This is a genomic window from Pseudomonas lactis (assembly GCF_001439845.1).
GTDB classification, from domain to species: Bacteria; Pseudomonadota; Gammaproteobacteria; order Pseudomonadales; family Pseudomonadaceae; genus Aquipseudomonas; species Aquipseudomonas lactis.
Map to the genome: position 1 here is coordinate 53686 of NZ_JYLO01000015.1, position 101172 is coordinate 154857.

Below are 101172 nucleotides of genomic sequence, written 5' to 3' on the forward strand. Positions count from 1 at the left end.
GTACGGGCGCGGCTTTGCCGTGGTTGCCACCGAAGTGCGCCGCCTGGCCGACCAGACCGCTGTGGCGACCTACGACATTGAACAGATGGTGCGTGAGATCCAGTCGGCGGTGTCGGCGGGGGTGATGGGCATGGACAAGTTTTCCGAGGAGGTGCGTCGCGGCATGTCCGAGGTGCAACAAGTGGGCGAGCAACTGTCGCAGATCATCCATCAGGTACAGGCCCTGGCGCCGCGGGTGTTGATGGTCAACGAAGGCATGCAGGCCCAGGCCACCGGCGCCGAGCAGATCAACCATGCGCTGGTGCAATTGGGCGATGCCAGCAGCCAGACCGTCGAATCCCTGCGCCAGGCCAGCTTTGCCATTGATGAACTGAGCCAGGTTGCGGTCGGTCTGCGCAGCGGCGTCTCGCGTTTCAAAGTCTGATGAGCGAGCTCGCGGCTAAACGCGGTGCCGTCCCGGCAGCGAAAAAGGCGTTGTTCCTGGTGTTTCGCATCGGCAACGAACGCTTTGCCCTCAAGGCCACCGAAGTGGCCGAGGTGCTGCCGCGCCTGGCGCTTAAACCTATCGCCCAAGCGCCGTTATGGGTGGCGGGTATCTTCGCCCATCGTGGGGTGCTGGTGCCGGTCATCGACTTGAGCGCGCTGACGTTCGGCACTTCGGCCCAGGCGCGCACCAGTACGCGCCTGGTGCTGGTCAATTACCAACCGCAGCCCTGGAGTGAGGCGCGTTGGCTGGGGCTGATCCTGGAACAGGCCACCGACACCCTGCGTTGCGACCCCGCCGAGTTCCAGCCCTATGGCCTTGACAACCAGCAGGCGCCGTACCTGGGGCCGGTGCGCGAGGATGCCCAAGGCTTGATGCAGTGGATTGGCGTCGCGGATCTGTTGACCGCGCCAGTGCGCGCCTTGTTGTTCTGCGCCGAGTTGAGCCTATGAGCAATGACCCGCGGTTTTTCGCGTTCTTGAAAGAACGCATCGGCCTGGACGTCGCTTCGGTGGGCGAGGCGATCATCGAGCGCGCGGTGCGCCAGCGCTGCCAATCGTCCCAGTCGCCGTCGGCGGAGGCTTACTGGCAACACCTGCAAACCTCCCATGACGAGCAGCAGGCGCTGATCGAAGCGGTGATCGTCCCCGAGACCTGGTTTTTCCGCTATCCCGAATCCTTTGCAACCCTGGCTCGCCTGGCCCAGGCACGCTTGGCCGAGATCAACCAGATGCGCGCCCTGCGTATTCTCAGCCTGCCGTGTTCGACCGGCGAAGAGCCCTATTCGATTGCCATGGCCTTGCTCGATGCGGGGCTGGCGCCCCACCAGTTCAAAGTACAGGGCATGGACGTCAGCCCGCTGTCGGTGGAGCGCGCGCGGCGGGGCGTGTATGGCAAGAACTCGTTTCGCGGCGCTGACCTTGAGTTTCGCGACCGCCACTTCACTGAAGACGCAGGCAGTTACCGCATTGCCGACCGAGTGCGTGAGCAAGTGCGCCTGCAAGTCGGCAACTTGCTGGACCCGGCACTGCTGGCGAACGAGCCAACCTACGATTTTGTGTTCTGCCGCAACCTGCTGATCTACTTCGACCAGCCGACCCAGAAACAGGTCTTTGATGTGCTCAAGGCGTTGACACACGTGGACGGCGTGCTGTTTATCGGCCCGGCCGAGGGCAGCCTGCTGGGGCGCCACGGTATGCGCTCCATCGGCGTACCGCAGTCCTTCGCTTTCAGTCGGCATGTAGAACCGACCCCGCCGCCAGCACCTCTGGTCAAACCGACGCCCGCGCCGCTGCCGCAGCGCAGGGCGGCGCCGATACCGCTCAAGCCGCGGCCGTTCAGCACGGTCAGCCCCCGCGTGCCACCGGTCAAAGGGGTGCCTACCGATGCCGGGGATTTGCTCAGCCAGATCGCAACCCTGGCCAACGAGGGCAAAAGTGCCGAGGCCCGTGCGGCCTGCGAGCGCTATTTGAGCAGCCACCCACCGGCCGCCCAGGTGTTTTATTGGCTGGGGCTGCTCAGCGATGTGGCTGGCAGCGCCCTGGAGGCCCAGGGGTATTACCGAAAAGCCCTGTATCTGGAACCGCAGCATCCCCAGGCCCTGATGCACCTGGCCGCGTTGCTCGAGTCCCAGGGTGACAGTGTCGGCGCGCGTCGTCTTCAGGCACGCGCCGCCCGTAGCGAGCGAGCTGACAGTGAGACCAAACGATGAGTAGCCCTGACGCGCTCGACACCGCAGGCCTGGACCTGACGCTGACCGATACCCAAGCCATTGACGACTGTTGGAACCGCATCGGTATTCATGGCGACAAGTCCTGCCCGTTGTTGGCCGAGCATATCCACTGCCGCAATTGCTCGGTGTATTCCGCCGCCGCCACGCGCCTGCTCGACCGCTACGCACTGCAACAGGACGACCATCACGCGCAGGCAACTGCCGAAGCGGATAACGAGGTGGTCACCCGTTCGCTGTTGATGTTTCGCCTCGGCGAAGAATGGCTCGGCATCGCGACCCGCTGCCTGGTGGAAGTGGCGCCGTTACAGCCGATCCACTCGCTGCCGCACCAGCGCTCCCGGGCGCTGCTGGGCGTGGCCAACGTACGCGGGGCGCTGGTGGCATGCCTGTCGCTGGTGGAACTGTTGGGCCTGGACAGCACCAGTGCCGGCGCCAGCGGCGGGCGGATCATGCCGCGCATGCTGATCATCGCTGCCCAGGACGGCCCGGTCGTCGTACCGGTAGATGAAGTAGACGGCATCCACGCCATCGATGAGCGCACCTTGAAGGCTGCGTCGGTGTCCGGCACCCAGGCCAGCGCACGCTACACCCAAGGCGTGTTGCAGTGGAAAGGCCGCAGCCTGCGCTGGCTGGACGAAGCGCAATTGTTGTCCGCCGTGACCCGGAGCCTCGCATGACCCCCGACCAGATGCGCGATGCCTCGCTGTTGGAACTGTTCAGCCTGGAAGCCGATGCGCAGACCCAGGTGTTGAGCGCGGGCCTGCTGGCGCTGGAACGCAACCCCACCCAGGCCGACCAGCTCGAAGCCTGCATGCGCGCCGCGCATTCACTTAAAGGGGCGGCGCGGATTGTCGGCGTGGATGCCGGGGTCAGCGTGGCCCACGTCATGGAAGACTGCCTGGTCAGTGCCCAGGAAGGCCGCCTGTACCTGCAACCTGAACATATCGACGCGTTGCTGCAAGGCACCGACCTGCTGATGCGAATCGCCACGCCGGGCAATGACGTGGGGCCGGCGGATATCGAGGCGTACGTAGCGCTGATGGAGCGCTTGCTCGATCCCTCGCAGCCGATTGCCACGCCCGTGCCAAATCCCGAGCCCATCCCCGCGCCGCGGGTTGACGCATTGCTGCTGGAGCCCGAGCTGGAGCCCGCGCCGGTCAGCAGTGAAGCGCCGCGCCAGAGCAAACGCATGACAGAAGGCGGCGAGCGTGTGCTGCGGGTCACGGCCGAGCGCTTGAACAGCCTGTTGGACTTGTCCAGCAAATCCCTGGTGGAAACCCAGCGGCTCAAGCCGTACCTGGCCAGCCTGCAACGCCTCAAGCGCATTCAGAGCAACAGCTTGCGTGCACTGGATGCCCTGGATGGCCAGCTAAAATCCCTGGATCTGAACCTGGAAGCCCAGGAAGCCCTGGCCGATACCCGTCGCCTGCTGAGTGAAGCCCAGGCCCTGCTGGCGGAAAAAAACGCCGAGCTGGATGAGTTCGGCTGGCAGGCCGGCCAGCGCGCCCAGGTGCTCTACGACACCGCATTGGCCTGCCGCATGCGGCCGTTTGCCGATGTGCTGGCCGGGCAGGTGCGTATGGTGCGTGACCTCGGTCGCAGCCTGGGCAAGCAAGTGCGCCTGGAGATTGAAGGCGAAAAGACCCAGGTCGACCGTGACGTGCTGGAAAAACTCGAAGCGCCGCTCACCCATTTATTGCGCAATGCCGTCGACCACGGCATCGAAACCCCTGAGCAGCGCGTGCTGGCGGGCAAGCCGGCGGAGGGCTTGATTCGCCTGCGCGCGTCCCATCAGGCCGGGTTGCTGGTGCTGGAATTGAGCGATGACGGCAACGGTGTCGACCTCGAGCGCCTGCGCGGCACTATTGTCGACCGGAATTTGTCTCCGGTGGAAACGGCTCTGCGCCTGAGCGAAGAGGAGCTACTGACCTTCCTGTTCCTGCCGGGGTTCAGCCTGCGGGACAAAGTCACCGAAGTGTCCGGGCGCGGTGTGGGCCTGGACGCGGTGCAGCATATGGTTCGCCAGTTGCGCGGCGCAGTGGTGCTGGAACAGACGGCGGGGCAGGGCAGTCGCTTCCATCTTGAGGTGCCGCTGACCCTGTCGGTGGTGCGCAGCCTGGTGGTGGAAGTCGGCGAAGAAGCCTATGCGTTTCCCCTGGCGCATATCGAACGCATGTGCGACCTGGCCCCCGACGACATCGTGCAGTTGGAAGGCCGCCAGCACTTCTGGCATGAAGGCCGACACGTCGGCCTGGTTGCCGCCAGTCAGTTGCTGCAGCGCCCGCCGGGGCAGACCCCTTCAGATACCTTGAAAGTGGTGGTGATCCGCGAACGCGATGCCGTGTACGGGATTGCCGTGGAGCGCTTTATCGGCGAGCGCACGTTGGTGGTGTTGCCGCTGGATGATCGCCTGGGCAAGGTCCAGGACATTTCTGCCGGGGCCTTGCTCGATGACGGCTCGGTGGTGTTGATCGTCGATGTCGAAGACATGCTGCGTTCAGTGGACAAGCTGCTCAATACCGGCCGCCTGGAGCGCATCGCCCGGCGCAACCAGCAGGCCACCGAAGCGCCGCGCAAGCGCGTGCTGGTGGTGGACGACTCACTGACGGTGCGCGAGCTGCAACGCAAATTGTTACTCAACCGGGGTTATGAAGTTGCCGTGGCGGTCGATGGCATGGATGGCTGGAACGCATTGCGCTCCGAGGACTTCGACCTGCTTATCACGGATATTGATATGCCTCGCATGGACGGTATTGAATTGGTCACACTTTTGCGCCGTGACAGTCGCCTGCAATCATTGCCGGTGATGGTGGTTTCCTACAAGGATCGTGAAGAAGACCGCCGCCGTGGCCTCGACGCCGGGGCCGACTATTATCTAGCCAAAGCCAGTTTCCATGACGACGCCTTGCTCGACGCCGTGGTTGAACTGATTGGAGGCGCCCGGGCATGAGGATTGCGATCGTCAATGACATGCCCCTGGCCGTAGAGGCCTTGCGCCGTGCCTTGAGTTACGAGCCCGCCCACGAGGTGGTGTGGGTAGCCAGCAATGGCCTGGAAGCGGTGCAGCGTTGCGCCGAGCTGACCCCGGACCTGATCCTGATGGACTTGATCATGCCGGTGATGGACGGCGTGGAAGCTACCCGCCAGATCATGGCCGACACGCCATGCCCGATCGTGATCGTCACCGTTGACCGCCAGGCCAACGTCAGCCGTGTATTCGAAGCCATGGGCCACGGCGCCCTGGATGTGGTGGACACCCCGGCACTGGGCGTGGGCAACCCCAAGGATGCGGCGGCGCCCCTGTTGCGCAAGATCCTCAATATTGGCTGGCTGATCGGCCAGCGCGGCACGCGGGTGCGTGCCGAAACCCCGCCGCAGCGGGTCACCGGCAAGCGTCAACGGCTGGTGGCGATTGGTTCTTCGGCCGGTGGGCCGGCGGCCCTGGAAGTTCTGCTCAAGGGGTTGCCCCGGGATTTCCCTGCCGCCATCGTGCTAGTGCAGCATGTGGACCAGGTGTTTGCCGCTGGCATGGCCGAGTGGCTGAGCAGCGCTTCCGGCCTGCCGGTGCGCCTGGCCTGTGAAGGCGAGCCGCCTCAACCCGGCGTGGTATTGCTGGCCGGCACCAACCACCATATTCGCTTGTTGAAAAATGGCACGCTAGCCTATACCGCAGAGCCGGTGAACGAGATTTACCGGCCGTCGATCGACGTGTTTTTCGAAAGCGTCGCCAGCCACTGGAACGGTGACGCCGTCGGTGTCTTGCTCACGGGCATGGGGCGCGACGGCGCCCAGGGCCTCAAGCTGATGCGGGAACAAGGATATTTGACCATCGCCCAGGACCAACAGAGTTCGGCGGTGTATGGCATGCCCAAAGCGGCGGCGGCGATTGATGCCGCTGTTGAAATTCGCCCACTGGATAGAATTGCGCCCCGATTGCTGGAGGTCTTTGCAAAATGAACAAAAATCTCCCGCCGTGCTGGCTTGCAGGTAGTAATTCAGGTGACTGCACATGAATGATTTACAGCTCGACGACTTCAAGACCGACGAAAACGCCGCCATGGTGTTGCTGGTCGACGACCAGGCCATGATCGGTGAAGCCGTGCGGCGTGGCCTGGCCCATGAAGAAAACATCGACTTCCACTTTTGTGCCGACCCGCACCAGGCGATTGCCCAGGCGATCCGCATCAAGCCCACGGTGATCCTGCAAGACCTGGTGATGCCGGGCCTGGACGGCCTCACTCTGGTGCGCGAATACCGCAATCACCCGGCCACCGCGAATATTCCGATCATCGTGCTGTCCACCAAGGAGGACCCGCTGATCAAGAGTGCGGCCTTTGCGGCCGGGGCCAACGATTACCTGGTCAAGCTGCCGGACAACATCGAGTTGGTGGCGCGCATCCGCTATCACTCGCGGTCCTACATGACCCTGTTGCAGCGCGACGCGGCCTACCGCGCGTTGCGCGTCAGCCAGCAACAGTTGCTGGACACCAACCTGGTGCTGCAACGCCTGATGAACTCCGATGGCCTGACCGGGCTGTCCAACCGCCGCCACTTCGACGAATACCTGGAGCTGGAATGGCGCCGCGCCATGCGCGACCAGACCCAACTGTCGCTGCTGATGATCGACGTGGACTTCTTCAAGACCTTCAACGACAGCTTCGGCCACGTCGAGGGCGACGAAGCCCTGCGCAAAGTCGCCAACACCATCCGTGAAGCCAGCAGCCGACCTTCGGATTTGCCGGCGCGCTACGGCGGCGAAGAGTTCGCGCTGGTCCTGCCCAGCACCTCGCCGGGCGGCGCACGCCTGGTCGCGGAAAAACTGCGCATGGCGGTGGCGGCGTTGAAAATCCCGCACATCGCCCCGGCTGAAGGCTCCAGCCTGACCATCAGTATTGGGCTGTCGACGTTGACACCGGTCCAGGGCACGGACTGTCGGCAGTTGATCATGGCGGCGGACAAGGGGTTGTACACGGCCAAGAACAATGGGCGTAATCAGGTGGGCATCGAGTAATCCCACGCGCCGCTCAACCCCTGTGGGAGCTGGCTTGCCTGCGATGGCGGTGTATCCGTCACACAAGTATCGACTGGTACACCGCCATCGCAGGCAAGCCAGCTCCCACATTTGATCTCTATCTGGCTGCGGATCGTGTACAAACCCCCGCCTTTTCGGCCAAGCGGGCTGCCGTTTCCAGCCGTTTGCCGTTATACTCGCCGGCTTTCAAAAGTTCGCCAACGAGTGCTGCCCGCCATGGAAATCAACCCGATCCTTAACACCATCAAGGACCTGTCCGAGCGCTCCGAAACTATTCGGGGGTATCTTTGACTACGATCAAAAGCATGAGCGTCTGACCGAGGTCAATCGCGAGCTTGAAGATCCGAGTGTCTGGAACAAACCTGAATACGCCCAGGAACTGGGGCGCGAGCGCGCTGCGCTGGCACAGATCGTCGATACCCTCGACGAACTGAACACCGGCCTGGGTGATTGCCGCGACCTGCTGGACATGGCCGTCGAAGAAAACGACGAAGGCGCAGTGGGCGATGTCGTCGCCGAGCTGGCCCGTCTCGAGGAGAACCTCGCCAAGCTTGAATTTCGCCGCATGTTCAGCCATGAAATGGACCCGAACAATGCCTACCTGGATATCCAGGCCGGTTCCGGCGGCACCGAGGCCCAGGACTGGGCCAACATCCTGCTGCGCATGTACCTGCGCTGGGCCGACAAGCGCGGTTTCGACGCGACCATCATGGAACTGTCTGCCGGTGAAGTGGCCGGTATCAAGGGCGCGACCGTGCACATCAAGGGCGAATACGCCTTTGGCTGGCTGCGCACCGAGATCGGCGTGCACCGCCTGGTGCGCAAGAGCCCGTTCGACTCCGGCAACCGTCGCCACACGTCGTTCTCCGCCGTTTTCGTCTCGCCAGAGATCGACGACAAGGTGGAAATCGAGATCAACCCGGCCGACCTGCGGATCGACACCTACCGTTCCTCCGGTGCCGGTGGCCAGCACGTAAACACCACTGACTCGGCCGTACGTATTACCCACGTACCGACCAATACCGTGGTCAGCTGCCAGAACGAACGTTCCCAGCACGCCAACAAGGACACCGCCATGAAAATGCTGCGGGCCAAGTTGTACGAGCAGGAAATGCAGAAGCGCAACGCCGCTTCCCAGGCGCTGGAAGACACCAAGTCGGATATCGGCTGGGGTCACCAGATCCGTTCGTACGTGCTCGATGCCTCGCGGATCAAGGATCTGCGCACTAACATCGAACGCAGCGACTGCGACAAGGTACTCGACGGCGATATCGACGAATACCTGGAAGCCAGCCTGAAATCCGGCCTCTAATACCCTCTGTGGGAGCGGGCTTGCCCGCGATCCCCCGCCGAAGGCTGGGGGCAACGAACCTGATGGAATATTTAAAGACATGAGCGACCAACAACTCGACCCGCAAGCCCTGCAACAGGAAGAAAACTCCCTGATCGCCCTGCGCAAGGAAAAGCTTGCTGCCGAGCGCGCCAAGGGTAACGCCTTCCCCAACGACTTCCGCCGCGACAACTACTGCGATGCCTTGCAGAAGCAATACGCGGACAAGACCAAGGAAGAACTGGCAGAGGCTGCGATCCCGGTCAAGGTGGCAGGTCGCATCATGCTCAACCGTGGCTCGTTCATGGTGATCCAGGACATGACCGGTCGCATCCAGGTCTACGTCAACCGCAAGACCCTGTCCGAAGAAACCCTGGCCTCGGTGAAAACCTGGGACATGGGCGATATCATCGCAGCCGAAGGCACCCTGGCCCGTTCCGGCAAGGGCGACCTGTACGTCGAGATGACCAACGTGCGCCTGCTGACCAAGTCCCTGCGCCCGCTGCCAGACAAGCACCACGGCCTGACCGACACCGAACAGCGCTATCGCCAGCGCTACGTTGACCTGATCGTCAACGAAGACGTGCGCCAGACCTTCCGCGTGCGCTCGCAAGTCATTGCTCACATCCGCAGCTTCCTGATGCAGCGTGACTTCCTGGAAGTCGAAACCCCGATGCTGCAGACCATCCCGGGTGGTGCCGCAGCCAAGCCGTTCGAAACCCACCACAACGCGCTGGACATGGAAATGTTCCTGCGTATCGCGCCGGAGCTGTACCTCAAGCGCCTGGTGGTTGGCGGCTTCGAGAAAGTGTTCGAGATCAACCGCAACTTCCGTAACGAAGGCGTCTCGACCCGTCACAACCCAGAATTCACCATGTTGGAGTTCTACCAGGCCTACGCCGACTACGAAGACAACATGGACCTGACCGAAGAGCTGTTCCGCGAGCTGGCACAGCTGGTGCTGGGCAGCACTGACGTGCCGTACGGCGACAAGGTGTTCCACTTCGGCGAGCCGTTCGTGCGCCTGTCGGTGTTCGACTCGATCCTCAAGTACAACCCCGAGCTGACCGCTGACGACCTCAACGACATCGACAAGGCCCGTGCCATTGCCAAGAAAGCCGGCGCCAAGGTGCTGGGCTTCGAAGGCCTGGGCAAGCTGCAGGTGATGATTTTCGAAGAGCTGGTGGAGCACAAGCTGGAACAGCCGCACTTCATTACCCAGTACCCGTTCGAAGTGTCGCCGCTGGCCCGTCGCAACGACGACAACCCGAACGTCACCGACCGTTTCGAGTTGTTCATTGGTGGCCGCGAAATCGCCAACGCCTATTCCGAGCTTAACGACGCGGAAGACCAGGCCGAGCGTTTCATGGCCCAGGTGGCCGACAAGGACGCCGGTGACGACGAAGCCATGCACTACGATGCCGACTTCGTACGGGCCCTGGAATACGGCATGCCGCCCACTGCCGGTGAAGGCATCGGCATCGACCGTCTGGTGATGTTGTTGACCAACTCGCCGTCGATCCGCGATGTGATCCTGTTCCCGCACATGCGGCCACAAGCGTAACCGTAGCGAAATCCGAAGCCGCCTTTTATAAGGCGGCTTTTTTATGTGGCCTGTTCAAGTGGTGCTCGTCAGTGATCGTTCCCACGCTCCGCGTGGGAATGCACCCTGTGACGCTCCGCGTCACCTCTAAAGGAAGAAGTGTGGTGAACCGCGTAATAGCTCAAGAAGGTGCCGCCGGCATTGCTGCTGCCGTGGCTGAAAGCGTTCAGTACCAGGGCCGCAAGGCCAGTCGGCGGGGCAGCGAGCAACGCCGGCAAGACATTCTCGATGCGGCCATGCGTATCGTCGTGCGCGATGGCGTGCGGGCCGTGCGTCACCGGGCAGTGGCGGCAGAGGCGGGGGTGCCGCTGTCGGCCACCACCTATTACTTCAAAGACATCGACGACCTGCTCACCGACACCTTCGCCCAGTACGTGGAACGCAGCGCCGCGTTCATGGGCAAGCTGTGGGTACGTAACGAAGGCCTGTTACGCGAAATGGTCGCCTATGGCGACGGCAGCCCGGAGTCGCGCTCGCAACTGGCCGATGACATCGCGCGCCTGACCGCCGACTATGTGCTACGCCAACTGACCAATCGCCGCGAATACCTGATGGCCGAACAGGCCTTTCGCCAGGAAGCCCTGCTCAACCCACGCCTGGCCGAACTGGTACGCTCCCATCAACAGATCTTGTTGCAGGGCACCGGGCAGTTTTTCCAGGTATTGGGTTCCCGTGAGCCGCAGCAGGATGCCAAGGTGTTGACGGCTATCATCAGTCGGATGGAATATCAGGGCCTGTTGGGCGGCGCAGAGCCTCTGACCGGGGAAGAGATGCTTGAAATCCTCAAGCGCTACATGCACCTGGTATTGGCCTCGGTCTGACAGCGTTCGATGAAAGCCTGATAACGTTCAACGTTTAAAGAGGAAGCACCGGGTGGACGATTACCAGCAGACGATACGCACCTTGTCCGATCGCATTGTGCTGGCGCAAACACCGATCCGCGTCCTTGATGCGGTGAAATGGGACGAGAACATTCGCCAGGGATTCCTCAAGGCCAAAGGCAAGGCGATGCCTGCCGTAGACCGTGATTACTACCTGAGCCGGCCGCTGTCGTTCGATTCCAGTGCGGTGAAGCTAGAGTTCCAGAACATCGAGCGCGACATCACTCGACGCCTTGGGCAATTCAGTCCGGTGGGGCAGATCATGCGGCGCATGTGCCGCGAATACCGGATGGTGGTGCGCATGCTTGAAGCGCGCGGCACCGAGGACTTCGGCCTGATTTCCCAAGAGCTGTACGGCGCCGCCTCCGATGCGTTCCACGCTGGCGACCCGACCCTGGCCGACCTTGGCCTGATGCTCTCCGACTACCTCAACAACATCGACGGTCGGGGTGACCTCAAGGACGAAGCCAAGACCCTCACCGCCAAAGATGCGGTCAGCCTGCTGCAAACCCGCCTCAACAAGGTGTTTGGCGAAGCCGAAGAGACCATCCGCGTATTCGAGTCCGACGGCATCGTCGCCGACGCGGCGGCGGGCGCCGACTACATCAAGATCCGCGCCGACGCGATGTTCAACGACCGCGACGTTCGCGCCCTCGAAGTGCATGAAGGGTTGGTGCATGTGGGCACCACCCTCAACGGCCAGAACCAGCCGATCTGCACGTTCCTGTCCAAGGGCCCGCCGTCGTCCACCGTCACCCAGGAAGGCCTGGCGATCCTGATGGAAATCATCACGTTTGCTTCCTACCCCAGCCGCCTGCGCAAACTCACCAACCGGACACGCGCCATCCATATGGTGGAGGAGGGGGCCGACTTCCTGCAGGTGTTCGAGTTCTTCCGCGAGCAAGGCTTTGAAATGGCCGAAAGCTATGGGAATGCCAGCCGGGTATTCCGTGGTTCGGTGCCCACCGGTCTGCCATTTACCAAGGATTTGTCCTACCTCAAGGGCTTTATCATGGTCTACAACTACATTCAGCTCGCCGTACGTAAAGGCAAGCTGGAACAGGTGCCGCTGCTGTTCTGCGGCAAGACCACCCTTGAGGACATGCGCACCCTGCGCCAATTGGTCGACGAAGGCCTGGTGGTGCCGCCCAAGTATTTGCCGGAGCAGTTTCGCGACATGAACGCGCTGGCGGCCTGGATGTGCTTCTCCAACTTCCTCAACCACTTGAGCCTGGACCGGATCGAGGCGGATTACTCCAATATCCTCTGAGCACAGCAATGCTATTTGTAGGAGCGAGCTTGCTCGCGAAGAACGCTCAGGCACCGCGTTTCTTCAGTATTAGCGCGTTATCGTTGACGATCTTCGCGAGCAAGCTCGCTCCTACAGTGGGCGTCAATCACCATGAGGCTTCAACGGATGAGAATCCTCGGCATTTTATGCCTGCTACTCACATTGAACGGCTGCAGCTCCTTACTGTTCTACCCCGAGCCCGGCCTGCCCTTCACCCCGGAAAAAGCCCACCTGCAATACCGCGACGTCACGCTCACCACCGCAGACGGGGTGAAGCTGCTCGCTTGGTGGTTGCCAGCCAAAGCGGGTGTGCCACTCAAAGGCACCATCCTGCATTTGCACGGCAACGGCGGTAACCTCGCCTGGCACCTGGGGGGCAGTTGGTGGTTGCCGGAGCAGGGTTATCAAGTGTTGTTGCTGGACTATCGCGGCTATGGGCTGTCGGAAGGCAAGCCATCGTTGCCGGCGGTCTACCAGGATATCGACGCCGCATTCGGCTGGATCGACAAGGCGCCTGAAACCCAGGGTAAACCGCTGATTATTCTCGGGCAAAGCCTGGGCGGTGCACTGGCGGTGCATTACCTGGCAGCCCACCCGGAGCGTCAAGCCCAACTCAAAGCTCTGGTACTGGACGGCGTGCCAGCCAGTTATCGTGACGTAGGACAATTCGCCTTGAGCACTTCCTGGTTAACCTGGCCGTTGCAGGTGCCGCTGTCATGGCTGGTGCCCGACGCCGACAGTGCGATCAATGCCATGCCCCGCGTGACCGGCGTGCCCAAGCTGCTGTTCCACAGCCTGGATGATCCCATCGTGCCGGTGGCCAATGGCATCCGCCTGTATCAGGCCGCACCGCCGCCCAGGGTGTTGCAACTGACCCGTGGCGGCCATGTGCAGACCTTTGCCGATAAAACCTGGCAGACCGTGATGCTGCGTTACCTGGACGACCCGCAGCACTTCAACGGCTTGCGCCGCCTGGGCGAAATTCCGAATTACCCTATTCCTAAAGTTGATTCATCAGAGAGCCCGCAATGAGCGAAGAACGCAACATGATCCCGCTGATTCTCACCGGCATCGGCACCATCATCGGTACCGTTGGCTGCCTGTGGTACTACGGCTACCTGCACTTTGCCAAGCCGGAAGATGCGTTGCTGCTCAGCGACTTCACCATGCTCAAGACCGTGCCGGGTGAGGATTACAAGGTCTCCCTGACCCCAGCGGCGCAAGTGGCGCAGTGCGTTGACGGCGTGTTGGTGATGTTTGATACCGAACAGAAAGGCTTGAGCGGCGTGCTGGTGAACAATAAGAAGCAGGCCGTGCGTTGCATGGGCCAGGAAACCCCGCAGTTGCAACAGTGAGCCTGGGTTTTTGCGTGGTATGAAAAATACCGTTGAGTTTCCCGGTTAGTCGTTCAGGGACCGCCCGAACTTTTATAGGCTGGAACCATCTTCGCTCGTGCGCCACAGATGATGGACTGATTGGTTTGGCTGATCAGTCCACTTTATTTATCACTCTGGAGTACGAGTTTATGGATGGTATTGGCGCAGCACCTTCAGTTGGCGCGGGCAATTCGGGAGGCATCCAGGGACCTTCGCAAGGTCTTGATCAGCAAATTCAGCAGCTCCGGGAGAAAATTCAAGCTAAAAGCGGTGAGGGTTCCCAAGATTCCGGTTCCGGTTCCGGTGGTTCCGGTGGCTCTCAAGGGGCGGGAGGCGCTCAGGGTTCCAATGGCTCCCAAGGCGCTGGTGGGGATGAGAGTCTTGAAGAGTTGCTCAAAAAACTGGTGAAACTGATGGCAGAAGAAAAAGCGGCCCAAGGGGCACAAGGCGGTGAAAGTGGCGCATCGGGCCAAGGCCAAATCCAGATGGGCGGCGGTGAGAGTCAAGGCTCGATCAACTACTGATCGGCAACCCTACAAAAACCCGCCTTTTAGCGGCGGGTTTTTCATATCAGCGGCCTCACGGTCATCATCGCGGATCTCGTAACGAAATTGTTTGGAACCCAATTGCATCAGGTGCCACAAAAGGCAATGTAATTACGCAAAGTGGGGGCGGGAAGGCAGTGATAAGAATTGATGCGATTTGCAATATGCTGGCCATGGCCAGGGCGCATCAGGCGTTGGAACGGGCGGATGCGCAAGAACAGGCGCGTAATCAGTTGGCAGGTTGCTCGTCTGATACCTCCTCTCATAACAAAAAGATAACGCCGCCAGATGAAGATACTGATCGCAAGATCAAGTTTCCCTAGTCAAAAAAACCACCGTTACTGGTGGTTTTTTTTCGTTTCAATCTTATCCATCAGCGATAGACGACCGGCTTGGGCGACCAACAGGTGAGCCCCTACTTATATCAGGATTATACCGTTGGGAACTGATAGACGTAGCCGACCACTCTTATAGTTGCCAGGAGTTTAAACCTGGGCGTGTGGGAAATCATTTGGAGTCAAGGAATGAGGTTAGATTCATTTTTCAATACAGCGCTCACGAATACCATGGGGGTCATGTCCAATACATGGAACGCTGTCACGGGGCAGCGTATGGGGTGGAGATACCCTCAAGTGGGTAAAACCTATAACTACAATCACTATCAATCGAGTCGGCGTCCACGGTATGCCGGAACTCAACCTTTGAATCGTGGAACCGTTCGCTACATGGGGCCGCCACCGCGTACTCAGGCGACGGCTTCACAGCCGCCTACGATCAACTACGTGACCTATGTATTCAATACTAATTATGTGACGGTCGGTGGCGTAAAATCGGCGCAAGTGGGTGTGCATATCAATAACGGTAATAACAGCATGAATGACGGTAACTTCGGCAATTACGGCAATAACGGTAATAGCGGAAGCCACAGTGGTTATTCCAATCACGGCAGTAACGGCAATCGTCAATTGACCTCCAGGCATAGCCCGGTCGGTAATGGCCATGCTCGGCGCCTTCAAGATTGAAACAAACAATGTGACTGCGTTGCTGTGCATATTTTGATGTGGTTTTTAGAGTGTTCGCAGTGGAACTGCTCGCAGCGATTCTTCACTTAAAGGGACGATGCACTGCGCAGCATGCAGCTTATGTGTCGTCAATGCATACACTATTATTAAATTTTGACAGGGAAGATAAGATGACTCATCTATTTGGTTCGCGACCTGCACAGTATGTTGCTTGGCCTCCACGTTATGCTGAAGAGCAACCCCGCCATTCCACACCGGGTCAGCGGGTGTGGGGAAGTGGCGGCAACAATGGCAATTATGGTAACTATGGCAATAACGGCAATAGCGGGCGGTGCAGTCACTATGAAAACCATGGGCGCAACGGCAATGACATGATGGGCGCGCCGGGGAACTACCGTCACTTTGAAGGCTATAGTAATTACGGCAGTTACGGTAACTATGGTAACTACGGAAATAACGGCAACTCGGGCGATTCCAGCCGTTACATCAATTCTGGCCAGAACGGCAACCGCAGCAGCTTCAGATACTTCAATGACTAAAGCTTGAATGCGCTTTCATGAACGGCAACGAAAAAGCCCCGCCTAAAGGCGGGGCTTTTTTACCAGGCTATTGATCAGTTAGCGACGGAAGACCGTGGCTTGACCGGCTGGTTGTCGTTGGAGATGGTCACTTCAACGCGACGGTTCATGGCGCGGCCGGAAACGCTGCCGTTATCGGCAACCGGGTATTCCTTGCCGTAACCCTGGGTCACGATGCGCGAGATATCCACGCCTTGCTGAGCCAGTGCACGTTGAACGGAAGCGGCGCGACGCTCAGACAGGCTCTGGTTGTACGAGTCGGAACCGGTGCTGTCGGTGTAGCCTTCGACAATCACTTTACGGTCTGGGTTATCGCGCAGGAACTGAGCCAGCTTGGTGATGTTCACCAGGCCGCTGGATTTCAGGTCGGACTTGTTGGTGGCGAACAGCACGTCACCGAACGTTACCAGAGTGCCGCGATCGGTTTGCTTGGCGTTCAAGCTGTTTTGCAGTTGCTTGATTTGCGCATCACGGGCGTCCAGCAGGGCGCGGGCACGTTCGTCACCGGCGTTTTTCAGCTTGGCTTCGGATTCGCGCAGGACGATGGTGTCCTTGGCCACTTCAACGCGCTGGTTGGTCAGGTAGGCCAGTTGGTCGACTTTCTTCTCGTCTTCTTTGTCGCGGTAGGCCTTGTCAGCCTTGTCCAGCCAGTCGCTGGCATCTTTGGTTTCCAGCGCGGCCAGCTTGGTGGCTTGCGGGTTGGTTTGCAGGGACGAGAAATTGGTCCGCGCATTTTCCAGGTTCGCGTTCGGCGGGGTGGAGCAGGCCGCCAAGGCAACGCTCATCGCCAGCAGGGCAGGGATCATCAATTGTTTACGCATAGTCGTGTCGTCCTTTCAATTCGATATCAGGTGCGATGCAGTCAAGAGGCTGCGGCTTACTTCTGCATGATTGCAGCTGGGCGCATGCCTTCTTTACGCAGTTCGTCAACAGCCTTCTGGGAGTCCTTCACAGCCTGTTGAGCCTTGGCAGCCTGGGCTTTACGCTCAGCGACGCGGGCATCCCACTCGGCTTGTTCAGCCAGTTGGCGAGCCTTGTCGTAGTTCTTGTCGTGCATGGCAATCTCAGCTTCTTTGAGCTTGTCCTGGGCCGACTTCATTTCCACCGCCGCGTACTCGGTGCCGCCGGCGCTGACTGCGCTGTTGACGGCCGATTGGGTTACGGCGTACTGCTCGGTTGGAGGGTTGCCGGCGCAGCCAGCCAGAACGAAGCTGGTGCCGATTGCCAGCGCGGCCAATTTGAGCCCGCGCAGATGGTTAAACGAGGATTTGGCAGTGCTGGTGTTCATCGTCTTCAACTCCATTGGATAACTCCTGAAAAACATCAAAATCCATCGGGGCGTATCGATTTCGGGCCCGTCGATAAAGCACATGGCGTCCGTTCAAACGACCGTTCCACACGTGATGGCTACTGGCTGTGACCGGAGGCTTTTTTCAAAAGTTCAGCGGATATGGCGATTTGCCTAAAAAAATATCTGACTGACTGGTCAGTGTTTGAAAAATGGAACTTTCGCGGCGCGCGGCGGTACCTCCGGGCCCGTAAAAGGCCCGGAATACGTGGGTTTAATTGACGTCAATAAATGTTTATCAGTGCTTTTGTTCGTCAGTAACGGCCGACAAATCGTGCAGGTGGCGACGGGATAACGTGAGAAAACGTGGTGTGGGCCCGACGTCTTCATACAGCGGGTCACCCTCTTCATCGGTGGCAATCACCTGCTGGCCCTGGATGTAAGGAAAGCTGGCTTCCAGCTCTTCCAGGGCGGCGCCGATCAGCTCGCCCAGCAGTTCTTCAACGTGGCGCTTGGGGTACATCTCGGCAATGGCCGCCAGCCGGGCGGCGGCTTCCACATCCAGATGAATCGCGTATTCAGTCTTGGTCAAACGACCCTTGGCGGTTTCTTCCCAATGCTGGGCCAGTTCTCGAATTTTCATGGCTACCTCAATAAAGCCTGCGAGGGCAGGCGGTGATGAGTGACCAGCCGCCTGCGGAATAACGCGGCGACCTACCGTTGAGACTAGCTGTAAGCGCCAAGGTTTAAAGTCGTTTGCGTTCGGCCTTGTCAGAAACCGACGTCGGCGGCACTCTGAACCCCCTGCGCGTCCCGGATTTCTGGCTGGAGATTGGCTGATGAGTGATATCGATGCACGCTTGCGTGAGGATGTTCACCTGCTGGGTGAGCTGTTGGGCAACACCATTCGAGAGCAGTACGGCGAGGCTTTCCTCGAAAAGATCGAGCAGATCCGCAAAGGCGCCAAGGCCGACCGTCGCGGAGCCGTTTCAGAGAAAACCGCTGGCGATGAGTTGAGCGCCAGCCTCAACCAGTTGCAGGAGCAGGAGTTGCTGCCCGTGGCCCGGGCCTTTAACCAATTCCTCAACCTGGCCAACATTGCCGAGCAATATCAGTTGATTCATCGGCGCGATGAGTCGCAACCCGCGCCGTTCGAATCCCGGGTCTTGCCAGAGTTGCTGGCCCGTCTGCAAAGCGAGGGGCACAGCAATGAATCCCTGGCCCGGCAATTGGCGCGGCTGGACATCGAACTGGTGCTCACCGCCCACCCCACCGAAGTGGCCCGCCGCACGCTGATCCAAAAATACGACGCCATTGCTGCGCAACTGGCTTTGCAGGATCACCGTGACCTCACCACCGCCGAGCGCGAGCAGATTCGTGAGCGCTTGCAACGCTTGATCGCCGAAGCCTGGCACACCGAAGAAATCCGGCGCGTGCGCCCCACGCCGGTGGATGAAGCCAAATGGGGCTTTGCGGTGATCGAGCATTCGCTGTGGCACGCCATCCCCAATTACCTGCGCAGGGCCGACCAGGCCCTGCACGCCGCCACCGGCCTGCGCCTGCCCCTGGAGGCAGCGCCGATTCGCTTTGCTTCGTGGATGGGCGGCGACCGTGACGGCAACCCGAACGTCACCGCGCCGGTCACTCGCGAAGTGCTGTTGCTGGCGCGCTGGATGGCGGCGGATTTGTATCTGCGCGACATTGATCAGCTGGCTTCCGAGCTGTCGATGCAACAGGCCAGCCCGGCGCTGCACGCCAAAGTCGGCGACAGCGTCGAACCTTATCGGGCCTTGCTCAAGCAACTGCGTGAACGCCTGCGCGCCACGCGCCAGTGGGCCCACACCTCGTTGACCAGCACCACCCCGGCACCGGCCGACGTGTTGCAGAACAACCGCGACCTGCTCGACCCGCTGCAGCTGTGCTACCAGTCCCTGCACGAATGCGGCATGGGCGTGATCGCCGATGGCCCGCTGCTCGACTGCCTGCGCCGTGCCGTGACGTTCGGCCTGTTCCTGGTGCGCCTGGATGTGCGCCAGGACTCCAGCCGTCACTCGGCGGCCATGACCGAAATCACCGATTACCTGGGCCTGGGGCGTTATGAGGACTGGGATGAAGAGGCGCGTATCAGCTTCCTGACCCAGGAACTGACCAATCGTCGGCCGTTGCTGCCGGGTTACTTCAAGCCGTCGGCGGACACTGCCGAGGTGCTCAATACCTGCAAGGAAATCGCCGCCGCACCGGCCGCATCACTAGGGTCGTATGTCATCTCCATGGCCGGCGCTGCGTCGGATGTGCTGGCGGTGCAACTACTGTTGAAAGAGTCGGGCGTTCAACGGCCGATGCGCGTAGTGCCGCTGTTCGAGACCCTGGCCGACCTGGATAACGCAGGGCCAGTGATGGAGCGCCTGCTGCAACTGCCGGGTTACCGCGCGCGCTTGCAGGGCCCGCAGGAAGTGATGATTGGCTACTCGGATTCGGCCAAGGACGCCGGCACCACGGCCGCCGCCTGGGCGCAGTACCGCGCCCAGGAACGCCTGGTGGATATCTGCCGCGAGCAACAGGTGGAGCTGTTGTTGTTTCACGGTCGCGGCGGCACCGTTGGTCGTGGCGGCGGCCCGGCGCACGCGGCCATCCTGTCGCAGCCGCCGGGCTCGGTGGCGGGGCGTTTCCGTACCACTGAACAGGGCGAGATGATTCGCTTCAAATTCGGCCTGCCGGATATCGCCGAGCAGAACCTCAATCTCTACCTGGCTGCGGTACTGGAAGCTACCCTGTTGCCGCCGCCGCCTCCCGAGCCTGCCTGGCGTCACCTGATGGACGAATTGGCGGCAGACGGTGTCAGGGCTTACCGCGCCGTGGTCCGGGAAAATCCGCAGTTCGTCGAGTACTTCCGCCAGTCCACGCCGGAGCAGGAGTTGGGCCGTTTGCCTTTGGGCAGCCGCCCGGCCAAACGTCGTGCAGGCGGGATTGAAAGCTTGCGCGCCATCCCCTGGATCTTTGGCTGGACCCAGACGCGCCTGATGCTGCCCGCCTGGCTCGGTTGGGAAGCGGCACTGAGCAAGGCGCTGGAGCGCGGTGAAGGTCAATTGCTGGGGCAGATGCGCGAGCAGTGGCCGTTCTTTCGCACGCGCATCGACATGCTGGAGATGGTGCTGGCCAAGGCCGATGCCGATATCGCCCGTCTTTATGATGAGCGCCTGGTGCAGCCGGACCTGCTGGCATTGGGTGCGCACTTACGCGACCTATTGTCGCAGGCGTGCGACGTGGTGCTTGGCCTGACCGGCCAGTCGCAGCTGCTGGCCCATAGCCCCGACACCCTGGAGTTCATCCGCCTGCGCAACACCTACCTCGACCCCCTGCACCTGTTGCAGGCCGAGTTGCTGGCACGTTCGCGTCAGCAGGAGGCTGCGCAAGACAGCCCTCTGGAACAGGCGCTGCTGGTGTCCGTGGCCGGTATTGCGGCCGGTTTGCGCAACACCGGTTGAGGTTTTTTGCGTGTACTCAATGGCTTGCGGATAAGCCGCGACGACCGCCCGGAAACGGGCGGTCGTCGTTTGAGGGGGTGGGTTGCGCTCAGGCACACCCTGGCGCTGACGCATGTGCGGCGCGGGTTTCTCCTACTTTTGGCGGCTTGTATGGTGAGGGCCCGCTGTGTATCTTGATCAGCCTTTGGCCGTTTGATCGGCCTAGAACCACATTTTTACGAGATTGGCCCCACGCGGCGAATCCGAGCGTCATCTCTATAAAAAATTGAGGAGCACATCGATGCGCGTCATTCTGCTGGGAGCTCCCGGGGCCGGTAAAGGTACTCAGGCAAAGTTCATCACTGAAAAATTCGGCATTCCACAAATCTCCACCGGCGACATGCTGCGTGCGGCCGTCAAGGCTGGCACCGAGCTGGGCCTGATCGCCAAGAGCGTGATGGACAGCGGCGGCCTGGTCTCCGACGACCTGATCATCAACCTGGTCAAGGAACGCATCAGCCAGGAAGACTGCAAGAACGGTTTCCTGTTCGACGGCTTCCCACGCACCATTCCCCAGGCTGAAGCCCTGGTGAAGGCGGGCGTGGAGTTGGACGCCGTGGTCGAGATCGCAGTTGAAGACGAAGAGATCGTTCAGCGCATTGCTGGCCGTCGCGTTCACGAAGGCTCGGGCCGCGTGTACCACATCGTCTACAACCCGCCGAAAGTCGAAGGCAAGGACGATGTCACCGGCGAAGACCTGGTGCAGCGTAAAGACGACACCGAAGAAACCGTGCGTCATCGCCTGTCGGTCTACCATTCCCAGACCAAACCCCTGGTGGACTTCTACCAGAAGCTGTCCGCAGCCCAAGGCAAGCCGAAGTACAGCCACATCCCAGGTGTGGGCTCGGTAGAGGCCATCACCGCCAAGGTGCTGCAAGCACTGAGCTGATCCTGTGATCGGCGGCACAGACAACGGCCCGCTTGCGGGTCGTTGTTGTTTATACTGGCGCACTTTTTTCCGACTTGGACACCGACACCGATGAGCACCCTGCTGGCCCTGGACACCGCGACTGAAGCTTGCTCCGTTGCCTTGCTGCACGATGGCAAGGTCACGAGCCACTACGAGGTGATCCCGCGCCTGCACGCGCAGAAATTGTTGCCGATGATCAAGCAACTGCTTGAAGACGCCGGTACCACCCTGGCGGCGGTGGATGCCATCGCGTTTGGCCGTGGCCCCGGTGCATTCACTGGCGTGCGCATCGCTATTGGCGTGGTGCAGGGCCTGGCTTTTGCCCTGGAGCGTCCGGTGTTGCCAGTGTCCAACCTTGCGGTACTGGCCCAGCGCGCGTTGCGTGAGCACGGGGCGTCGCAGGTGGCAGCGGCGATTGATGCGCGCATGGATGAAGTCTACTGGGGTTGCTACCGTGAGACCGCAGGCGAAATGCGCCTGGTCGGTGCCGAAGCGGTGCTGGCCCCCGAAGCGGCGCAGTTGCCCGCTGATGCCAGCGGCGATTGGTTCGGTGCCGGCACGGGCTGGGGTTATGGCGAACGCATCAAGATGACGTGTACGCAGCAGGACGCGGCGATGTTGCCCCACGCTGAAGACCTGCTGGCGTTGGCGCGTTTCGCATTCGAGCGCGGCGAAGCGATTGCGGCGGACCAGGCCGCACCGGTGTATCTGCGCGATAAAGTCGCACAAACCAAGGCCGAGCGCGGGATTATTTGACGCCAGAAATGTGGGCATTGCGCGGCAAATTTCTCCAATCGTCAGAATTTGCCTGGGTTTTTAAACCTTTTACAAATTATGTGTTCTAGTTATCACCAGAGCATTTGCGCGCCATGGAAAGTGCCGCTAAATTGCCATCATTGATACCGAGTCTGCATGTATGCGTATAGACGGTTTTTCCTCACAGTCCTATCCCCTCAAGCGTAAGCCGCGCAAGGCGAGCGTGACGGTAGACGAATCCGTCGAGGATTCACCGGACTTCATCGAAGTACACACCGATACGCCTTCCAAAGCGCAAGGCGCCGCGAGTGCACGTATCAGCGGCGTTCCTGCCCGTCAGCAAGACATGGTCTTTCCCCGTTCCATGAGCAAAAGCGTTGCCACCGCCCTGGCCAGCTACCTGACCACCGCCGGCTTTGTCGAATGGGATATGGAAGTGCTGGGTCTCGATATCCATATCTGATGCGTTTGCCTTATTACATCGGCTGCCCGTCTTGGAGTGAAAACGCCTGGCGCGAGTACCTGTATCCGGTTGATGCACGCTCCAACGATTACCTCGGGCTCTATTCCCAGGTCTTCAACGCCGTTGAAGGCAATACCACTTTTTACGCTCGCCCCTCGGCCGCCACTGTGCAGCGCTGGGCCGAAATCATGCCTGACGACTTTCGCTTCACCGCCAAATTCCCCGGCGATATCAGCCATGCTGGTGATTTGCGTGAACAATTGCCGGCGGCAGAAAGCTTTGTCGGCTTGATGAGCCCGTTGGGTGAGCGCGTTTCACCGCTGTGGTTGCAACTCTCAAAGGGCTTTACGCCGCCACGCCTGGCGGAGCTGGCTGGATTTCTCGATGGCATCGATCGACCGCTGGCCGTGGAGGTGCGTCATGAACAGTTCTTCGCCAAGGGTGATGCTGAGCGCATGCTCAACCGCCTGTTGCGCGATCGCGGTGTCGAGCGCATCTGCCTCGATCCACGTGCCCTGTTCAGTTGCACTTCCACCTCGGAAGCAGTGCTGCATGCCCAGTCCAAAAAGCCCCGGGTGCCACCGCGCCCGGCGGCCCTGACGCAGTTTCCCCAGGTGCGCTTCATCGGGCATCCGGACCTTGAGGCCAATGACCCGTTCCTGATTCCCTGGGTGGAAAAGATTGCCAGTTGGATCGAAGAGGGCCGCACGCCCTATATGTTCCTGCACACGTCGGACAACCGTCTCGCGGCACAGCTGGCGCTACGCTTCCACGCCAAGCTGATGGTGCGCCTGCCAGGGCTACCGCCGCTGCCTGCCTTGCATCGAGAACCCGTGGCGGAGCAGCTCGGACTACTTTGAGGGTTGAGCCGTGGGTGTGGTCAAGACATTGAGTGTGTTGCTGTTGTTGGTGGGGGCATTTGCGTTGGCTGTCTGGCGCGGTTGGGTGCCGATGCCGCCTGAATGGAACCCCTGGGCGCCCTTGGATGTGCGAGCGAGCCCCAACCTGTTGACGCGCTACAAGCTCAGTCGTTTGCAGGATGATCCAGCGCTGTGTGACCAGGTGTTGAACACCTCTGGTCTGCGCGTGAGCCGCCAGGCCGATACACCGACTGATGCAGCGTGCCCCTTGCGCAGTGTCCTGCGCGTGCAGGGCGCTGACGTGGCCTTGAGCAGCAGCTTTCTTGCCAGTTGCCCGCTGGCGGTGGCGTTCGCCTTGTTCGAGCGACATAGCCTGCAACCGGCGGCCCAGGCCGTGTTTGGCCAAGCGGTGAGCCGCGTCGAGCATTTGGGCAGTTTTGCCTGCCGTAATATCTACAATCGCGCCGACGGGAGGCTCAGCCAGCACGCCTCGGCCAATGCCCTGGATATCGCCGGTTTTCGCCTGGCGGATGGGCGCAGCATCAGCGTGCTCAAGGATTGGCCAGGGCAGGGCGACGGCGCGCGTTTCCTGCGCTTGGTACGCGATGGCGCCTGTGATGATTTCAACGTGGTGTTGAGCCCGGACTACAACGCCGCCCATCGCAACCATTTCCATCTGGACATGGGGCGTTGGTGGGTGTGTCGCTAAGGTTCAGGCGGCCAGGCGCAGGTTGTGGGTCACTAGCGGGCGCGCCCAGTAGTAATCGAAATCCAAGGCCTTTTGCTGCGCCAGCAATTCTTCTTCAGGGTACGGCGTGGCGGCCGGTGGCAGCAGGTCCAGCTCGAATTCGGCAATTGGCAGGTGCAGGGGGCGTGGTTGTGGCGCCGGGCCTGGCTCGGGTAGCGGTTGGCCGGCGTTCAGCACAACGGGGCGCACCCACTCGCTCTCAAACGCTTGTTGGCGTTGCTGGGCGACTATTTCTTCTTCCGGGAACGGCGTCGCGGCCGGTGGCAGCAGTTCGGTTTCGAACTCGGCAATCGGCAGGAACAGTGGCTCAGGTGGCACGATCTCGGCGTTTTTCACATCGCACTCACGCTGGGTGAGGATCTGCGCCAGCAGGTCGGCGCCTTCGCGGGGTTCTACCGCCGGGTCTGCCGGGGCAGGCGCCTTGGCGGCGAGCGCGTCTGGCGTTTCACCCAGCTGCTCGGCCAACGCTCGGGCGAAGAAGTCCTGCCACACATGACTCACCCCAGCCAGCGCTTGGGTATTGCGCAGGCCATAGTGGTTGTGGGTCGGCAGTACACCGATGGAAAGGGGAAGAATGTCTGACATTTTTCTCGGTCGACGCTCAGCTCTGGCAAAATACCTGACTGTGATTTTTATCGGCCGTTGTTTGCCGATCCTTAATATTTTTGAGCGTGGCGATTGATGAACGAACAACCAGCGGCCAGCCGCATCCAGGTCCAAGCCTTGGCTGACAGTTTCCAGGCCCGCGCCGAACACTGGGCTTCGCTGCTGGGGTTGCCTCTGCAGGTGGCCGATGCGGATTTTTCCCTGCAAGTGGGGGAGCACGGCTTGCAGTTGCAACAGCTTGGGCCTGATGCGCCAGGGCCGGTGCGGGTCGACTTTGTCGAAGGCGGCGCGGCGCATCGGCGGTTGTATGGCGGCGGCAGCGGGCAGATGATCGCCAAGGCGGTGGGCATCGCCCAGGGCGTGCGCCCGCGGGTGCTGGACGCTACGGCGGGCTTGGGCAAGGACGCGTTCGTGCTGGCCAGCCTCGGGTGTGAGATGAGCCTGATCGAGCGCCAGCCGTTGATCGGCGCCTTGCTCGAAGATGGCTTGGCCCGCGCTGCCGAGGATTTTGAGGTGGCGCCGATTGTGGCGCGCATGAAGTTGCTCAAGGGCAACTCCATCGACGTGATGCTCAATTGGCAGGGGGAGCCGCCCCAGGTGATCTACCTGGACCCGATGTTTCCGCATCGTGAGAAAACTGCGTTGGTGAAGAAGGAAATGCGCCTGTTTCGGCCGTTGGTGGGTGATGATCCGGATGCACCGGCGTTGCTCGCGGCGGCTCTGGCGCTGGCCAGCCATCGTGTGGTGGTCAAGCGGCCGCGCAAGGCGCCCTGTATTGAGGGGCCGAAGCCGAGCCATGCGTTGGATGGCAAGTCCAGCCGCTACGACATTTATCCCAAGAAGGCGCTCAAGGCTTAAGCGGCAAGCAACAGCGCTCATCTTGCTGATGCGGCGAGCTCCAAATGTGGGAGGGGGCTTGCCCCCGATGGCTGCCTGACAGCCGACAACTCTCTCCCTGACACCCCGCAATCCAAATGTGGGAGCTGGCTTGCCTGCGATGACGGCCAGCTAGCCGACACCTATCTACCTGACACCCCCCTATCCAAACTGTGGGAGCGGGCTTGCTCGCGAAGGCGGCCTGGCAGTCAACACCGTTGGATCGTGTACATATCCATTCCTGCGGTAACGGCCACTTAGGGTTCCGCCCTGACGGCGGCTCACTTTTGAAAAGAGCGCAAAAGTGAGCAAAACGCTCTTGCCCCACCACTCGGCACCTCGCTTGGGCTCGGTGTGCCCGAACGCAGGCTTGAATCCGTGGGCCGCCGCCACGCGCCATCCCTGGCGCGGGGCGGCTAACCCGGCGTCCTGCCGGGTTACCCACGAATTCAAGCCTGCGTTCGGCCAGCGTGGTTTAACGGGGCGCCTGAGATCAAGATCAAAAGCAGATCAAGATCAAGAGCGGCTCGCTTCGCATCGTGGTTACCGTCGGTTACCTATGGCCATCGCAGGTAAGCCAGCTTCCACATTAATTTCTATGTACGCGTCAGGTCTCGCATGCGTTGCAGTACGGCATTCAAACCGTTGCTGCGCGACGGCGATAACTGGCGCGACAAGCCCAGTTGATTGAACCAGTCAGGCAGGTCAACCGCTTGCAATTGATCAGCCGACAGCCCATTGACCCGCGCCAGCAGCAACGCCACCAACCCACGAATCATCCGCGCCTCGCTGCTCGCAGCAAACTGCCAGTGGCCGTCCTGCAAACGCCCCACCAGCCACACCAGGCTTTCGCAACCTTGCACCCGATTAGCGTCGATCTTTTCGTCATCAGCCAGAGCGGGCAAGCGTTCCCCCCATTGCATCAGCATCCGCGCGCGCTGTTCCCAACTGCCTACGGCCTGGAAAGCTTCCAGCGCGGCTTGTGCCTCCAGCGGCAAGCTCATCGCAGCATGTCCAGTGCCTGGTCCAGCGCTTCAAAAAAGCGCTCCAGGTCGTCGGAATCGTTGTAGAGCGCCAGGGAGACGCGGATTGCGCCTGACAGATTCATCGCCTTCAACAAAGGCATCGCGCAGTGATGGCCGGCCCGCACGGCAATGCCTTGCTCGGTCAGCAAGTGGGCGAGGTCGGCGTTGTGCACGCCCTCCACCACAAAACTCACCAGCGCCACTTGCGGCGAGCCCAGCACGCGCACGCCATTGCGTGCCTTAAGCCCACGCAGCAGGTAGTCATGCAGGGCGGCTTCGTGGGCGAGCACCGCCGAAGCATCCAGCGAACTCAGGTAATCCAGGCTCGCGCCCAGGCCTATCACGCTGGCAATCGGTGGAGTGCCGGCCTCGAAACCCAGCGGCGCGGGGCGAAAGCTGGCGCTGTGATAGTCCGCCTGTTGCACCATCTCGCCGCCAAACTGCCAGTGGCGCAGGTGATGCAGGGCTTCATTACGGCCATACAGCACGCCGACGCCGTCCGGGCCGTAGAGTTTGTGGCTGGAAAACACGTAGAAGTCGCAGCCCAGGGCCTGCACATCATGGCGGCCATGGACGATGCCTTGGGCGCCGTCCACCACCGTGAGGGCGCCGTATGCCTGGGCCAGCTTCAGCAAGGCTTGCAGCGGCTGCCAGGCACCGAGCACGTTGGACAACTGGCTCACCGCCAGCAGGCGCGTGCGTGGGCCAATCAAGCTGGCGGCGGCGTCCAGGTCGATCACGCCGTCATCGCCCAGGGGCAAGACCACCAGCGTGAGTGCGCGGCGTTTGGCCAATTGCTGCCAGGGCAACAGGTTGGCGTGGTGTTCCAGGGCGCTGATGGCAATCTCATCGCCCGCATTGAATAAGTGCTCCAGGCCATAGGCCAGGAGGTTCAGCGCAGAGGTGGCGCCGTGGGTAAACACGACCTGCCCGCTGTCACCTGCGTTCAACCACTGCGCGACCTTGCTGCGGCTGTCTTCAAAGGCCTGGGTCGCATGGGCCCCGGGCAAATGCTGGGCACGGTGCACATTGGCTGCGCCATTGGCGTAGTAATGACTGATGGCATCCAGCAGGGCTTGAGGTTTTTGCGTGGTGGCGGCGCTGTCCAGATAGGTCTGGTCCTGCCGTTGCAGGGTGGCGATGGCCGGGAAGTCGGCGCGCCAGGGGGAGGGCACAAGCATGGTGATCAAGACTCGTATAAGCGAGCCGCCCCGAAGATGCGGCCCGCTAGTGGCATCGAGTGGCTGCTTAGTTGTGAGCGTGCAGCGCTTCGTTCAGTTCGATGGCCGATTTGTGGGTTTTGCACTCCACGGCACCGGTTACGGAGTTACGACGGAACAGCAGGTCTGGCTGGCCAGCCAACTCGCGTGCCTTGACCACCTTGACCAGTTGGTTCTGCTCATCCAGCAGGGCAACCTTGGTGCCGGCGGTGATGTACAGGCCCGACTCCACGGTGTTGCGGTCGCCCAATGGGATACCGGTACCGGCGTTGGCGCCGATCAGGCAGCCTTCGCCGACCTTGATCACGATATTGCCGCCGCCCGACAGGGTGCCCATGGTGGAGCAACCGCCGCCCAGGTCCGAGCCCTTGCCGACGAATACGCCCGCCGATACGCGGCCTTCGATCATGCCCGGGCCTTCGGTGCCGGCGTTGAAGTTGACGAAACCTTCGTGCATCACGGTGGTGCCTTCGCCTACGTAGGCGCCCAGGCGGATACGTGCCGCGTCAGCGATACGCACGCCGGTCGGTACGACGTAGTCGGTCATTTTCGGGAACTTGTCCACCGAGAACACTTCCAGCAGGTCGCCACGCAGGCGCGCTTCCAGTTGGCGCTCGGCCAGCTCATTGATGTCGATGGCGCCCTGGCTGGTCCAGGCCACGTTCGGCAACTGCGGGAACACACCGGCCAGGCTCAGGCCGTGAGGCTTGACCAGGCGATGGGACAGCAGGTGCAGCTTGAGGTAGGCCTCAGGCGTGGACGTCAGTGCGGCGTCTTCGGCCAGCAGGGTCGCGACCAGCGGCGTGTGGCTTTCAGCCAGGCGGCTGAGCAGGGCGGCCTGGGCGGCATCGACGCCTTTGAGTGCGTCGGCCAGTTGCAGGGCCTGGCTCACGGTGAAGGTGATCGCCTGGTTGCCTTCGGTGTAACCGAGGATCGGTGCGATGGCGGCAACGATTTCAGCCGATGGGTTGAGCAAGGGTTGTGCGTAAAACACTTCCAGCCAAGCACCTTGGCGGTTCTGAGTGCCGACGCCGAAGCCCAGGCTGAACAGGGAATTGGACATGCTGTTACCTCTACAAAAATGGAAGGCTGGCCTACTTGAGGGCCGCCGAATAACTATCTGGCTTGAAGCCAATCAGGGTTCTGTCACCGAGATCGAGCACCGGGCGCTTGATCATCGAGGGTTGTGCGAGCATCAGTTCAATGGCTTTCGACTGATCGAGATCGGCTTTGCGTTCGTCTTCGAGTTTGCGAAAGGTGGTGCCCGCACGGTTCAAAACCACCTGCCAACCGTGCTCGTTGCACCATTGGGTCAAGTGTTCGCGGTCGATACCGGCCGTTTTGTAGTCATGGAACTCATAACTCACCCCGTGCTCATCGAGCCAGGTGCGCGCCTTTTTCATGGTGTCGCAGGCTTTTATGCCGAAAAGGTGCAAGGTTTTGCTTGAAGCACTCAAGGAATTGCCCCCCTTTGGACCTATGAAAATGAAAGATCACGGATTATGCCACGACCGGCGGGTTTCGGCGCCGCTCGTCAACAGCGTGCGACTTTTGTGCAAAAGCCGGTGCGCAGCCTAGGCGAGTAACATAGCCAGGTAATATGGCACTTCAACGGCCAGTTGTTGCCTGATGTGTCGTTGCAAGTCGATTGTCCGGGAAACCCGCGTTATGCAAACCGCCTACACCGTCCTTATCCTGCTGATGCTGGTCAGCCTTTCGCGCCTCGTCGGGCGCGTCATCCCACTGCCGTTGCCCCTGGTGCAGATCGCCGCCGGCGCCTTGCTGGCCTGGCCCACGTTAGGGCTGCACGTGGCGCTGGACCCGGAGCTGTTCCTGTTTCTATTCCTGCCGCCGCTGCTGTTTTCCGATGGTTGGCGCATGCCCAAGCGCGAGTTGTGGCGCCTGCGTGGCCCGATCCTGACATTGGCGGTGGGGCTGGTGCTGTTCACTGTGGTGGGCGCCGGCTATTTCATCAATTGGTTATTGCCAACCATCCCGTTACCGGTGGCTTTCGCCCTGGCCGCGGTTTTGTCACCGACGGACGCCGTGGCGGTGTCGGCCATTTCCCAGAACCGTTTGCCCAAGCCGCTGATGCACATGCTCCAAGGCGAAGCCTTGATGAATGACGCATCTGGCCTGGTGACCTTCAAATTCGCCCTGGCCGCAGCGTTGACCGGGGTCTTTTCCCTGGCAGATGCCAGCCTGACGTTTGTGCTGGTGGCGGTGGGCGGGCTGGCGATCGGGGTGGCGTTGAGCTGGCTGGTCGGCCGCCTGCGCGCCTGGATGATCGCGCGCGGCTGGGATGACCCGGCCACTCATGTGGTGTTCATGTTGCTGCTGCCCTTTGCTGCGTACGTACTGGCTGAACGCCTGGGCGCGTCCGGCATTCTCTCGGCGGTGGCGGCGGGCATGATGCAAAGCTGGCTCGACCTGCTGCCGCGCCAGACCAGCACGCGCCTGCTCAACCGCAGCGTGTGGTCGTTGCTGGAGTTTGCCTTCAACGGTTTGATCTTCCTGCTGCTGGGCCTGCAACTGCCAGACATCATCAAGGCCGTGGTCAGCCATGAAACCACACTGTGGCCCACCTTGATGTATCGCTGCCTGGACGTGGTGGCGATCTTCCTGGTGCTGGTGGTACTGCGCTTTATCTGGGTGCAGAGCATCTGGCGGCTGTCGGGGTTGCTGCGCCGGCTGCGTGGCAAAAGCGCGCTGACCCTGGTGCCGACGGCCCGTTCCTGCTGGCTGTTGACCGTCGGCGGTGTACGCGGAGCGGTGACGTTGGCCGGTGTGATGTCGGTGCCCTTGCTGCTGGCGCCGGGCCAGGATTTTCCTGAGCGTGACCTGCTGATCTTTATCGCTGCCGGGGTGATCCTGCTGTCGCTGGTCGCTGCCTGCATCGCCCTGCCGTTACTGCTGCGTGGCGTCGAAAAAGGCCCGGATGAAAAGCGCCACAACGAAGTGCGCGAGGCCTGGAAGAAGACCGCGGTGGCGGCGATTCACGCACTGGAGGCTCAAGAACCCGCCGAAGCTGAAACACCGGACGCCGCTCAAGCGGCACTGGCCACCGAGCTCAAGGCGCGGCTGATGGCGGAGTATCGTCACCAGTTGGACGTGTTCAATGATTCGGCCGAAGCCCAGGCGCTGGCGCTGCAAATGGACCAGCTGGAGCGCAAGTTGCGGCTCAAGGCCCTGCGTGCTCAGCGGTTGGAGTTGTATAGCTTGAGCCGTCATCACCAGATTGGTGATGACGTGTTGAGGGAGGTGTTGGCGGAGTTGGATATGAGCGAGGCGAATTTAGGCACGATGAAACCTGGATAATGGGTGGTTCTGCGTTTATCACGCTGAATCCGGAGCATTAGCCTCCGAATCTTTTGGGGGTATAAAGCTTGCGAATGATTTCTTTGTCCCCCTCTGAGAGTGAATCATTGGCCGGAACGCCTCTGCTATCCTTAGTTGCGCTTGGATGTATAGGGTAGTGCATGATGGATCGTCTGTCGTAGCTCGTGATCAGCAGGTCGTTTCCGGTAGGCAGTTTGAACAGGTTGTTATAAACATCCTCTTCATCCCAGTTGTCGTCTTGCTCAAAGGCTTTATATACAGAGCTTTCTTTCCAGTTGATATCATGTTCCGGATGCTGGTGTTCATGCTCAAGACCCAAGGCATGCCCGATTTCATGCAAGGCTGTTCGACGAAATCCTTTTGAGTCGTCGCTCCTGTTCAAGTGCATCGTTGGTTCGTGCAGCGGTATTTTCTTAGCGTCGGTACCAATCGCTGACCAGTTTCCATTGAAACCTTCGTCGTCGCTGATTCGAATATCGCCTTCTTTACCGTCCACGACTCTGAATTGCAGTCCGGGAGTGTGATGGGCCCACTCCCTGAGCGCATCGACTACCAGTGCTTTGCTTTTTTGGTCTTTCAGATCCAGTGCGACGGTAACAATGCCGTCAGGCCATCGCTTACTTGTGTCCGCTATACCCCTTTTGGTTCTGCTTGTACGTTCGGAAGCCGAAGTATCGTTATTAATGTGAGGCGGATAGAAAGAGTGAGTGGTCGCCCCGGGGGCAGTTATGCTCATACGCTCTACTCATGGGATTGTGTCAAGTAGTGGAAAGCGAGGGGGGATTGGTTCCATAGGCAAAGGAAACCGCACTGCCTTGCACAGTGCGGAATTTAAAATGTTTATGGCTTGCGCTGGATAAAGTTGCGAATCCGCTCAGCCGCTTCCACACATTCCGCCAACGGCGCCACCAACGCCAGGCGCACACGCCCCGCGCCAGGGTTGAAGCCGTCCACTTCCCGCGATAGGTAAGAGCCCGGCACCACTGTCACATGCTCTTGCACGAACAAATCGCGGCAGAAGGCAGCGTCGTCGCCTTGCACATTCGGCCACAGGTAAAAGCCCCCATCCGGGCTTTGCACGTCCAGCACCGGCTTGAGGATCGCCAGCACCGCATCGAACTTCTCGCGGTACAGGTCACGGTTGGCCAGTACGTGGGCCTCGTCCTGCCAGGCCGCAATGCTTGCAAGCTGGGTTTGCACTGGCATCGCGCAGCCGTGGTAGGTGCGGTACAGCAAAAAGGCCTTGAGGATCTCGGCGTCGCCGGCCACAAAGCCTGAGCGCAGGCCTGGCAGGTTGGAGCGCTTGGACAGGCTGTGGAATACCACGCAACGCTTGAAGTCCTCGCGGCCCAGCTCGACGCAGGCGCTGAGCAGGCCTGGTGGCGGGGTTTGCTCGTCGAAGTACAGCTCGCTGTAGCACTCGTCGGCAGCGATGACGAAATCGTATTGGTCGGCCAGGGCGATGAGTTTTTTCAGGGTGTCGACCGGGATCAGTGCGCCAGTCGGGTTGCCGGGGGAGCACAGGAACAGGATCTGGCAGCGTTTCCAGATGTCGGGGGAGACGGCATCGAAGTCCGGGTTGAAGCCGTTGCTATCCAGGCATGGCAGGTAGTGCGGCTTGGCCCCGGCCAGGAACGCGGCGCCTTCGTAGATCTGGTAGAACGGGTTGGGGCTTACCACCAGCGCGTCGTCGCCACGGTTGACCACGGTCTGGGTGAAGGCAAACAGCGCCTCGCGCGTACCGTTGACCGGCAGGATGTTGCGCGCCGGGTCCAGCCAGCCCTTGGGCACGTTGAAGCGGCGTTCGCACCAGGCGCCGATGGCTTCGCGCAGCGCCGGAATACCCAAGGTGGTGGGGTACACCGCCATTTGATCGAGGTTATGGCTCAAGGCCTCGGCAACGAAGGCCGGTGAGGTGTGCTTGGGCTCGCCGATGGACAGGGCGATGGGGCGTTTGTCCGGGTTCGGCGTCACGCTGCCGAGCAGGGCGCGCAGTTTCTCGAAGGGGTAGGGCTGCAACTGGTTAAGGGCGTTGTTCATATAAGCCTCTATCACGGTGAGCACGGACCCTGTGGGAGCTGGCTTGCCTGCGATGGCATCACTGCGGTCTACCTGACGGACCAAGGTGTCTGCATCGCAGGCAAGCCAGCTCCCACAGGGCTCCTGTTCACAAAGTTAAGAATTCAAATGGTCAGTCGGGTCAGCTCGACACCGGGTTCCTGGCTCACGCTCAATTGCTCCACGATCGCCGCTTGCAAGCGCAGGCACAACTCCGGGTCGGACAGTGGCTGGTTGTCGGCGTCGGTGATAAAGAACACGTCTTCCACGCGCTCCCCCAGGGTCGCAATCTTGGCGTTCTGCAACGACAGATCGAACTCCAGGAAAATCCCGCCGATACGCGCCAGCAGCCCTGGGCGATCCGGTGCGCTGAGCTCCAGCACCGTCACTGGTCGCTGGGCGTCGTTGGAAATAGTCACCTGGGGCGCAAAGGCAAAGTGCTTGAGCTGGCGCGGCACCCGGCGCTGGATGATGGTGGGGTAGTCGTCGGGGTTGCGCAGGGCTTCGGTGAGGCCCTCGCGGATCTTTTTCACGCGCGCCGGGTTGTCGCCAATCGAGTCGCCGTCGGTGTCGAGCACGATGTAGGTGTCGAGGGTGAACTGGCTGCTGGAGGTGATGACCCGGGCGTCATGGATGTTCAGGTTGAGCTGGTCCATGGCCGCCACGGTCACGGCGAAGAAGTCGTGCTGGTCGGGCGCGTAGATGAAGATCTGGGTGCCGCCTTCGAATTCGCGCTGGGTGGTTTCCTTGATCAAGACCAGCGGGCCACCATCGGCGGGTTGCTGCAGGATTGCGTCACTGTGCCAGGCCACGTCGCCGGCGGTGTGGCGCAGGAAGTAATCGTCACCCAGTTGCGACCAGAGTTGCTCGACGTCGTCCGGGTCGTTACCGCCGCGCACCAGGATATCCAGGGCCGCACTTTGGGTGCGGCGGATCTGCTCTTCGCGGTCCACCGGGTTCTCCAGGCCACGGCGCAGGGCGCGCTTGGTCTCGGTGTACAGTTGGCGCAACAGGCTGGCGCGCCAGGAGTTCCACAGCGTCGGGTTGGTGGCGTTGATGTCGGAAACAGTCAGCACATACAGGTAATCCAGACGGGTCTCATCGCCGACGATGCCGGCAAAGTCGTGAATCACCTGTGGGTCGGACAAGTCCTTGCGCTGGGCCGTGGTCGACATCACCAGGTGGTTCTGCACCAGCCAGACAATCAGGCGGCTGTCCCACAACGGCAGTTGGTGGCGCTGGCAGAAGGCTTCGGCATCCACCGCGCCGATCTCCGAGTGGTCGCCATGCCGGCCCTTGCCGATGTCGTGGTACAAGCCGGCGAGGTAAATCAGCTCGGGCTTGGGCAGCTTGGCCATCAGCTTACTGGCCAGCGGGAATTTCTCTGATACCTGGGTGTACTGCAACTTACGCAGATGTTTGATCAGGTTCAGGGTGTGGGCATCGACGGTGTAGATGTGGAACAGGTCGTGTTGCATCTGCCCGACGATAAAACCGAACTCCGGCAGGTAGCGCCCGAGAATGCCGTAACGGTTCATGCGCCGCAGGTTGCGGTGGATGCCGATGCGGCACTTGAACAGCTCGATAAACAGGCTGGTATTGCGAATATCGTTGCGAAAGTCGTCGTCGATCAGGTGACGGTTTTCCCGCAGCAGGCGGATGGTATCGGCGCGCACGCCTTTGATTTCCGGCTGCTGCGCCATCAACACGAAGATTTCCAGCATGGCGAACGGCGTGCGGCGGAACACGTTGTCGTTGCGTGCTTCGATATAACCGTCGTGCAGTTGGAAGCGCGCATTGATCGGCTGCGGCGGTGCTTCGTCTTCGGGGGCCAGGATCACTTCTTCGAAATGCTGGATGATCAAGTCGCTGAGCTGGGCAATGCTCATGACCACCCTGTAGTACTGCTGCATGAAGCTTTCGATGCTGGTCTTCGCGTCTTCGCCCTCAAAGCCCAGCAGGGTGGCGATAGAGCGCTGGTGATCGAACAGCAGGCGGTCTTCGGAGCGCCCGGCCAGCATGTGCAGGGCGTAGCGCACCTTCCACAAAAATTCCTGGGACGAGGCCAGCAGAGTGTTTTCGCTCTCCACCAGGAAGCCTTCGCCGGCCAGGGCGCGCAGGTTCAGCGTGCCGTATTGACGGCGCGCCACCCACAAAATCGTCTGGATATCCCGCAGCCCGCCCGGTGAGCCTTTGACGTTGGGTTCCAGGTTGTATTCGGTGTCGTTGTACTTGTGGTGCCGGGCTTTTTGCTCGGCGCGCTTGGCCAGGAAGAACTCCTTGCTCGGCCACATATGTGCGGTGCTGGTGACTTCGAGCATGCGCTGGCGCAGGCGCTCGGGGCCGCAGATGGTGCGGCTTTCCATCAGGTTGGTGACCACCGTCAGGTCGGCACGGGCCTCTTCGGCGCATTCGTCCACCGAGCGTACGCTCTGGCCGACTTCCAGGCCGATGTCCCACAGCAACGTCAGAAAGCGCTCGATGGAATCGCGAAAGGTCTCATGATCGGCCTGGTCCAGCAGGATCAGCAGGTCGATGTCGGAGTAGGGGTGCAGTTCGCCGCGACCGTAGCCGCCGACCGCCACCAGGGCGATATCGGCGTCGAAACTCCAGTTGAACTGCTCCCAGGCCTTTTGCAGGATGTTATCGACGAACCAGGCGCGGTCTTCGATCAGGCGGCGAATATCCCGGCCGCTGCGAAAGCGCGCATCCAGAACCTCGCGGGCTTGGCGGATGGCCTTCTTGAAGGCCGCGATAGGGCTTGCCTTCAATGCCAGCTCGGCCTGGAACTGGCCACGGTCGAAGAGTTCGGGATCCACCTGGGGCATCGATCGGCTTTCCTTTCTATCTATCAGTCAGTCACAACACGCTGTGGGAAAACCTGGGCAACCTTCAGGCCGAAACGCGTGGGATGGTGTCGTCGGCGCGCAGGGTGAAAATCTCATAGCCGGTGTCGGTGACCAGCAGGGTGTGTTCCCACTGGGCCGAGAGCTTGCGGTCCTTGGTGATGGCGGTCCAGCCGTCGCCCAGCACCTTGGTGTCGGCCTTGCCCTGGTTGATCATCGGCTCGATGGTGAAGGTCATGCCTGCCTTGAGTTCCATGCCGGTTCCGGCGCGGCCGTAGTGCAGGATCTGCGGCTCTTCGTGGAACACTTTGCCGATACCGTGGCCGCAGAATTCGCGCACCACCGAGAAACCGTTCTTTTCCGCGTGCTTCTGGATCACTTCACCGATGTCACCCAGGCGGCAGCCGGGCTTGACGATTTCGATGGCCTTGTACATGCATTCCTGGGTGACCTGGGACAGGCGCTCGGCCCACACCGGTACATTGCCGACGTGGAACATGCGGCTGGTGTCGCCGTGGTAGCCGTCCTTGATCACCGTGACGTCGATGTTCAGGGTGTCGCCGTCCTTCAGTGGCTTGTCACCGGGAATGCCGTGGCAGACCACGTGGTTGATCGAGGTGCAGATCGACTTGGGGAAGCCTTTGTAATTCAGCGGGGCAGGGATGGCTTTTTGCACGTCGACTATATAGTCGTGGCAGATGCGGTCCAGCGCTTCGGTGGTGACGCCGGGCTTGACGTGTTCGGCGATCATTTCCAGCACGTCGGCAGCCAGTTTGCCGGCAACGCGCATGCCTGCGATGTCTTCGGCGGTTTTCAAGGTAACGGTCATACAGGCTCTCTCTAGCGCGACGCGCTGAAATCAATACGGTTCACGGGGGCGCGACAAAGGGTTACAGCATTCGCGCAAGTCCCAAAAAACGCGATTCTAACAGACGATGCTGGCAAATCATGCGCATCTGGTGATCGCTTCTCTCTATGAGGTAGAGCCATGTTGGCTGTATTCAAGGGCTTACGCAAAGACGACGACCGGCAAGTGTGATTGCGGGTTTCGTTTTTGCCGATGCTGTGGTATAAAATGCGCCGCTTTCCGGGGATACCCCGCAAAGCTTAAATCCACACACGTGTCGACACGATGACCTGGGTGCCGGAGGCCTTGATGCCGCTGGTTGGTCATTGGGATACGTGGAGGCCAAACCCGACTTATTAAGGAACTATCATGTCCCAAGTCAACATGCGCGATATGCTGAAGGCCGGTGTGCACTTCGGTCACCAGACCCGTTACTGGAACCCGAAAATGGGTAAGTACATTTTCGGCGCGCGTAACAAGATTCACATTATCAACCTTGAAAAAACCCTGCCAATGTTCAACGAAGCACTGACTTTCGTAGAGCGTCTGGCCCAGGGCAAAAACAAGATCCTGTTCGTCGGCACCAAGCGTTCCGCTGGCAAGATCGTTGCTGAAGAAGCAGCACGTTGCGGTTCGCCGTACGTCGATCACCGCTGGTTGGGCGGCATGCTGACCAACTTCAAAACCATCCGTGCTTCCATCAAGCGTCTGCGTGACCTTGAAGTACAAGCCGAAGACGGTACTTTCGCCAAGCTGACCAAGAAAGAAGCGCTGATGCGCTCCCGTGACCTGGAAAAGCTCGATCGTTCCCTGGGTGGTATCAAGGACATGGGCGGTCTGCCTGACGCACTGTTCGTTATCGACGTTGATCACGAGCGCATCGCGATCACCGAAGCCAACAAGCTGGGCATCCCGGTTATCGGCGTAGTCGATACCAACAGCAGCCCGGAAGGCGTTGACTACATCATCCCAGGCAACGATGACGCAATCCGCGCTATCCAGCTGTACATGGGTTCGATGGCTGACGCTGTAATCCGTGGTCGCAACCACGTTGCTGGTGGTACCGAGCAGTTCGTTGAAGAAGCTCCGGTAGCTGCCGCTGAGTAATTGACGCCCTGGCGTTGACTCAGTAAGCAAAAAGGGGGCTTGGCCCCCTTTTTGCCACCTCGAAAACCATTTGTCGGCAGCGCAGCTACATCATTTGTAACGTGCAGCGGCCTACAACGGAGATTCGGGAAGAATTGATCGCCCGTTTGATCGGGTGGAATGGTTGAAAACCTATCCAAGAGGATTTTGAAATGGCAGAGATTACTGCAGCGTTGGTTAAAGAACTGCGTGAGCGTACCGGCGAAGGCATGATGGATTGCAAAAAGGCCTTGACCAAGGCCGGCGGCGACATCGAAAAAGCCATTGATGACATGCGTGCTTCCGGCGCCATCAAGGCTGCCAAGAAAGCAGGCAACGTGGCTGCTGAAGGCGCTATCGCTCTGAAAGAAGACGGCAAATCCGCCGTTCTGCTGGAAGTGAACTCCCAGACCGACTTCCTGGCTCTGCAGGACGACTTCAAGGCATTCGTTGCTGCCAGCGTTGAAAAAGCGTTCGCCGAGAAAATGACTGACGCCGCTCCGCTGATCGAAGCTCAAGAAGCTGATCGCCTGGTACTGGTCGGCAAGGTTGGCGAAAACGTCAACATCCGTCGCCTGGTTCGCGTTGAAGGTGATGTGGTTGGTGGTTACCTGCACGGCAACAAGATCGGTGTTGCAGTTGTTCTCAAAGGCGGCGACGTTGAGCTGGCTAAAGACATCGCAATGCACGTTGCTGCAAGCAACCCTGAGTTCCTGCTGCCTTCGGAAGTGTCTGCCGACGCAATCGAACGTGAAAAAGCTGTGTTCCTGAGCCTCAACGCCGACAAGATCGCCGGCAAGCCAGAGAACATCGTTGAAAACATGATCAAAGGCCGCATCAGCAAGTTCCTGGCTGAAGCAAGCCTGGTTGAGCAGGCGTTCGTCAAGAACCCTGAAATCAAGGTTGGCGAACTGGCCAAGAAAGCCGGTGCTGAAATCGTTTCCTTCACCTACTTCAAAGTAGGCGAAGGCATCGAGAAGCCGGTCGACAACTTCGCTGAAGAAGTTGCTGCCCAGCTGGCTGCCGCCAAGCAATAAGACAGTTCCAAACTGTCGCCGAAAGAGGCTGCCCGCTCACGCGCGCAGCCTCTTTTCAAATGGGAAGGCCAATTTTATTTGGTTTCCTCTCGGAACTGGCTTACAAAGCCGTGTTCCGATGGCGCTGTGACAGCGTCCAGCTAGAGTGAACGCAAGCCGTAAAACGGCTCGCCAAGAATTTTTAAAAAATACGCCGCAGGAGAGATTCGCAATGGCTCAGCAGGGCAGTGGTTATCAGGCTCGCTATAAACGCATTCTACTCAAGCTCAGCGGCGAGGCCCTGATGGGCTCGGAAGAGTTCGGGATCGACCCCAAGGTGCTTGACCGCATGGCGCTGGAAGTCGGCCAATTGGTCGGTATCGGCGTGCAGGTCGGCCTGGTGATTGGTGGTGGCAACCTGTTCCGCGGTGCGGCACTCAGTGCTGCCGGTATGGACCGGGTTACCGGCGACCACATGGGCATGCTGGCCACTGTGATGAACGCCCTGGCCATGCGCGACGCCCTGGAGCGCGCCAACATCTCGGCCATCGTGATGTCGGCTATTTCCATGGTTGGCGTGACCGATCACTATGATCGCCGCAAAGCCATGCGCCACCTGAACTCCAAGGAAGTGGTGATCTTTGCCGCCGGCACCGGTAACCCGTTCTTCACCACTGACTCGGCCGCATGCCTGCGTGCTATCGAAATCGATGCTGACGTGGTGCTGAAGGCGACCAAGGTGGATGGCGTATACACTGCAGACCCATTCAAAGACCCGCATGCCGAGAAGTTCGATCATCTGACCTACGATGAAGTTCTGGATCGCAAGCTGGGTGTCATGGACCTGACCGCTATCTGCCTGTGCCGCGACCACAAGATGCCGCTGCGCGTATTTAACATGAACAAGCCCGGCGCCCTGCTGAATATCGTACACGGCGGCGCAGAAGGGACTCTGATCGAGGAAGGCCAACAATGATCAACGAAATCAAGAAAGACGCCCAGGCGCGTATGCAGAAATCCCTGGAATCCTTGAGCCACGCCTTTGGCCAGATCCGTACTGGCAAGGCGCACCCAAGCATCCTGGGCAGCGTGATGGTGCCTTACTACGGTTCTGACACCCCGCTGAGCGGTGTGGCCAACGTGACCGTGAAGGATTCGCGTACCCTGCAAGTTGTGGCTTTTGAGCGCAACATGCTCGCTGCCGTCGACAAAGCTATCCAGAGTGCTGGCCTGAACCTCAACCCGACCAACCTGGGCGAGTTGCTGCTGATCTCCATGCCTGCGCTGACCGAAGAAACCCGCAAGGGCTTCACCAAGCAGGCGCGCAGTGCCGCTGAAGATGCGCGCGTTGCCGTGCGTAATATCCGCCGCGATGCGTTGGGCGACCTGAAGAAGCTGGTCAAGGACAAGGAAATCAGCGAAGACGAAGAGCGCCGTGCCGTCGCTGATATCGACAAGCTGACCAAGGACGCCGAAGCCCAGATCACCAAGGCGACCGAAGAAAAAGAAAAGGACCTGATGGCCGTATAAGGGGTCAGGACGCCTTCATGGAAAAGACCAAGCAGACTGTGCCCTCCGTGGTGCCGCGCCATGTCGCGATCATCATGGATGGGAATAATCGCTGGGCGAAAAAACGCTTTATGCCGGGTGTTGCCGGGCATAAAGCGGGTGTTGACGCGGTAAGGGCGGTGATTGAGGTGTGCGCCGAGGCCAAGGTCGAAGTGCTGACCTTGTTCGCCTTCTCCAGTGAGAACTGGCAGCGGCCCGCCGATGAGGTCAGTGCCTTGATGGACCTGTTCTTCAAGGCCCTGCGTCGTGAGGCCAAGCGCCTCAATGACAACAACATCAGTCTGCGCATCATTGGTGATCGCTCGCGGTTTCATCCGGAACTGCAAACGGCCATGCGCGAAGCCGAGGCCATCACTGCCGGCAGTAACCGTTTTGTGTTGCAGATCGCAGCCAACTACGGCGGCCAGTGGGATATCGCCCAGGCTGCGCAGCGGCTTGCCCGCGAAGTGCAGGCCGGTCATCTGCGCCCGGACGACATCACGCCCGAACTGTTACAAACCTGCCTGGTGACCGGCGACCTGCCGTTGCCGGACTTGTGTATTCGTACCGGTGGCGAGCATCGCATCAGCAATTTCCTGCTGTGGCAGTTGGCCTACACCGAACTGTACTTCTCCGACCTGTTCTGGCCGGACTTCAAACACGATGCCATGCGTAATGCACTGGCCGATTTCGCTTCCCGTCAGCGTCGCTTCGGTAAAACGAGCGAGCAGATCGAAGCTGGAGCCCGGGTTTAAATGCTTAAACAACGAATCATCACGGCGCTGATCCTGCTGCCGATTGCCTTGTGCGGTTTTTTCCTGCTCGACGGTTCCGGCTTTGCGCTGTTCATCGGCCTGGTCGTGACCCTTGGGGCCTGGGAGTGGGCGCGCCTGGCAGGCTTCGTCAACCAATTGCCGCGTGTGGTCTACGCCGCTGTGGTCGCGCTGTTGTTGTTCTTCATGTACATCCTGCCGGACATCGCGCCCTGGGTGCTGGGGGCTGCCGTGTTGTGGTGGGCGCTGGCGACTTTCCTGGTGCTCACCTATCCGCGCACCAGTGGCCAATGGTCCAGCGTGGCCTGCAAGCTGGTGATTGGCCTGGCGATCCTGTTGCCGGCCTGGCAAGGGTTGGTGGAGATCAAGCGTTACCCTCTTGGCAACGAGTTGATCCTGGCGGTGATGGTGTTGGTATGGGGCGCTGACATTGGTGCCTACTTCTCGGGTCGAGCCTTTGGCAAGCGCAAGCTGGCCCCGGCCGTCAGCCCAGGCAAGAGCTGGGAAGGCGTATACGGCGGCCTGGCTTTGACGCTGCTGATCAGCCTGGTGGTCGGTGTGGTGCGTGACTGGTCGGTAAAGGAAGTGCTCCTGGCCTTGTTGGGTACGGCTATCGTCGTGTTCATCTCGGTGGTGGGCGACCTTACCGAGAGCATGTTCAAGCGCCAGGCTGGCATCAAGGACAGCAGTAACCTGCTGCCAGGTCATGGCGGTGTGCTTGACCGTATCGACAGCCTCACCGCTGCGCTACCGATTTTTGCCGTGCTGTTGTGGATGATCGCTTCGTGAGCCGCCTGCAGCAGGTTACGGTGCTGGGCGCGACCGGCTCGGTCGGGCTTAGTACCCTGGACGTCATTGCGCGTCACCCCGATCGCTATCGGGTTTTCGCCCTGACCGGCTTCACGCGTTTGCGCGAGCTGCTGGCCTTGTGCGTGCGACACTCGCCGCGCTTTGCCGTGGTGCCAGAGGTGGCTGCCGCTCGCCGTCTGCAGGATGATCTGCGCGCTGCCGGGCTGGCCACTCAGGTATTGGTCGGCGAGGCAGGGTTGTGCCAGGTCTCGGCCGATGCTGACGTGGATACCGTGGTGGCGGCGATTGTCGGTGCAGCAGGTTTGCGCCCGACCTTGGCGGCGGTCGATGCTGGCAAGAAAATCCTGCTGGCCAATAAAGAAGCCTTGGTCATGTCCGGTGCTCTCTTTATGCAAGCGGTGCGCAAGAGCGGCGCGGTGTTGCTGCCTCTGGACAGCGAGCACAACGCCATCTTCCAGTGCATGCCCGGTGATTTTGCCCGCGGCTTGAGTCAGGTCGGCGTGCGCCGGATTCTGCTGACGGCATCTGGCGGGCCATTCCGCCAGACTCCGTCGGCCGAGCTTGAGCATGTGTCACCCGATCAGGCGTGTGCTCACCCGAACTGGTCCATGGGGCGCAAAATCTCCGTGGATTCGGCGAGCATGATGAACAAAGGCCTGGAATTGATCGAGGCATGCTGGTTGTTCGATGCGCGGCCTGACCAGGTTGAGGTGGTGATTCACCCACAAAGTGTGATCCATTCCCTGGTCGATTACGTGGATGGTTCGGTGTTGGCGCAGTTGGGTAATCCGGACATGCGCACACCGATCGCCAATGCCTTGGCCTGGCCGGAGCGCATTGATTCGGGCGTGGCGCCGTTGGACTTGTTTGCAATCGCGCGCCTGGACTTCGAAGCCCCGGACGAGCAGCGTTTCCCGTGTTTGCGCCTGGCGCGGCAAGCGGCCGAGGCGGGTAACAGTGCCCCGGCCATGCTTAACGCGGCCAATGAGGTGGCCGTAGCCGCGTTTCTTGAACGGCGCATCCGCTTTCCGCAGATCGCGAGTATCATCGAGGACGTCCTGGCGCTTGAGCCAGTGGTGGCGGTGAATGACTTGGAGGCGGTGTTTGAAGCCGACACCAAGGCCCGAGCCCTGGCTGGGCAATGGTTGGAACGCAATGCGCGTTAAGGTTTGAGTCTTCAGGCATTGGATTGAGATGCGGAGAAATTAGATGAGTGCGCTCTACATGATTGTCGGCACCCTGGTTGCTCTGGGTGTGTTGGTGACCTTCCACGAATTCGGCCACTTCTGGGTCGCGCGTCGTTGCGGCGTCAAGGTATTGCGCTTTTCCGTCGGTTTCGGCATGCCGTTGTTGCGCTGGCATGACCGCCGCGGCACTGAGTTTGTCATTGCTGCTATCCCGTTGGGCGGCTACGTCAAGATGCTCGATGAGCGCGAAGGCGAAGTGCCTGCAGACCAGTTGGACCAATCCTTCAATCGCAAGACCGTTCGTCAGCGTATTGCGATTGTTGCGGCGGGGCCGATTGCCAACTTTTTGTTGGCGATGGTGTTCTTCTGGGTCTTGGCCATGCTGGGCAGCCAGCAGGTGCGCCCGGTCATTGGCGCGGTCGAAGCGGACAGCATCGCGGCCAAGGCTGGCCTGACGGCTGGGCAGGAAATTGTATCCATTGATGGCGAACCCACTACGGGCTGGGGCGCGGTCAACTTGCAGTTGGTGCGTCGCCTGGGCGAGAGCGGCACCGTCAATGTGGTGGTGCGCGACCAGGATTCCAGCGCCGAAACCCCGCGGGCATTGGCGCTGGACCATTGGCTCAAGGGCGCTGATGAGCCCGATCCGATCAAATCCCTGGGGATCCGCCCTTGGCGTCCGGCCTTGCCGCCGGTGCTGGCCGAGCTCGACCCGAAAGGCCCGGCCCAGGCTGCTGGCCTGAAAACCGGTGATCGCTTGCTGGCCCTCGATGGCCAGGCGCTGGGTGACTGGCAGCAGGTGGTCGACCTGGTGCGTGTGCGCCCTGATACCAAAATTGTGCTGAAAGTTGAGCGCGACGGTGCTCAAATCGACGTCCCCGTGACCTTGTCGGTGCGAAGCGAAGCCAAGGCAGCCGGGGGTTACCTGGGTGCAGGGGTCAAGGGTGTCGAATGGCCGCCATCGATGGTGCGAGAGGTCAGCTACGGGCCTTTGGCCGCGATTGGCGAGGGTGCGAAACGCACCTGGACCATGAGCGTGCTGACCCTCGAATCCCTCAAGAAAATGTTGTTCGGTGAGCTCTCGGTAAAAAACTTGAGTGGACCGATAACCATTGCTAAAGTGGCGGGCGCTTCTGCCCAGTCGGGTGTCGCGGATTTCCTGAATTTCCTGGCTTATCTGAGTATTAGCCTTGGGGTTCTGAATTTGCTGCCCATTCCAGTATTGGATGGGGGGCATCTGCTGTTTTATCTGGTCGAGTGGGTGCGTGGTCGCCCCTTGTCGGATCGGGTGCAGGGTTGGGGGATACAGATCGGTATCAGTTTGGTGGTCGGGGTGATGTTGTTAGCCCTGGTCAACGATCTGGGACGTCTGTAACGCTTCGCTGAATTGCGAATCTGCCGCATTTTGCGGCAGTTTGTTTATTGCCAGTTGGAATAAGAAAGGACTTCATGAAACGTCTGCTGCTAACTGCGGTTCTCACCGTATTGATGATCGCCGAAGTTCACGCCGAGTCCTTCACCATCTCCGATATTCGCGTCAACGGCCTCCAGCGGGTTTCCGCGGGTAGCGTCTTTGGTGCCTTGCCGTTGAACGTCGGGGAACAGGCGGATGATCGTCGCCTGGTGGAATCCACTCGTGCGCTGTTCAAAACCGGGTTCTTTCAAGATATCCAACTGGGTCGCGAAGGCAACGTCCTGGTCATCACGGTCGTCGAGCGACCTTCCGTCGCCAGTATCGCGATCGAAGGTAACAAGGCCATCTCCACTGAAGACTTGATGAAGGGCCTGAAGCAATCGGGCCTGGCCGAGGGCGAGATCTTCCAGCGCGCGACCCTTGAGGGTGTGCGTAACGAGCTGCAACGCCAGTACGTTGCCCAGGGCCGCTACTCCGCGACCGTGGAAACCGAAGTGATCCCCCAGCCTCGTAACCGTGTGGGCCTGAAGGTCAACATCAACGAAGGCACCGTGGCCGCCATCCAGCACATCAACGTCGTGGGCAACACCAAGTTCCCTGATGAAGACCTGGTCGACCTGTTCGAACTCAAGACCACCAACTGGTTGTCGTTCTTCAAGAACGATGACAAGTACGCCCGTGAAAAACTCTCCGGTGACCTGGAACGCCTGCGCTCCTACTACCTGGACCGTGGCTACATCAACATGGACATCGCTTCGACCCAGGTGTCCATCACCCCGGACAAGAAGCACGTCTACATCACCGTCAACGTCAACGAAGGCGAGAAGTACAAGGTTCGTGACGTCAAGCTCAGCGGCGACCTGAAAGTGCCTGAAGACCAGGTCAAGTCCCTGTTGCTGGTGCAGAAGGACCAGGTGTTCTCGCGCAAGCTGATGACCACCACCTCCGAACTGATCACCCGTCGCCTGGGTAACGAAGGCTATACCTTCGCCAACGTCAACGGCGTGCCGACCCCGAATGATGAAGACCACACCGTGGACATCACCTTCGTCGTCGATCCGGGCAAGCGTGCCTACGTCAACCGCATCAACTTCCGTGGCAACACCAAGTCTGCGGACGAAGTGCTGCGTCGTGAAATGCGTCAGATGGAAGGTGGCTGGGCTTCGACCTACCTGATCGACCAATCCAAGACCCGTCTTGAGCGCCTGGGCTTCTTCAAGGAAGTCAACGTCGAAACCCCGGCCGTACCGGGTGTGGATGACCAGGTTGACGTGAACTACGCCGTTGAAGAACAAGCCTCGGGCTCGATCACCGCCAGCGTCGGTTTCGCCCAGAGCGCCGGTTTGATCCTGGGTGGTTCCATCACGCAGAACAACTTCCTGGGTACCGGTAACCGTGTGTCCATCGGCCTGACCCGCAGCGAATACCAAAGCCGATACAACTTCGGCTACACCGACCCCTACTGGACTGCAGACGGTGTGAGCCTGGGCTACAACGCCTTCTACCGCACCACTGACTACAAAGACCTCGATGTTGACGTTGCAAGCTATGCGATCGACAGCCTGGGTGCCGGTGTCAACGTGGGTTACCCGATCAGCGAGACCTCGCGCCTGACCTTCGGCCTCACCGCCCAGCAGGATGAGATCAAGACCGGTGTGTACACCGTGGACGAAATCTTCGACTTCACCCGTCGTGAAGGCGACAAGTTCCTGAACTTCAAGGCGTCTGCCGGCTGGTCCGAGTCGACCCTGAACAAAGGTGTACTGGCAACCCGCGGCCACTCCCAGAGCCTGACTGCGGAAGTCACCACGCCGGGCAGCGACCTGTCGTTCTTCAAGCTCGACTACCGCGGTCAGTTGTTCCAGCCGTTGAGCGATAACTACACCATGCGCCTGCACACAGAGCTGGGCTATGGCGACGGTTATGGTTCGACCGATGGCTTGCCGTTCTATGAAAACTATTATGCAGGTGGTTTCAACTCGGTGCGTGGCTTCAAGGACAGCACCTTGGGTCCGCGTGGTACGCCGAGCCGTGGTGTTGATCGCACTGGTAACCAGGGCACTGTCGCTGACTCGGACAACGACCCGCTGCCATTCGGTGGTAACGTGCTGATCCAGGGTGGTGCGGAGATTCTGTTCCCGCTGCCGTTCGTCAAGGACCAGCGTTCCCTGCGTACTTCGGTCTTCTGGGACGTGGGTAACGTGTTCGACTCCAAGTGCGAACAGATCAAGAACCCAAGTGGCTTGAAGTCCAATACTCAATGCAACGACGTGAGCCTCAGCAACCTGGCAAGCTCCGTGGGCGTGGGTGTGACCTGGGTGACTGCGCTGGGCCCGTTGAGCTTTGCTCTGGCCATGCCGATCAAGAAACCGGATAACGCTGAAACCCAGATTTTCCAATTCTCCCTCGGCCAGACGTTCTAAGCGTCTGACCTAAGATAACGACAACGGATTCTGTAGGAGTACATCGTGCGTAAGTTGACTCAATTGGTCTTGCTGGCCACTGTGCTGGTCACCACCCCGGCCTTCGCCGAAATGAAAATCGCCGTTCTGAACTATCAGATGGCCCTGCTGGAATCCGATGCGGCCAAGCGATACGCCGTGGATGCCGAGAAGAAGTTCGGTCCGCAACTGACCAAGCTCAAGACACTGGAAAGCAGCGCCAAAGGCATCCAGGACCGCCTGGTAGCCGGTGGCGACAAGATGCAGCAAGGCGAGCGCGAGCGTCTGGAGCTTGAATTCAAGCAAAAGGCCCGTGACTACCAGTTCCAATCCAAGGAGCTGAACGAAGCCAAGGCTGTGGCCGACCGCGAAATGCTCAAGCAGCTCAAGCCTAAATTGGACAGCGCTGTGGAAGAAGTCATCAAGAAGGGTGCCTTTGACCTAGTGTTCGAGCGTGGCGCCGTGATCGACGTCAAGCCTCAATACGACATCACCCGCCAGGTGATCGAGCGCATGAACCAGCTGAAGTAAACCATGACAGCGACTATCAAACTCGGCGAGTTGGCCGAGTTCCTGGGGGCCACCTTGCGTGGCTCCAAGGAGAAAGAAATCACTGGGCTAGCCACCTTGCAGGAGGCTGGCCCAGCTCAGTTGAGCTTCCTCGCAAATCCTCAATACCGTAAATACCTGGTCGACTGCCAGGCCGCAGCCGTGTTGCTGAAGGCCGCTGACGCCGAAGGGTTTATCGGGGATGCGCTGGTGGTGGCCGACCCGTACCTGTCGTACGCCAAGGCGTCGCACCTGTTCGATCCCAAGCCGAAGGCGGCCGGCGGTATTCACCCGTCTGCCGTGATCGCCGATGATGCCCAGGTTGACCCTGCCGCCAGCATCGGTGCGTTTGCCGTGATCGAGAGTGGGGCGCGTATTGGTGCTGGTGTCACCGTGGGTGCCCACTGCTTTATCGGTGCACGCTGTGAAATTGGTGCCGATGGTTGGCTGGCCCCCCGCGTGACCCTCTACCACGATGTGCGTATTGGCCAGCGTGTGGTCATTCAGTCCGGTGCTGTTATCGGCGGCGAAGGCTTTGGCTTTGCCAACTCCAAAGGTGTCTGGCACAAGATCGCCCAGGTCGGTGGCGTATTGATCGGCGACGATGTGGAGATCGGCGTGAACACTGCTGTGGATCGCGGGGCCCTGGCCGATACCGTGATCGGTAACGGTGTAAAGCTCGATAACCAGATCCAGATCGCCCACAACGTGCAGATTGGCGATCACACCGCCATGGCCGCCTGCGTGGGTATTTCCGGCAGCACCAAGATCGGCAAGCATTGCATGCTCGCCGGTGGCGTAGGGCTGGTGGGGCATATCGATATTTGCGACAACGTCTTCATCACCGGCATGACCATGGTGACCCACTCGATAACAGAGCCAGGGGCCTATTCGTCCGGTACCGCGATGCAACCTGCGGCCGAATGGCGCAAGAGTGCCGCGCGTTTGAGGAAGATCGACGACATGGCACGACGTATCAAACAGCTTGAAAAGCGTGTCGGGGACGTGACCCCCGGCGGTAATGCTTCATCAGAAGGCTGATACCATTTCCATATCAAGTGTGCACAGCCGCTAGACGGCCTCCTTGATTTGCTAGCGGGGCGTGCGCCTGGTGCGCCCGCCCCCAATCTTTATTACAGGCTTCCCCCCGAAATGATGGACATCAACGAGATTCGCGAATACCTGCCTCACCGTTACCCGTTCCTGCTGGTGGATCGCGTAGTGGACCTCAACGTCGAGGAAAAGCGCATTCGTGCCTACAAGAATGTCAGCATCAACGAACCATTCTTCAACGGTCACTTTCCTGCGCATCCAATCATGCCAGGTGTGTTGATCATCGAAGCCATGGCCCAGGCTGCCGGTATCCTTGGTTTCAAAATGCTCGACCTCAAGCCTGCCGACGGCACGCTTTACTATTTCGTGGGTTCGGACAAGCTGCGTTTTCGCAACCCGGTCACCCCGGGTGACCAGTTGATCCTGGAAGCCAAGTTCATCAGTTGCAAACGCCAGATCTGGAAGTTCGAATGCCAGGCCTCGGTAGATGGCAAGCCGGTGTGCTCTGCCGAGATCATCTGTGCGGAACGCAAACTATGAGTTTGATTGACCCTCGCGCAATCATCGATCCGTCGGCCGTACTGGCCGCCGACGTTGAGGTCGGCCCTTGGTCGATCGTCGGCGCAGGTGTGGAAATCGGCGAGGGGACTGTCATCGGGCCACACGTGATCCTTAAAGGTCCGACCCGTATTGGCAAACACAATCGTATCTACCAGTTCTCCTCGGTAGGCGAAGACACCCCGGACATGAAGTACAAGGGTGAAGAAACACGCCTGGTCATCGGTGACCACAACATCATTCGTGAAGGCGTCACCATTCACCGCGGCACCGTGCAGGATCGCGCTGAAACCACCTTGGGTGATCACAACCTGGTCATGGCCTATGCGCACATCGGCCATGACAGTGTGATCGGCAACCATTGCATCCTGGTCAACAACACTGCGTTGGCAGGCCATGTGCACGTTGATGACTGGGCGATCCTCTCCGGTTTTACCCTGGTGCATCAGTATTGCCATATCGGCGCCCACAGCTTTTCCGGCATGGGCACCGCCATCGGCAAGGATGTCCCGGCGTTCGTGACGGTATTCGGCAACCCTGCCGAAGCCCGTAGCATGAATTTTGAAGGCATGCGTCGTCGCGGTTTCAGTGAAGAGGCCATCCACGCCTTGCGCCGTGCCTACAAGACGGTTTACCGCCAAGGGTTGACCGTCGAACAGGCCCTGACCGAACTGGCCGAGCCGGCTACGCAGTTCCCGGAAGTCGCGGTGTTCCGTGACTCTATCCAGACCTCGACTCGCGGCATCACCCGCTGATCATGGCCACTTTGCGTATTGCGCTCGTGGCCGGTGAAGCTTCCGGCGATATCCTGGGTGCTGGCTTGATGCGGGCGCTCAAGGCCCAGCATCCGGCGGTGGAATTTATCGGCGTCGGTGGCCCGTTGATGCAGGCCGAAGGCCTGACCTCCTACTTCCCCATGGAGCGCCTGTCAGTCATGGGGCTGGTGGAAGTCTTGGGGCGCCTGCGTGAGCTGCTGGCTCGCCGCAAGCTGCTGATCAAGACGCTGATCGAAGAAAAGCCTGACGTCTTTATCGGCATCGATGCGCCGGATTTCACGCTCAATATCGAACTCAAGTTGCGCCAGGCCGGGATCAAGACCGTGCACTACGTCAGCCCATCCGTGTGGGCGTGGCGCCAGAAGCGCGTGTTGAAAATCCGCGAAGGCTGCGACCTGATGTTGACCTTGCTGCCATTCGAAGCCCGGTTCTACGAAGAGAAGGGCGTGCCGGTGCGCTTTGTCGGCCACACCCTGGCTGACGCCATTCCCTTGCAAGCTGATCGTACGGCTGCACGTGCCGAGCTGGGCTTGCCCGATGGCCCCTTGGTTGCGTTGATGCCAGGGAGCCGTGGCGGCGAGGTAGGACGTTTGGGAGCGCTGTTTTTTGATGCCGCCGAACGTCTCCAGGCGCAAAAGCCGGGAATCCGCTTTGTGCTGCCTTGCGCCAGCCCACAACGCCGTGCGCAGATCGAAACGCTGCTGGAAGGTCGCAACCTGCCGTTGACCCTGCTCGATGGCCAGTCCCACCTGGCCCTGGCAGCCTGCGATGCGGTGTTGATCGCCTCGGGCACCGCCACGCTTGAGGCCTTGCTGTACAAGCGCCCGATGGTCGTCGCCTATCGCCTGGCGCCACTGACCTTCTGGATCCTCAAGCGCATGGTCAAGAGCCCTTACATTTCCTTGCCCAACCTGCTGGCCCAGCGCCTGCTGGTGCCGGAGTTGTTGCAGGACGATGCAACGCCCGAAGCGCTTGCAAAAACCCTACTACCCTTGATTGACGGCGGCGAAGAGCAGACCCGTGGTTTCGACGACATCCACCGCACGTTGCGCCGTGATGCCTCGAACCAGGCGGCCGATGCCGTGCTGACCTTGATCGGCCATAAACAGGAAGCCTTATGACCACGCAAATGGGCCTGGATTTCAGCCTCGTCGCCCAAGCCCACGAGTTGGTGGCAGGTGTTGACGAAGTAGGGCGCGGCCCGTTGTGTGGCGCAGTGGTCACGGCGGCGGTGATCCTTGATCCGAACCGCCCGATCCTGGGGCTCAACGATTCGAAGAAGCTCACCGAAGCCCGTCGTGAAAAGCTCTATGACGAGATCTGTGAAAAAGCCCTGAGCTGGCATATCGCCCGGGCTGAAGTCGAAGAGATCGACGAGCTGAATATCCTGCACGCCACCATGCTGGCGATGCAGCGCGCTGTGGAAGGGCTGCACATCACCCCGAAAATGGCGATGATCGACGGCAACCGCTGCCCCAAGCTGACGATGCCGTCCGAAGCGGTGGTCAAGGGCGATAGCAAGGTTCCCGCCATTGCCGCTGCCTCGATCCTGGCCAAGGTCAGCCGTGACCGTGAGATGGCCGCGTTCGAATTGATCTACCCCGGCTACGGCATTGGTGGCCATAAAGGCTACCCGACGCCCGTTCATCTGGAAGCCCTGGCTCGGCTCGGCCCCACCCCGATCCATCGCCGCTCGTTTGCCCCGGTACGGCAGGCTTATGAGGCCCGTGAAAGTCTGATCGAGGTTTAGCAGCAAGGCTGATGTTTTTACCCAGGCCCGGTACAATCCGGGCCTTGTTGTTTTCATGTATCAAGACAGGATCACTATGCCGGCTTCATTCGTTCATCTGCGCCTGCACACTGAGTACTCCCTGGTCGACGGCCTGGTACGGATCAAACCGCTGGTCAAAACCCTGGTGGGCATGAACATGCCTGCGGTCGCGGTTACCGACCAGAACAACATGTGTTCCCTGGTCAAGTTCTACAAGAACGCCATGGGCGCCGGCATCAAGCCGATCTGCGGCGCCGATCTGTGGCTGTCCAACAAAGACCCGGATAACCCCCTGAGCCGCATCAGCCTGCTGGCGATGAACGGCGTGGGTTACCGCAACCTCACCGAACTGATTTCCCGTGGCTTTATCGATGGCCAGCGCAACGGCTCGATCATCATCGAGCGCGAGTGGGTGGCCGAAGCCAGCGAAGGCCTGATCATGCTCTCGGCGGCCAAAGAGGGTGAAATCGGTATCGCGCTGCTGGGCGGCAACCCCCAGGAAGCCGAGGTGCTGGCGCGCGAGTGGATGCAGGTATTCCCGGGCCGTTTCTACCTGGAAGTGCAGCGCACCAATCGCCCCAACGATGAAGAGCATTTGCACGCCGCTGTAGCCCTGGCCGATAAGCTGGGTGCGCCGCTGGTGGCGACCAACGATGTGCGCTTTATCAAGAAAGAAGATTTCGAAGCCCACGAAACCCGCGTGTGCATCGGCGAGGGCCGGGCCCTGGATGACCCGCGTCGCTCGAAGAACTACAGCGAAGAGCAGTACCTCAAAAGCGCCGATGAAATGGCGGAGCTGTTCAGCGATTTGCCCGAGGCCCTTGAGAACTCCGTCGAGATCGCCAAGCGCTGCAACATTGAAGTAAAGCTGGGCAAGCACTTCCTGCCCAACTTCCCGATTCCCGATGGCATGACCATCGACGAATACTTTCGCAAAGTGTCGTTCGATGGCCTGGAAGAACGCCTCAGCGTCCTGCTGCCCAAGGACACCACCGAAGACTACGAAGCCAAGCGCCAGGTGTATGTCGACCGGTTGAATTTCGAGCTGGATATCATCATCCAGATGGGATTTCCTGGTTACTTCCTGATCGTGATGGACTTTATCCAGTGGGCCAAAAACAACGGCGTACCGGTAGGTCCGGGCCGGGGGTCAGGTGCTGGCTCGCTGGTGGCCTATGTACAGAAGATCACCGACCTTGACCCGCTGGAATATGACCTGCTGTTCGAACGGTTCCTGAACCCGGAACGGGTTTCCATGCCCGACTTCGACGTCGACTTCTGCATGGATGGCCGTGACCGCGTGATTGAGTACGTGGCCGAAAAATATGGCCGCAACGCGGTAAGTCAGATCATCACCTTCGGTTCCATGGCGGCTAAAGCGGTAATCCGCGACGTAGCGCGGGTGCAGGGCAAGTCCTACGGTTTGGCCGACCGCCTGTCGAAGATGATCCCGTTCGAAGTCGGCATGACCCTGGAAAAAGCCTACGAGCAGGAAGAAATCCTGCGCGACTTTATCAAGGTCGATGAAGAAGCCGCTGAAATCTGGGACATGGCGCGTAAGCTCGAAGGTGTGGTGCGTAACGTCGGTAAACACGCCGGCGGTGTGGTTATCGCGCCGACCAAGCTCACCGACTTTTCGCCGATCTATTGCGATGAAGAAGGCGACGGCCTGGTCACCCAGTTCGACAAGGACGACGTGGAGGCGGCCGGCCTGGTGAAGTTCGACTTCCTCGGCCTGCGGACCCTGACGATCATCGACTGGGCGCTCAAGACCATCAACCGCGACCGTGCCAAGGTCGGCGAAGAACCGCTGGATATCGCGTTTATCCCGCTGGACGACAAACCGACCTACAGCCTGCTGCAAAAAGCCGAAACTACCGCGGTGTTCCAGCTTGAATCCCGGGGCATGAAAGAGCTGATCAAAAAGCTCAAGCCCGACTGCCTGGAAGACTTGATCGCACTGGTGGCCCTGTTCCGTCCGGGCCCGCTGCAATCGGGCATGGTGGATGACTTCATCAACCGTAAACACGGCCGGGCCGAGCTGGCTTACCCGCACTCCGACTACCAGTACGAGGGCCTCAAGCCCGTACTGGCGCCGACCTACGGCATCATCCTGTACCAGGAACAGGTGATGCAGATCGCCCAGGTGATGGCCGGCTACACCCTCGGCGGTGCGGACATGCTGCGCCGCGCCATGGGTAAGAAAAAGCCCGAGGAAATGGCCAAGCAGCGTGGCGGTTTCATTGAAGGCTGCGCGACTAACAATATCGATGCCGACCTGGCCGGTAACATCTTCGACCTGGTAGAAAAATTCGCCGGTTATGGCTTCAACAAATCCCACTCCGCCGCCTACGGCCTGGTGTCGTACCAGACCGCCTGGCTGAAAGCCCATTACCCGGCGCCGTTCATGGCGGCGGTACTCTCGGCGGATATGCACAACACCGACAAGGTCGTGACCTTGATCGAGGAAGTGCGCACCATGAAGCTGCGCCTCGATGCGCCGGACGTGAACGCTTCGGAGTTCAAGTTCACGGTGAACGACGAAGGCCGCATCATCTATGGTCTCGGCGCGATCAAGGGCGTGGGCGAAGGCCCGGTGGAGGCCATTACCGAGGCGCGTCAGGACGGGCCGTTCAAAGACCTGTTCGATTTCTGTGCGCGGGTGGACCTCAAGCGCATCAACAAGCGTACCCTCGATGGCCTGATCCGCAGCGGCGCACTCGACCGTCTTGGCCCGTACTTCCATGATGAGCCGAAGGCTTACCAGGCCAATATCGACCGCAACCGTGCGGTGCTGCTGACCGCCATGGAAGAGGCGATCAAGGCTGCCGAACAGACTGCCCGTACCCATGACAGCGGCCACGCCGACCTGTTTGGCGGGCTGTTCGTCGAAGAAGATGCCGATGTCTACGCCAACCATCGCAAGGCCAAGGAGCTGACGCTCAAGGAACGCCTGAAAGGTGAGAAAGACACCTTGGGCCTGTACCTTACCGGTCACCCGATTGACGAGTACGAAGGCGAAATCCGCCGTTTCGCCCGTCAGCGCATCATCGACCTGAAACCGGCGCGGGATACCCAGACCGTCGCCGGCATGATCATCGCCCTGCGGGTGATGAAAAATAAGAAGGGCGACAAGATGGGCTTCATCACCCTTGATGATCGCTCGGGCCGCATCGAAGCGTCATTGTTTGCCGACGCGTTCCACTCCGCGCAGTCGCTGCTGCAGACCGACGCCATGGTGGTGGTGGAAGGGGAGGTCAGCAATGACGACTTCTCCGGTGGCCTGCGCCTGCGTATCAAGCGGGTGATGAGCATGGAAGATGCCCGTACCAATCTGGCCGAGAGCCTGCGCCTGAAGGTCAAGACCGAAGCGCTTAAAGGCGATCAGCTACGCTGGTTGGGGGACTTGCTCAAACGCCACCGTGGCGCATGCCCGGTGACCATGGAATACACGGGCAGCGATGCCAAGGCCATGTTGCAGTTTGGCGAGACGTGGCGAATTGATCCCGCTGATGGCTTGATTCAAGCTTTGCGTGACCAGTTCGGGCGAGACAACGTCTTCCTCCAATACCGTTGACGGTCAGATGAGTCTGATCTCGACTAAACATTTAATCTCGACCTAAACGCGCCTCTCCCTTAAGGTAGGGCGCGAATAGACAACCGGCTGGCCAGGCACCCCTTGGCCGTCGACCCAAGACGGACGCTTATGAACCCGAATTTTCTTGATTTCGAACAGCCGATCGCTGACCTGCAAGCCAAGATCGAAGAGCTGCGCCTGGTCGGCAATGACAATTCGCTGAATATCGGCGATGAGATCGCTCGCCTGCAAGACAAGAGCAGCACGCTCACCGAAGACATCTTCGGCAAGCTGACCAGCTGGCAGATCGCGCGCCTGGCTCGCCACCCGCGCCGTCCTTACACCCTAGACTACATCGAGCACATCTTCACCGAGTTCGATGAGTTGCACGGCGACCGTCACTTCTCCGACGACGCGGCCATTGTGGGCGGCATCGCTCGCCTGGACGACCAGCCGGTGATGGTGATCGGTCACCAGAAAGGCCGTGAAGTGCGCGAAAAAGTACGCCGCAACTTCGGCATGCCGCGCCCGGAAGGCTACCGCAAGGCGTGCCGCCTGATGGAAATGGCCGAGCGCTTCAAGATGCCGATCCTGACCTTCATCGACACGCCAGGTGCCTACCCGGGTATCGACGCCGAAGAGCGCAACCAGAGCGAAGCGATTGCCTGGAACCTGCGCGTCATGGCCCGCCTGAAAACCCCGATCATCGCCACCGTGATCGGTGAAGGTGGTTCTGGCGGTGCGCTGGCCATTGGTGTCTGCGACCAACTGAACATGTTGCAGTACTCGACCTACGCAGTGATCTCGCCGGAAGGTTGTGCCTCGATCCTGTGGAAAACCGCCGAAAAGGCGCCGGACGCTGCCGAAGCCATGGGCATCACCGCCGATCGCCTCAAAGGCCTGGGTATCGTCGACAAGGTTATCGCCGAGCCACTGGGCGGCGCCCACCGTGACCCGGCTGCCGCCGCTGCGACCATCCGTGCCGAGTTGGGTTCGCAACTGGCGATGCTCAAGAAGCTGGATAACGAAGCGCTGCTGGCTCGTCGTTATGAGCGCCTGATGAGCTACGGCCTCTAAGCCGACGCTGTACCCAATGTAGTAGCCGGCTTGTGTGGGAGCCGGCTTGTGTGGGAGCTGGCTTGCCTGCGATAGCATCACCTTGGTATCACTGATACACCGAGGTGCCTGCATCGCGGGCAAGCCCGGCTCCCACATTTGCTTTGTGTATGCTGACGAACGTATTCAAGCTTTGCGGCGGTGACGTGTGATGAAACCAACCCTGCCGGCCACACTCCTGCACACCCTGGCCCCCTGGCGCAACGCGCCGGCCTGGCATATCGCGTTCTCCGGTGGTCTCGACTCCACCGTCCTGCTGCACCTCCTGGCCTCACTGGCCAAAATCGAAAACCTGCCTCCTGTCAGCGCCGTTCATGTCCACCATGGTCTGCAAGCTGCTGCCGATGCATGGCCTGCTCATTGCCAATCGGTCTGCGACGCCCTGGGCGTACCTTTGCGCGTCATGCGCGTGCAGGTCAGTCCCGGTGCGAGCCTTGAACGCGCGGCCCGCGAGGCGCGCTACCAAGCGTTCATGCAAGTCATGGAGGCAGGGGAGGTGCTTTTCACTGGCCAGCATCGCGACGATCAAGCCGAAACCCTGCTGTTTCGCCTGCTGCGTGGCGCCGGCGTGCGAGGGTTGGCGTCTATGCCTGAGCATCGCCCCTTAGCGCAGGGCCACTTGGTGCGGCCGTTGCTGGCATTCTCTCGTAGCGAGCTGGAAGCCTACGCCCATCAGCATCAGTTGCAGTGGATCGAAGATCCCTCCAACGCTGATCCACGGTTTTCCCGCAATTACCTGCGTCACCGCGTATTCCCAACCCTGACGGAACGCTGGCCCCAGGCGATCACCCACCTGGCTCGCACGGCTGAACACATGGCTGAGGCGCAAGGGCTGCTCGACGAGTTGGCGCTGATGGACCTGCAGCGCGCCGATCAGCCTTCTACGTTTCCCTGGTTGCCGCTGCCGTCTCTGGCGCTTGAGCCATTGCGTGAACTATCCGATGCCCGCCAGCGTAACGCCCTGCGGCATTGGCTGATACCACTGACCGGTTTACCGGACAGCGACCACTGGGCTGGTTGGCATGCCCTGCGCGATGCCAAGGGGGACGCACAGCCTCTGTGGCGCCTGGCCGACGGCCAAATGCAGCGTAGCGGTGAACGCATCTGGTGGTTACCTTCAACTTGGTCGGAGTTTTCCGACGCATCGGTGAGCTGGCCCGATCCGCAAAATCCACTAGAGTTAACGGGCAATGGCCAACTGAAGTTTATTGGCGAGGCTCCCGAAGGCCCGCTAGTGATCCGATATCGCCAGGGTGGCGAAATCATCGACGTACCGGGCCGAGGCCGGCGTGATCTCAAGCGTCTGCTGAATGAAAGCGGCATGCCGGGCTTCGTCCGTGGCAGATTGCCGCTGGTCTATCGGGGCGAGCAATTGCTGGCTGTGCCAAGCGTTGCGGGGGCATGGGCCCGGTCGGTGGGTGAGGTGCAATTGGATTGGTTGCCACAGAGCTGCGATCAAGGTTTGAGCTGATAGCGCCTTTCCGGTAGACTACGCTCCCTTCTTGATACAACTTCTGTGGATTCGCCTGAATCGCAGTCGTTGCCGATTACCAAGCAGTCTTTGCTGGGCGATTCCAAAAAATGTGTAGCGATCAACGTACCGGTGTTTCATTGCTGGTCTGTCACAACGCGGCGGTTTTTTTGAAAGGTGCACTGTGATTAATGCAGGTGATCGGGGGCTTCGGCCTTCCTTCGCTTTCCCCGGCGGCTCGGACCGCTTTAACGCAGACTTCTAGGGTTTTTCATGACGCGCTACATATTCGTCACGGGCGGTGTTGTTTCTTCATTGGGGAAAGGCATTGCCTCCGCTTCATTGGCGGCCATCCTGGAGGCGCGGGGACTTAAGGTCACCATGCTCAAGCTGGACCCGTACATCAACGTTGACCCGGGCACCATGAGCCCGTTCCAGCACGGTGAAGTGTTCGTCACCCACGACGGCGCCGAGACCGACCTGGACCTGGGCCACTACGAGCGGTTCATCCGCACGACCATGACCCAGAACAACAACTTCACCACCGGCCGTGTCTACGAGCACGTGCTGCGCAAAGAGCGCCGTGGTGATTACCTGGGTGCAACCATCCAGGTGATCCCGCACATCACCGACGAAATCAAGCGCCGCATCATCAAGGGTGCAGGCGATGCCGACGTGGCGATGGTCGAGATCGGTGGCACCGTGGGTGACATCGAGTCCCAACCGTTCCTCGAAGCCATCCGCCAGTTGCGTTTCGAAGTTGGCGCCAAGCGCGCGATGCTGATGCACCTGACACTGGTGCCCTACATCGCCACTGCCGGCGAAACCAAAACCAAGCCTACCCAGCACTCGGTCAAGGAACTGCGTTCCATCGGCCTGCAGCCGGATGTGCTGGTATGCCGCTCCGATCACCCGATCGACATTTCCTCGCGCCGCAAGATCGCGCAGTTCACCAACGTTGAAGAACGTGCGGTAATTGCCCTGGAAGACGCCGATACCATCTACAAGATCCCGGGCATCCTGCATTCGCAGGGGCTGGATGATTTTGTGGTCGAGCGTTTCGGCCTGCAGTGCGGCGGTGCCGACCTGTCCGAGTGGGAAGCGGTTGTCGACGCCAAGCTCAACCCTGAGCATGAAGTCACCATCGCCATGGTCGGTAAGTACATGGAGCTGCTGGACGCGTACAAGTCGCTGATCGAAGCCATGAGCCACGCCGGTATCAGCAACCGTACCAAGGTCAACCTGCGCTACATCGACTCCGAAGACATCGAGAACCAGGGCACTGCGCTGCTCGAAGGTGTTGACGCGATCCTCGTTCCCGGCGGTTTCGGCCTGCGTGGCGTGGAAGGCAAGATCACTGCCGTGCAGTACGCCCGTGAAAACAAGGTGCCGTACCTGGGTATCTGCCTGGGCATGCAAGTGGCCGTTATCGAGTTCGCCCGTAACGTGCTGGGCTGGAAAGACGCCAACTCCACCGAGTTCGATCACTCCAGCGGCCACCCGGTCGTGGGCCTGATCACCGAGTGGGAAGACGCCACCGGCGCCGTTGAAACCCGTACCGAAACGTCCGACCTGGGCGGCACCATGCGCCTGGGTGCTCAGGATTGCCTGCTGGAGGCCGGCTCGCTGGTACACGACTGCTATGGCAAGGACGTGATCGTCGAGCGTCACCGTCACCGCTACGAAGTGAACAACAACCTGCTGCCGCAGATCAAAGAAGCTGGCCTGAAAATCTCCGGTCGCTCCGGTGATGGCAAGCTGGTTGAGGTGGTCGAGGCACCGGATCATCCGTGGTTCGTGGCCTGCCAGTTCCACCCGGAGTTCACCTCGACGCCGCGCGACGGTCACCCGTTGTTCAGTGGTTTCGTCAAAGCAGCACTGACGCAACACCAGAAGAAGGCGTAAACCAGATGGCCCAGAAGATCATTCGCGTAGGCGACATCGAGATTGCCAACGACAAGCCCATGGTGCTGTTCGGCGGCATGAACGTGCTGGAAAGCCGCGACATGGCGATGCAGGTGTGTGAGGAGTACGTTCGGGTCACCCAGAAACTGGGTATCCCTTACGTCTTCAAGGCCAGCTTCGACAAGGCCAACCGTTCGTCCGTCACCTCCTATCGCGGCCCGGGCCTTGAAGAAGGCATGCGGATCTTCCAGGACATCAAGCAAGCCTTCGGCGTGCCGATCATCACCGACGTCCACGAGCCTGAGCAGGCTGCCGTGGTCGCCGAGGTGTGCGACATCATCCAGTTGCCGGCCTTTTTGTCGCGCCAGACCGACCTCGTGGTCGCCATGGCCAAGACCGGCGCTGTGATCAATATCAAGAAAGCCCAGTTCCTTGCGCCCCAGGAGATGAAACACATCCTGAGCAAGTGCGTGGAAGCGGGTAACGACCAGTTGATCCTCTGCGAGCGGGGTTCAAGCTTCGGCTACAACAACCTCGTGGTGGACATGCTCGGTTTCGGCATCATGAAACAGTTCGAATACCCCGTTTTCTTCGACGTCACCCACGCGCTGCAAATGCCCGGTGGTCGTTCGGACTCCGCTGGCGGGCGACGTGCCCAGGTGACGGACCTGGCCAAGGCGGGCATGAGCCAGTCGCTGGCGGGCCTGTTCCTTGAAGCTCACCCAGATCCGGACAACGCCAAATGTGATGGCCCGTGCGCCCTGCGCCTGGACAAGCTGGAGCCATTCCTGGCCCAGCTCAAGCAGTTGGACGAGCTGGTCAAGAGTTTTCCGACGGTAGAGACCGCGTAACTGGCATTTCTCCGGTAGAATTTCCCACGCTTTACGCTCAGGCCCCCGGGCCTGAGCCTTGTCGTCTGCAAGCCTGCCCCGTTGTTCCACCCTTGCGGTCGGTCAAAAGATTTCCTTCAGCTGCGTCGTTTTCGTCAACTTTGGAGTGTTTACAACAATGGCAAAAATCGTCGACATCAAAGGTCGTGAAGTTCTCGACTCCCGTGGCAACCCCACCGTCGAAGCCGACGTGCTTCTCGATAACGGCATCATCGGCAGCGCCTGCGCGCCGTCCGGTGCTTCCACCGGTTCGCGCGAAGCGCTGGAACTGCGTGATGGCGACAAGAGCCGTTACCTGGGCAAGGGTGTACTCAAGGCTGTAGCCAACATCAACGGTCCGATTCGTGACCTGTTGCTGGGCAAGGACCCGCTGGACCAGAAAGCCCTGGACCACGCGATGATCAAGCTCGACGGCACTGAAAACAAAGGCAGCCTCGGCGCCAACGCCATCCTCGCCGTGTCCCTGGCAGCTGCCAAGGCGGCTGCGCAGGACCAGGACCTGCCGTTGTACGCGCACATCGCCAACCTGAACGGCACCCCGGGCGTCTACTCGATGCCGGTACCGATGATGAACATCATCAACGGTGGCGAGCACGCGGATAACAACGTCGACATCCAGGAGTTCATGGTGCAGCCGGTTGGCGCCAAGTCCTTCTCCGAAGGCCTGCGCATGGGCACCGAGATTTTCCATCACCTCAAGGCTGTACTGAAGGCCCGTGGCCTGAGCACTGCCGTGGGTGACGAAGGTGGTTTCGCGCCGAACCTGGCCTCCAACGAAGATGCACTCAAAGTCATCTCCGAAGCCGTCGCCAACGCGGGCTACAAGCTGGGCACCGACGTGACCCTGGCCCTGGACTGCGCTGCCAGCGAATTCTATGAAGACGGCAAGTACAACCTGTCCGGCGAAGGCCAGGTGTTCAACTCCGAAGGTTTTGCTGAATACCTCAAGGGCCTGACCCAGCGCTATCCGATCATCTCGATCGAAGACGGCCTGGACGAGTCCGACTGGGATGGCTGGAAAATTCTCACCGACAAGATCGGCGAGAAAATCCAGCTGGTGGGCGACGACCTGTTCGTGACCAACACCAAGATCCTGAAAGAAGGCATCGACAAGAAGATCGCCAACTCGATCCTGATCAAGTTCAACCAGATCGGCACCCTGACCGAAACCCTGGAAGCCATCCAGATGGCCAAGGCTGCGGGCTACACCGCCGTGATCTCCCATCGCTCCGGCGAAACCGAAGATTCCACCATTGCCGACCTGGCCGTGGGTACTTCGGCGGGCCAGATCAAGACCGGTTCCCTGTGCCGTTCCGATCGCGTGTCCAAGTACAACCAATTGCTGCGCATCGAAGAGCAATTGGCAGGTAAAGCCAAGTACAACGGTCGCGGCGAGTTTCGCGGCTAAGCAGTAAATGGTAAAAAGTCGGCGGATTACGTCAGAAATCTCACGAAAGTGTGAATTTCGGCGCTAATCTGCTGACTGACAAGCGCAAGCCTGGTTTTACCAGGCTTTGTGCTATCAGTTGCTGCAAAAGGTTTGCATGACTGTCTTTTTTCACTGGATACCCGGATTTCGATGCGCAGTCCCAATTGGTTGTTCCTCGTCTTGCTCTTGTTGCTGGCTGGCCTGCAGTACCGCCTATGGGTCGGTAATGGCAGCTTTGCGCAGGTGGAAGAGTTGACCCAGCAAATTGCCGACCAGCGTGCCGAAAACGAACGCCTGCTGGAGCGCAACCGTGTCCTCGACGCTGAAGTGCTTGAGCTGAAAAAAGGCACGGAGACCGTTGAAGAGCGGGCTCGCCATGAACTGGGCATGGTCAAGGAGGGCGAGACCCTCTACCAGTTGGCCCAATGAGCCACGATTTACCGGCCTTCTGGGCCGTGATTCCTGCCGCGGGCGTCGGTGCCCGTATGGCTGCGGACCGTCCCAAGCAATACCTGCAACTGGGCGGGCGCACTATTCTTGAACACAGCCTCGGCTGTTTTCTCGACCATCCATGCCTCAAGGGCCTGGTGGTCAGTCTTGCAATTGACGATCCTTATTGGCCCAGCTTGGCATGCGCCAATGACCCGCGTATCCAGCGTGCCAACGGCGGCTCGGAACGTTCCGGCTCGGTTCTCAATGCGCTGCTGCAACTCAATGCCCTGGGCGCCAGTGATGAAGACTGGGTGTTGGTGCATGACGCTGCGCGGCCTAATTTGAGCCGTGATGACCTCGACAAGCTCCTGGCGGAACTGGCCGATGATCCGGTAGGCGGCCTGCTGGCAGTGCCCGCGCGCGATACCCTCAAGCGTGTTGACAGGCATGGCCGTGTGGTGGACACCATTGATCGCAGCCTGATCTGGCAGGCCTACACACCACAGATGTTCCGACTGGGCGCCTTGCATCGCGCCTTGGCGGACAGCTTGGTGGCCGATGCGCTGATCACCGATGAAGCCTCGGCCATGGAGTGGTCCGGGCAGGCGCCGCGTCTGGTTGAAGGGCGTTCGGACAATATCAAGGTGACTCGGCCGGAAGATCTGGAGTGGTTGAAGTTGCGCTGGGCTAACCGGCGGTAACCGCTTCATCGCAGGCAAGCCAGCTCCCACATTTGGATCGCGGTGCGTCAGCTAGATCAGCTTCGGCTGTCAGGCCGTCACGGGAGCAAGCTCCCTCGCCACAGGTCCAGCGTCGCCTCGAAGTTGTGTAGATACCTATGCCGCGATGAGGCCGGTGCAGACCACCTCAATTCAATGCTTGTACTCCGGCCTCTCAGCCAGCCCCACCTTCAAGAAATCCACCAGCTTCCTCACCTTCGGCGACAAATGCCGCTGCTGCGGATACAGCGCCCACACCGCAGTATTCGGCGGTTGATGAGCCTCCAGCAACGACACCAACGCCCCACTGTGCAGATGCTCCAGGACGTAGTAATCCGGCAACTGGCACAAGCCCATGCCTTGCAACGCCGCATCCAGCACTGCTTGCCCACTGTTGCAGCGCCAATTGCCTTGCACGCGCTGGGAAAATTCCCGCCCGTCCTGGGCCATTTGCCAGATATCCGAACTGCCAATCAGGCAGTTATGCCGGCTCAACTCCGACAAGCTGTGTGGCCGACCGTACCGTTTGAGGTAGGAGGGCGACGCACACAGGTACATGCGTCGAGGTGCCAGGCGGCTGGCAACCATGCGTGAGTCTTGCAAACGTCCCAGGCGGATGGCCAGGTCGAGGCCTTCGTGGACCAGGTCCAGTGAGCGATTGGTCAACTCGATGTCCACGCGCAGTTGCGGATAGTGCGCCATAAAGCGTGTCACCAGCGGCACGATAAAACGCTCGCCATAAGCCACGGCGCAGGTCATGCGCAACATGCCCTTGGGTTCGCTGGTCAGGTCGCCCACCGCCCGCAGCGCTTCCTCGCGACCGTCCTGCAGACGTTGGCAGTGTTGCAGGAAGGTCTGGCCGGCTTCGGTCAGCGTCACCTTGCGTGTGCTGCGGTACAGCAATCGGGTTTGCAGGCGTTCTTCCAGACGCGCCACTTGCCGGCTGACGTGGGAGGACGATACCCCCAGTCGCTCGGCCGCCGCCGTGAACTGGCTGCATTCGGCCACCGCGACAAACTCGTCAATGCCTTCCCAGCGGTTCTCCAGCATGCTGATTGTCCCTATATGGCAATAATGTTTTGCTTTTGCCTGGATTATTCATCAATGGGCGATGTTTTACACTCACGGCCTCAGTTTTTAACCCGATGGAGAAACCCGGATGATCAAGTCCCGCGCCGCCGTAGCTTTCGAAGCCAAGAAGCCCCTTGAGATTGTTGAAGTGGATGTCGCCATGCCCAAGGCTGGCGAGGTGCTGCTGCGGGTGGTCGCGTCCGGCGTGTGCCACACCGACGCCTACACCTTGTCGGGTGCAGACCCGGAAGGCATTTTCCCGTCGATCCTGGGCCATGAAGGCGGCGCAGTGGTGGAAGCCATCGGCGAGGGCGTGACCTCGGTCGCTGTGGGCGATCACGTGATCCCGCTGTACACCCCGGAATGCGGCAAGTGCAAGTTCTGCCTGAGTGGCAAGACCAACCTGTGCCAGGCCATTCGCGCGACTCAGGGCAAGGGCTTGATGCCGGATGGCACCACGCGTTTCTCCTACAAGGGCCAGCCGATTTTCCACTACATGGGCACCTCGACGTTCTCCGAGTACACCGTGCTGCCGGAAATCTCCGTGGCCAAGATTCCTAAAGAAGCGCCGCTGGAAAAAGTCTGCCTGCTCGGTTGCGGTGTCACCACCGGCATCGGTGCGGTGATCAACACCGCCAAGGTCAAGCCGGGCGATACCGTGGCCGTCTTCGGCCTGGGCGGCATTGGGCTGTCGGCGATTATCGGCGCGGTCAAGGCCAAGGCCGGTCGCATCATCGCCATTGATATCAACCCGGCCAAGTTCGAAATCGCCAAGCAACTGGGCGCCACTGATTGCATCAACCCGAAAGACTACGATCGCCCGATCCAGGACGTGATTGTCGACCTGACTGATGGCGGCGTGGACTTTTCCTTCGAGTGCATTGGCAATGTGCAACTGATGCGTGCGGCTCTTGAGTGCTGTCACAAAGGCTGGGGCGAATCGGTGATCATCGGTGTGGCCGGTGCTGGCCAGGAGATCGCTACACGTCCGTTCCAACTTGTCACCGGGCGCGTCTGGCGTGGTTCAGCGTTTGGTGGCGTGCGCGGTCGTACCGAATTGCCAAGCTACGTGGAAATGGCCCAGACCGGCGAAATTCCGCTGGATACCTTCATCACCCACACCATGGGCCTGGAAGATATCAACAAAGCGTTTGACCTGATGCATGAAGGCAAGAGCATTCGTACCGTCATTCACTTCTGAGGTCGGCCATGAGTCTGGAAAACCTGTCATGCCAGAAGAGCTTCGGCGGCTGGCATAAACGTTACAAGCATCATTCCGATGTGCTGGGTTGCGACATGACCTTTGCCGTCTACCTGCCGCCGCAAGCAGAGCAGGGCGGCAAGCTGCCGGTGCTGTATTGGCTGTCCGGGTTGACCTGTACTGACGAAAACTTCATGCAGAAGGCCGGCGCCCAGCGCATGGCCGCCGAACTGGGCTTGATCATCGTCGCGCCGGACACCAGCCCCCGCGGCCTCGGCGTGCCGGGCGACCCGGACAATGCCTGGGACTTCGGCCTCGGCGCGGGCTTCTACCTCAATGCCACCCAGGAACCCTGGGCCAAGCACTATCGGATGCATGACTACGTGGTGCAGGAATTGCCGGCATTGGTAGAGGCGCATTTCCCTGCCTCCGATAAGCGCGGTATCAGCGGCCACTCCATGGGCGGTCACGGTGCGCTGGTCTGCGCATTGCGCAACCCTGGACGTTACCTGTCGGTGTCGGCGTTTTCGCCGATCAACAACCCGATGGACTGCCCGTGGGGCCAGAAAGCCTTTTCCCGTTATTTGGGGGAAGAGCGTTCGAAATGGCGCGAATGGGATGCCTGCGTGCTCATCAGCGAAGCCTCGGAAAAGTTGCCGCTCTTGGTGGACCAAGGCGATCGCGACGATTTCCTCGCGGTTCAGCTCAAGCCCGAAGCCTTGCAGCAAGCGGCCAAAGCAGCCAACCATCCGCTGGAACTGCGCCTGCAGCCTGGCTACGACCACAGCTACTTCTTCATCGCCAGCTTCATCGAAGACCATTTGCGCCATCATGGTCGTGCTTTGCTCGGTTAATCCGAGGAAAAAGTAGGTAGAATCACGCCCTGAATTAAATCGGGGCGTTTTTTTATGCGTATTGGCCACGGCTACGATGTGCACCGTTTCGCTGAAGGCGATTTCATCACCCTGGGCGGTGTGCGCATTGCACACCACCATGGGTTGCTGGCTCATTCCGACGGCGACGTGGTCTTGCACGCCTTGAGCGATGCTTTGCTCGGCGCGGCGGCATTGGGCGATATCGGCAAGCACTTTCCGGACACCGATCCCACCTTCAAGGGCGCGGACAGTCGTGTGTTGCTGCGCCATGTGGTCGGCCTGATCCACGCCAAGGGCTGGAAGGTCGGCAACGTCGATAACACCATCGTCGCCCAGGCGCCAAAAATGGCCCCCCATATCGAAGCGATGCGCACAGCGATCGCCGCAGACCTGCAAATTGAATTGGATCAAGTCAACGTGAAAGCCACCACCACCGAAAAGCTCGGGTTTACCGGTCGTGAAGAGGGCATCGCAGTGCACTCCGTCGCCTTGTTGCTGCGCGCATGAACGACCTGCAACTGCTGGGCCCGCGGGCCTATGGCGAGGCCCTGGGCAGCGCGGTACTGAAGGCCACGGCCGAAGACTTCCAGGTTGATGAGGTGCTGGACATCCCGCTGACCGGCGACGGCGAGCACCTGTGGCTGTGGGTGGAAAAGCGCGGCTTGAACACCGAGGAGGCCGCACGGCGTATCGCCAAGGCTGCTGGCGTACCGTTGCGCACCGTCAGCTATGCCGGGCTCAAGGACCGTCAAGCCCTGACCCGTCAGTGGTTCAGCGTGCAATTGCCCGGCAAGGCCGACCCGGACATGAGCGGCGCAGAAAACGACACCCTCAAGATCCTGAAAACTGCGCGTCACAAACGCAAGTTGCAGCGCGGTGCCCATTCGGCCAACGGCTTCACCTTGCGCCTGACCCAACTGGCCGGCGACACCGCTGCCATCGACGCACGTCTGCAGTTGATTGCGCGGCACGGCATCCCCAATTACTTCGGCACCCAGCGTTTTGGCCACAACGGCGGCAACGTGGTGGATGCTCGCGAGTGGGCTGCCCGCAAGGCCCTGCCCGAGCAGCGCAACGTGCGCTCGCGCTTGCTGTCCACGGCTCGCAGTTACCTGTTCAACAAAGTGTTGGCGGCCCGCGTCGCCGACGGTTCATGGCAGCGAGCCCAAGTCGGCGATCTGCTGGCGTTTACCGACAGTCGCAGTTTTTTTCCGGCCGGGGAAGCTGAGTGCAGTGACCCGCGCCTGGCGATCCTGGACCTGCATCCCACCGGCCCGCAGTGGGGCGAAGGTGATTCGCCGGCGAAAGGTCTTACGTACGAGCTGGAACAATCTGTCGTCGCTGGCGAAGCAGACCTACGTGATTGGCTGGTGAAGGCGGGAATGAGCCAGGAACGTCGCATTCTGCGACTGCCCATTGGCGGGTTGACGTGGCATTATCCCGGGCCTGACATTCTGCAATTGGAATTCGTCCTGCCGGCCGGATGCTTCGCCACTGTCTTGGTGCGCGAGCTTGTTGATCTGGTGCCGGTGGGGCAGACGGACAGCCCATGCGTATTCTGATATCAAACGATGACGGTGCCACCGCACCCGGTCTTGCCGCGCTCCATGCTGCGCTGCAGGATTACGCCGAGTGCGTGGTGGTTGCCCCCGACCAGGACAAGAGCGGCGCCAGCAGTTCGCTGACGCTCGACCGTCCGCTGCACCCGCGGGTCCTGGCCAATGGCTTTATCAGCGTCAACGGAACCCCCACCGACTGCGTGCACCTGGCAATCAACAGTTTGCTGGAGCACCAGCCAGACCTGGTGGTCTCGGGGATCAACCTGGGCGCCAACCTGGGTGACGACGTGCTGTATTCCGGCACCGTGGCGGCGGCCCTCGAAGGGCGCTTCCTGGGCCGAACCGGCTTTGCCTTTTCCTTTGCTTCGCGGCAACTGGATAACCTGGCGACGGCGGCCTACTACGCGCGCAAGTTGGTGGAGGCCCATGCTTCCCTGGACCTGCCGCCGCGTACGGTACTCAACGTCAATATCCCCAACCTGCCCCTCGACCATATTCGCGGCATCCAACTCACGCGCCTGGGCCATCGCGCCCGTGCGGCGGCGCCCTTGAAGGTGGTCGACCCACGCGGCAAGGAAGGCTATTGGATCGCCGCGGCCGGCGACGCCGAAGATGGCGGCGAGGGCACGGACTTTCATGCGGTGATGCAAGGCTATGTCTCCGTTACCCCGTTGCTGTTTGATCGCACCTTCAGTGATGCCTTCAGTGGCCTTGATGGCTGGCTGGAGGGACTGCGTTGATGGCTCGTGAACAAGACGACCTGTTGCGCCGTGGCATCGGGATGACCTCCCAGCGCACCCGGGAGCGGTTGATCCAGCGCCTGTATGAAGAAGGCTTGTCCAACGCGCAGGTGCTGGAAGTGATCCGGCGCACGCCGCGGCACCTGTTTGTCGATGAAGCCCTGGCGCATCGTGCCTATGAAGACACGGCGTTGCCCATCGGTCACAACCAGACCATCTCTCAGCCTTACATGGTCGCGCGCATGAGCGAGCTGCTGCTGGCGGCGGGGCCTTTGGACAAGGTGCTGGAGATTGGCACCGGCTCCGGCTACCAGACGGCCGTGCTGTCGCAATTGGTAGAGCGGGTGTTTTCGGTCGAGCGCATCAAGGTGCTGCAGGACCGGGCCAAAGAGCGTCTGGTGGAGCTGAACCTGCGCAACGTGGTATTTCGCTGGGGCGATGGCTGGGAGGGCTGGCCGGCGCTGGCGCCCTACAACGGTATCATCGTCACCGCCGTGGCCACCGATGTGCCGCAAGCCTTGCTGGATCAATTGGCACCTGGCGGGCGGCTGGTCATCCCGGTGGGCTCCGGCGAAGTGCAACAGTTGATGCTTATTATCCGTGAGGACGAAGGCTTTTCCCGGCATGTACTCGGTGCCGTGCGTTTCGTACCCTTGCTCAACGGCCCGCTGGCCTGATCATTTATTCGCGCGCAGTGAATTCTGTAAGCGGGGATGTGTCTTACGGCGGGGTCTATTGAATCAACATGCCTGGCAGCCACGATTAAACATGATGAATTTTTCCTTTCAGTCATGTGCCAGTAAAAAGCCAATGCCCAGTTATACTTGCGTCATATTTCAAGCCTGATCCAGGCGTTAACGTTCAGCCACCACAAAGGGAGCGGCGGGTGAGTCTCACAGGTCCTGCGCAGCGAATGAGTAAAACAAGCTTTCAGCGACTGGTGCTTGGCCTTGTCTTGAGTTCCTTATTGGCAGCCTGCTCGAGCACGCCATCCGGCGGTGCGCGGGTCGTTGACCGTACCAACGCAACCCCCCAAAGGCCCACGGTGACCACCGGTCAATACGTGGTGCGCAAAGGCGACACCCTGTTCTCGATTGCCTTTCGTTATGGCTGGGACTACAAGGCGCTGGCCGCCCGTAACAACATTCCTGTGCCGTATACGATCCATCCAGGGCAGACCATTCGTTTCGATGGTCGCTCAGGTTCCGCACCTACGGCAGTTGTGACAAAGTCGGGTTCTTCGCCATCGTCCTCGAGCAAGACCACCATCATCACTCGGCCTGCAGGCAGCGCCACGCCTACGGTTGCGAGCAAGCCGGCACCCGCGCCGTTGCCACCTGCCGGGCCTGCGCCGACCGGTTGGGGATGGCCCTCAAACGGAGTGTTGATTGGAAAATTCTCTTCAAACGGTAGTTTGAATAAAGGCATTGATATCGCCGGGGATTTGGGACAGCCTGTTTTAGCTGCGTCTGATGGGACAGTGGTGTACGCCGGGAGTGGTTTGCGGGGCTACGGCGAGCTGGTCATCATCAAACACAGCGATACCTACGTCAGTGCCTACGGTCATAACCGCAGGTTGTTGGTTCGGGAGGGGCAGCAGGTCAAGGTCGGACAGACGATTGCCGAAATGGGGTCAACGGGCACAGACCGGGTGAAACTGCACTTTGAGATTCGCCGCCAAGGGAAGCCTGTAGATCCGCTGCAATTCCTGCCCCGTCGTTGATGTGTTGCACAGCCTGTTCCCTCACGTAGAAGGAACAGGCTCCAGCGTTGCCAAGGATAGAGGCGTCGCTTGAGCTTGAGGTCGAACTCACCAAAGGACTATAACAATGGCTCTCAGTAAAGAAGTGCCGGAGTTTGACATCGACGATGAGGTTCTCCTTATGGAGGCCGGTATCGATTTGGAAACGATGTCAGATAATGAAGGGGTATCACCACCTTCAGTTCGCACCAAATCCAAGAATGCTGCCGCATTGAAGCAGCACAAGTACGTTGACTACACGCGGGCGCTCGACGCGACCCAGCTGTACCTCAATGAAATCGGCTTTTCCCCTCTATTGACCCCCGAAGAAGAAGTCCATTTTGCGCGTCTGTCGCAGAAGGGCGATCCGGCTGGGCGTAAGCGCATGATTGAAAGCAACCTGCGCCTGGTGGTGAAAATCGCCCGACGCTATGTCAATCGTGGGCTGTCCCTGCTGGACCTGATCGAGGAGGGCAACTTGGGCTTGATCCGGGCTGTGGAGAAGTTCGACCCTGAGCGGGGCTTCCGTTTCTCTACCTATGCCACCTGGTGGATTCGCCAGACCATCGAACGGGCGATCATGAATCAGACCCGCACGATCCGGTTGCCGATCCATGTGGTCAAGGAGCTCAACGTCTACCTGCGGGCGGCGCGTGAGCTGACGCAAAAACTCGATCATGAACCTTCGCCTGAAGAAATCGCCAACCTGCTGGAAAAACCGGTAGGGGAGGTCAAGCGCATGCTAGGCCTTAACGAGCGTGTGTCTTCGGTGGATGTCTCGTTGGGGCCGGATTCGGATAAAACCCTGCTGGACACCCTGACCGATGACCGTCCGACGGATCCTTGCGAGCTGTTGCAGGACGATGATCTTTCCCAAAGTATTGACCAGTGGCTGTCAGAGCTCACGGACAAGCAGCGTGAAGTGGTGATTCGCCGCTTCGGCCTGCGCGGCCATGAGAGCAGCACCCTGGAGGATGTGGGCCTGGAGATTGGCCTGACCCGTGAGCGGGTGCGGCAGATCCAGGTAGAGGGCCTCAAGCGCTTGCGCGAGATCCTGGAGAAGAATGGCTTGTCGAGTGAGTCGTTGTTCCAATAACGATTGGTAGGGCAGCGATGACAAAACGCCCGATGCATGTGAATGCACCGGGCGTTTTGCTGTGCCCTGATCGTTCCCATGCTCTGCGTGGGAATGCAGCCCTGGACGCTCGGCGTCCCAAAGCGCGACGCCGAGCGTCACAAGAGGCGTTCCCACGCAGAGCGCGGGAACGATCAGGCATCCCGAAATCCAGGCATAAAAAAACCCCGCTTTTAAGGGCGGGGTTTTTTCGACTAAGTCAGTACAAGTTAGATAACTTGAACTTCTTCAGCTTGCATGCCTTTCTGACCGCGGGTAGCGATGAAAGAAACCTGTTGGCCTTCTTTCAGGCTTTTGAAGCCGTCGGATTGGATAGCTTTGAAGTGAACGAACAGGTCGTCACCGGATTGTGGAGTGATGAAGCCGAAGCCTTTTTCATCGTTGAACCACTTAACGGTACCAGTTTGGCGATTAGACATGGTGTATCTCCTTGGACAAAGTTAACTGCGACTCAGGAAAAGCCCTGGCCGAGACTGAGTGCAAAGAGCAGGAAAAATTCTTGGAGATGGTTGGATCGAAATTCAACATATCGTGTAGAGATTCTCAGTGACACAAGCAGCACAGTGGCGCCACCTTAACCCTTTTTCCGGAACGTGCCAATGGTATTTCCGAAGGTTTCTCTATTTTCGTGACTGGCGGTGGTATTTACAGTCATTGATGCCGGCCATCCGGGCCCCGGCTACGCTGGCTGCGGCTTATAGCTGGCGGGGCATTCATCAAGAAAACCCGTGCGGCCTTTGAACCCCAACGCCGGCCCCGGTAAGATGGCCCACAGATTTTTTTCGCCTCGCTATTCAGGACACCGCCATGAGCATCAAATCGGACAAGTGGATTCGCCGCATGGCGCAGGAACACGGCATGATCGAGCCGTTCGTCGAACGCCAGATTCGTGGCGAAGGCGACGAGCGCGTGATTTCGTACGGGGTTTCCAGCTATGGCTACGACGTGCGTTGCGCCGATGAATTCAAGGTGTTCACCAACATCAATTCGGCGATCGTCGATCCGAAAAACTTCGACGAAAAGAGCTTCGTCGACGTCAAGAGCGACGTGTGCATCATCCCGCCCAACTCTTTCGCCCTGGCGCGCACCGTGGAGTTCTTCCGTATTCCTCGCGACGTGCTGACCATCTGCCTGGGTAAAAGCACCTACGCCCGCTGCGGCATTATCGTCAACGTCACGCCGCTTGAGCCTGAGTGGGAAGGCCACGTGACCCTGGAATTCTCCAACACCACCACTTTGCCGGCGAAAATCTACGCCAACGAAGGCGTGGCACAAATGCTGTTCTTGCAGTCCGACGAGGCCTGTGAAGTGTCCTACAAAGACCGTGCGGGCAAGTATCAGGGCCAACGCGGCGTCACTCTCCCACGCGCTTGATCTAAAGCTCCTACGGGCAAAGGGAATTTGTCTGCAGAAAGTGACTCTATCTAGGTGTACTGCTTCGGCGCGTGTGAAACGCGCCGGGCCATACTTGAGGAGTACCCTATGAAGATCGACCCGCGAATCAGCGCAGAACTCGCCCGGCTTGAACCCAACCAGATTGGTGTTCTGGCCTGGTCCCTGATGGCCAACCCCGCGCACGGGGGCGGCATCCCCGGTCAACCTGAACCTGATTACCCGCAGCCTACCGAGCCGGGTGAGCCGACCTTACCGGACGAGCCACCACCCGCGCCTGTTGCCTGATACCTGAGCGGGCCTTATCGATTCATTGAATCGGCCAGACTTGGTGATCGCCGATCACAAAGATTCGCTGGTCTTGGGCCTGCTCCACGGCATAACCCCCTGTAAACGCGCCAAAGGCTGGCAGCAGGCTAACCTGAGCGCCGATCTGGAAGCACGGCAAGCGCAGCCGTTGGCGCCCTTTGCCTCGCAGGTGGTACACCGGATGCACATGCCCCGCCAGTACATGGTGGCTGACGTGTGCCTCTGGCTCATGCTGCAAGGCGAAAGGGCCCATTAGCAGGGGCTCGGGGACCACCTCAATGGCCAAATCCAGCGGTGGGTCACCGGCACGTTTGTCGTGATTGCCGCGAATCAAGATCAAGGCCAGTTTGCGATTGCGCTCACGCCAGGCCCGGATTGCGTTCAGGGTGCCGCTGGCGTGAGAGCCAGGGCCGTGCAGGAAATCGCCGAGAAAGATCAACTGCGCGCACGGCAGGGCCGATAACAGCTTGTCCAGGCGTTCCAGGTTGGCCGTAGTCGTGCCCTGTGGCACCGGCTGCCCCAGGCTGCGATAGGCCGACGCCTTGCCAAAATGCGCGTCGGCAATCAATAGGCATCGACGTGCGGGCCAATACACGGCCTTGTCCGGCAATAGCCATAGCTCTTCGCCTTCCAGCATCAGTGGGTAATGCATCAGCCTTGCCCTTTGTCGGCGACTTTTTCCAGGTCCTTGACCATCCGCGCGATGCGCTCCGAAAGCTTTTCCGAACTCATGCTTTCGCGCATCCGTTCTACCAGCAGCGGGAAGGCCAGGGGTGTGGGCCGCTGGATCGTGTGCAGGTCCAGCCTCAGCGTCGACAGATGATTCAGCGTGTGTTCCAGCCGGCGAATATCCAATTCATCACGCAGAACTTCTTCACCGGCCTGGGCCAGCAGCAGGTTCTGCGGGTCATATTGCTTGAACACCTCAAAGAACAAGCCGCTGGAAGCCTGCACTTGTCGCGTGCTTTTCGGCGCGCCGGGATACCCGGCAAATACCAGCCCGGCGATTCGCGCAATCTCGCGAAAGCGGCGCAGGGCCAGTTCGCCGGCATTGAGGCTGGCGATCACGTCAGCCAGCAGGTCTTGGGGGCTCAGCAACGTAGCGTTCAACAGCTGGGGCCACTGCACCTCGGTGGCGCTCAACAGCTCCAGGCCATAATCATTCACCGCAATCGAGAAGGTCAGCGGCTGCTGTTGGCTGACCCGCCAGGCCAGCAAACTGGCCAAGCCCAGGTGTACCTGGCGGCCAGCGAAGGGGTACAGAAACAGGTGCCAGCCTTCCCGCGAACGCAGGGTTTCAGCCAGCAAATGCTCACGGGTCGGCAGGCCGGACCAGCGCAATTGGGTGTGCAGCAACGGTTGCACCGCCTGCATCTCCGGGCCGTCGAACTGCCCATGGGCGGCGGCATCAAAACGCTCGACTACCGCCTGGGCCAGTTCGTTGGAAAGGGGCATGCGCCCGCCATTCCAGCGTGGCACGGCGGCTTTTTTCGCGGTGCTGCGACGTACATAGGCGGTCATGTTTTCCACGCGCACCAGTTCCAGCAAGCGTCCGGCGAACAGAAACCCATCCCCCGGCTTGAGCCTTGCAATAAACCCTTCCTCGACACTGCCCAGGTTCTTGCCGCCGCCCTTGCTCCAGAACTTGAGCTGGATACTGGCATCACTGACGATGGTGCCGACGCTCATGCGATGGCGGCGTGCGAGGCGTGCATCCGGGACACGCCAGATGCCGTGCTCATCGGGCTCCACGCGGCGGTAATCCGGATAAGCGGTGAGTGACAGGCCACCATGGCGCACAAACCCCAGGGCCCAGGCCCAATCCGCTTCGGTGAGGTCGCGATAGGCCCAGGCGCCGCGCACTTCGTCCAACAGTGCTGCCGGAGTAAACCCGCCGCCCAAGGCCATGCTGACCAAGTGTTGGACCAGCACATCCAGCGGCTTGTAAGGTGATTCCCGCGCTTCGATGTGCCGTTGGGCGATCGCATCCTGGGCGGCCGCGGCTTCCACCAACTCCAGGCTGTGGGTGGGCACCAGCGTTACCCGTGAGGGCCGCCCTGGCGCGTGGCCGGAACGCCCGGCGCGTTGCATCAACCGCGCTACGCCCTTGGCGGAACCAATTTGCAGCACCCGTTCCACCGGCAGGAAGTCCACGCCCAGGTCGAGGCTGGAGGTGCACACCACCGCCTTGAGTTGCCCGTCTTTCAACGCCCGCTCCACCCAGTCGCGGGTCTCGCGCGATAACGAACCGTGGTGCAGGGCAATCAAGCCGGCCCAGTCCGGACGCGCGTCCAGAATCGCCTGGTACCAGATCTCCGATTGCGCCCGGGTATTGGTAAATACCAGGCAACTGCTGCTGGCCTCTACCTCGGCGACCACCTGCGGCAACATCTTCAAACCGATATGCCCGGCCCAAGGAAAGCGCTCGGTGACGGGCGGCAGCAAGGTGTCGACCTTCAGTGCCTTGGCCGTTTGCCCCTGTACATTAATGCCGTCGCCCTGTGGGACCAGTACTTCCAAAGCGTGGGCCTGATTACCCAGCGTCGCGGAAATACCCCACACCATCAACTCAGGATGCCAGCGCCGCAAGCGTGCCAGCGCCAGTTGCAACTGCACGCCACGCTTATTGCCGATCAGTTCATGCCATTCATCCACGATGACCATGCGCAGGTGCGCCAGGCTGGTCTCACTGTCGGCGCGGGCCAGCATCAACGTCAGGCTTTCCGGGGTGGTGACCAGGGCGGTGGGTTGGCGACGGGTCTGGCGCGCGCGTTCACTGCTGCTGGTATCACCGGTGCGCAGGCCCACGCTCCAGGGAATCTGCAACGCCTCCAGTGGGGCTTGCAGGGCGCGTGCGGAGTCGGCGGCCAAGGCGCGCATCGGCGTGATCCATAGCACGGTCAGCGGCTCGGCAGGCGGTTTGCGTTTGCCTGTGACGGGCGGGCGGGTGATGGCGAAACGATTGAGGGCGGCAAACCAGAGGGCATAGGTTTTACCCGCCCCAGTGCTGGCATGCAGTAACCCCGACTGGCCGGCCTTGACCGCGGCCCATACCTCTTTCTGAAAGGCGAATGGCTTCCACCCTTGGGTGGCAAACCATTGCTTGGCGAAGTCGGGGTTTTTTGCCATGCGGCAGCGGACGCTCTGGAGGGGTTAGTTCAAAGACCCTTCAGGCACCGCCGACGTTCAACTGTAGGAGCGGGCTAGCCCGCGAAAAAGGCCCAGGCACCGTGTTTCTCCAGGTTGCCGGCGTTATCGTTGACGATTTTCGCGAGCAAGCTCGCTCCTACTTCAAGTTGCCGCTCAAAAATTGTTGCAGGCGTTCGCTCTTCGGATTGCCCAGCACATCCTCTGGCAGGCCTTGCTCCTCCACCCGGCCCTGATGCAGGAACAGCACCTGGCTTGAGACCTTGCGCGCAAAGCTCATCTCGTGGGTCACCATGATCATGGTGCGGCCTTCCTCGGCCAGGCCTTGGATCACCTTCAACACTTCGCCCACCAGCTCCGGGTCCAGGGCTGATGTGGGTTCATCGAACAGCATCACCTCCGGCTCCATCGCCAGGGCGCGGGCGATGGCGACGCGTTGTTGCTGGCCACCTGACAGGAACGCCGGGTATTGATCGGCCACGCGCGCCGGCAGCCCGACTTTGTCCAGGTAGCGGCGGGCGCGGTCCTCAGCGTCCTTTTTGCTGCAACCCAGCACACGCCGAGGGGCCATGGTGATGTTTTCCAGCACGCTCATGTGGCTCCACAAGTTGAAGTGCTGGAACACCATCGCCAGCCGCGTGCGCAGGCGTTGCAGCTCGGCATCGTCGGCCACGCGCATACCCTGGCGGTCGCTGACCATGCGGATCGCTTGGCCGTCCAGGGTCATGGCGCCATCGTTGGGGGTTTCCAAAAAGTTGATACAGCGCAGGAAGGTACTCTTGCCTGAGCCACTGGCGCCGATCAAGCTGATCACATCACCGGTCTTGGCCTTGAGCGACACACCTTTGAGCACTTGATTGTCGCCATAGCTTTTGTGCAGGCCTTCAACGGTCAGTTTGTACATGGGGCGTGCATCCTCAAGGCGAAAGTAGATAACCGCTGCGGTAGACCTGTGTGCCGGCGACATGGCAGATCACCATGCCGGCCGTGGCCATGCGGCGTAGCGAGCGGGCGTAAAGCAGCCCGGCGTGCTGGCAGTGCACAGGCGTTACGCGGTCTGTAATGGGGTCGATGATGTCGGCGACCCATTGCCCGGCCTCCAGGTATTCGCCTGGCAGGGCGTTGAATACCAGCAAGCCACCCACCGGGGTAGTCACCGGCTCCACCGCCGCCAGCGGCGTAGCCGGGTAGGCCAGGGCAGGCAAGGGGGCTGCATTGCCGTGAATGGCGCCGAGATGGATCAAATAATCAATGATGGCCTGGCAGTCCAGCGCGGCGAGGCCGTGGTTGACATCGCCCTGGCCACGCAGCTCGACGGTCACCGACAAGCTGCCCATGGGGATCGGGTAGCGTTCGCCGAAGCGTTGCTGCAATTGCCACCACACCAGGGTGAAACATTCGTCAAAAGACTGCCCGCCGGAATCGGTAGCCAACAGGTTGGCCTCCGAGCCCAGGTAGCGCGCCAACGGCTCTACCTGTGGCCAGGCGTCGGGCGTGGTGTACAGGTGCGCCACGGCTTCGAAGTCGCAATGCAGGTCCAGCACCACGTCGGCATCACAGGCCAAGCGTTGCAGCACCAGGCGTTGGGAGTGCAACTGGGTCTGAGCGGTGTGCGCGGCCAAGGCGTGGGACAGTGCGCTGCGGATCAATTGGGCATTGCGCTGGGGATCATCGCCCAGCAGGTCTTCGACCTGGTTGCCGACGTCTTCGCTGAGATCGACGAACAGGCGATTGAAGTTCTGCCCGCTTTCCAGTTCGTAGCGGCCCAAGGGGATGTCCATCAACACCTGTTCCAGGCCCACCGGGTTGGCGACCGGCACCAGCACGATTTCGCTGCGCAAGCGCCCGGCCGTTTCAAGTTCTGCCAGGCGTGCCTTCAGGTGCCAGGCCACCAGCATGCCCGGCAATTCATCGGCATGCAGGGAGGACTGGATGTACACCTTGCCTTCGGGCTGCTGCGGGCCGAAGTGAAAACTGTGGATCTGCCGCGCCGTGCCGGGCACCGGCGCGATCAGGTCATGTAGCTGATGGCGCATGCAAACTCCTTAGTGGCTCGGCCCGAGAAAGGCCAGCCAACGACGTTCCGCCAGGCGAAACAGACCGACCAGGGCGAAGGTCACCGTCAGATAGATCAGTGCGGCAATGCCGAATGACTGGAAGGTCATGAAGGTGGCGGAGTTGGCGTCCCGCGCAACCTTGAGGATGTCCGGGATCGTTGCGGTAAAGGCCACCGTGGTTGAGTGCAGCATCAGGATCACTTCGTTGCTGTAGTAGGGCAACGAGCGTCGCAACGCCGAAGGCATGATCACATAGGCGTACAGCTTCCAGCCGCTGAGGCCGTAAGCCTTGGCCGCCTCGACTTCGCCGTGGGCCATGCTGCGGATCGCCCCGGCGAAGATCTCCGTGGTGTAGGCGCAGGTGTTGAGGGCGAAGGCGAGCAGGGTGCAGTTCATCGCATCGCGAAAGAACGCATCCAGCATCGGTTGTGCCCGCACGGCGGCAAGGCTGTAGATGCCGGTGTAGCAGATCAGCAATTGGATATAGAGCGGCGTACCGCGAAACAGGTAGGTGTAGAACTGCACGGGCCAACGCACCAGGCGCTTGCGCGAAACGCGGGCGATGGACAGTGGGATCGACACCAGAAAGCCGATCACCAGCGAGGCACTGAGCAACCACAAGGTCATGGCCAGGCCGGTGATGTGCTGGCCGTCGCTATAAAGAAAGGGGCGCCAGTATTCCTGCAATAGCTCGATCATCGCACTGCCTCCCGGGCGCCTGCGGAGTAGCGACGTTCAAGTCGGCGCAAGACAAAGTTTGAGGCGCTGGTGATCAACAGGTAGATCAGCGCCGCCAGCACCAGGAAATAAAACAGTTGATAGGTGCTCTTGCCAGCGTCCTGGGCGGCTTTTACCAGGTCTGCCAGGCCGATGATCGACACCAGTGCGGTGGCCTTGAGCATCACCATCCAGTTATTGCCGATGCCCGGCAGCGCAAAGCGCATCATCTGCGGGAAGGTCACGTAGCGAAACCGCTGCCCGCGCTTGAGCCCGTAAGCGGTGGCGGCTTCGAGTTGGCCGCGGGGCACGGCGAGAATCGCGCCGCGAAAGGTTTCGGTGAAATACGCCCCGTAGATAAAGCCCAGGGTGATCACCCCGGCGCTGAACGGGTCGATCTCGATGTATTCCCATTCCATAAAGTCGGTAAAGCCGCTGAGCCAGGTTTGCAGGCTGTAGAAAATCAGCAGCATCAGCACCAGGTCGGGTACACCGCGAATCAGGGTGGTGTAGAGCTGGGCGGGGATACGCACAATGGCCAGGCTGGACAGTTTGGCGCTGGCGCCGAGCAGGCCCAGCAAGACGCTGACGGCCAGGGACAGCACCGACAACTTGATGGTCATCCAGGTGCCTTGCAGCAACAGCGGGCCGAAACCCTTCAGGCTGAATGCGCTCAGCCCGAGGGTTTGCAACAGATCTTCGAACATAAATCAGGACCTATGGCGATAAAAAAGCGCCCCACCTGAAGCAGGGCGCCCCAGGCATTATTTGCCGCTGTACAGGTTCAGTTCGCCAAAGTGTTTCTTCTGGATAGTGGCGTAGGTGCCATCATCGTGTAACGCTTTGATACCTTTATCCAAAAGCGCCTTGAGTTCAGTGTTACCTTTTTTGATACCGACGGCGGTTTTCGACGGCAGCAGCGGGTCGTCGATCGCGGCGCTCACTTCATAGCCGGCACCGGCTGGCGACTTGAGAAAGCCCAGTTCGGCTTGCAGCATGTCCTGCACAGAAGCATCGAGGCGCCCGGAGGTCAGGTCGGCGTACACCTGGTCCTGGTTGGCGTAAGCCTTGGTGGTCACCCCGGCTTTATCCAGTACGGCCTTGGCGTAGGCTTCCTGGATGGTGCCTTGCTCGTAACCCACGGATTTGCCCTTGAGAGAGTCTGGCGTCGAATAGCCAGCGCCTTTCTTGAACACCAGCGAAGTCGGGCCAGAGAACAGCTCGGTGGAGAAGTCGATGGCCTTCTCGCGCACTGGGGTCACGGTCATCGACGAAATCACGCCATCGAATTTATTGGCTTTCAGGCCCGGGATCATGCCGTCGAAGTCACTTTCGACCCACTTGCACTTGACCTTCAGCTCCGCGCAGATCGCATTGCCCAGGTCGATATCGAAGCCCACGAGGCTGCCGTCGGCGGCCTTGGATTCGAACGGTGCGTAGGAAGGGTCGACACCAAAACGCAATTCCTTGTATTCCTTGGCCGTAGCAACACCAGCAGCCATGCACAGAGCCAGTGCAGAAAGGGTCAGCAATGCTTTTTTCATTAGGTAATCCCTGGAAACCAAGATAAGCGCTTGTGGCGCGATTAGGACTGTTACTGAACGGTGTCAGACCCATCACAAGTAGCAATTTCTGCACCATAGTTCCGGATGGGCTTTTTAAAAGGTGGGATAAGGCCGTTTCAAGTGTAGGCGGTGCCCGAAAGTGGGCATGGAATTTCCAGCGCACCATTCTGGATCGGTCGCTGATCAAAAGGTGGGAGCTGGCTTGCCTGCGATAGCGGTGGGTCAGTTGTTACATGGGGTAGCTGACTCACCGTCATCGCAGGCAAGCCAGCTCCTACAAGGGGCTGGATCAGGCCAGCAAGTCTTGTAGCGTGGCCAGGTTGTCCGCTTCATCCACCGCCTTATCCTGGCGCCAGCGCAGCATCCGCGGAAATCGCACCGCAATCCCGCTCTTGTGCCGCTTGGACAGGGCAATCCCTTCAAAACCCAGCTCAAACACCATGCTCGGCGTCACGCTGCTGACCGGGCCGAACTTCTCCACCGTGGTTTTGCGCACAATGGCGTCGACCTTGCGCATTTCCTCGTCGGTCAGCCCGGAATACGCCTTGGCGAACGGCACCAGGGTGCGCTCGCTGCCCGGTGGGCCGTCCCATACGGCGAACGTGTAGTCACTGTAGAGGCTGGCGCGCCGGCCATGGCCGCGCTGGGCGTAGATCAACACGGCGTCGACGCTGAAGGGGTCGACCTTCCACTTCCACCACAGGCCCATGTCTTTGGTGCGGCCCACGCCGTAGAGGCCCTTGCGATCCTTGAGCATCATGCCTTCCACCCCCAGGCTGCGAGAGGCTTCACGCTGTTCGGCCAAGGCTGCCCAGGTTTGGCCTTCCAGCAATGGCGAAGGCAATAACACCGGTTGGTTGCACGCCGCGATCACCTGTTCCAATTGGGTGCGACGTTCAGCCTGGGTGTGGTTGCGCCAGTCGTCGCCCTGATATTCCAGCAGGTCGTAGGCGAGCACCGCCACTGGCGCATCCTCTAGCACTTTTTTACTCAAGGTTTTGCGGCCAATGCGCTGTTGCAGCAGCGCGAAGGGTTGCACCGAGTCTTTCCACACCACGATTTCGCCATCAATCACCGTACCGTCGGGCAGGCCACTGACCAGGCTGTGGAGTTCAGGGAAACGTTCAGTCAGCAACTCTTCACCGCGAGACCAGACCCACAGGCGCCCCTCGCGCTTGACCAGTTGTGCGCGAATGCCATCAAACTTCCATTCCACCTGCCAGTCGGCGGGCGAACCGAGCAGGGTGTCGAATTGCTCCACCGGTTGCGCCAGCCCGTGAGCCAGAAAAAACGGATAGGGCTGCCCGCCACGTTGCGCGTGTTCGTCGGATGATTCGGCGGCGATCAGCTTGAGGTAGCCTTCGGCTGTCGGACGGTTCGACAGGTCGGTGTAGCCCACCAGCCGCTGCGCCACGCGCTTGCTGTCGAGGTCGGCCATGGCAGCGAGGGCGCGGGTCACCAGCAGTTTGGACACCCCGACGCGGAAGCTGCCGGTGATCAATTTGATGCACACCATCAGGCTCGGTTGGTCCAGTTGCGCCCACAGCGCTGGCAGCCGGTCTGCCAGGTCCATGGGCGGCAGACCGCGCAGGGGCAGGAGTTTTTCTTCCAGCCATACGGCCAAGCCGTCTTCGGAGGTGTAGGTGGATTCTGGCAGGAGCAGGGAGATGGTCTCGGCCAGATCTCCCACCGACTGGTAGCTCTCTTCGAACAGCCAGGGTTCGATACCGGCCGCTTCGGTGGCCATGTCCCGTAGCAGACGTGTCGGCACCAATTGCCGGGGCCGCCCGCCGCTAAGAAAGTACACAGCCCAGGCCGCATCGGCCGGCGGCGCCTGCAGGAAGTAGGCTTGCAGGGCGGCGAGCTTGGCATTGCTGGAAGTGGTGGCGTCGAGGTTGGCGTACAGCTCGGCGAAGGCTTTCATGCCGTGACCTCTTCTTCGTCATCGCCGTATTCGGTGCTGAAGCCTTGGGCATCCAAGCCCTTTTCCCGCAGGTGACGTACCAACACACCCACCGAACCATGGGTGACCATCACCCGGTGTGCGCCGGTTTGTTCGATGGCCCACAACAAGCCAGGCCAGTCGGCGTGGTCCGAAAGCACGAAACCACGGTCCACACCGCGCCGCCGCCGTGTACCGCGCAGGCGCATCCAGCCGCTGGCGAAGGCGTCGCTGTAGTCGCCAAAGCGGCGCATCCAGGTACTGCCACCGGCAGAGGGCGGGGCGATGATCAGGGCTTGGCGCAGCAGTGGGTCGGTCTTTTTGAAGTCGCCGGCATACAGCGTCTCGGGGATGTAGATGCCCGCTTCGCGGTACACCCGGTTCAACGGCTCGACGGCGCCGTGGCTGAGGATCGGGCCGATGCTGGCGTCCAGCCCATGGAGGATGCGTTGGGCCTTGCCGAAGGAGTAGCAGAACAACACGCTGGCTTTGCCGCTGGCGATATTGGCCTGCCACCAGTCATTGATCCCGGCAAAAATCTGCGCCTGGGGCTGCCAGCGGTAAATCGGCAGGCCGAAGGTGGATTCGGTGATAAAGGTGTGGCAGGGCACCGGTTCGAAGGGCGCGCAGGTGCCATCGGGTTCGACCTTGTAGTCGCCGGACGCCACCCAGACTTCGCCCTGGTATTCCAGGCGTACCTGGGCCGAACCCAGTACATGCCCGGCCGGATGAAAACTTAAGGTCACGCCGTGATGCACCAACCGTTCGCCGTAGGCCAGGGTTTGCAGGTTGATGTCCTGGCCCAGGCGCCAGCGCAGGATACCTTCGCCGGGGGCGGCGGCCAGGTAGTGTTGATTGCCGGTGCGGGCGTGGTCGCCGTGGGCGTGGGTGATGACTGCGCGTTCCACTGGGCGCCAGGGGTCGATGTAAAAATCACCGGCAGGGCAGTAGAGGCCTTCGGGGCGGGCGATGACGAGGTCCATGGGGTTGCCGGGGCGGTGGGCTTGTCAGTTATGAGGCGGGGCTGGGGGTAGAAGTTCTATTTGAATGCGGGCAGTGCAGATGTGGGTTTGCCTTCGATGTCGGCCTGAAAGCCAACACCTATCTACCTGACACCCCGCGATCCAACTGTGGGAGCTGGCTTGCCTGTGATGGCGGCCTGACAGCCGACGCCTATCTACCTGACACCCCACGATCTAAATGTGGGAGCTGGCTTGCCTGCGATGACGTCCTGACAGCCGACACCTATCTACCTGACACCCCGCGATCTAAATGTGGGAGCTGGCTTGCTCGCGAAGGCGGCCTGACAGGCGACACTGTTATACCGAGTACATATCCATTTCTGCGGTAACGGCCACTTAGGGTTCCGCCCAACGGCGGCTCACTTTGCAAAAGCGGCAAAGTAAGCAAAACGCTCTTGCCCCACCACTCGGCACCTCGCTTGGGCTCGGTGTGCCCGAACGCAGGCTTGAATCCGTGGGCCGCCGCCACGCGCCATCCCTGGCGCGGGGCGGCTAACCCGGCGTCCTGCCGGGTTACCCACGAATTCAAGCCTGCGTTCGGCCAGCGTGGTTTAACGGGGCGCCTAAGATCAAAAGCAGATCAAGAGCGACTCGCTTCGCATCGTGGTTACTGTCGGTTGGTGCAACTTACTTAGGTGTTTCTGGACCCTGGCTGCGATAGGCCCGCATAAACAACTTCACCACGTCCTGCACATGCTCCTCGGCCTCTTGCGCACTCAATTGTCCGCCGCAGCCATACAACAAACGAAAGTTCGCCGTGCCCTTGAGCAGGCAAAAGAAGTGCTCCGCGCCCTTGAACGGTGTGTCGATGCTCAAGGCGCCGCTCTGGTCAATCTTGCCGAGCAGGCGCTCCATGCCTTGCAGCATGCGCATGGGGCCGGCATCGAAGAAGATCTGTGAGAGTTTCACGTCCTGATTACCGGTGGTCATCATCAGGCGATGCAGGTTTACCGACTCTTCGCTGTTGATCAGTCGATGAAAGCCGCGGGCGATGTTAAGCAGCACCGTCTCGACGGGCATGCCTACGGGCAGCTCGAAGTACATCACCGGCAATTGCTCTTCGCATTTGGCCACCACCGCAGCGGTGAACAGCGTCTCTTTGTCGGTGAAGTGGCTGTAGACCGTGAGTTTCGATACGCCGGCCGCCAGGGCAACGGCGTCCATGCTGGTGTTTGCATAGCCCTTGTCCAGGAACAGCGATTTTGCCGATTCGAGGATTGCCTGGCGTTTTGCCATGTCCTTGGGACGCCCGGGGCTTGCGGTGTTCAGAGGATTGTCGGACATTTTCACCTTTAATACTGGACTGGTGAGTTTGGTATTAATAACATACCGGCCAGTATAATTATTCCAAGCTCTATTTGCGAAAGGTCCTTCAGCATGCGCAGCGCTTTCCTGCCCCTTGCTTTGCCTGTCAGCCTGATCTTCCTGTTGGCCGCTTGCGGCCATGAAGACGCGGCTCAGACCACCGTGCGCCCGGCCATGGTGGTGCAACCGCAGCCTTCGGCGCAGGCGATGGACAGCTACCCAGGTGAGGTGCGTGCCCGGTATGAGCCGGACCTGGCCTTTCGCATCGGCGGCAAAGTCAGCAAGCGCCTGGTGGAGGAGGGCGAGCGGGTCAAGGCCAACCAGCCGCTGGCCGAACTCGACCCCCAGGACGTGCGTCTGCAATTGGAAGCCACCCGTGCGCAAGTGGCCGCCGCCGAGGCCAATCTGAGCCTGGTACGTGCGGAGCGGGATCGCTACAAGACCTTGATGGACCGTCAGATGGTCAGTCGGTCGCAGTACGACAATTCCGAAAACCTCTACCGAGCCGGTGAAGCACGCCTGAAGCAGATCAAGGCCGAGTTCGATGTGTCGAGCAATCAGGCCGGCTACGCCGTGTTGCGCGCGCCTCAGGACGGTGTGGTCGCCAAGCGTGCCGTAGAGGTGGGGCAAGTGGTCTCCGCTGGCCAGACGGTGTTCACCCTGGCCACCGATGGCGAGCGCGAAGTGTTGATCAGCCTGCCCGAGCAGGGCTTTGGCCGCTTCAAGATCGGCCAGCCGGTGTCGGTGGAGTTGTGGAGCCAGCCAGAGCAACGCTTCGCCGGGCGCATTCGTGAACTCTCTCCTGCCGCCGACCCCAAGTCTCGCACCTTCGCCGCGCGCGTAGCCTTCACCGGCGGCAAAGTGCCCGCCGAACTGGGCCAAAGCGCGCGGGTGTTCATCCAGGCCGACGGTGTCATTCCCCTATCGGTACCGCTGTCTGCCCTGAGTGCCGAGAACGGTGCGTCCTACGTTTGGCGTGTAAAACCGGACAACACCCTTGAACGCACCCCTGTACGCATTGGTGCGTTTGGCGAAAACACCGTGCCGGTACTCGAAGGCTTGGCCGCCACCGATTGGGTGGTGGCCGCAGGCGTGCATGTGCTCCATGAGGGCCAGTCAGTGCGTCCGGTGGATCGCTCCAACCGTGTAGTGAATCTGGCGGCCAAGGAGTAGTCCCCATGGGTTTCAATCTTTCCGAATGGGCGTTGCGTAATCGCCAGATCGTACTGTTCCTGATGATCCTGCTGGCCGTGGTTGGCACCTTGTCCTACACCAAGCTGGGGCAAAGCGAAGACCCGCCGTTTACCTTCAAGGCCATGGTGATCAAGACCAACTGGCCCGGGGCCACGGCCCAGGAGGTTTCGCGCCAGGTCACCGAACGCATCGAGAAAAAACTCATGGAGACCGGTGAGTACGAGCGCATCGTGTCGTTCTCGCGGCCCGGTGAATCCCAGGTCACCTTTATTGCCCGGGATTCGATGCGTTCGGCGCAGATTCCCGAGCTGTGGTACCAGGTGCGCAAGAAAATCAGCGACATTCGCCACACCTTGCCGCCGGATATCCAGGGGCCGTTTTTCAACGACGAGTTCGGCACCACCTTCGGCAATATCTACGCCCTGACTGGCGACGGCTTTGACTATGCAGTGCTCAAGGACTACGCCGACCGTATCCAGATCCAGCTGCAACGGGTGCCGGATGTAGGCAAGGTCGAGCTGCTCGGCTTGCAGGATGAGAAGATCTGGATCGAGCTGTCGAACCTCAAGCTCGCCACCCTCGGCTTGCCTTTGGCCGCGGTACAGCAGGCCTTGCAGGAACAAAATGCGGTGTCCACCGCCGGCTTCTTTGAAACCCCCACCGAGCGCGTGCAGCTGCGCGTTTCAGGCAACTTCAAGACGGTGGAGGAGATCCGCAACTTTCCGATCCGCGTGGGTGATCGCACCTTTCGCATCGGTGACGTCGCTGACATTCACCGAGGCTTCAACGACCCACCAGCACCGCGCATGCGTTACATGGGCGCCGATGCCATCGGCTTGGCCGTGGCCATGCGCGACGGTGGCGACATCCTCGTACTGGGCAAGGCACTTGAGGCTGAATTCGCACGCCTGCAAAAGAACCTTCCTGCCGGTATGGAACTGCGCAAAGTGTCGGATCAGCCGGCAGCGGTAAAGACCAGCGTCGGTGAATTCGTCCAGGTGCTGGCTGAAGCGTTGGCGATTGTTTTGCTGGTGAGCTTTTTCTCCCTCGGCGTGCGTACTGGCATGGTCGTCGCCCTGGCGATCCCGCTGGTACTGGCGATGACCTTTGCCACCATGTATTACCTGGGCATCGGCCTGCACAAGATTTCCCTTGGCGCCTTGGTCCTGGCTTTGGGCTTGCTGGTGGATGACGCGATCATCGCCGTGGAAATGATGGCGATCAAAATGGAGCAGGGCTACGACCGCCTCAAAGCCGCGAGTTTCGCCTGGACCAGCACCGCATTCCCCATGCTCACCGGCACCCTGATCACGGCCGCGGGCTTCTTGCCGATTGCCACCGCGCAATCGAGCACCGGCGAATACACCCGCTCGATCTTCCAGGTCGTGACCATCGCTCTGCTGGCCTCCTGGGTGGCGGCCGTGGTGTTTGTGCCGTACCTGGGGGAAAAACTCCTGCCCGACCTGGCGAAGATTCACGCCGCCAAACACGGCACCGACGGCCCGGACCCTTACGGCACACCCTTCTACCAGCGTGTAAGACGGTTGGTGGAGTGGTGCGTGCGGCGGCGTAAAACAGTGATTGTGCTGACCTTGCTGCTGTTTGTCGGCTCGGTTGCGCTGTTTCGCTTCGTGCCGCAACAGTTCTTCCCGGCTTCCGGTCGCCTGGAGTTGATGGTCGACCTGAAACTGGCCGAAGGCGCTTCCCTGAGCAACACCGCCGAGCAGGTCAAGCGCCTGGAGGCGTTGCTCAAGGAGCATGCCGGCATCAACAACTATGTTGCCTATGCGGGCACCGGTTCGCCGCGGTTCTACCTGCCACTGGACCAGCAATTACCCGCTGCCAGCTTCGCCCAGTTCGTGGTGCTGGCTAACACCATCGAGGAGCGTGAAAGCCTGCGCACCTGGCTGATCGAAACCCTCAACGAGCAATTCCCCGAGCTGCGCTCGCGCGTGACGCGCCTGGAGAACGGTCCGCCCGTAGGCTACCCGGTGCAGTTTCGCGTAACCGGCGAGCACATCGAAGAGGTGCGCGCGCTGGCGCGCAAAGTGGCGGCCAAGGTTCGCGAAAACACCCATGTGGTCAATGTGCACCTGGACTGGGAAGAACCGAGCAAAATCGTGTACCTGAATATCGACCAGGACCGTGCACGTGCCCTGGGTGTGAGCACCGCCAACCTGTCGAAATTCTTGCAAAGTTCCCTGACCGGTTCCAGCGTCAGCCAGTACCGTGAGGACAACGAATTGATCGAGATCCTCCTGCGCGGCACCGTGCATGAGCGCAGTGAACTGTCGCGTCTGCCGAGCCTTGCCGTGCCCACCGACAATGGTAAAAGCGTGGCGCTGTCGCAGATTGCCACCCTTGAATATGGATTCGAAGAGGGGATTATCTGGCATCGCAACCGCTTGCCGACGGTGACCGTGCGGGCTGATATCTATGGCAAGGAACAGCCGGCGACTCTAGTGCAGCAGATCTTGCCGACGCTTGCCGAGGTGCGTGCCGAACTGCCGGACGGCTACCTGTTGGAAGTGGGCGGTACGGTGGAAGATTCTGCCCGTGGGCAAAACTCGGTGAAGGCCGGCGTGCCGCTGTTTATCGTGGTGGTGCTGACCTTGCTGATGCTGCAACTGCGCAGCTTCTCGCGTATGGCGATGGTCTTTCTCACCGCGCCGTTGGGGCTGATCGGCGTGACCTTGTTCCTGCTGGTATTTCGCCAACCCTTCGGGTTTGTCGCCATGCTCGGCACCATCGCGCTATCGGGAATGATCATGCGTAACTCGGTGATCCTGGTGGACCAGATCGAGCAAGACATCAAGGCCGGCCTGGCACCCTGGCAGGCAATTATCGAAGCCACGGTCCGACGCTTTCGCCCGATTGTGCTGACGGCGCTAGCGGCAGTACTGGCGATGATTCCGTTGTCACGCAGTGTGTTCTTTGGGCCCATGGCCGTGGCGATCATGGGCGGGTTGATTGTGGCAACGGCGTTGACGTTGTTGTTCTTGCCGGCGTTGTACGCGGCTTGGTTCAGGATCAGGAAGGACGTGGAGTAAATCTGTGACTGTTTTTTGGTGGGCCCAATGGGAACCTTTTTTTCAGGCTCACCACAGAGAGTTACCTGTTCGCAGGTACGTTATCCGGTGGTTTTTATCACCTGGATAACGTTTCCAGAACGTTAATAGAGGCGAAATAGATATGCTCCTACAAGCATTGGGTAACTTTTACTCTGGGATCGGCATGATGCTGGGCGGCGGTCAGATGGGCGGCGCTTGCGCCAAACATTCACACAATGACTCCGTCAGTCGTCGTGAGCTTTCAGACGCGCTCAAATCGCTCAAATACGATCGTCCCCAGCCGCCCGGTAATATTACGATTAACAACGCCAACGCCAACGCCAATAGCAACGCCAATACCAATACGCAAATCGGACGTTGAATGAGCTGATTTTTGATATTCAGCCATTGCAAACACTCTGCATCCGCAGAGTGTTTGCAGCGTACGTTCAGTCGAGGGGCTTAAAGCGCCCCAAACACCTTCTTGGCCAAGCTGGTGGCTGCCGCCGCCGGATTCTTGCGAATGGTTTCTTCCTGCTGCGCAATCATCTTGAACAAGCCATCCAGCGCTTGCTCGGTCACGTAGTTCTCAACGTTGGCGCTCTTGGCATCCACCGCGCCAAAGGCCGCGGCCTTGCCGGCCAGGGCGTTGTACTGCTGGGCTACCCCGACCTTATCGGTGGCTGCCTTGACGATGGGCAGGAACTTGGCGCGAATTTCTTCACGGCTGCTTTTGTTCAGGTACTGGGTGGCAGAGTCCTGGCCGCCGCTGAGAATGCCCTTGGCGTCGGTCACGCTCATGTTCTTCACGGCGTTGACCAGGATCGGCTGGGCCTGGGTCACGGCGGTTTCTGCGGCTTTGTTCATGCTGGTTTCCAGCTGCGTGACCTGGTCACCCATGCCGAACATTTTCAGCTTGTCGGCGACCTTACCGAGCTTGCCTGGCAGGCCGATCTTCACGTCCGGGTTGTTGCTGAAACCACCGGGTGTTCCGAGTTGTTTCACAGCAATCTGTGCGCCTTGGGTCAAGGCATCCTTGAGGCCGCCGCTGGCGTCGCCCTGGGACAGGCTGCCCAAATCCAGGGCCACGGCGTTGGCGCCGAACAGTAAGCCAGCACACAGGGCGGTGAGGCGAAGAGATTTGCGGAGCATGAGCGCTTCCTTATGACGTGGGAATGATCAGTGTGCGGCCGCATCCACCCGCAGGCGCAGCGGTTGTGGGTCCTGGCCATTAAGCTGCACGGTGTGCCGCTCGGTGGTGATAAACAGTAGCTTGCCGTCCAGCTCGATGCGAGCGCTGACCGAATAGGTGTGGCCCGGTTTGACCTGGGCAGGGTCGTAGCTCAGGTGAAACGGCAGTGGCACCTGGCCTTTGACCGGGCCTTTCTGTTCGGCGAGGGTCACGGCCGGGGCGTCCATCAGGGACACGTCCTGCAGGCTGACGCTCAAAGTGGCGGCTGGCGGCAGGGCGATGCGTTGCAGGTAGAACACTTCGCCGTCCAGGCTTGCCTTAGGGGTTGGAGCCATCGATTGGCAGGCTCCAAGCAGGGCGGTCAGACCCAGGAGGATGAGTTTTTTCACGGTACGGCTCCTTTTCAACGGCGCCGGAATCCGCCCGGCGCCTCGTTCAATCTAGCGGTTTTCTTCAGGGTTGACGGCAACCGGTTCGGCCGCGGCCTCGGTTGCGCCGTCCACGCGGTGCAAGGCCACCTGGCGGATCGACAGGCGAATATCCGCGGGCAATACGCGTTTGGCCGCGCCTTCGGCCAGTTCGCCGAGCAGGTCGTGATAGCCCAGCTTGCCAGCTTCATCGCGACGTAGCACATCTTGCTCCAGCAACGTCTGGATGAAATGTCGGAAAAGGCTCTTGTCGAAGAATTCCGGAGCGTTGAGGCCGTGCAGGATCGACAGGCGCTGGGCCATGATCGTGCACAGGTCTTCCAGCTCTTCGGCGCTGATACTGTTCTGGCCGCTGTTGAGCAGCAACGAGATCGCCATGTAGAAGCGTTGCAGGGTCTGGGCGATGCTCTTGGACAGCAGCGTCAGCAGCACAAAGTGCCGCGAACTCGGCGCCGGGCGCAGGTACACGGCGTTTTCGAAGCGCAGCAGGCCTTGTTCAACGAACGCGTCCAGCCATTGGTCGACCACGCTGTCCAAGTCTTCCAGCGACCAACGGATAAACAGCTCCGATTGCAGGTATGGGTAAAGCGCGTGGGTGTAGCGCAGGATCTGCTCGCGGCTCATGCGCGAACTGCTCTGGAAGAAGCTCGCCAGCAAGGCCGGCAGGGCGAAGATGTGCAGCACGTTGTTGCGGTAGTAGGTCATCAGGACGGCATTCTGCTCATCCAGATAAACGATTTTGCCCAGGGCATCGCTCTGCTCCGACAACAGGTTCATGTCCTTGACGTGCTTGATCAGCGCCAGGCCATCGCCTTCCGGCAGGGTGGTGTGGGGCGAGTAGGGCACGCGGCGCAACAGCGCCAGGTACAGGTCCAACTGGCGGGCCATGGCTTGTTCATCCAGGGCCAGGCGGGTGGTAGATAGCAGCGCCAGCGCCACCAGGTTCACCGGGTTCACCGCAGCGGCTTCGTTCAAGTGGCGCGCCACCTGTTCGCCGAGGCGATTGGTGGTCTCGTTGAGCCAGGCCGGTTTGTAGTTCGGCCCCAGTTCCTGGGCGCGCCAGTCCGGTTGTTCGGCGTCGAGGAATTCTGCCAGTTTGATCGGCTCGCCGAAGTTGACTGCCACTTGGCCGAAGCGTTGCTTGAGCGCGCCGACCACTTTGAAGATGTCGAAGATCGACTCTTTCTTTTTGCTCGCGCCACGCAGTTCGCCCAGGTAAGTGCGGCCTTCAAGCACGCGCTCATAACCGATATACACCGGTACGAACACGATGGGCATGCGCGAGGAGCGCAGGAAGCTGCGTAGGGTGATCGCCAGCATGCCGGTTTTCGGTTGCAGCATGCGCCCGGTGCGCGAGCGGCCGCCTTCGACGAAGTACTCCACCGGGAAGCCCTTGGTAAACAGGGTATGCAGGTATTCGTTGAACACCGAGGTGTACAGCGGGTTGCCCTTGAAAGTGCGGCGCATGAAAAACGCACCGCCACGGCGCAGCAGGCTGCCGATCACCGGCATGTTGAGGTTGATGCCGGCGGCGATGTGCGGCGGGGTCAGGCCGTTCTTGAACAGCAGGTAGGACAGCAGCAGGTAGTCGATGTGGCTGCGGTGGCAAGGCACGTAGATCACCTCGTAGCCCTGGGCCACCTGTTGCACGCCTTCGATGTTATTGACCTTGATGCCGTCGTAGATCTTGTTCCAGAACCAGCTCAATACCACTTCCAGGAAGCGGATCGCGGTGTAGGTGTAGTCCGAGGCAATTTCGTTGCCATAGCGCAGGGCCAGCGCCTTGGCTTTTTCCGGGGCGATCTTTTCGCGTTCGGCTTCATCCGCAATGGCTTGGCGCACCAGCGGCATGTTGACCAGGCCCTTGACCAGATTACGCCGGTGGGACAGGTCGGGGCCGATCACCGCCGTCTTCAGGTTACGAAAGTGCACACGCAGGATGCGCTGGGCCATGCGCACGGTACGTTCGTGGCCTTTATTGTGCTCGATCAATTCACGCAGGTTGATAGGCGCGGAGAATTGCACGCGGGTCTTGCGCCCCAGGATCAGGATGCTCAATAACCGGCGTAGGCGCCCGGTGACCGCCCAGCTGTCGGCGAATAATAGCTTCCACGGGCTGGACTCGCTTTCGGGGGATTGGCCCCAGAACACGCTGACCGGAATGATTTGTGCATTCTCTTCGGCGTGTTCAGTGAGGGTATTGACCAGTCGCGTCAGGGTGGGCGGTGCGCCGCGCTTGTCTTGGCGGCCGAGCCAATCCGGGTCTGGCGTGAGGTAGAAGAACGCCGCGGGCTCCATCAACGGCCCCACCGATACCGGCAGCACCGGGCGCGGCAGTCCAGCCTTGGTGCACTCGGCATCGACCACCGCCAACTCGGTGAGGGAAGGTGATTGCAGGACGTAGAAAACCGGCCGGCTGCGGTCCAGGTTAAGGGTGAGGGACGACTGGTTGATCGTCTCTGAGCGAACCCAGAGGTACAACAGTCGGCGCAAGGTGCCAAACACCAGACGGCGGAACGGGGAGCGGGTCATAGGCGAACTGCTTCAAGTGGAAAAAACCGAGCAGGCGCTCGGGCGGGTAGTGTGCCGTATTCGCCGAAAATCGGCAAAAAAGCAGCGATGTAAAGTTGAGTTGATGGTTTTTGAGCCTGTCTTATACTCGGCAGTTCAATGCGAGCGACTCAACAATAAAAAAACCAGTGGGAGTGAACAGATGACAACGCGTGAAACCGGCAATGTGAAGTGGTTCAACGATGCAAAGGGCTACGGCTTTATCCAGCGTGAAGATGGCAAGGATGTGTTTGTGCACTACCGCGCCATTCGCGGTGAAGGCCACCGCTCGTTGGCCGAGGGCCAGCAGGTGGAGTACGCCGTGGTTACCGGCGAGAAGGGCTTGCAGGCGGAGGATGTGGTGGGCCTGTAACCACTTTGTTTTGCTAACCCAATCAACTGTGGGAGCTGGCTTGCCTGCGAAGGCATCACTGTGGTCTGACTGATAGACCAAGGTGTCTGCATCGCAGGCAAGCCAGCTCCCACATTGATTGGGTTAGCAATCCGCTGTCAGGCGGTTTTCCACGTGATCTCTTCTTCACCGTCTGCGCTGATGCGAATCCAGCGATCAGCGCTTTCTTCACCCTCTTCTTCAACCCAGGTGCCCGGCGCGCAGCGCACTTCAACATTCAGCGCGGCAAACGCGGCGCGGGCGCAGGCGATGTCGTCGTCCCACGGGGTCTGGTCGCTTTCAAGGTACAGGCTGTTCCATTTGCCCACCGCCTTGGGCAGCCAGGTCACCGGCACGCTGCCGGCCTTGCACTTGTAGGTCTGGCCTTTCTGGACCCAGTCGGTGCACGGGCCCAGGGCGGCGCCCAGCCAGGCGGCGATGGCCTTGTGATCGACGTCGGCGTCCTTCAGGTAAATCTCAATATCGGGTTGGCGCATGGATGTTCCTCGTTGCGGGATCCGAAAATCCATTCGCGGATGGGTAAAAATCGGTCATTGAAGCACGAAATAATCGTAGCGCATCGACACCGTGACCTGCAGCGGCTCAGCCGCCTCGATCACCTCGTGGCGGCGCTCGGCACTGGCCCGCCAGCCGTGGGGCGTCATCGCCAGCAGGTTGGCGCGGTCCTTGGGTTCGGCCAGGCTCAGGGTGAATTCCAGGGTTTCACTGTGCGCCAGATGCATGCCATCCGGCACCAGGGCCAGGTGTTTGTCATCGGTGTATTCACGCACTTCGTCGTACAGGCGCTCGCGCAGTTCCATCAAGTGGCCGCGGGTGGGGCCGACTTTCATCAAGCCGCCGCCGGGGCTGAGCAGGCGCTTGGCCTCTTGCCAGTCCAACGGGCTGAACACGCTGGCGAGGAACTGGCAGCTGGCGTCGGCCAATGGCACGCGGGCCATGCTGGCGATCAACCAGGTCAGCGCCGGGTTGCGTTTGCACGCGCGCTTGACCGCCTCTTTGGAGATATCCAGCGCGTAGCCATCGGCATTGGGCAGGGCCTGGGCGATTTGCGCGGTGTAGTAACCCTCGCCACAGCCAATGTCCACCCAGCGCTGCGGTGCGCGCTCGGCGGCCAGTTCGGCCAGGCGCTTGGCCACTGGCGCATAGTGCCCGGCGTTGAGGAAGTCGCGGCGCGCCTCGACCATGGCCAGGTTGTCGCCCGGGTCGCGGCTGTTCTTGTGCTGCACCGGCAACAGGTTCAGGTAACCCTGGCGTGCGCGGTCGAAGCGGTGCCCGGCCGGGCACGCCACGCCATTGTCCACGGTATTGAGCGGTGCGCTGCAAATGGGGCAGGCAAGCATCAGGCGAGCAACTTGATCAGGGTCTGGTAGTAGATTTCGGTCAGCACATCGAGGTCGCTGGCCAGGATGCGTTCGTTGACCTGGTGGATCGTCGCGTTGACCGGCCCCAGTTCGACCACCTGGGTGCCCAGCGTCGCAATGAAGCGCCCATCGGAGGTGCCGCCGCTGGTGGATGCCTGGGTCTCACGCCCGGTGATCGCCAGAATGCTGGCCGACACCGCATCGAGCAGAGCGCCCGGCTCGGTGAGGAACGGCAGGCCCGACAGCGCCCACTCCACATGCCAGTCCAGGCCATGCTTGTCGAGAATGGCCGCGACCCGTTGCTGCAGGCCCTCGACGGTGGACTCGGTGGAAAAACGGAAGTTGAACACCGCCGTCAGGTCACCCGGGATCACGTTGGTGGCGCCGGTACCGGAGTTGAGGTTGGAAATCTGGAAGCTGGTCGGCGGAAAGAAGGTGTTGCCGTCATCCCAATGTTCGGCGGCGAGTTCGGCCAGGGCCTGTGCGGCCAGGTGGATCGGGTTCTTCGCCAGGTGCGGGTAAGCCACGTGGCCTTGTACACCGCGCACGGTCAAGGTGGCACCGAGGGAGCCACGGCGCCCGTTCTTGACCACGTCACCCACCAGGCTGGTGCTCGACGGCTCGCCGACGATGCACCAGTCCAGGCGCTCCTTGCGTGCGGCCAGGCGTTCGATCACGGCCTTGGTGCCATGGTGCGCCGGGCCTTCTTCGTCGCTGGTGATCAGGAAGGCGACCGAACCCTTGTGGTCCGGGTAGTCCGTGACGAAACGTTCCGCTGCCACCAGCATCGCCGCCAGGCTGCCTTTCATGTCGGCCGCGCCACGGCCGCAGAGCATGCCGTTTTCATCGATCAGCGCGTCGAACGGGTCGTTCTGCCAGGCCTGCACCGGGCCGGTCGGCACCACGTCGGTGTGACCGGCAAAGCACAGCACCGGACCTTCATGCTTGCCATGGGTGGCCCAGAAATTGTCCACGTCGAAGATGCGCATCGGTTCAAGCGCAAAACCGGCGTCGCCCAGGCGCTGCATCATCAGCTTCTGGCAATCGGCATCGACCGGCGTGACCGACGGGCGACGGATTAGGTCGATGGCAAGTTGAAGGGTCGGCGAAAGGTCGGCATGGGCCGTCATGGGGGAACTCCGGAAATCGAGGCGGCGATGTTCTAACTGTAGGAGCGAGCTTGCTCGCGAAAAACTCAAAGGCACCGCGTGCATTCAGGATGCCCGCGTCATCGTTAACGATTTTCGCGAGCAAGCTCGCTCCTACAGTGATGGGTGTAAGGCACGCAAAAGGGCCGTTATCTTATAGCAAAACGGCGGCCAAGGGCCGCCGTTTAGTGCATTGCGTGACTTTTTACGCCGCCGGTGCGGCCTCGGGCGCCGCCGAAGGTTTGGGCAGCGACGACAAGAACGCCATGATCAGCGCCGCCACATACGGCAGCGACTGCACCAGCAACATCACCACCCAGAAGCGAATGTCATTGCTCGGCAGGCCTTGCACCAGGTAAATCCCCAGCGCCGCGCCCCACAGCAGCAGCATGATGAACATCTCTTCGCGGGCTTCGGAAATCGCCACCCAGAAGCCGTGGTTATCCGCGTTTTTCGGTGTACGAAAGAACGGAATACTGCTGGTGAAGAAGCCGTACAACACCGCCTTGGCGATGGTGTGGGACAACGCCAACCCGGCCAGCGCCGCGCAGAACGCATCTTTCAAGTTCACGCCTACCGCACGACGGTAGAGGAAGATGATCTTGCCGACTTTGAACACAAACAACGCCAACGGCGGGATCGCGAAAATCAGCAACGGCGGGTCGACCCGGGTCGGCACGATGATCATTGCCGCGGACCACAACAGGGCGCCGACGGTAAAGAAGATGTTCATGCCATCGGCCACCCACGGCAACCAGCCGGCGAGGAAGTGATAGCGCTGGCCGCGGGTCAGCTCGGTGTCTTTGCCACGTATCAGGCTGGCGGTGTGGCGCTTGATGATCTGGATCGCGCCATAGGCCCAACGGAAACGCTGTTTCTTGAAGTCGATAAAGGTATCCGGCATCAAACCCTTGCCGTAGCTGTCGTGGTAGTACGCCGCCGACAAGCCTTTTTCGAACACGCGCAGGCCCAGTTCGGCGTCTTCACAGATGCACCAGTCGGCCCAGCCCAGCTCTTCGAGCACCGAGCGGCGGGTCATGGTCATGGTGCCGTGCTGGATGATCGCGTCACGGTCGTTACGGGTGACCATGCCAATATGGAAGAAGCCTTTGTATTCGGCGTAGCAGAGCTTCTTGAACGTGCTTTCGTTCTGGTCGCGGTAATCCTGGGGCGACTGCACCACGGCGATTTTCGGGTCGGCGAAGTGCGGCACCATGTGCTTGAGCCAGTTCGGTGATACGCAGTAGTCCGAGTCGATCACCGCAATCACTTCGGCATCCTTGGCGGTGTGCGGGATCAGGTAGTTCAGCGCACCACCCTTGAAACCGGCCAGGGGCGCGACATGGAAGAACTTGAAGCGCGGGCCCAGGGTTTCGCAGTAGTCACGCACCGGCTCCCACACCGCCGGGTCCTTGGTGTTGTTGTCGATGATCAGGACTTCGTAGTCCGGATAATCGAGGGCGGCCAGGGCGTCGAGGGTCTGTTTGACCATTTCCGGTGGCTCGTTGTAGCACGGCACATGGATCGACACTTTTGGGCGGTAGTCCGAGTCGCCTTCCACGGGCAGGAATTCACGCCGGCGCTTGTGGGTCCACACTGCTTCTGCCAGTTCGTGGGCTTCGGTCAGCAACACGATAAACACACCCAGGGCGCCGAGCGCGAGCAACACGCCAACGGTCACGCTGAACCAGGTGCTGTATTGCTGGCTGTAGTCGTAGCCGATCCACACCAGCACCGACCCGCAAAGGAACGCAATAAAGGTCAGGAAGGTACGGCCCCGCTGACGCAGGGCTGAGCCATCGATCATCAACAGGGTCAGGGACAGCAGCGCAAGCACCACCGAACCGATGGCCAGTACCCGCCATTGCGGAATCGCCACCACCGGGCCGTCAAAGTTGAATTTCTGCTGGCGCGCGGCGTTGAACACGCCCCAGTACGCGCCCGCCGAACCTTCGTCGCTGACCTTCCACGGCTGGTCGAAGGCTTCGATCACGAAGTAGTTGTAACCCTGGCGGTTGAGCTTGTTCACCAGCGTACGCAGGTAAATGGCCTGGTCTGCCGGCGATGATTCATTGCCACCGCGCATACGGCCATTACTCGGCCAGCCCACTTCCGACAGCAGCAGTGGCTTTTTCGGGAAGGCTTTCTTCAAATCCTTGGCGCGGTCGAGGACGTACTGGCCGGCCTTGTCCATCGGGATGTATTCCCAGAACGGCAGGATGTGCGCGGCGATCAGGTCGACGTGCTTGGCCAGTTGCGGGTTCTTTTCCCAGATGTGCCATTGCTCGGAGGTGGTCACCGGCACTTTCACGGCGGCGCGCACACGGTCGAGCAGCACGATCAGGGCTTCAGGGGTGATTTCTTCCCGAAACAACGCTTCGTTACCCACCACTACGCGTACGACACTGCGCGAGGTGTTGGCGATCTCGATAGCGCGCTGGATCTCCCGCTCGTTACGTTCCAAGTCCGGGCTGATCCAGATCCCCAGGGTCACGCGCAGGCCGAACTCTTCGGCCAGCTTGGGAATATCCCCCAGGGGGCCGTCCACCGAGTAGGTACGGATGTTGTCCGTCAGCTTGCTCATGATCGCAAGGTCCTGACGCATCTGTTCGTCGGTAGGGTACTGGTCTTTCTGCGGATACTGGCCCTGCTGGAACGGCGAGTAGGAAAAACCGGAGATCTGATCGGGCCAGTTGGGAGCGGTGACCGGGCGGTTGATCAGCGCCCAGAAACCGGTGAACAGCGCGGCAATTGCCAGCACCACCACCAGGTTGAGTCCAAATTTACGCGATGCCATGGTTATGTCGGGTTCCAAAGGGTGCGGAACGAAAGAGGTGTCGGCCTACGCCGAACGGCGCGCATCCTACACCGGCCCTTCCCTGAGCGTACAGCAGACAGAGAAAAGCCGGACGTTAGTCTGCGAAAGTCCGCTTAAGTTCTTTACTTGTAGCTGCAAGCGTCGAACTTGTCGCGGCGTAGCCCTATAATGCGCGCCGGTTTTTGGGGTAATGATGATGAGTACAGAAGATCCGCGGTTTGCAGGCGTCGCCCGCTTGTACGGCCTTGAGGGCCTGGAACGCTTGAAAGCGGCCCATGTGGCGATTGTCGGCGTCGGCGGCGTAGGTTCCTGGGCGGCGGAAGCGATTGCCCGCTGCGGGGTGGGCGAGATTTCGCTGTTTGACCTGGACGATGTCTGCGTCAGCAACAGCAACCGCCAATTGCATGCCCTGGACAGCACCGTGGGCAAGCCCAAGGTCGAAGTGATGGCCGAACGCCTGCGCGGTATCAATCCCGATTGCACCGTGCACGCGGTGGCAGACTTCGTCACCCGCGATACCATGGCCGAGTACATCACTCCGACGATCGACTGTGTGATCGACTGCATCGACGCGGTCAACGCCAAGGCGGCGCTGATTGCCTGGTGCAAGCGCCGCAAGATCCAGATCATCACCACCGGCGGCGCCGGTGGGCAGATTGACCCCACGCTGATCCAGGTGTGCGACCTGAACCGCACGTTCAATGACCCGCTGGCCTCGAAAGTGCGCTCTACCTTGCGCCGCGATTATGGCTTCTCGCGCACTGTGACCCGCCATTACAGCGTGCCGTGCGTGTTTTCCAGCGAGCAACTGCGCTATCCCAAGCCTGATGGCAGCATCTGTTTGCAGAAGAGTTTTGTCGGCGATGGCGTGAAGCTGGACTGCGCCGGAGGGTTTGGCGCGGTGATGATGGTCACGGCCACGTTCGGCATGGTAGCGGCCACCAAGGCGGTGGATAAGATTGTGGCGGGGGTGCGCCGTCCCTCAGAGCGCATCAAGCCCACCTAGATCTCACCACCCGACAGAGATTCAAACTGTGGGAGCTTGCTCCCGTGACGGCCTGACAGCCGACGCTGATCTCACTGACGCACCTCGATCCAAATGTGGGAGCTGGCTTGCCTGCGATGAAGCCCTGCCAGCCGACGGCAATCTACCTGACACCCCACGATCTCAATGTGGGAGCGGGCTTGCTCGCGAAGGCGGCTTGGCAGTCAACACAGTTGGATTGTGTACATATCCATTGCTGCGGTAACGGCTACTTAGGGTTCCGCTCTGACAGCGGGTCACTTTGGAAAAGAGCCGGAATGCCGGCCCAGCCCAAAGTAACCAAAGGGCTCTTGCCCCACCACTCGGCACCTCGCTTAGGCTCGGTGTGCCCGAACGCAGGCTTGAATCCGTGGGCCGCCGCCACGCGCCATCCCTGGCGCGGGGCGGCTAACCCGG

Annotated in this window: 93 protein-coding genes and 1 pseudogene (1 of these 94 only partly in view); 61 read left to right on the forward strand and 33 right to left on the reverse strand. The window is 60.4% G+C overall.

Annotated elements, in window-relative coordinates; genetic code table 11:
• The 14 genes from TX24_RS24465 to TX24_RS24535 all read left to right on the forward strand — a co-directional run.
• On the forward strand, positions 1 to 424 hold the 3' end of the coding sequence (locus TX24_RS24465) for a methyl-accepting chemotaxis protein (protein WP_003189070.1). It extends 1199 nt beyond the left edge of the window; the window shows 424 of its 1623 coding nt (coding positions 1200–1623); its start codon lies off the left edge, out of view; its stop codon occupies positions 422 to 424.
• Positions 424 to 936, forward strand: a complete 513-nt coding sequence (locus TX24_RS24470; protein WP_003189072.1) for a chemotaxis protein CheW — start codon at positions 424 to 426, stop codon at positions 934 to 936. Before TX24_RS24465 ends, TX24_RS24470 begins: the two co-directional genes overlap by 1 nt.
• Positions 933 to 2195: a CheR family methyltransferase gene (locus TX24_RS24475; protein ID WP_057711502.1), complete on the forward strand. Its 1263-nt coding sequence runs from the start codon at positions 933 to 935 to the stop codon at positions 2193 to 2195. Before TX24_RS24470 ends, TX24_RS24475 begins: the two co-directional genes overlap by 4 nt.
• Positions 2192 to 2893, forward strand: a complete 702-nt coding sequence (locus tag TX24_RS24480) for a chemotaxis protein CheW (protein ID WP_034126506.1) — start codon at positions 2192 to 2194, stop codon at positions 2891 to 2893. The genes TX24_RS24475 and TX24_RS24480 overlap by 4 nt, the downstream gene beginning before the upstream one ends.
• The gene (locus tag TX24_RS24485; RefSeq protein ID WP_032903262.1) at positions 2890 to 5166 is read left to right on the forward strand and encodes a hybrid sensor histidine kinase/response regulator; all 2277 of its coding nucleotides are present in this window, start codon (positions 2890 to 2892) and stop codon (positions 5164 to 5166) included. The genes TX24_RS24480 and TX24_RS24485 overlap by 4 nt, the downstream gene beginning before the upstream one ends.
• On the forward strand, positions 5163 to 6173 hold the full coding sequence (gene cheB, locus TX24_RS24490) for a chemotaxis response regulator protein-glutamate methylesterase (RefSeq protein ID WP_003189079.1): 1011 nt from the start codon (positions 5163 to 5165) through the stop codon (positions 6171 to 6173). Before TX24_RS24485 ends, cheB begins: the two co-directional genes overlap by 4 nt.
• 52 nt (positions 6174 to 6225) lie before the next feature.
• Positions 6226 to 7227: a response regulator gene (locus TX24_RS24495; RefSeq protein ID WP_034135786.1), complete on the forward strand. Its 1002-nt coding sequence runs from the start codon at positions 6226 to 6228 to the stop codon at positions 7225 to 7227.
• A gap of 237 nt (positions 7228 to 7464) precedes the next feature.
• A protein-coding gene (prfB, locus tag TX24_RS24505; protein WP_096001736.1) for a peptide chain release factor 2 occupies positions 7465 to 8560 on the forward strand; the annotation gives its coding sequence in 2 pieces (ribosomal slippage) (positions 7465 to 7536 and positions 7538 to 8560; 1095 coding nt in all).
• 79 nt (positions 8561 to 8639) lie between these two features.
• Positions 8640 to 10142 carry a lysine--tRNA ligase gene (gene lysS, locus TX24_RS24510; protein WP_003189082.1) on the forward strand — a complete coding sequence of 501 codons (1503 nt, stop codon included), beginning with the start codon at positions 8640 to 8642 and terminating at the stop codon, positions 10140 to 10142.
• Positions 10143 to 10285: 143 nt separating this feature from the next.
• Positions 10286 to 11002 (forward strand): TetR/AcrR family transcriptional regulator, encoded by a 717-nt coding sequence (locus TX24_RS24515; RefSeq protein ID WP_003189083.1) that lies wholly within the window; start codon positions 10286 to 10288, stop codon positions 11000 to 11002.
• Between the two features lie 52 nt (positions 11003 to 11054).
• Positions 11055 to 12332 carry a flavohemoglobin expression-modulating QEGLA motif protein gene (locus TX24_RS24520; protein WP_003189084.1) on the forward strand — a complete coding sequence of 426 codons (1278 nt, stop codon included), beginning with the start codon at positions 11055 to 11057 and terminating at the stop codon, positions 12330 to 12332.
• A gap of 147 nt (positions 12333 to 12479) precedes the next feature.
• Complete coding sequence (locus tag TX24_RS24525) at positions 12480 to 13385, forward strand: alpha/beta hydrolase (RefSeq protein ID WP_057711505.1); 906 nt, start codon at positions 12480 to 12482, stop codon at positions 13383 to 13385.
• Complete coding sequence (locus TX24_RS24530; protein ID WP_003189087.1) at positions 13382 to 13708, forward strand: PA3694 family proteiin; 327 nt, start codon at positions 13382 to 13384, stop codon at positions 13706 to 13708. The genes TX24_RS24525 and TX24_RS24530 overlap by 4 nt, the downstream gene beginning before the upstream one ends.
• 125 nt (positions 13709 to 13833) lie before the next feature.
• Positions 13834 to 14253 (forward strand): hypothetical protein, encoded by a 420-nt coding sequence (locus TX24_RS24535; RefSeq protein WP_169878801.1) that lies wholly within the window; start codon positions 13834 to 13836, stop codon positions 14251 to 14253.
• Positions 14254 to 15032: 779 nt separating this feature from the next.
• Here the strand turns inward: TX24_RS24535 and TX24_RS24540 are convergent.
• Complete coding sequence (locus TX24_RS24540; protein ID WP_057711509.1) at positions 15033 to 15275, reverse strand: hypothetical protein; 243 nt, start codon at positions 15273 to 15275, stop codon at positions 15033 to 15035.
• An 80-nt stretch (positions 15276 to 15355) separates the two neighbouring features.
• Between TX24_RS24540 and TX24_RS31975 the strand changes: the two genes are divergently transcribed.
• Positions 15356 to 15835 (forward strand): hypothetical protein, encoded by a 480-nt coding sequence (locus TX24_RS31975; protein ID WP_137204987.1) that lies wholly within the window; start codon positions 15356 to 15358, stop codon positions 15833 to 15835.
• A 74-nt stretch (positions 15836 to 15909) separates the two neighbouring features.
• On the opposite strand, the gene lptF is transcribed toward TX24_RS31975, so the two are convergent.
• The 3 genes from lptF to TX24_RS24560 form a co-directional block, all read right to left on the reverse strand.
• Positions 15910 to 16695, reverse strand: coding sequence for a lipotoxin F family OmpA-related lipoprotein LptF (gene lptF, locus TX24_RS24550; RefSeq protein WP_003189093.1), 786 nt, complete (start codon positions 16693 to 16695; stop codon positions 15910 to 15912).
• A 56-nt stretch (positions 16696 to 16751) separates the two neighbouring features.
• Positions 16752 to 17177 carry a DUF4398 domain-containing protein gene (locus TX24_RS24555; RefSeq protein ID WP_003189094.1) on the reverse strand — a complete coding sequence of 142 codons (426 nt, stop codon included), beginning with the start codon at positions 17175 to 17177 and terminating at the stop codon, positions 16752 to 16754.
• Between the two features lie 283 nt (positions 17178 to 17460).
• Positions 17461 to 17805 (reverse strand): hypothetical protein, encoded by a 345-nt coding sequence (locus TX24_RS24560; RefSeq protein WP_044272252.1) that lies wholly within the window; start codon positions 17803 to 17805, stop codon positions 17461 to 17463.
• 196 nt (positions 17806 to 18001) lie between these two features.
• On the opposite strand from TX24_RS24560, the gene ppc reads away from it, so the two are divergent.
• The 6 genes from ppc to TX24_RS24590 all read left to right on the forward strand — a co-directional run bounded on the left by ppc (position 18002) and on the right by TX24_RS24590 (position 24384).
• The gene (ppc, locus tag TX24_RS24565) at positions 18002 to 20647 is read left to right on the forward strand and encodes a phosphoenolpyruvate carboxylase (protein WP_034135781.1); all 2646 of its coding nucleotides are present in this window, start codon (positions 18002 to 18004) and stop codon (positions 20645 to 20647) included.
• A gap of 280 nt (positions 20648 to 20927) precedes the next feature.
• A complete protein-coding gene (adk, locus tag TX24_RS24570; protein ID WP_003189104.1) occupies positions 20928 to 21575 on the forward strand; it encodes an adenylate kinase in 648 nt (215 codons plus the stop codon).
• A 90-nt stretch (positions 21576 to 21665) separates the two neighbouring features.
• Positions 21666 to 22352, forward strand: coding sequence for a tRNA (adenosine(37)-N6)-threonylcarbamoyltransferase complex dimerization subunit type 1 TsaB (gene tsaB, locus TX24_RS24575; RefSeq protein ID WP_003189106.1), 687 nt, complete (start codon positions 21666 to 21668; stop codon positions 22350 to 22352).
• Positions 22353 to 22512: 160 nt separating this feature from the next.
• The gene (locus TX24_RS24580; protein WP_032893222.1) at positions 22513 to 22815 is read left to right on the forward strand and encodes a hypothetical protein; all 303 of its coding nucleotides are present in this window, start codon (positions 22513 to 22515) and stop codon (positions 22813 to 22815) included.
• On the forward strand, positions 22815 to 23675 hold the full coding sequence (locus tag TX24_RS24585; protein ID WP_034135779.1) for a DUF72 domain-containing protein: 861 nt from the start codon (positions 22815 to 22817) through the stop codon (positions 23673 to 23675). The genes TX24_RS24580 and TX24_RS24585 overlap by 1 nt, the downstream gene beginning before the upstream one ends.
• Positions 23676 to 23685: 10 nt before the next feature.
• Positions 23686 to 24384, forward strand: a complete 699-nt coding sequence (locus TX24_RS24590; protein WP_057711511.1) for an extensin-like domain-containing protein — start codon at positions 23686 to 23688, stop codon at positions 24382 to 24384.
• Between the two features lie 3 nt (positions 24385 to 24387).
• Here the strand turns inward: TX24_RS24590 and TX24_RS24595 are convergent, their stop codons facing one another.
• Positions 24388 to 25008, reverse strand: coding sequence for a hypothetical protein (locus TX24_RS24595; protein ID WP_057711513.1), 621 nt, complete (start codon positions 25006 to 25008; stop codon positions 24388 to 24390).
• Between the two features lie 96 nt (positions 25009 to 25104).
• Here TX24_RS24595 and TX24_RS24600 point away from each other — a divergent pair, with 96 nt between their 5' ends.
• Entirely contained in the window at positions 25105 to 25887 is a 783-nt protein-coding gene (locus TX24_RS24600; protein ID WP_044272264.1) for a class I SAM-dependent methyltransferase, read from the forward strand.
• A gap of 614 nt (positions 25888 to 26501) precedes the next feature.
• Here TX24_RS24600 and TX24_RS24605 read toward each other — a convergent pair.
• The 4 genes from TX24_RS24605 to TX24_RS24620 all read right to left on the reverse strand — a co-directional run bounded on the left by TX24_RS24605 (position 26502) and on the right by TX24_RS24620 (position 29553).
• Positions 26502 to 26909 carry a SufE family protein gene (locus TX24_RS24605; protein WP_003189144.1) on the reverse strand — a complete coding sequence of 136 codons (408 nt, stop codon included), beginning with the start codon at positions 26907 to 26909 and terminating at the stop codon, positions 26502 to 26504.
• Complete coding sequence (locus TX24_RS24610) at positions 26906 to 28111, reverse strand: aminotransferase class V-fold PLP-dependent enzyme (RefSeq protein ID WP_034134911.1); 1206 nt, start codon at positions 28109 to 28111, stop codon at positions 26906 to 26908. Before TX24_RS24610 ends, TX24_RS24605 begins: the two co-directional genes overlap by 4 nt.
• A gap of 67 nt (positions 28112 to 28178) precedes the next feature.
• A complete protein-coding gene (dapD, locus tag TX24_RS24615) occupies positions 28179 to 29213 on the reverse strand; it encodes a 2,3,4,5-tetrahydropyridine-2,6-dicarboxylate N-succinyltransferase (protein WP_057711516.1) in 1035 nt (344 codons plus the stop codon).
• Positions 29214 to 29244: 31 nt separating this feature from the next.
• A complete protein-coding gene (locus tag TX24_RS24620; protein ID WP_229999207.1) occupies positions 29245 to 29553 on the reverse strand; it encodes an arsenate reductase in 309 nt (102 codons plus the stop codon).
• A 265-nt stretch (positions 29554 to 29818) separates the two neighbouring features.
• On the opposite strand from TX24_RS24620, the gene TX24_RS24625 reads away from it, so the two are divergent.
• Complete coding sequence (locus TX24_RS24625) at positions 29819 to 31468, forward strand: Na+/H+ antiporter (protein ID WP_003189149.1); 1650 nt, start codon at positions 29819 to 29821, stop codon at positions 31466 to 31468.
• 37 nt (positions 31469 to 31505) lie between these two features.
• Here TX24_RS24625 and TX24_RS24630 read toward each other — a convergent pair whose 3' ends face one another.
• From TX24_RS24630 to map, 4 genes are all read right to left on the reverse strand, one after another.
• Positions 31506 to 32225 carry a M12 family metallopeptidase gene (locus TX24_RS24630; RefSeq protein ID WP_057711518.1) on the reverse strand — a complete coding sequence of 240 codons (720 nt, stop codon included), beginning with the start codon at positions 32223 to 32225 and terminating at the stop codon, positions 31506 to 31508.
• A gap of 104 nt (positions 32226 to 32329) precedes the next feature.
• Entirely contained in the window at positions 32330 to 33529 is a 1200-nt protein-coding gene (dapC, locus tag TX24_RS24635; protein ID WP_003189152.1) for a succinyldiaminopimelate transaminase, read from the reverse strand.
• A gap of 143 nt (positions 33530 to 33672) precedes the next feature.
• A complete protein-coding gene (locus tag TX24_RS24640) occupies positions 33673 to 36375 on the reverse strand; it encodes a [protein-PII] uridylyltransferase (protein ID WP_034134914.1) in 2703 nt (900 codons plus the stop codon).
• Between the two features lie 64 nt (positions 36376 to 36439).
• Positions 36440 to 37222, reverse strand: a complete 783-nt coding sequence (map, locus tag TX24_RS24645; protein ID WP_003189156.1) for a type I methionyl aminopeptidase — start codon at positions 37220 to 37222, stop codon at positions 36440 to 36442.
• A 387-nt stretch (positions 37223 to 37609) separates the two neighbouring features.
• Here map and rpsB point away from each other — a divergent pair, with 387 nt between their 5' ends.
• From rpsB to ispD, 23 genes are all read left to right on the forward strand, one after another.
• Positions 37610 to 38347: a 30S ribosomal protein S2 gene (gene rpsB, locus TX24_RS24650; RefSeq protein ID WP_003189158.1), complete on the forward strand. Its 738-nt coding sequence runs from the start codon at positions 37610 to 37612 to the stop codon at positions 38345 to 38347.
• A gap of 191 nt (positions 38348 to 38538) precedes the next feature.
• On the forward strand, positions 38539 to 39402 hold the full coding sequence (tsf, locus tag TX24_RS24655) for a translation elongation factor Ts (RefSeq protein ID WP_003189160.1): 864 nt from the start codon (positions 38539 to 38541) through the stop codon (positions 39400 to 39402).
• 211 nt (positions 39403 to 39613) lie between these two features.
• Positions 39614 to 40357 carry a UMP kinase gene (gene pyrH, locus TX24_RS24660; RefSeq protein ID WP_003189161.1) on the forward strand — a complete coding sequence of 248 codons (744 nt, stop codon included), beginning with the start codon at positions 39614 to 39616 and terminating at the stop codon, positions 40355 to 40357.
• Positions 40354 to 40911 carry a ribosome recycling factor gene (frr, locus tag TX24_RS24665; RefSeq protein ID WP_003189163.1) on the forward strand — a complete coding sequence of 186 codons (558 nt, stop codon included), beginning with the start codon at positions 40354 to 40356 and terminating at the stop codon, positions 40909 to 40911. The genes pyrH and frr overlap by 4 nt, the downstream gene beginning before the upstream one ends.
• A gap of 17 nt (positions 40912 to 40928) precedes the next feature.
• On the forward strand, positions 40929 to 41684 hold the full coding sequence (uppS, locus tag TX24_RS24670; protein ID WP_003189167.1) for a polyprenyl diphosphate synthase: 756 nt from the start codon (positions 40929 to 40931) through the stop codon (positions 41682 to 41684).
• A complete protein-coding gene (locus TX24_RS24675) occupies positions 41685 to 42491 on the forward strand; it encodes a phosphatidate cytidylyltransferase (protein WP_034134915.1) in 807 nt (268 codons plus the stop codon).
• Entirely contained in the window at positions 42488 to 43678 is a 1191-nt protein-coding gene (ispC, locus tag TX24_RS24680; RefSeq protein WP_003189169.1) for a 1-deoxy-D-xylulose-5-phosphate reductoisomerase, read from the forward strand. The genes TX24_RS24675 and ispC overlap by 4 nt, the downstream gene beginning before the upstream one ends.
• Before the next feature lie 43 nt (positions 43679 to 43721).
• Positions 43722 to 45074 carry a sigma E protease regulator RseP gene (gene rseP, locus TX24_RS24685; protein WP_032893184.1) on the forward strand — a complete coding sequence of 451 codons (1353 nt, stop codon included), beginning with the start codon at positions 43722 to 43724 and terminating at the stop codon, positions 45072 to 45074.
• 74 nt (positions 45075 to 45148) lie between these two features.
• Positions 45149 to 47536: an outer membrane protein assembly factor BamA gene (bamA, locus tag TX24_RS24690; RefSeq protein WP_014717234.1), complete on the forward strand. Its 2388-nt coding sequence runs from the start codon at positions 45149 to 45151 to the stop codon at positions 47534 to 47536.
• A 45-nt stretch (positions 47537 to 47581) separates the two neighbouring features.
• Entirely contained in the window at positions 47582 to 48085 is a 504-nt protein-coding gene (locus tag TX24_RS24695) for an OmpH/Skp family outer membrane protein (protein WP_003189173.1), read from the forward strand.
• Positions 48086 to 48088: 3 nt separating this feature from the next.
• On the forward strand, positions 48089 to 49144 hold the full coding sequence (gene lpxD, locus TX24_RS24700) for a UDP-3-O-(3-hydroxymyristoyl)glucosamine N-acyltransferase (RefSeq protein WP_034134917.1): 1056 nt from the start codon (positions 48089 to 48091) through the stop codon (positions 49142 to 49144).
• Positions 49145 to 49255: 111 nt separating this feature from the next.
• Complete coding sequence (gene fabZ / locus TX24_RS24705) at positions 49256 to 49696, forward strand: 3-hydroxyacyl-ACP dehydratase FabZ (RefSeq protein WP_003172281.1); 441 nt, start codon at positions 49256 to 49258, stop codon at positions 49694 to 49696.
• The gene (gene lpxA / locus TX24_RS24710; protein WP_003189175.1) at positions 49693 to 50469 is read left to right on the forward strand and encodes an acyl-ACP--UDP-N-acetylglucosamine O-acyltransferase; all 777 of its coding nucleotides are present in this window, start codon (positions 49693 to 49695) and stop codon (positions 50467 to 50469) included. Before fabZ ends, lpxA begins: the two co-directional genes overlap by 4 nt.
• Positions 50470 to 50471: 2 nt before the next feature.
• Complete coding sequence (gene lpxB, locus TX24_RS24715; protein ID WP_003189177.1) at positions 50472 to 51611, forward strand: lipid-A-disaccharide synthase; 1140 nt, start codon at positions 50472 to 50474, stop codon at positions 51609 to 51611.
• Complete coding sequence (gene rnhB, locus TX24_RS24720; RefSeq protein ID WP_032900444.1) at positions 51608 to 52240, forward strand: ribonuclease HII; 633 nt, start codon at positions 51608 to 51610, stop codon at positions 52238 to 52240. Before lpxB ends, rnhB begins: the two co-directional genes overlap by 4 nt.
• Positions 52241 to 52316: 76 nt before the next feature.
• Positions 52317 to 55838: a DNA polymerase III subunit alpha gene (gene dnaE / locus TX24_RS24725; RefSeq protein ID WP_032893179.1), complete on the forward strand. Its 3522-nt coding sequence runs from the start codon at positions 52317 to 52319 to the stop codon at positions 55836 to 55838.
• 129 nt (positions 55839 to 55967) lie between these two features.
• Complete coding sequence (locus tag TX24_RS24730; RefSeq protein WP_003189182.1) at positions 55968 to 56915, forward strand: acetyl-CoA carboxylase carboxyltransferase subunit alpha; 948 nt, start codon at positions 55968 to 55970, stop codon at positions 56913 to 56915.
• 190 nt (positions 56916 to 57105) lie between these two features.
• A complete protein-coding gene (gene tilS, locus TX24_RS24735) occupies positions 57106 to 58425 on the forward strand; it encodes a tRNA lysidine(34) synthetase TilS (protein ID WP_003189184.1) in 1320 nt (439 codons plus the stop codon).
• A 273-nt stretch (positions 58426 to 58698) separates the two neighbouring features.
• Complete coding sequence (locus TX24_RS24740; RefSeq protein ID WP_003189189.1) at positions 58699 to 60330, forward strand: CTP synthase; 1632 nt, start codon at positions 58699 to 58701, stop codon at positions 60328 to 60330.
• Between the two features lie 5 nt (positions 60331 to 60335).
• Positions 60336 to 61181 (forward strand): 3-deoxy-8-phosphooctulonate synthase, encoded by an 846-nt coding sequence (gene kdsA / locus TX24_RS24745; protein ID WP_003189190.1) that lies wholly within the window; start codon positions 60336 to 60338, stop codon positions 61179 to 61181.
• A gap of 157 nt (positions 61182 to 61338) precedes the next feature.
• A complete protein-coding gene (eno, locus tag TX24_RS24750; RefSeq protein WP_003189193.1) occupies positions 61339 to 62628 on the forward strand; it encodes a phosphopyruvate hydratase in 1290 nt (429 codons plus the stop codon).
• 171 nt (positions 62629 to 62799) lie between these two features.
• Positions 62800 to 63078: a cell division protein FtsB gene (gene ftsB / locus TX24_RS24755; RefSeq protein WP_003189195.1), complete on the forward strand. Its 279-nt coding sequence runs from the start codon at positions 62800 to 62802 to the stop codon at positions 63076 to 63078.
• Positions 63075 to 63782: a 2-C-methyl-D-erythritol 4-phosphate cytidylyltransferase gene (gene ispD, locus TX24_RS24760; RefSeq protein ID WP_057711520.1), complete on the forward strand. Its 708-nt coding sequence runs from the start codon at positions 63075 to 63077 to the stop codon at positions 63780 to 63782. The genes ftsB and ispD overlap by 4 nt, the downstream gene beginning before the upstream one ends.
• Before the next feature lie 171 nt (positions 63783 to 63953).
• Here the strand turns inward: ispD and TX24_RS24765 are convergent, their stop codons facing one another.
• A complete protein-coding gene (locus tag TX24_RS24765; RefSeq protein ID WP_003189201.1) occupies positions 63954 to 64850 on the reverse strand; it encodes a LysR substrate-binding domain-containing protein in 897 nt (298 codons plus the stop codon).
• Between the two features lie 109 nt (positions 64851 to 64959).
• Between TX24_RS24765 and TX24_RS24770 the strand changes: the two genes are divergently transcribed.
• The 8 genes from TX24_RS24770 (at position 64960) to rpoS (ending at position 72083) form a co-directional block, all read left to right on the forward strand.
• The gene (locus TX24_RS24770) at positions 64960 to 66072 is read left to right on the forward strand and encodes an S-(hydroxymethyl)glutathione dehydrogenase/class III alcohol dehydrogenase (RefSeq protein ID WP_003189203.1); all 1113 of its coding nucleotides are present in this window, start codon (positions 64960 to 64962) and stop codon (positions 66070 to 66072) included.
• An 8-nt stretch (positions 66073 to 66080) separates the two neighbouring features.
• A complete protein-coding gene (gene fghA, locus TX24_RS24775) occupies positions 66081 to 66926 on the forward strand; it encodes an S-formylglutathione hydrolase (protein ID WP_003189205.1) in 846 nt (281 codons plus the stop codon).
• 54 nt (positions 66927 to 66980) lie between these two features.
• Positions 66981 to 67454 carry a 2-C-methyl-D-erythritol 2,4-cyclodiphosphate synthase gene (ispF, locus tag TX24_RS24780; RefSeq protein WP_003189207.1) on the forward strand — a complete coding sequence of 158 codons (474 nt, stop codon included), beginning with the start codon at positions 66981 to 66983 and terminating at the stop codon, positions 67452 to 67454.
• Positions 67451 to 68509: a tRNA pseudouridine(13) synthase TruD gene (gene truD, locus TX24_RS24785; protein WP_003189208.1), complete on the forward strand. Its 1059-nt coding sequence runs from the start codon at positions 67451 to 67453 to the stop codon at positions 68507 to 68509. Before ispF ends, truD begins: the two co-directional genes overlap by 4 nt.
• A complete protein-coding gene (gene surE, locus TX24_RS24790; protein WP_003189210.1) occupies positions 68497 to 69246 on the forward strand; it encodes a 5'/3'-nucleotidase SurE in 750 nt (249 codons plus the stop codon). The genes truD and surE overlap by 13 nt, the downstream gene beginning before the upstream one ends.
• 41 nt (positions 69247 to 69287) lie before the next feature.
• The gene (locus TX24_RS24795; RefSeq protein WP_169850588.1) at positions 69288 to 69923 is read left to right on the forward strand and encodes a protein-L-isoaspartate(D-aspartate) O-methyltransferase; all 636 of its coding nucleotides are present in this window, start codon (positions 69288 to 69290) and stop codon (positions 69921 to 69923) included.
• Positions 69924 to 70132: 209 nt separating this feature from the next.
• The gene (locus tag TX24_RS24800) at positions 70133 to 70969 is read left to right on the forward strand and encodes a peptidoglycan DD-metalloendopeptidase family protein (protein ID WP_003189213.1); all 837 of its coding nucleotides are present in this window, start codon (positions 70133 to 70135) and stop codon (positions 70967 to 70969) included.
• A gap of 106 nt (positions 70970 to 71075) precedes the next feature.
• Positions 71076 to 72083 carry an RNA polymerase sigma factor RpoS gene (rpoS, locus tag TX24_RS24805; RefSeq protein ID WP_003189214.1) on the forward strand — a complete coding sequence of 336 codons (1008 nt, stop codon included), beginning with the start codon at positions 71076 to 71078 and terminating at the stop codon, positions 72081 to 72083.
• Positions 72084 to 72331: 248 nt separating this feature from the next.
• Here the strand turns inward: rpoS and TX24_RS24810 are convergent, their stop codons facing one another.
• Positions 72332 to 72541 carry a cold-shock protein gene (locus tag TX24_RS24810; RefSeq protein WP_002554837.1) on the reverse strand — a complete coding sequence of 70 codons (210 nt, stop codon included), beginning with the start codon at positions 72539 to 72541 and terminating at the stop codon, positions 72332 to 72334.
• A 388-nt stretch (positions 72542 to 72929) separates the two neighbouring features.
• Between TX24_RS24810 and dcd the strand changes: the two genes are divergently transcribed.
• Positions 72930 to 73496 carry a dCTP deaminase gene (gene dcd, locus TX24_RS24815; protein ID WP_003189215.1) on the forward strand — a complete coding sequence of 189 codons (567 nt, stop codon included), beginning with the start codon at positions 72930 to 72932 and terminating at the stop codon, positions 73494 to 73496.
• A 108-nt stretch (positions 73497 to 73604) separates the two neighbouring features.
• On the forward strand, positions 73605 to 73802 hold the full coding sequence (locus TX24_RS24820) for a hypothetical protein (RefSeq protein WP_003189217.1): 198 nt from the start codon (positions 73605 to 73607) through the stop codon (positions 73800 to 73802).
• A 22-nt stretch (positions 73803 to 73824) separates the two neighbouring features.
• On the opposite strand, the gene pdeM is transcribed toward TX24_RS24820, so the two are convergent.
• From pdeM to TX24_RS24870, 10 genes are all read right to left on the reverse strand, one after another.
• Entirely contained in the window at positions 73825 to 74475 is a 651-nt protein-coding gene (gene pdeM / locus TX24_RS24825) for a ligase-associated DNA damage response endonuclease PdeM (RefSeq protein ID WP_057711522.1), read from the reverse strand.
• Positions 74475 to 76952 (reverse strand): ligase-associated DNA damage response DEXH box helicase, encoded by a 2478-nt coding sequence (locus TX24_RS24830; RefSeq protein WP_057711524.1) that lies wholly within the window; start codon positions 76950 to 76952, stop codon positions 74475 to 74477. The genes pdeM and TX24_RS24830 overlap by 1 nt, the downstream gene beginning before the upstream one ends.
• Positions 76953 to 77109: 157 nt before the next feature.
• The gene (locus TX24_RS24835; protein WP_003189223.1) at positions 77110 to 77874 is read right to left on the reverse strand and encodes an ABC transporter ATP-binding protein; all 765 of its coding nucleotides are present in this window, start codon (positions 77872 to 77874) and stop codon (positions 77110 to 77112) included.
• A 13-nt stretch (positions 77875 to 77887) separates the two neighbouring features.
• Positions 77888 to 79006: a succinylglutamate desuccinylase/aspartoacylase family protein gene (locus TX24_RS24840; protein WP_057711526.1), complete on the reverse strand. Its 1119-nt coding sequence runs from the start codon at positions 79004 to 79006 to the stop codon at positions 77888 to 77890.
• A 9-nt stretch (positions 79007 to 79015) separates the two neighbouring features.
• On the reverse strand, positions 79016 to 79726 hold the full coding sequence (locus TX24_RS24845) for an ABC transporter permease (protein WP_057711528.1): 711 nt from the start codon (positions 79724 to 79726) through the stop codon (positions 79016 to 79018).
• A complete protein-coding gene (locus TX24_RS24850; RefSeq protein WP_003189227.1) occupies positions 79723 to 80451 on the reverse strand; it encodes an ABC transporter permease in 729 nt (242 codons plus the stop codon). Before TX24_RS24850 ends, TX24_RS24845 begins: the two co-directional genes overlap by 4 nt.
• 57 nt (positions 80452 to 80508) lie before the next feature.
• Entirely contained in the window at positions 80509 to 81288 is a 780-nt protein-coding gene (locus TX24_RS24855) for a transporter substrate-binding domain-containing protein (protein ID WP_057711530.1), read from the reverse strand.
• Between the two features lie 310 nt (positions 81289 to 81598).
• On the reverse strand, positions 81599 to 83233 hold the full coding sequence (locus tag TX24_RS24860) for an ATP-dependent DNA ligase (protein WP_003189229.1): 1635 nt from the start codon (positions 83231 to 83233) through the stop codon (positions 81599 to 81601).
• On the reverse strand, positions 83230 to 84234 hold the full coding sequence (locus TX24_RS24865; RefSeq protein ID WP_003189232.1) for a ligase-associated DNA damage response exonuclease: 1005 nt from the start codon (positions 84232 to 84234) through the stop codon (positions 83230 to 83232). Before TX24_RS24865 ends, TX24_RS24860 begins: the two co-directional genes overlap by 4 nt.
• A 666-nt stretch (positions 84235 to 84900) precedes the next feature.
• A complete protein-coding gene (locus TX24_RS24870) occupies positions 84901 to 85557 on the reverse strand; it encodes a TetR/AcrR family transcriptional regulator (RefSeq protein ID WP_057711532.1) in 657 nt (218 codons plus the stop codon).
• Positions 85558 to 85650: 93 nt separating this feature from the next.
• Between TX24_RS24870 and TX24_RS24875 the strand changes: the two genes are divergently transcribed.
• The 3 genes from TX24_RS24875 (at position 85651) to TX24_RS24885 (ending at position 90204) form a co-directional block, all read left to right on the forward strand.
• The gene (locus tag TX24_RS24875) at positions 85651 to 86751 is read left to right on the forward strand and encodes an efflux RND transporter periplasmic adaptor subunit (RefSeq protein WP_034134902.1); all 1101 of its coding nucleotides are present in this window, start codon (positions 85651 to 85653) and stop codon (positions 86749 to 86751) included.
• Between the two features lie 5 nt (positions 86752 to 86756).
• Positions 86757 to 89822, forward strand: a complete 3066-nt coding sequence (locus tag TX24_RS24880) for an efflux RND transporter permease subunit (RefSeq protein WP_057711535.1) — start codon at positions 86757 to 86759, stop codon at positions 89820 to 89822.
• Positions 89823 to 89964: 142 nt separating this feature from the next.
• Positions 89965 to 90204: a hypothetical protein gene (locus tag TX24_RS24885; protein ID WP_003189122.1), complete on the forward strand. Its 240-nt coding sequence runs from the start codon at positions 89965 to 89967 to the stop codon at positions 90202 to 90204.
• 80 nt (positions 90205 to 90284) lie between these two features.
• Here the strand turns inward: TX24_RS24885 and TX24_RS24890 are convergent, their stop codons facing one another.
• From TX24_RS24890 to plsB, 3 genes are read right to left on the reverse strand one after another with little or no spacing between them, the layout of a single operon-like run.
• Entirely contained in the window at positions 90285 to 90974 is a 690-nt protein-coding gene (locus TX24_RS24890; protein WP_057711536.1) for a DUF4197 domain-containing protein, read from the reverse strand.
• 27 nt (positions 90975 to 91001) lie between these two features.
• The gene (locus tag TX24_RS24895) at positions 91002 to 91403 is read right to left on the reverse strand and encodes a YbaY family lipoprotein (RefSeq protein WP_057711538.1); all 402 of its coding nucleotides are present in this window, start codon (positions 91401 to 91403) and stop codon (positions 91002 to 91004) included.
• Positions 91404 to 91454: 51 nt separating this feature from the next.
• Complete coding sequence (plsB, locus tag TX24_RS24900) at positions 91455 to 93974, reverse strand: glycerol-3-phosphate 1-O-acyltransferase PlsB (protein WP_003189128.1); 2520 nt, start codon at positions 93972 to 93974, stop codon at positions 91455 to 91457.
• Positions 93975 to 94155: 181 nt separating this feature from the next.
• Between plsB and TX24_RS24905 the strand changes: the two genes are divergently transcribed.
• Positions 94156 to 94365 carry a cold-shock protein gene (locus TX24_RS24905; protein WP_003189131.1) on the forward strand — a complete coding sequence of 70 codons (210 nt, stop codon included), beginning with the start codon at positions 94156 to 94158 and terminating at the stop codon, positions 94363 to 94365.
• 137 nt (positions 94366 to 94502) lie between these two features.
• Here TX24_RS24905 and TX24_RS24910 read toward each other — a convergent pair whose 3' ends face one another.
• The 5 genes and pseudogenes from TX24_RS24910 to TX24_RS24925 all read right to left on the reverse strand — a co-directional run bounded on the left by TX24_RS24910 (position 94503) and on the right by TX24_RS24925 (position 99710).
• Complete coding sequence (locus TX24_RS24910; RefSeq protein WP_034134906.1) at positions 94503 to 94880, reverse strand: hypothetical protein; 378 nt, start codon at positions 94878 to 94880, stop codon at positions 94503 to 94505.
• Positions 94881 to 94934: 54 nt separating this feature from the next.
• Entirely contained in the window at positions 94935 to 95744 is an 810-nt protein-coding gene (locus tag TX24_RS24915; protein WP_034134907.1) for a putative RNA methyltransferase, read from the reverse strand.
• On the reverse strand, positions 95744 to 96895 hold the full coding sequence (dapE, locus tag TX24_RS24920; protein WP_057711540.1) for a succinyl-diaminopimelate desuccinylase: 1152 nt from the start codon (positions 96893 to 96895) through the stop codon (positions 95744 to 95746). The genes TX24_RS24915 and dapE overlap by 1 nt, the downstream gene beginning before the upstream one ends.
• A gap of 34 nt (positions 96896 to 96929) precedes the next feature.
• Positions 96930 to 97037: pseudogene (locus tag TX24_RS32635) on the reverse strand (outer membrane lipoprotein carrier protein LolA); the annotation flags it as partial.
• Between the two features lie 81 nt (positions 97038 to 97118).
• A complete protein-coding gene (locus TX24_RS24925; protein ID WP_003189139.1) occupies positions 97119 to 99710 on the reverse strand; it encodes a glycosyltransferase in 2592 nt (863 codons plus the stop codon).
• A gap of 217 nt (positions 99711 to 99927) precedes the next feature.
• On the opposite strand from TX24_RS24925, the gene tcdA reads away from it, so the two are divergent.
• A complete protein-coding gene (gene tcdA / locus TX24_RS24930) occupies positions 99928 to 100737 on the forward strand; it encodes a tRNA cyclic N6-threonylcarbamoyladenosine(37) synthase TcdA (protein WP_420865851.1) in 810 nt (269 codons plus the stop codon).
• Positions 100738 to 101172: the final 435 nt, after the last annotated feature.

What these genes read in the sequence shown, in the direction of transcription:
- TX24_RS24560 (WP_044272252.1), bottom strand. Translation starts at nt 17,805, where the DNA reads ATGAAAATTCGAGAACTGGCCCAGCATTGGGAAGAAACCGCCAAGGGT.
- TX24_RS24925 (WP_003189139.1), bottom strand. Translation starts at nt 99,710, where the DNA reads ATGGCATCGCGTAAATTTGGACTCAACCTGGTGGTGGTGCTGGCAATT.
- dapE (WP_057711540.1), bottom strand. Translation starts at nt 96,895, where the DNA reads ATGACGGCCCATGCCGACCTTTCGCCGACCCTTCAACTTGCCATCGAC.
- ftsB (WP_003189195.1), top strand. Translation starts at nt 62,800, where the DNA reads ATGCGCAGTCCCAATTGGTTGTTCCTCGTCTTGCTCTTGTTGCTGGCT.
- TX24_RS24625 (WP_003189149.1), top strand. Translation starts at nt 29,819, where the DNA reads ATGCAAACCGCCTACACCGTCCTTATCCTGCTGATGCTGGTCAGCCTT.
- TX24_RS24850 (WP_003189227.1), bottom strand. Translation starts at nt 80,451, where the DNA reads ATGTTCGAAGATCTGTTGCAAACCCTCGGGCTGAGCGCATTCAGCCTG.
- fghA (WP_003189205.1), top strand. Translation starts at nt 66,081, where the DNA reads ATGAGTCTGGAAAACCTGTCATGCCAGAAGAGCTTCGGCGGCTGGCAT.
- kdsA (WP_003189190.1), top strand. Translation starts at nt 60,336, where the DNA reads ATGGCCCAGAAGATCATTCGCGTAGGCGACATCGAGATTGCCAACGAC.
- pdeM (WP_057711522.1), bottom strand. Translation starts at nt 74,475, where the DNA reads ATGCATTACCCACTGATGCTGGAAGGCGAAGAGCTATGGCTATTGCCG.
- lysS (WP_003189082.1), top strand. Translation starts at nt 8,640, where the DNA reads ATGAGCGACCAACAACTCGACCCGCAAGCCCTGCAACAGGAAGAAAAC.
- pyrH (WP_003189161.1), top strand. Translation starts at nt 39,614, where the DNA reads ATGGCTCAGCAGGGCAGTGGTTATCAGGCTCGCTATAAACGCATTCTA.
- TX24_RS24630 (WP_057711518.1), bottom strand. Translation starts at nt 32,225, where the DNA reads ATGAGCATAACTGCCCCCGGGGCGACCACTCACTCTTTCTATCCGCCT.
- plsB (WP_003189128.1), bottom strand. Translation starts at nt 93,974, where the DNA reads ATGACCCGCTCCCCGTTCCGCCGTCTGGTGTTTGGCACCTTGCGCCGA.
- TX24_RS24730 (WP_003189182.1), top strand. Translation starts at nt 55,968, where the DNA reads ATGAACCCGAATTTTCTTGATTTCGAACAGCCGATCGCTGACCTGCAA.
- lpxD (WP_034134917.1), top strand. Translation starts at nt 48,089, where the DNA reads ATGACAGCGACTATCAAACTCGGCGAGTTGGCCGAGTTCCTGGGGGCC.
- ispF (WP_003189207.1), top strand. Translation starts at nt 66,981, where the DNA reads ATGCGTATTGGCCACGGCTACGATGTGCACCGTTTCGCTGAAGGCGAT.
- TX24_RS24640 (WP_034134914.1), bottom strand. Translation starts at nt 36,375, where the DNA reads ATGCCCCAGGTGGATCCCGAACTCTTCGACCGTGGCCAGTTCCAGGCC.
- TX24_RS24530 (WP_003189087.1), top strand. Translation starts at nt 13,382, where the DNA reads ATGAGCGAAGAACGCAACATGATCCCGCTGATTCTCACCGGCATCGGC.
- TX24_RS24620 (WP_229999207.1), bottom strand. Translation starts at nt 29,553, where the DNA reads ATGAAAAAGGCGCGCACCTGGCTCGATGAGCACGGGGTGAGTTATGAG.
- TX24_RS24880 (WP_057711535.1), top strand. Translation starts at nt 86,757, where the DNA reads ATGGGTTTCAATCTTTCCGAATGGGCGTTGCGTAATCGCCAGATCGTA.
- TX24_RS24905 (WP_003189131.1), top strand. Translation starts at nt 94,156, where the DNA reads ATGACAACGCGTGAAACCGGCAATGTGAAGTGGTTCAACGATGCAAAG.
- TX24_RS24890 (WP_057711536.1), bottom strand. Translation starts at nt 90,974, where the DNA reads ATGCTCCGCAAATCTCTTCGCCTCACCGCCCTGTGTGCTGGCTTACTG.
- TX24_RS24915 (WP_034134907.1), bottom strand. Translation starts at nt 95,744, where the DNA reads ATGCTTGCCTGCCCCATTTGCAGCGCACCGCTCAATACCGTGGACAAT.
- TX24_RS24820 (WP_003189217.1), top strand. Translation starts at nt 73,605, where the DNA reads ATGAAGATCGACCCGCGAATCAGCGCAGAACTCGCCCGGCTTGAACCC.
- TX24_RS24865 (WP_003189232.1), bottom strand. Translation starts at nt 84,234, where the DNA reads ATGGACCTCGTCATCGCCCGCCCCGAAGGCCTCTACTGCCCTGCCGGT.
- TX24_RS24830 (WP_057711524.1), bottom strand. Translation starts at nt 76,952, where the DNA reads ATGGCAAAAAACCCCGACTTCGCCAAGCAATGGTTTGCCACCCAAGGG.
- TX24_RS24610 (WP_034134911.1), bottom strand. Translation starts at nt 28,111, where the DNA reads ATGCTTGTGCCCTCCCCCTGGCGCGCCGACTTCCCGGCCATCGCCACC.
- map (WP_003189156.1), bottom strand. Translation starts at nt 37,222, where the DNA reads ATGACCGTTACCTTGAAAACCGCCGAAGACATCGCAGGCATGCGCGTT.
- tsaB (WP_003189106.1), top strand. Translation starts at nt 21,666, where the DNA reads ATGAGCACCCTGCTGGCCCTGGACACCGCGACTGAAGCTTGCTCCGTT.
- TX24_RS24910 (WP_034134906.1), bottom strand. Translation starts at nt 94,880, where the DNA reads ATGCGCCAACCCGATATTGAGATTTACCTGAAGGACGCCGACGTCGAT.
- lptF (WP_003189093.1), bottom strand. Translation starts at nt 16,695, where the DNA reads ATGCGTAAACAATTGATGATCCCTGCCCTGCTGGCGATGAGCGTTGCC.
- TX24_RS24765 (WP_003189201.1), bottom strand. Translation starts at nt 64,850, where the DNA reads ATGCTGGAGAACCGCTGGGAAGGCATTGACGAGTTTGTCGCGGTGGCC.
- ispD (WP_057711520.1), top strand. Translation starts at nt 63,075, where the DNA reads ATGAGCCACGATTTACCGGCCTTCTGGGCCGTGATTCCTGCCGCGGGC.
- dapD (WP_057711516.1), bottom strand. Translation starts at nt 29,213, where the DNA reads ATGTCCAATTCCCTGTTCAGCCTGGGCTTCGGCGTCGGCACTCAGAAC.
- TX24_RS24675 (WP_034134915.1), top strand. Translation starts at nt 41,685, where the DNA reads ATGCTTAAACAACGAATCATCACGGCGCTGATCCTGCTGCCGATTGCC.
- TX24_RS24840 (WP_057711526.1), bottom strand. Translation starts at nt 79,006, where the DNA reads ATGCGCCATCAGCTACATGACCTGATCGCGCCGGTGCCCGGCACGGCG.
- truD (WP_003189208.1), top strand. Translation starts at nt 67,451, where the DNA reads ATGAACGACCTGCAACTGCTGGGCCCGCGGGCCTATGGCGAGGCCCTG.
- rseP (WP_032893184.1), top strand. Translation starts at nt 43,722, where the DNA reads ATGAGTGCGCTCTACATGATTGTCGGCACCCTGGTTGCTCTGGGTGTG.
- TX24_RS24860 (WP_003189229.1), bottom strand. Translation starts at nt 83,233, where the DNA reads ATGAAAGCCTTCGCCGAGCTGTACGCCAACCTCGACGCCACCACTTCC.
- lpxB (WP_003189177.1), top strand. Translation starts at nt 50,472, where the DNA reads ATGGCCACTTTGCGTATTGCGCTCGTGGCCGGTGAAGCTTCCGGCGAT.
- TX24_RS24875 (WP_034134902.1), top strand. Translation starts at nt 85,651, where the DNA reads ATGCGCAGCGCTTTCCTGCCCCTTGCTTTGCCTGTCAGCCTGATCTTC.
- ppc (WP_034135781.1), top strand. Translation starts at nt 18,002, where the DNA reads ATGAGTGATATCGATGCACGCTTGCGTGAGGATGTTCACCTGCTGGGT.
- TX24_RS24470 (WP_003189072.1), top strand. Translation starts at nt 424, where the DNA reads ATGAGCGAGCTCGCGGCTAAACGCGGTGCCGTCCCGGCAGCGAAAAAG.
- TX24_RS24770 (WP_003189203.1), top strand. Translation starts at nt 64,960, where the DNA reads ATGATCAAGTCCCGCGCCGCCGTAGCTTTCGAAGCCAAGAAGCCCCTT.
- TX24_RS24595 (WP_057711513.1), bottom strand. Translation starts at nt 25,008, where the DNA reads ATGTCAGACATTCTTCCCCTTTCCATCGGTGTACTGCCGACCCACAAC.
- rpoS (WP_003189214.1), top strand. Translation starts at nt 71,076, where the DNA reads ATGGCTCTCAGTAAAGAAGTGCCGGAGTTTGACATCGACGATGAGGTT.
- bamA (WP_014717234.1), top strand. Translation starts at nt 45,149, where the DNA reads ATGAAACGTCTGCTGCTAACTGCGGTTCTCACCGTATTGATGATCGCC.
- TX24_RS24585 (WP_034135779.1), top strand. Translation starts at nt 22,815, where the DNA reads ATGCGTTTGCCTTATTACATCGGCTGCCCGTCTTGGAGTGAAAACGCC.
- TX24_RS24525 (WP_057711505.1), top strand. Translation starts at nt 12,480, where the DNA reads ATGAGAATCCTCGGCATTTTATGCCTGCTACTCACATTGAACGGCTGC.
- TX24_RS24605 (WP_003189144.1), bottom strand. Translation starts at nt 26,909, where the DNA reads ATGAGCTTGCCGCTGGAGGCACAAGCCGCGCTGGAAGCTTTCCAGGCC.
- fabZ (WP_003172281.1), top strand. Translation starts at nt 49,256, where the DNA reads ATGATGGACATCAACGAGATTCGCGAATACCTGCCTCACCGTTACCCG.
- tsf (WP_003189160.1), top strand. Translation starts at nt 38,539, where the DNA reads ATGGCAGAGATTACTGCAGCGTTGGTTAAAGAACTGCGTGAGCGTACC.
- TX24_RS24885 (WP_003189122.1), top strand. Translation starts at nt 89,965, where the DNA reads ATGCTCCTACAAGCATTGGGTAACTTTTACTCTGGGATCGGCATGATG.
- tcdA (WP_420865851.1), top strand. Translation starts at nt 99,928, where the DNA reads ATGAGTACAGAAGATCCGCGGTTTGCAGGCGTCGCCCGCTTGTACGGC.
- TX24_RS24870 (WP_057711532.1), bottom strand. Translation starts at nt 85,557, where the DNA reads ATGTCCGACAATCCTCTGAACACCGCAAGCCCCGGGCGTCCCAAGGAC.
- dcd (WP_003189215.1), top strand. Translation starts at nt 72,930, where the DNA reads ATGAGCATCAAATCGGACAAGTGGATTCGCCGCATGGCGCAGGAACAC.
- cheB (WP_003189079.1), top strand. Translation starts at nt 5,163, where the DNA reads ATGAGGATTGCGATCGTCAATGACATGCCCCTGGCCGTAGAGGCCTTG.
- TX24_RS24845 (WP_057711528.1), bottom strand. Translation starts at nt 79,726, where the DNA reads ATGATCGAGCTATTGCAGGAATACTGGCGCCCCTTTCTTTATAGCGAC.
- TX24_RS24810 (WP_002554837.1), bottom strand. Translation starts at nt 72,541, where the DNA reads ATGTCTAATCGCCAAACTGGTACCGTTAAGTGGTTCAACGATGAAAAA.
- lpxA (WP_003189175.1), top strand. Translation starts at nt 49,693, where the DNA reads ATGAGTTTGATTGACCCTCGCGCAATCATCGATCCGTCGGCCGTACTG.
- adk (WP_003189104.1), top strand. Translation starts at nt 20,928, where the DNA reads ATGCGCGTCATTCTGCTGGGAGCTCCCGGGGCCGGTAAAGGTACTCAG.
- tilS (WP_003189184.1), top strand. Translation starts at nt 57,106, where the DNA reads ATGAAACCAACCCTGCCGGCCACACTCCTGCACACCCTGGCCCCCTGG.
- frr (WP_003189163.1), top strand. Translation starts at nt 40,354, where the DNA reads ATGATCAACGAAATCAAGAAAGACGCCCAGGCGCGTATGCAGAAATCC.
- eno (WP_003189193.1), top strand. Translation starts at nt 61,339, where the DNA reads ATGGCAAAAATCGTCGACATCAAAGGTCGTGAAGTTCTCGACTCCCGT.
- TX24_RS24480 (WP_034126506.1), top strand. Translation starts at nt 2,192, where the DNA reads ATGAGTAGCCCTGACGCGCTCGACACCGCAGGCCTGGACCTGACGCTG.
- rpsB (WP_003189158.1), top strand. Translation starts at nt 37,610, where the DNA reads ATGTCCCAAGTCAACATGCGCGATATGCTGAAGGCCGGTGTGCACTTC.
- TX24_RS24475 (WP_057711502.1), top strand. Translation starts at nt 933, where the DNA reads ATGAGCAATGACCCGCGGTTTTTCGCGTTCTTGAAAGAACGCATCGGC.
- TX24_RS24740 (WP_003189189.1), top strand. Translation starts at nt 58,699, where the DNA reads ATGACGCGCTACATATTCGTCACGGGCGGTGTTGTTTCTTCATTGGGG.
- surE (WP_003189210.1), top strand. Translation starts at nt 68,497, where the DNA reads ATGCGTATTCTGATATCAAACGATGACGGTGCCACCGCACCCGGTCTT.
- TX24_RS24855 (WP_057711530.1), bottom strand. Translation starts at nt 81,288, where the DNA reads ATGAAAAAAGCATTGCTGACCCTTTCTGCACTGGCTCTGTGCATGGCT.
- TX24_RS24600 (WP_044272264.1), top strand. Translation starts at nt 25,105, where the DNA reads ATGAACGAACAACCAGCGGCCAGCCGCATCCAGGTCCAAGCCTTGGCT.
- TX24_RS24495 (WP_034135786.1), top strand. Translation starts at nt 6,226, where the DNA reads ATGAATGATTTACAGCTCGACGACTTCAAGACCGACGAAAACGCCGCC.
- TX24_RS24835 (WP_003189223.1), bottom strand. Translation starts at nt 77,874, where the DNA reads ATGTACAAACTGACCGTTGAAGGCCTGCACAAAAGCTATGGCGACAAT.
- TX24_RS24795 (WP_169850588.1), top strand. Translation starts at nt 69,288, where the DNA reads ATGACCTCCCAGCGCACCCGGGAGCGGTTGATCCAGCGCCTGTATGAA.
- uppS (WP_003189167.1), top strand. Translation starts at nt 40,929, where the DNA reads ATGGAAAAGACCAAGCAGACTGTGCCCTCCGTGGTGCCGCGCCATGTC.
- TX24_RS24555 (WP_003189094.1), bottom strand. Translation starts at nt 17,177, where the DNA reads ATGGAGTTGAAGACGATGAACACCAGCACTGCCAAATCCTCGTTTAAC.
- TX24_RS24540 (WP_057711509.1), bottom strand. Translation starts at nt 15,275, where the DNA reads ATGGCCATTACCGACCGGGCTATGCCTGGAGGTCAATTGACGATTGCC.
- dnaE (WP_032893179.1), top strand. Translation starts at nt 52,317, where the DNA reads ATGCCGGCTTCATTCGTTCATCTGCGCCTGCACACTGAGTACTCCCTG.
- rnhB (WP_032900444.1), top strand. Translation starts at nt 51,608, where the DNA reads ATGACCACGCAAATGGGCCTGGATTTCAGCCTCGTCGCCCAAGCCCAC.
- TX24_RS24580 (WP_032893222.1), top strand. Translation starts at nt 22,513, where the DNA reads ATGCGTATAGACGGTTTTTCCTCACAGTCCTATCCCCTCAAGCGTAAG.
- TX24_RS24485 (WP_032903262.1), top strand. Translation starts at nt 2,890, where the DNA reads ATGACCCCCGACCAGATGCGCGATGCCTCGCTGTTGGAACTGTTCAGC.
- dapC (WP_003189152.1), bottom strand. Translation starts at nt 33,529, where the DNA reads ATGAACAACGCCCTTAACCAGTTGCAGCCCTACCCCTTCGAGAAACTG.